Source organism: Nitratireductor sp. B36, from assembly GCF_020833685.1.
Classification (GTDB): domain Bacteria; phylum Pseudomonadota; class Alphaproteobacteria; order Rhizobiales; family Rhizobiaceae; genus Nitratireductor.
Genome location: NZ_JACKZY010000003.1, coordinates 375,570 through 486,446, shown reverse-complemented (window position 1 = coordinate 486,446; position 110,877 = coordinate 375,570). Strand labels below are relative to the sequence as shown.

113 protein-coding genes and 1 tRNA gene (1 of these 114 cut by a window edge) are annotated in these 110,877 nt (G+C 61.0%); 57 read left to right on the top strand and 57 right to left on the bottom strand.

Going from position 1 to position 110,877, the window contains the following annotated elements; all coding sequences use genetic code 11:
* A protein-coding gene (locus H7H48_RS14105; RefSeq protein ID WP_229449686.1) for a tripartite tricarboxylate transporter substrate binding protein crosses the window boundary here: on the bottom strand, positions 1-752 show its 5' portion. Its footprint begins 232 nt before the window's first position; the window shows 752 of its 984 coding nt (coding positions 1-752); the start codon lies at positions 750-752; the stop codon falls past the left edge of the window.
* A 116-nt stretch (positions 753-868) separates the two neighbouring features.
* Between H7H48_RS14105 and H7H48_RS14100 the strand changes: the two genes are divergently transcribed.
* Positions 869-1,573, top strand: a complete 705-nt coding sequence (locus tag H7H48_RS14100) for a GntR family transcriptional regulator (RefSeq protein ID WP_229449685.1) — start codon at positions 869-871, stop codon at positions 1,571-1,573.
* Positions 1,574-1,639: 66 nt separating this feature from the next.
* Here H7H48_RS14100 and H7H48_RS14095 read toward each other — a convergent pair.
* Positions 1,640-1,729, bottom strand: a tRNA-Ser gene (locus H7H48_RS14095).
* Between the two features lie 258 nt (positions 1,730-1,987).
* Between H7H48_RS14095 and H7H48_RS14090 the strand changes: the two genes are divergently transcribed.
* From H7H48_RS14090 to H7H48_RS14030, 13 genes are all read left to right on the top strand, one after another.
* The gene (locus H7H48_RS14090) at positions 1,988-2,659 is read left to right on the top strand and encodes a 50S ribosomal protein L21 (RefSeq protein ID WP_229449684.1); all 672 of its coding nucleotides are present in this window, start codon (positions 1,988-1,990) and stop codon (positions 2,657-2,659) included.
* Positions 2,660-2,742: 83 nt separating this feature from the next.
* Complete coding sequence (gene rpmA / locus H7H48_RS14085; RefSeq protein WP_223021920.1) at positions 2,743-3,012, top strand: 50S ribosomal protein L27; 270 nt, start codon at positions 2,743-2,745, stop codon at positions 3,010-3,012.
* A 123-nt stretch (positions 3,013-3,135) separates the two neighbouring features.
* Positions 3,136-3,729, top strand: a complete 594-nt coding sequence (locus H7H48_RS14080; RefSeq protein ID WP_223021921.1) for a GNAT family N-acetyltransferase — start codon at positions 3,136-3,138, stop codon at positions 3,727-3,729.
* Between the two features lie 104 nt (positions 3,730-3,833).
* On the top strand, positions 3,834-4,871 hold the full coding sequence (gene obgE, locus H7H48_RS14075) for a GTPase ObgE (RefSeq protein WP_229449683.1): 1,038 nt from the start codon (positions 3,834-3,836) through the stop codon (positions 4,869-4,871).
* Positions 4,872-4,882: 11 nt separating this feature from the next.
* The gene (gene proB, locus H7H48_RS14070; RefSeq protein WP_229449682.1) at positions 4,883-6,037 is read left to right on the top strand and encodes a glutamate 5-kinase; all 1,155 of its coding nucleotides are present in this window, start codon (positions 4,883-4,885) and stop codon (positions 6,035-6,037) included.
* Positions 6,038-7,324, top strand: a complete 1,287-nt coding sequence (locus H7H48_RS14065) for a glutamate-5-semialdehyde dehydrogenase (protein ID WP_229449681.1) — start codon at positions 6,038-6,040, stop codon at positions 7,322-7,324.
* Between the two features lie 62 nt (positions 7,325-7,386).
* A complete protein-coding gene (locus H7H48_RS14060) occupies positions 7,387-7,980 on the top strand; it encodes a nicotinate-nucleotide adenylyltransferase (RefSeq protein ID WP_229450086.1) in 594 nt (197 codons plus the stop codon).
* Positions 7,981-8,139: 159 nt separating this feature from the next.
* The gene (gene rsfS / locus H7H48_RS14055; protein WP_223022467.1) at positions 8,140-8,514 is read left to right on the top strand and encodes a ribosome silencing factor; all 375 of its coding nucleotides are present in this window, start codon (positions 8,140-8,142) and stop codon (positions 8,512-8,514) included.
* A gap of 60 nt (positions 8,515-8,574) precedes the next feature.
* Positions 8,575-9,057 (top strand): 23S rRNA (pseudouridine(1915)-N(3))-methyltransferase RlmH, encoded by a 483-nt coding sequence (rlmH, locus tag H7H48_RS14050; protein ID WP_229449680.1) that lies wholly within the window; start codon positions 8,575-8,577, stop codon positions 9,055-9,057.
* A gap of 158 nt (positions 9,058-9,215) precedes the next feature.
* Positions 9,216-10,523: a murein hydrolase activator EnvC gene (locus H7H48_RS14045; RefSeq protein WP_229449679.1), complete on the top strand. Its 1,308-nt coding sequence runs from the start codon at positions 9,216-9,218 to the stop codon at positions 10,521-10,523.
* The gene (locus H7H48_RS14040) at positions 10,513-11,838 is read left to right on the top strand and encodes a S41 family peptidase (protein ID WP_229449678.1); all 1,326 of its coding nucleotides are present in this window, start codon (positions 10,513-10,515) and stop codon (positions 11,836-11,838) included. Before H7H48_RS14045 ends, H7H48_RS14040 begins: the two co-directional genes overlap by 11 nt.
* Before the next feature lie 149 nt (positions 11,839-11,987).
* Positions 11,988-13,178, top strand: a complete 1,191-nt coding sequence (locus H7H48_RS14035) for a divergent polysaccharide deacetylase family protein (protein WP_229449677.1) — start codon at positions 11,988-11,990, stop codon at positions 13,176-13,178.
* Between the two features lie 17 nt (positions 13,179-13,195).
* Complete coding sequence (locus H7H48_RS14030) at positions 13,196-13,717, top strand: RNA pyrophosphohydrolase (RefSeq protein WP_229449676.1); 522 nt, start codon at positions 13,196-13,198, stop codon at positions 13,715-13,717.
* A gap of 103 nt (positions 13,718-13,820) precedes the next feature.
* Here the strand turns inward: H7H48_RS14030 and H7H48_RS14025 are convergent, their stop codons facing one another.
* The 6 genes from H7H48_RS14025 to H7H48_RS14000 all read right to left on the bottom strand — a co-directional run bounded on the left by H7H48_RS14025 (position 13,821) and on the right by H7H48_RS14000 (position 19,486).
* Positions 13,821-14,225 (bottom strand): F0F1 ATP synthase subunit epsilon, encoded by a 405-nt coding sequence (locus H7H48_RS14025; protein ID WP_229449675.1) that lies wholly within the window; start codon positions 14,223-14,225, stop codon positions 13,821-13,823.
* A 99-nt stretch (positions 14,226-14,324) separates the two neighbouring features.
* Positions 14,325-15,863 (bottom strand): F0F1 ATP synthase subunit beta, encoded by a 1,539-nt coding sequence (gene atpD, locus H7H48_RS14020; RefSeq protein WP_229449674.1) that lies wholly within the window; start codon positions 15,861-15,863, stop codon positions 14,325-14,327.
* 23 nt (positions 15,864-15,886) lie between these two features.
* Positions 15,887-16,762 carry a F0F1 ATP synthase subunit gamma gene (locus H7H48_RS14015; RefSeq protein ID WP_229449673.1) on the bottom strand — a complete coding sequence of 292 codons (876 nt, stop codon included), beginning with the start codon at positions 16,760-16,762 and terminating at the stop codon, positions 15,887-15,889.
* 12 nt (positions 16,763-16,774) lie between these two features.
* On the bottom strand, positions 16,775-18,304 hold the full coding sequence (gene atpA / locus H7H48_RS14010) for a F0F1 ATP synthase subunit alpha (protein WP_229449672.1): 1,530 nt from the start codon (positions 18,302-18,304) through the stop codon (positions 16,775-16,777).
* Positions 18,304-18,864 (bottom strand): F0F1 ATP synthase subunit delta, encoded by a 561-nt coding sequence (locus H7H48_RS14005; RefSeq protein ID WP_229449671.1) that lies wholly within the window; start codon positions 18,862-18,864, stop codon positions 18,304-18,306. Before H7H48_RS14005 ends, atpA begins: the two co-directional genes overlap by 1 nt.
* Positions 18,865-19,090: 226 nt before the next feature.
* A complete protein-coding gene (locus H7H48_RS14000) occupies positions 19,091-19,486 on the bottom strand; it encodes a DUF4345 domain-containing protein (RefSeq protein WP_229449670.1) in 396 nt (131 codons plus the stop codon).
* Positions 19,487-19,605: 119 nt separating this feature from the next.
* On the opposite strand from H7H48_RS14000, the gene H7H48_RS13995 reads away from it, so the two are divergent.
* A complete protein-coding gene (locus H7H48_RS13995) occupies positions 19,606-20,019 on the top strand; it encodes a HEPN domain-containing protein (protein WP_229449669.1) in 414 nt (137 codons plus the stop codon).
* Positions 19,998-20,393, top strand: coding sequence for a hypothetical protein (locus tag H7H48_RS13990; RefSeq protein WP_229449668.1), 396 nt, complete (start codon positions 19,998-20,000; stop codon positions 20,391-20,393). The genes H7H48_RS13995 and H7H48_RS13990 overlap by 22 nt, the downstream gene beginning before the upstream one ends.
* Before the next feature lie 22 nt (positions 20,394-20,415).
* On the opposite strand, the gene H7H48_RS13985 is transcribed toward H7H48_RS13990, so the two are convergent.
* On the bottom strand, positions 20,416-22,602 hold the full coding sequence (locus tag H7H48_RS13985) for a primosomal protein N' (protein WP_229449667.1): 2,187 nt from the start codon (positions 22,600-22,602) through the stop codon (positions 20,416-20,418).
* Positions 22,603-22,708: 106 nt separating this feature from the next.
* On the opposite strand from H7H48_RS13985, the gene fsa reads away from it, so the two are divergent.
* On the top strand, positions 22,709-23,362 hold the full coding sequence (gene fsa, locus H7H48_RS13980; RefSeq protein ID WP_229449666.1) for a fructose-6-phosphate aldolase: 654 nt from the start codon (positions 22,709-22,711) through the stop codon (positions 23,360-23,362).
* A gap of 179 nt (positions 23,363-23,541) precedes the next feature.
* Here the strand turns inward: fsa and H7H48_RS13975 are convergent, their stop codons facing one another.
* The 3 genes from H7H48_RS13975 to leuS all read right to left on the bottom strand — a co-directional run bounded on the left by H7H48_RS13975 (position 23,542) and on the right by leuS (position 27,866).
* Complete coding sequence (locus H7H48_RS13975; protein WP_229449665.1) at positions 23,542-24,447, bottom strand: 1-acyl-sn-glycerol-3-phosphate acyltransferase; 906 nt, start codon at positions 24,445-24,447, stop codon at positions 23,542-23,544.
* A 211-nt stretch (positions 24,448-24,658) separates the two neighbouring features.
* Positions 24,659-25,204 carry an LPS assembly lipoprotein LptE gene (gene lptE / locus H7H48_RS13970; RefSeq protein ID WP_229449664.1) on the bottom strand — a complete coding sequence of 182 codons (546 nt, stop codon included), beginning with the start codon at positions 25,202-25,204 and terminating at the stop codon, positions 24,659-24,661.
* A gap of 46 nt (positions 25,205-25,250) precedes the next feature.
* Entirely contained in the window at positions 25,251-27,866 is a 2,616-nt protein-coding gene (gene leuS / locus H7H48_RS13965) for a leucine--tRNA ligase (RefSeq protein ID WP_229449663.1), read from the bottom strand.
* Positions 27,867-27,977: 111 nt separating this feature from the next.
* Here leuS and H7H48_RS13960 point away from each other — a divergent pair, with 111 nt between their 5' ends.
* A complete protein-coding gene (locus H7H48_RS13960) occupies positions 27,978-28,640 on the top strand; it encodes a YggS family pyridoxal phosphate-dependent enzyme (RefSeq protein WP_229449662.1) in 663 nt (220 codons plus the stop codon).
* Between the two features lie 4 nt (positions 28,641-28,644).
* On the opposite strand, the gene H7H48_RS13955 is transcribed toward H7H48_RS13960, so the two are convergent.
* Complete coding sequence (locus H7H48_RS13955; protein ID WP_229449661.1) at positions 28,645-29,028, bottom strand: hypothetical protein; 384 nt, start codon at positions 29,026-29,028, stop codon at positions 28,645-28,647.
* Positions 29,029-29,158: 130 nt separating this feature from the next.
* The gene (locus H7H48_RS13950; protein ID WP_229449660.1) at positions 29,159-30,067 is read right to left on the bottom strand and encodes a LysR family transcriptional regulator; all 909 of its coding nucleotides are present in this window, start codon (positions 30,065-30,067) and stop codon (positions 29,159-29,161) included.
* 122 nt (positions 30,068-30,189) lie between these two features.
* Between H7H48_RS13950 and H7H48_RS13945 the strand changes: the two genes are divergently transcribed.
* Both H7H48_RS13945 and H7H48_RS13940 read left to right on the top strand, forming a co-directional pair.
* Positions 30,190-31,377 (top strand): MFS transporter, encoded by a 1,188-nt coding sequence (locus H7H48_RS13945; RefSeq protein ID WP_229449659.1) that lies wholly within the window; start codon positions 30,190-30,192, stop codon positions 31,375-31,377.
* 33 nt (positions 31,378-31,410) lie between these two features.
* The gene (locus tag H7H48_RS13940) at positions 31,411-32,445 is read left to right on the top strand and encodes an aldo/keto reductase (RefSeq protein WP_229449658.1); all 1,035 of its coding nucleotides are present in this window, start codon (positions 31,411-31,413) and stop codon (positions 32,443-32,445) included.
* Between the two features lie 71 nt (positions 32,446-32,516).
* Here the strand turns inward: H7H48_RS13940 and H7H48_RS13935 are convergent, their stop codons facing one another.
* Positions 32,517-32,789, bottom strand: coding sequence for an usg protein (locus H7H48_RS13935; protein WP_229449657.1), 273 nt, complete (start codon positions 32,787-32,789; stop codon positions 32,517-32,519).
* Positions 32,790-33,084: 295 nt separating this feature from the next.
* Here H7H48_RS13935 and acs point away from each other — a divergent pair, with 295 nt between their 5' ends.
* The gene (acs, locus tag H7H48_RS13930; protein ID WP_229449656.1) at positions 33,085-35,040 is read left to right on the top strand and encodes an acetate--CoA ligase; all 1,956 of its coding nucleotides are present in this window, start codon (positions 33,085-33,087) and stop codon (positions 35,038-35,040) included.
* A 531-nt stretch (positions 35,041-35,571) separates the two neighbouring features.
* Here the strand turns inward: acs and H7H48_RS13925 are convergent.
* Both H7H48_RS13925 and H7H48_RS13920 read right to left on the bottom strand, forming a co-directional pair.
* Positions 35,572-36,027 carry a thermonuclease family protein gene (locus H7H48_RS13925; RefSeq protein WP_229449655.1) on the bottom strand — a complete coding sequence of 152 codons (456 nt, stop codon included), beginning with the start codon at positions 36,025-36,027 and terminating at the stop codon, positions 35,572-35,574.
* Positions 36,028-36,069: 42 nt separating this feature from the next.
* Positions 36,070-36,276 (bottom strand): DUF1674 domain-containing protein, encoded by a 207-nt coding sequence (locus H7H48_RS13920; protein WP_229449654.1) that lies wholly within the window; start codon positions 36,274-36,276, stop codon positions 36,070-36,072.
* 121 nt (positions 36,277-36,397) lie between these two features.
* On the opposite strand from H7H48_RS13920, the gene htpX reads away from it, so the two are divergent.
* The 3 genes from htpX (at position 36,398) to H7H48_RS13905 (ending at position 40,593) form a co-directional block, all read left to right on the top strand.
* Positions 36,398-37,390 carry a zinc metalloprotease HtpX gene (gene htpX, locus H7H48_RS13915; protein WP_229449653.1) on the top strand — a complete coding sequence of 331 codons (993 nt, stop codon included), beginning with the start codon at positions 36,398-36,400 and terminating at the stop codon, positions 37,388-37,390.
* The gene (locus tag H7H48_RS13910; protein WP_229449652.1) at positions 37,387-38,766 is read left to right on the top strand and encodes an RsmB/NOP family class I SAM-dependent RNA methyltransferase; all 1,380 of its coding nucleotides are present in this window, start codon (positions 37,387-37,389) and stop codon (positions 38,764-38,766) included. Before htpX ends, H7H48_RS13910 begins: the two co-directional genes overlap by 4 nt.
* Positions 38,767-38,871: 105 nt before the next feature.
* Positions 38,872-40,593, top strand: coding sequence for a heparinase II/III family protein (locus H7H48_RS13905; RefSeq protein ID WP_229449651.1), 1,722 nt, complete (start codon positions 38,872-38,874; stop codon positions 40,591-40,593).
* Positions 40,594-40,795: 202 nt separating this feature from the next.
* On the opposite strand, the gene H7H48_RS13900 is transcribed toward H7H48_RS13905, so the two are convergent.
* Positions 40,796-41,815, bottom strand: a complete 1,020-nt coding sequence (locus tag H7H48_RS13900; protein WP_229449650.1) for an alpha/beta fold hydrolase — start codon at positions 41,813-41,815, stop codon at positions 40,796-40,798.
* A gap of 405 nt (positions 41,816-42,220) precedes the next feature.
* On the opposite strand from H7H48_RS13900, the gene H7H48_RS13895 reads away from it, so the two are divergent.
* Entirely contained in the window at positions 42,221-43,219 is a 999-nt protein-coding gene (locus H7H48_RS13895; RefSeq protein WP_229449649.1) for a helix-turn-helix domain-containing protein, read from the top strand.
* Here the strand turns inward: H7H48_RS13895 and H7H48_RS13890 are convergent.
* The 3 genes from H7H48_RS13890 to H7H48_RS13880 form a co-directional block, all read right to left on the bottom strand.
* A complete protein-coding gene (locus tag H7H48_RS13890) occupies positions 43,210-43,833 on the bottom strand; it encodes a LysE family transporter (RefSeq protein ID WP_229449648.1) in 624 nt (207 codons plus the stop codon). The genes H7H48_RS13895 and H7H48_RS13890 overlap by 10 nt on opposite strands.
* 4 nt (positions 43,834-43,837) lie before the next feature.
* Entirely contained in the window at positions 43,838-44,290 is a 453-nt protein-coding gene (locus tag H7H48_RS13885; protein ID WP_229449647.1) for an Lrp/AsnC family transcriptional regulator, read from the bottom strand.
* A 215-nt stretch (positions 44,291-44,505) separates the two neighbouring features.
* Complete coding sequence (locus H7H48_RS13880) at positions 44,506-44,931, bottom strand: GNAT family N-acetyltransferase (protein ID WP_229449646.1); 426 nt, start codon at positions 44,929-44,931, stop codon at positions 44,506-44,508.
* Between the two features lie 141 nt (positions 44,932-45,072).
* Here H7H48_RS13880 and purH point away from each other — a divergent pair, with 141 nt between their 5' ends.
* Complete coding sequence (gene purH / locus H7H48_RS13875; RefSeq protein ID WP_229449645.1) at positions 45,073-46,689, top strand: bifunctional phosphoribosylaminoimidazolecarboxamide formyltransferase/IMP cyclohydrolase; 1,617 nt, start codon at positions 45,073-45,075, stop codon at positions 46,687-46,689.
* A gap of 18 nt (positions 46,690-46,707) precedes the next feature.
* Here the strand turns inward: purH and H7H48_RS13870 are convergent, their stop codons facing one another.
* Positions 46,708-48,108, bottom strand: a complete 1,401-nt coding sequence (locus H7H48_RS13870; RefSeq protein WP_229450085.1) for an MFS transporter — start codon at positions 48,106-48,108, stop codon at positions 46,708-46,710.
* 28 nt (positions 48,109-48,136) lie between these two features.
* On the bottom strand, positions 48,137-52,921 hold the full coding sequence (locus tag H7H48_RS13865) for an NAD-glutamate dehydrogenase (protein WP_229449644.1): 4,785 nt from the start codon (positions 52,919-52,921) through the stop codon (positions 48,137-48,139).
* A gap of 123 nt (positions 52,922-53,044) precedes the next feature.
* On the opposite strand from H7H48_RS13865, the gene H7H48_RS13860 reads away from it, so the two are divergent.
* On the top strand, positions 53,045-53,626 hold the full coding sequence (locus tag H7H48_RS13860) for a peroxidase-related enzyme (protein WP_229449643.1): 582 nt from the start codon (positions 53,045-53,047) through the stop codon (positions 53,624-53,626).
* A 25-nt stretch (positions 53,627-53,651) separates the two neighbouring features.
* Here the strand turns inward: H7H48_RS13860 and H7H48_RS13855 are convergent, their stop codons facing one another.
* The gene (locus H7H48_RS13855) at positions 53,652-54,200 is read right to left on the bottom strand and encodes a L,D-transpeptidase (RefSeq protein ID WP_229449642.1); all 549 of its coding nucleotides are present in this window, start codon (positions 54,198-54,200) and stop codon (positions 53,652-53,654) included.
* 156 nt (positions 54,201-54,356) lie between these two features.
* Here H7H48_RS13855 and H7H48_RS13850 point away from each other — a divergent pair, with 156 nt between their 5' ends.
* Both H7H48_RS13850 and H7H48_RS13845 read left to right on the top strand, forming a co-directional pair.
* A complete protein-coding gene (locus tag H7H48_RS13850; protein WP_229449641.1) occupies positions 54,357-55,040 on the top strand; it encodes a response regulator transcription factor in 684 nt (227 codons plus the stop codon).
* A gap of 55 nt (positions 55,041-55,095) precedes the next feature.
* Positions 55,096-55,551, top strand: a complete 456-nt coding sequence (locus H7H48_RS13845; RefSeq protein ID WP_229449640.1) for a cyclic nucleotide-binding domain-containing protein — start codon at positions 55,096-55,098, stop codon at positions 55,549-55,551.
* An 87-nt stretch (positions 55,552-55,638) separates the two neighbouring features.
* Here the strand turns inward: H7H48_RS13845 and H7H48_RS13840 are convergent, their stop codons facing one another.
* From H7H48_RS13840 to tesB, 6 genes are all read right to left on the bottom strand, one after another.
* Positions 55,639-56,448 carry an exodeoxyribonuclease III gene (locus H7H48_RS13840; protein ID WP_229449639.1) on the bottom strand — a complete coding sequence of 270 codons (810 nt, stop codon included), beginning with the start codon at positions 56,446-56,448 and terminating at the stop codon, positions 55,639-55,641.
* A gap of 135 nt (positions 56,449-56,583) precedes the next feature.
* Positions 56,584-57,219, bottom strand: a complete 636-nt coding sequence (locus H7H48_RS13835) for an outer membrane lipoprotein carrier protein LolA (RefSeq protein WP_370633385.1) — start codon at positions 57,217-57,219, stop codon at positions 56,584-56,586.
* 106 nt (positions 57,220-57,325) lie between these two features.
* Positions 57,326-59,875: a DNA translocase FtsK gene (locus tag H7H48_RS13830; RefSeq protein ID WP_229449638.1), complete on the bottom strand. Its 2,550-nt coding sequence runs from the start codon at positions 59,873-59,875 to the stop codon at positions 57,326-57,328.
* Between the two features lie 210 nt (positions 59,876-60,085).
* A complete protein-coding gene (gene amt / locus H7H48_RS13825; protein WP_229449637.1) occupies positions 60,086-61,429 on the bottom strand; it encodes an ammonium transporter in 1,344 nt (447 codons plus the stop codon).
* Positions 61,430-61,457: 28 nt separating this feature from the next.
* Entirely contained in the window at positions 61,458-61,796 is a 339-nt protein-coding gene (locus H7H48_RS13820) for a P-II family nitrogen regulator (RefSeq protein ID WP_065816944.1), read from the bottom strand.
* Between the two features lie 218 nt (positions 61,797-62,014).
* Entirely contained in the window at positions 62,015-62,881 is an 867-nt protein-coding gene (gene tesB, locus H7H48_RS13815; RefSeq protein WP_229449636.1) for an acyl-CoA thioesterase II, read from the bottom strand.
* Between the two features lie 125 nt (positions 62,882-63,006).
* Here tesB and H7H48_RS13810 point away from each other — a divergent pair, with 125 nt between their 5' ends.
* The 3 genes from H7H48_RS13810 (at position 63,007) to H7H48_RS13800 (ending at position 65,985) form a co-directional block, all read left to right on the top strand.
* Positions 63,007-64,251 carry a ubiquinone biosynthesis hydroxylase gene (locus tag H7H48_RS13810; RefSeq protein WP_229449635.1) on the top strand — a complete coding sequence of 415 codons (1,245 nt, stop codon included), beginning with the start codon at positions 63,007-63,009 and terminating at the stop codon, positions 64,249-64,251.
* Between the two features lie 46 nt (positions 64,252-64,297).
* A complete protein-coding gene (locus H7H48_RS13805) occupies positions 64,298-64,735 on the top strand; it encodes an OsmC family protein (RefSeq protein WP_229450083.1) in 438 nt (145 codons plus the stop codon).
* A 128-nt stretch (positions 64,736-64,863) separates the two neighbouring features.
* On the top strand, positions 64,864-65,985 hold the full coding sequence (locus tag H7H48_RS13800) for a Glu/Leu/Phe/Val dehydrogenase (protein WP_229449634.1): 1,122 nt from the start codon (positions 64,864-64,866) through the stop codon (positions 65,983-65,985).
* A gap of 54 nt (positions 65,986-66,039) precedes the next feature.
* On the opposite strand, the gene msrA is transcribed toward H7H48_RS13800, so the two are convergent.
* The 7 genes from msrA to H7H48_RS13765 form a co-directional block, all read right to left on the bottom strand.
* Positions 66,040-66,681 carry a peptide-methionine (S)-S-oxide reductase MsrA gene (gene msrA, locus H7H48_RS13795; RefSeq protein ID WP_229449633.1) on the bottom strand — a complete coding sequence of 214 codons (642 nt, stop codon included), beginning with the start codon at positions 66,679-66,681 and terminating at the stop codon, positions 66,040-66,042.
* A 154-nt stretch (positions 66,682-66,835) separates the two neighbouring features.
* Positions 66,836-67,618 carry a succinate dehydrogenase iron-sulfur subunit gene (locus tag H7H48_RS13790; RefSeq protein ID WP_007008328.1) on the bottom strand — a complete coding sequence of 261 codons (783 nt, stop codon included), beginning with the start codon at positions 67,616-67,618 and terminating at the stop codon, positions 66,836-66,838.
* A gap of 12 nt (positions 67,619-67,630) precedes the next feature.
* Positions 67,631-69,481, bottom strand: coding sequence for a succinate dehydrogenase flavoprotein subunit (gene sdhA, locus H7H48_RS13785; RefSeq protein WP_229449632.1), 1,851 nt, complete (start codon positions 69,479-69,481; stop codon positions 67,631-67,633).
* Between the two features lie 8 nt (positions 69,482-69,489).
* A complete protein-coding gene (gene sdhD, locus H7H48_RS13780) occupies positions 69,490-69,873 on the bottom strand; it encodes a succinate dehydrogenase, hydrophobic membrane anchor protein (RefSeq protein WP_229449631.1) in 384 nt (127 codons plus the stop codon).
* 2 nt (positions 69,874-69,875) lie between these two features.
* Positions 69,876-70,283 (bottom strand): succinate dehydrogenase, cytochrome b556 subunit, encoded by a 408-nt coding sequence (sdhC, locus tag H7H48_RS13775; RefSeq protein ID WP_229449630.1) that lies wholly within the window; start codon positions 70,281-70,283, stop codon positions 69,876-69,878.
* 225 nt (positions 70,284-70,508) lie between these two features.
* Positions 70,509-70,874 (bottom strand): hypothetical protein, encoded by a 366-nt coding sequence (locus tag H7H48_RS13770; protein WP_229449629.1) that lies wholly within the window; start codon positions 70,872-70,874, stop codon positions 70,509-70,511.
* A 10-nt stretch (positions 70,875-70,884) separates the two neighbouring features.
* Complete coding sequence (locus H7H48_RS13765; RefSeq protein ID WP_229449628.1) at positions 70,885-71,376, bottom strand: GNAT family N-acetyltransferase; 492 nt, start codon at positions 71,374-71,376, stop codon at positions 70,885-70,887.
* A 134-nt stretch (positions 71,377-71,510) separates the two neighbouring features.
* Between H7H48_RS13765 and H7H48_RS13760 the strand changes: the two genes are divergently transcribed.
* Together H7H48_RS13760 and H7H48_RS13755 are read left to right on the top strand one after the other, a co-directional pair.
* The gene (locus H7H48_RS13760; protein WP_229449627.1) at positions 71,511-71,876 is read left to right on the top strand and encodes a hypothetical protein; all 366 of its coding nucleotides are present in this window, start codon (positions 71,511-71,513) and stop codon (positions 71,874-71,876) included.
* A gap of 9 nt (positions 71,877-71,885) precedes the next feature.
* Positions 71,886-72,713, top strand: a complete 828-nt coding sequence (locus H7H48_RS13755; RefSeq protein WP_229449626.1) for a hypothetical protein — start codon at positions 71,886-71,888, stop codon at positions 72,711-72,713.
* A 52-nt stretch (positions 72,714-72,765) separates the two neighbouring features.
* Here H7H48_RS13755 and H7H48_RS13750 read toward each other — a convergent pair whose 3' ends face one another.
* Positions 72,766-72,984: a helix-turn-helix transcriptional regulator gene (locus H7H48_RS13750; RefSeq protein WP_229449625.1), complete on the bottom strand. Its 219-nt coding sequence runs from the start codon at positions 72,982-72,984 to the stop codon at positions 72,766-72,768.
* A gap of 5 nt (positions 72,985-72,989) precedes the next feature.
* The gene (locus H7H48_RS13745) at positions 72,990-73,535 is read right to left on the bottom strand and encodes a DUF2975 domain-containing protein (protein WP_229449624.1); all 546 of its coding nucleotides are present in this window, start codon (positions 73,533-73,535) and stop codon (positions 72,990-72,992) included.
* Between the two features lie 82 nt (positions 73,536-73,617).
* On the opposite strand from H7H48_RS13745, the gene H7H48_RS13740 reads away from it, so the two are divergent.
* Positions 73,618-74,211, top strand: coding sequence for a hypothetical protein (locus H7H48_RS13740; protein ID WP_229449623.1), 594 nt, complete (start codon positions 73,618-73,620; stop codon positions 74,209-74,211).
* A gap of 18 nt (positions 74,212-74,229) precedes the next feature.
* On the opposite strand, the gene leuC is transcribed toward H7H48_RS13740, so the two are convergent.
* From leuC to H7H48_RS13695, 9 genes are all read right to left on the bottom strand, one after another.
* Entirely contained in the window at positions 74,230-75,648 is a 1,419-nt protein-coding gene (leuC, locus tag H7H48_RS13735) for a 3-isopropylmalate dehydratase large subunit (RefSeq protein WP_229449622.1), read from the bottom strand.
* 265 nt (positions 75,649-75,913) lie between these two features.
* Complete coding sequence (locus H7H48_RS13730) at positions 75,914-76,435, bottom strand: MgtC/SapB family protein (protein WP_229449621.1); 522 nt, start codon at positions 76,433-76,435, stop codon at positions 75,914-75,916.
* 45 nt (positions 76,436-76,480) lie between these two features.
* On the bottom strand, positions 76,481-77,302 hold the full coding sequence (locus H7H48_RS13725) for an amino acid ABC transporter permease (RefSeq protein ID WP_229449620.1): 822 nt from the start codon (positions 77,300-77,302) through the stop codon (positions 76,481-76,483).
* A 62-nt stretch (positions 77,303-77,364) separates the two neighbouring features.
* Complete coding sequence (locus H7H48_RS13720; protein WP_229449619.1) at positions 77,365-78,171, bottom strand: transporter substrate-binding domain-containing protein; 807 nt, start codon at positions 78,169-78,171, stop codon at positions 77,365-77,367.
* 172 nt (positions 78,172-78,343) lie between these two features.
* On the bottom strand, positions 78,344-78,868 hold the full coding sequence (gene rplS, locus H7H48_RS13715; protein ID WP_065817109.1) for a 50S ribosomal protein L19: 525 nt from the start codon (positions 78,866-78,868) through the stop codon (positions 78,344-78,346).
* 196 nt (positions 78,869-79,064) lie between these two features.
* Complete coding sequence (trmD, locus tag H7H48_RS13710; RefSeq protein ID WP_229449618.1) at positions 79,065-79,763, bottom strand: tRNA (guanosine(37)-N1)-methyltransferase TrmD; 699 nt, start codon at positions 79,761-79,763, stop codon at positions 79,065-79,067.
* Positions 79,760-80,329, bottom strand: a complete 570-nt coding sequence (rimM, locus tag H7H48_RS13705) for a ribosome maturation factor RimM (RefSeq protein WP_229449617.1) — start codon at positions 80,327-80,329, stop codon at positions 79,760-79,762. Before rimM ends, trmD begins: the two co-directional genes overlap by 4 nt.
* Before the next feature lie 50 nt (positions 80,330-80,379).
* Entirely contained in the window at positions 80,380-80,742 is a 363-nt protein-coding gene (locus H7H48_RS13700) for a cell division protein ZapA (protein WP_229449616.1), read from the bottom strand.
* A gap of 8 nt (positions 80,743-80,750) precedes the next feature.
* Positions 80,751-81,023 (bottom strand): DUF4164 domain-containing protein, encoded by a 273-nt coding sequence (locus tag H7H48_RS13695; protein WP_229449615.1) that lies wholly within the window; start codon positions 81,021-81,023, stop codon positions 80,751-80,753.
* Positions 81,024-81,467: 444 nt separating this feature from the next.
* Between H7H48_RS13695 and tkt the strand changes: the two genes are divergently transcribed.
* From tkt to H7H48_RS13670, 5 genes are all read left to right on the top strand, one after another.
* Positions 81,468-83,462, top strand: coding sequence for a transketolase (gene tkt, locus H7H48_RS13690; protein WP_229449614.1), 1,995 nt, complete (start codon positions 81,468-81,470; stop codon positions 83,460-83,462).
* Between the two features lie 136 nt (positions 83,463-83,598).
* On the top strand, positions 83,599-84,606 hold the full coding sequence (gene gap, locus H7H48_RS13685; protein WP_229449613.1) for a type I glyceraldehyde-3-phosphate dehydrogenase: 1,008 nt from the start codon (positions 83,599-83,601) through the stop codon (positions 84,604-84,606).
* A 139-nt stretch (positions 84,607-84,745) separates the two neighbouring features.
* Positions 84,746-86,536 carry a potassium/proton antiporter gene (locus H7H48_RS13680; protein WP_229449612.1) on the top strand — a complete coding sequence of 597 codons (1,791 nt, stop codon included), beginning with the start codon at positions 84,746-84,748 and terminating at the stop codon, positions 86,534-86,536.
* 165 nt (positions 86,537-86,701) lie between these two features.
* Positions 86,702-87,904 carry a phosphoglycerate kinase gene (gene pgk, locus H7H48_RS13675; protein WP_229449611.1) on the top strand — a complete coding sequence of 401 codons (1,203 nt, stop codon included), beginning with the start codon at positions 86,702-86,704 and terminating at the stop codon, positions 87,902-87,904.
* Between the two features lie 109 nt (positions 87,905-88,013).
* Positions 88,014-89,036 carry a class I fructose-bisphosphate aldolase gene (locus H7H48_RS13670; protein WP_229449610.1) on the top strand — a complete coding sequence of 341 codons (1,023 nt, stop codon included), beginning with the start codon at positions 88,014-88,016 and terminating at the stop codon, positions 89,034-89,036.
* Between the two features lie 82 nt (positions 89,037-89,118).
* On the opposite strand, the gene H7H48_RS13665 is transcribed toward H7H48_RS13670, so the two are convergent.
* Complete coding sequence (locus tag H7H48_RS13665) at positions 89,119-89,280, bottom strand: hypothetical protein (RefSeq protein WP_223021996.1); 162 nt, start codon at positions 89,278-89,280, stop codon at positions 89,119-89,121.
* Positions 89,281-89,429: 149 nt separating this feature from the next.
* Here H7H48_RS13665 and H7H48_RS13660 point away from each other — a divergent pair, with 149 nt between their 5' ends.
* The 5 genes from H7H48_RS13660 to H7H48_RS13640 all read left to right on the top strand — a co-directional run bounded on the left by H7H48_RS13660 (position 89,430) and on the right by H7H48_RS13640 (position 93,623).
* Positions 89,430-91,331 (top strand): propionyl-CoA synthetase, encoded by a 1,902-nt coding sequence (locus tag H7H48_RS13660; RefSeq protein WP_229449609.1) that lies wholly within the window; start codon positions 89,430-89,432, stop codon positions 91,329-91,331.
* Between the two features lie 75 nt (positions 91,332-91,406).
* Positions 91,407-92,201: an SDR family NAD(P)-dependent oxidoreductase gene (locus tag H7H48_RS13655; RefSeq protein WP_229449608.1), complete on the top strand. Its 795-nt coding sequence runs from the start codon at positions 91,407-91,409 to the stop codon at positions 92,199-92,201.
* Positions 92,202-92,261: 60 nt separating this feature from the next.
* Positions 92,262-92,423, top strand: coding sequence for a hypothetical protein (locus H7H48_RS13650; protein ID WP_229449607.1), 162 nt, complete (start codon positions 92,262-92,264; stop codon positions 92,421-92,423).
* A 102-nt stretch (positions 92,424-92,525) separates the two neighbouring features.
* A complete protein-coding gene (locus tag H7H48_RS13645; RefSeq protein WP_229449606.1) occupies positions 92,526-92,900 on the top strand; it encodes a VOC family protein in 375 nt (124 codons plus the stop codon).
* A gap of 12 nt (positions 92,901-92,912) precedes the next feature.
* Positions 92,913-93,623: a YafY family protein gene (locus H7H48_RS13640; protein ID WP_229449605.1), complete on the top strand. Its 711-nt coding sequence runs from the start codon at positions 92,913-92,915 to the stop codon at positions 93,621-93,623.
* A gap of 45 nt (positions 93,624-93,668) precedes the next feature.
* On the opposite strand, the gene H7H48_RS13635 is transcribed toward H7H48_RS13640, so the two are convergent.
* The gene (locus H7H48_RS13635) at positions 93,669-94,382 is read right to left on the bottom strand and encodes a DUF1013 domain-containing protein (protein ID WP_229449604.1); all 714 of its coding nucleotides are present in this window, start codon (positions 94,380-94,382) and stop codon (positions 93,669-93,671) included.
* A 228-nt stretch (positions 94,383-94,610) separates the two neighbouring features.
* On the opposite strand from H7H48_RS13635, the gene H7H48_RS13630 reads away from it, so the two are divergent.
* The gene (locus H7H48_RS13630; protein WP_229449603.1) at positions 94,611-96,809 is read left to right on the top strand and encodes an esterase-like activity of phytase family protein; all 2,199 of its coding nucleotides are present in this window, start codon (positions 94,611-94,613) and stop codon (positions 96,807-96,809) included.
* A 60-nt stretch (positions 96,810-96,869) separates the two neighbouring features.
* Here H7H48_RS13630 and H7H48_RS13625 read toward each other — a convergent pair whose 3' ends face one another.
* Complete coding sequence (locus tag H7H48_RS13625; RefSeq protein ID WP_229450082.1) at positions 96,870-97,850, bottom strand: NAD(P)H-quinone oxidoreductase; 981 nt, start codon at positions 97,848-97,850, stop codon at positions 96,870-96,872.
* Positions 97,851-98,036: 186 nt separating this feature from the next.
* Here H7H48_RS13625 and H7H48_RS13620 point away from each other — a divergent pair, with 186 nt between their 5' ends.
* Positions 98,037-98,231: a DUF1192 domain-containing protein gene (locus H7H48_RS13620; RefSeq protein WP_229449602.1), complete on the top strand. Its 195-nt coding sequence runs from the start codon at positions 98,037-98,039 to the stop codon at positions 98,229-98,231.
* 202 nt (positions 98,232-98,433) lie between these two features.
* Positions 98,434-99,696 carry an MFS transporter gene (locus H7H48_RS13615; RefSeq protein WP_229449601.1) on the top strand — a complete coding sequence of 421 codons (1,263 nt, stop codon included), beginning with the start codon at positions 98,434-98,436 and terminating at the stop codon, positions 99,694-99,696.
* Positions 99,697-100,020: 324 nt separating this feature from the next.
* On the opposite strand, the gene H7H48_RS13610 is transcribed toward H7H48_RS13615, so the two are convergent.
* Positions 100,021-100,200 carry a YdcH family protein gene (locus tag H7H48_RS13610; RefSeq protein WP_007008288.1) on the bottom strand — a complete coding sequence of 60 codons (180 nt, stop codon included), beginning with the start codon at positions 100,198-100,200 and terminating at the stop codon, positions 100,021-100,023.
* Positions 100,201-100,486: 286 nt separating this feature from the next.
* Here H7H48_RS13610 and H7H48_RS13605 point away from each other — a divergent pair, with 286 nt between their 5' ends.
* The 3 genes from H7H48_RS13605 (at position 100,487) to H7H48_RS13595 (ending at position 102,327) form a co-directional block, all read left to right on the top strand.
* Positions 100,487-100,666, top strand: a complete 180-nt coding sequence (locus H7H48_RS13605; RefSeq protein WP_229449600.1) for a YdcH family protein — start codon at positions 100,487-100,489, stop codon at positions 100,664-100,666.
* Between the two features lie 90 nt (positions 100,667-100,756).
* Positions 100,757-101,248 carry a 5-(carboxyamino)imidazole ribonucleotide mutase gene (gene purE / locus H7H48_RS13600; RefSeq protein WP_229449599.1) on the top strand — a complete coding sequence of 164 codons (492 nt, stop codon included), beginning with the start codon at positions 100,757-100,759 and terminating at the stop codon, positions 101,246-101,248.
* A 2-nt stretch (positions 101,249-101,250) separates the two neighbouring features.
* A complete protein-coding gene (locus H7H48_RS13595; RefSeq protein WP_229449598.1) occupies positions 101,251-102,327 on the top strand; it encodes a 5-(carboxyamino)imidazole ribonucleotide synthase in 1,077 nt (358 codons plus the stop codon).
* On the opposite strand, the gene H7H48_RS13590 is transcribed toward H7H48_RS13595, so the two are convergent.
* On the bottom strand, positions 102,314-102,727 hold the full coding sequence (locus tag H7H48_RS13590; RefSeq protein WP_229449597.1) for a lysozyme inhibitor LprI family protein: 414 nt from the start codon (positions 102,725-102,727) through the stop codon (positions 102,314-102,316). The genes H7H48_RS13595 and H7H48_RS13590 overlap by 14 nt on opposite strands.
* A gap of 196 nt (positions 102,728-102,923) precedes the next feature.
* Here H7H48_RS13590 and ykgO point away from each other — a divergent pair, with 196 nt between their 5' ends.
* Positions 102,924-103,049 carry a type B 50S ribosomal protein L36 gene (ykgO, locus tag H7H48_RS13585; protein ID WP_007008283.1) on the top strand — a complete coding sequence of 42 codons (126 nt, stop codon included), beginning with the start codon at positions 102,924-102,926 and terminating at the stop codon, positions 103,047-103,049.
* Between the two features lie 70 nt (positions 103,050-103,119).
* Positions 103,120-103,713 (top strand): hypothetical protein, encoded by a 594-nt coding sequence (locus tag H7H48_RS13580; RefSeq protein ID WP_370633384.1) that lies wholly within the window; start codon positions 103,120-103,122, stop codon positions 103,711-103,713.
* A gap of 80 nt (positions 103,714-103,793) precedes the next feature.
* On the opposite strand, the gene pyk is transcribed toward H7H48_RS13580, so the two are convergent.
* Entirely contained in the window at positions 103,794-105,230 is a 1,437-nt protein-coding gene (pyk, locus tag H7H48_RS13575; RefSeq protein ID WP_229449595.1) for a pyruvate kinase, read from the bottom strand.
* Positions 105,227-105,709, bottom strand: coding sequence for a DUF1036 domain-containing protein (locus H7H48_RS13570; RefSeq protein ID WP_229449594.1), 483 nt, complete (start codon positions 105,707-105,709; stop codon positions 105,227-105,229). The genes pyk and H7H48_RS13570 overlap by 4 nt, the downstream gene beginning before the upstream one ends.
* A 193-nt stretch (positions 105,710-105,902) precedes the next feature.
* Between H7H48_RS13570 and H7H48_RS13565 the strand changes: the two genes are divergently transcribed.
* From H7H48_RS13565 to H7H48_RS13555, 3 genes are all read left to right on the top strand, one after another.
* Entirely contained in the window at positions 105,903-106,700 is a 798-nt protein-coding gene (locus tag H7H48_RS13565; protein WP_229449593.1) for an N-formylglutamate amidohydrolase, read from the top strand.
* Positions 106,701-106,708: 8 nt separating this feature from the next.
* The gene (locus H7H48_RS13560) at positions 106,709-107,017 is read left to right on the top strand and encodes a DUF1244 domain-containing protein (protein WP_229449592.1); all 309 of its coding nucleotides are present in this window, start codon (positions 106,709-106,711) and stop codon (positions 107,015-107,017) included.
* A gap of 136 nt (positions 107,018-107,153) precedes the next feature.
* Positions 107,154-107,417 carry a DUF2312 domain-containing protein gene (locus H7H48_RS13555; protein ID WP_229449591.1) on the top strand — a complete coding sequence of 88 codons (264 nt, stop codon included), beginning with the start codon at positions 107,154-107,156 and terminating at the stop codon, positions 107,415-107,417.
* A gap of 68 nt (positions 107,418-107,485) precedes the next feature.
* Here H7H48_RS13555 and H7H48_RS13550 read toward each other — a convergent pair whose 3' ends face one another.
* Positions 107,486-108,415, bottom strand: coding sequence for an AraC family transcriptional regulator (locus tag H7H48_RS13550; protein WP_229449590.1), 930 nt, complete (start codon positions 108,413-108,415; stop codon positions 107,486-107,488).
* Positions 108,416-108,506: 91 nt separating this feature from the next.
* Between H7H48_RS13550 and H7H48_RS13545 the strand changes: the two genes are divergently transcribed.
* The gene (locus H7H48_RS13545; protein WP_229449589.1) at positions 108,507-109,256 is read left to right on the top strand and encodes an SDR family oxidoreductase; all 750 of its coding nucleotides are present in this window, start codon (positions 108,507-108,509) and stop codon (positions 109,254-109,256) included.
* A 91-nt stretch (positions 109,257-109,347) separates the two neighbouring features.
* Here H7H48_RS13545 and H7H48_RS13540 read toward each other — a convergent pair whose 3' ends face one another.
* Positions 109,348-110,862: an aldehyde dehydrogenase family protein gene (locus H7H48_RS13540; RefSeq protein WP_229449588.1), complete on the bottom strand. Its 1,515-nt coding sequence runs from the start codon at positions 110,860-110,862 to the stop codon at positions 109,348-109,350.
* Positions 110,863-110,877: the final 15 nt, after the last annotated feature.

The following is a 110,877-nucleotide window of genomic DNA, read 5'->3' as shown; positions in this document are numbered from 1 at the left end:
TAAGGGAACACATCGACGCCGGCCTCGGCAAAGGTGGGAACGTCAGGCAGAACGTCGAGCCGCTCCTTGGAGAACGCGCCCAGCGCCTTGAGCTCACCGGCCTTGATCTGCTCGATGGTTTCGGACGGTTTGAGCACACCGGCATCGACCTGATTGCCCATCAATTCAGCCACGACACGAGACCCGCCGGGGAACGGAACATGGCGATATTCGACCCCTGCGCCGCGGGCGGTCATGGCTGCGAAAATATGGTTCAGATTGTTGGTGCCCGGGGTCCCGATCGAGACCTCGCCGGCATTCTCTTTCATGTGGGCGAGAAACGCATCGAGACTGTCATGCTCGCTGTTTCCCGGCACCACGAGAATCAGCGGATCGACCGACACGCGAATGATGTTGGTGAAATCGCTGTTCTTTAGCGGCGCCTTCTTCTGGGCGATGATTGCCAGTGTGGAGCTGGTGCCGTTGCCCATCGTGTAGCCGTCCGGCTGCGAGGTCGCGACCTCTCCCATACCGACTGCGCCGGTTCCTCCGGGGAGGTTTTCGATGACAACGGACATGCCCTGCTCTGCAAGGATCGGCTGCAGGAAGCGCGCCATGATGTCGTTGGAGCCCCCGGCATTCCAGGGAATGATCCACCGGACCTCCTTGGAGGGATAGTCCTGAGCAGCAGCAGGCGCCGCCCCGGCGGTGGCGATCGCTGCGGTGGCGATCGCTGCGGCAGCGGCAACAGACCAGACGGTTTTGGTAAACATGCATTTTCCTCCCTTTGTTGTTTGTTATAACAAGCATGATGTAATAAGTTTGTCAAACCGGAATCAACTCGTGTAGGCTCGCATCCGCGAGGAACGAAACCCATGGACCATATGCAGTGAAAACGTTCGAGAAAATTGAGACTGCCCCTCTCTGGAACCGGGTTCGGGGACAGATCAAGGACGCGCTGCTGGCTGGCCGGTTTGAACCGGGGCAGACCCTCACGCTTCGATCTTTGGCGGAAATGTTCGGCACGTCCGTCACGCCGGTACGCGACGCCATCAATCATCTGGTCGCCCAGGGTGTTCTAGAGGCAGGGCCAAGAAATGCTGCGGTGGTGCCGGATGTCGCGAGCGATCTCTTAAAGGAGATCATTTTCGTCCGTGCGGAGCTGGAAGGCCGCGCTGCACGCGAAGCAGCGACCCGCAAATCACCTGAGCTGATTGCCGCGCTCAGCGCAAAGCTGGAGTCGATGCGAAGCCTGATCAGACAGCGTCAATTGGACACTTATCTCGACGTCCACCGCGACTTTCACTTCACGATCTACGAAAGCGCGGGCATCCCGTTGTTATATGAGATGATCGAGAACCTGTGGCTGCGCACCGGTCCTATCCTGACCTATGTCATCCCCGACTACGTGGTATCGCTGAGAGGCAGCGACCACCATCAGAAGATCGTGGCCGCAATCGAGGCCGGCGACGGGCCGACTGCGGAAGCGGAGATTGTCTCTGACATCGAGGAGGCAGCAAACTATCTGTTGAGCTGCGCCGACGAATACGGCCGGATCCGACGCGGCCAGAAGCTCGCGCACCACGCCGGATAATCGCGCCCGACACTACCCGTCTGGCACTGCCGCTTCACAGAAAACCCGGGGGGAGCAAAATAGCTATGGCGGAGAGGGAGGGATTCGAACCCCCGATACCCTTGCGAGTATGCCGCATTTCGAGTGCGGTGCTTTCAACCACTCAGCCACCTCTCCGCGAGATGCTGGTCTGCTGTTGCCAGCGCGGCGCACTAGATAACCGGTGATCGGTTTCGATACAAGGGCCAATCGAAGCCAATCTGCCGCATTTTTCCCGCCTCTGCTTGACCTTCCAGACCTCTTCCGTTATGGACACGCGACCTGCGGCGCGGGAAAACCCCTGCGCCGTTTGTTGTTTAACCATCCAGACTGGCAAAAAGACGGCAGGCCACAGGCTGTGGACCCAAGCCGGACCGGACACTGAAAGGCAAAAAGATGTTCGCAGTCATCAAGACCGGCGGTAAACAGTACCGCGTTTCCGCAAACGACCTGCTTCAGGTCGAGCGCGTCACCGGCGAGCCCGGTGAGATCATTCAGTTTGCAGACGTTCTGGCCGTTGGCGAAGGCGAGGACGTGACCATTGGCGCACCGCTCGTCGACGGGGCCAGCGTGGCCGCCGAAGTGGTCGAGCAGGGCCGCGGCAAGAAGGTCATCGCGTTCAAGAAGCGTCGCCGCCAGAATTCGCGCCGCAAGCGCGGCCATCGCCAGCTTCTGACCACCGTGCGGATCTCCGAGATCCTGACCGGCGGCGCGAAGCCCTCGAAGAAGGCCGCTGCGAAGCCGACTGCCAAGGCCGAGGAAAAGCCTGCCAAGAAGGAAGCTGCTCCGAAGAAGGAAGCCGCTCCCAAAAAGGCAGAGGCAAAGACGGAAGCGCCCGCTGCGGCTGCTCCGCTCTTCACCGCTCCGGCCGGCGAGCCCGACGATCTGACCAAGATCAAGGGCATCGGCCCGGTTGCAGCCGGCCAGCTCGCCGAGCAAGGCATCACCACCTACGCTCAGGTGGCCGCCCTCACCGACGAGGACGTGGTGCGCATCGACGAGGCCATGCCTTTCAGCGCCGACCAGATCAAGGACTGGCGCGAGCAGGCCAAGGAACTGGCGAAATAATCCTTCGCCAAAGGGTTGAAATTCAGCGCCTGACAGCGCATTAGGAATGCAAGCGCTCTCGACGGGCGCAAAGGAGCAAGATTATGGCACACAAAAAAGCTGGTGGTTCGTCGCGCAACGGTCGCGATTCCGAGTCCAAACGCCTTGGTGTGAAGAAGTTCGGCGGCGAGAAGGTTATCGCCGGCAACATCATTATCCGTCAGCGCGGCACGAAATGGCATCCCGGCGTCAATGTCGGCATGGGCAAGGATCATACGATTTTTGCGAAAGAGGCAGGTGCTGTCTCCTTCGCGAAAAAAGCCAATGGTCGAACCTACGTGTCCGTAAACCCGATTACGGAGGCAGCGGAGTAGCCGGTCCGCTTCACCAACACCGGCGACCCATCTCGGGGACCGGTGTCTGGACAGTCCGGAAATAGGTTCGAAAGGGGAGATGGGTCGCCATCTCCCCTTTCTTTTTGTCCGGAGGAAAAAGCGATGGTTGCCGAAAGTGAAGACATCGAGAGTGAAAGTCCCAGAGTTGAAATAGATTGCCCGGTTCTCGTCACCGAGCGCCTCGTTCTGCGCATCCCGCGCGACGATGACGTGACCGAACTGGTGGAACTCGCCAACAATCGGCGCCTGGCCGAAATGCTCGGCCGCATGCCCAATCCCTACCGCGTGAACGATGCGCACAGTTTCCTCAGCCGCATTCGCGCCGGCGAGATCAATGGCTGCACCTATGCGGTCACGCTGTCGGAAACCGGTGCCTTCATCGGCTGCGCCGGTCTGGAGAACCGCTCCAACGGGCTGGAAATCGGCTATTGGATCGGCGAACCCTATTGGGGCCGCGGATATGCCACAGAGGCAGCCCATGCCCTGGTCGATCTCGCCTTCCGCGCCACGGATATCGACCGGCTGAATGTGTCCTGCCGCGTCACCAACACCGCCTCGCGCCGCGTCATTCACAAATGCGGTTTTCAGTATGCCGGGCAGGGCATGATGGATTCGGTGGTTGCAGGCAAGGTGGCTGTCGAACGCTACCAGCTCGATCGCAGCACCTGGGTGAGCCTCAGAAGCTGGGGCGCCTGAATCGAAGGGAGAACAGACGGGCCTGAAACCCTGTCTGCTCTCGCACTTCGACGCATGATGCTGTAGACGGTTCTGCGCAACGTTACGGAAAGACGGTCAAACCCATGAAGTTTCTCGATCAGGCCAAGGTCTATATCCGCTCCGGCGATGGCGGCGCGGGCTCCGTTTCGTTCCGGCGCGAGAAATATATCGAGTTCGGCGGCCCTGACGGCGGCGATGGCGGGCGTGGCGGCGATGTCTGGGTCGAGGCCGTGCAGGGCCTGAACACGCTGATCGACTACCGCTATCAGCAGCACTTCAAGGCCAAGACCGGCGTGCACGGCATGGGCCGAAACCGCACCGGCGCCAAGGGCGAGGATGTTGTTCTCAAAGTACCCGTCGGCACGCAGATATACGAGGAAGACAACGAGACGCTCATTTGCGACCTGACCGAGATTGGCCAGCGCTTCAAGCTGGCCAGCGGCGGCAATGGCGGTTTCGGCAACCAGCATTTCAAATCCTCCACCAACCAGGCGCCGCGCCGTGCCAATCCCGGCTTGCCGGGAGAAGAGGCATGGATATGGCTGCGCCTGAAGCTCATCGCCGATGCCGGGCTCGTCGGTTTGCCCAATGCCGGCAAGTCCACATTCCTCGCCACGGTCACCGCGGCCAAGCCCAAGATCGCCGACTATCCCTTCACCACGCTGCACCCCAATCTGGGCGTGGTCCGCATCGACGCGCGCGAATTCGTCATGGCCGATATCCCCGGCCTCATCGAGGGCGCCCATGCGGGCGTTGGCATTGGCGACCGGTTTCTCGGTCATGTGGAGCGCACGCGCGTTCTGCTCCACCTCGTCTCAGCGCGCGAGGAAGATCCCGCCGCCGTCTACACCACCATTCGCGGTGAGCTTGCCGCCTATGGCCACGGCCTCACCGACAAGGCAGAGATCGTCGCACTCAGCCAGGTGGACCTTCTCGACGACGAAGCGCGGGCCGAAAAGCAGGCGGCCCTTGCAGAAGCCTGCGGAAAGCCCCCTCTCCTCCTCTCCTCCGCCACCGGCGAGGGCGTGCAGGACGTGCTGCGCGCGCTGATGAAGATCATCCAGGACGCGCGCGCCGAAGAAGAAGATGCAGACGCGGCTGACGACCGCTGGCAGAAATAGGCAAATCCCGCATGACCCGCCCCGCGCTCAGCAGTCACCGCCGCATCACCGTCAAGATCGGCTCCGCCCTTCTAGTGGACCGCAAGAAGGGCCTGAAGCGCGAATGGCTTTCCGCCCTGGTCGATGACATTGCCGCACTCAATGCCGATGGTGTCGAGGTGCTGGTGGTCTCTTCCGGAGCCATCGCGCTTGGCCGCACCATCCTCGGTATCGAGCGGCGCACGCTGAAGCTGGAAGAAAGCCAAGCCGCGGCTTCCGTGGGCCAGATCGCGCTCGCCGGCGCGTGGGATGAGGAGCTGCGCAAGCGCGGGCTGAAATCCGGCCAGATCCTCGTCACGCTCGGTGATACGGAAGAGCGCCGCCGCTATCTCAATGTACGCGCCACCGTTTCCACGCTTCTCAAGATGGGCGTCGTCCCCGTCATCAATGAGAATGACACGGTCGCAACCAGCGAAATCCGCTATGGCGACAATGATCGCCTCGCCGCCCGCATCGCCACCATGCTCGGTGCCGATCTTCTGGTCCTCCTCTCCGATGTCGACGGTCTCTATACGGCCCCGCCGGCAAGCGACCCCGATGCGCGTTTCATCCCCGTAGTCGACGCCATCACACCGGAGATCGAGGCCATGGCCGGCGCTGCGGCATCGGAACTGTCGCGCGGCGGCATGCGCACCAAGCTCGATGCAGGCCGCATTGCCACGGCGGCAGGAACCGCGATGGTGATCGCCTCGGGCACGCGCCTCAACCCACTTGCGGCAATCGACAATGGCGCCCGCTCCACCCTCTTCAGGGCGAGCGACACACCTGTGCGCGCCTACAAGACATGGATCGCCGGCCAGCTGGAGCCGGCAGGCACCATCACGGTCGATGCCGGCGCGGTTCTGGCGCTTGCGGCTGGAAACTCGCTCCTGCCCATCGGCGTCACCCAGGTTTCCGGCAGTTTCGCGCGCGGCGACACCGTGGCCATCCACGGGCCCGACGGGCGCGAGGTGGCGCGCGGGCTGGTTGCCTATGACGCTTCCGATGCCGTAAGAATCGCCGGACTGAAAAGCGGCGACATTGCCGAAGTGCTCGGATATGAAGCGCGCGCTGCCATGGTGCACCGCGACGATCTGGTGACGGCGCCCCATGCGCGGCACCAGCTGAAGGAAAAAGCGGAGGGCTGAATGCTGATGGAAAACAGGCAGGGCAGCGCGGACATTGCCGCGCTGATGAACGATCTGGGAGCGCGCGCCCGCGCTGCCGCAGGCCCGTTGTCCATTGCCACGCCACAGAGCAAAAACGCCGCACTGGAAGCCATGGCCGAAGCGCTGACGCGCAATGAAGCGGCGATCCTCGAGGCCAACCGCGAAGACATGGCGCGCGGCGAAGAGGCCGGCCTGTCGCCCGCCCTTCTCGACCGGCTTAAGCTCGATCCCGCGCGCATCGCCGGCATGGCGGAAGGCATCCGCGCCATCGCCGCGCTGAAAGACCCGATCGGCGATGTGATCGCCGCTTGGGAGCGTCCGAACGGTCTTCAGATCGAGCGCGTGCGCACACCGCTAGGCGTCATCGGTGTGATTTACGAAAGCCGCCCCAACGTGACCGCCGATGCAGGCGCACTCTGCCTCAAGGCCAGCAATGCGGTGATCCTGCGCGGTGGGTCCGATTCCGCCCGTTCATCTGCCGCCATCCATGCCTGCCTCGTCGAAGGACTTGAGAAGGCCGGCCTGCCGGCCGACGCCATCCAGCGCGTGCCGGTCACCGACCGCGCCGCCGTTGGCGAAATGCTGAAAGGCCTTGGCGGCAATGTCGACGTGATCGTCCCACGCGGCGGGCGCAGCCTCGTCGAGCGTGTGCAGAGCGATGCACGCGTCCCGGTCTTTTCCCATCTGGAAGGCATCTGCCACCTTTACCTCGACCGCTCGGCCGACACCGACATGGCGGTCTCCATCGCCGTCAATGCCAAGATGCGGCGCACCGGCATCTGTGGCGCCGCCGAAACCCTGCTCGTGGATCGGGAAGCAGCCGACCGGCTTCTGCTTCCGGTTCTCTCCGCCCTGAAAGAAGCCGGTTGCGCCATTCGCGGCGATGAAGAGGTCTGCGCCCGCTTCGCCTCGGCCGCGCCTGCCACAGACGAGGACTGGGGCACGGAATATCTCGATGCCATCATCTCGGTGAAGCTGGTCGACGGCGTGGATGAAGCGATCCGCCATATCGGCACATGGTCCTCGCACCACACCGAGGCCATCGTCGCGGAGGATGCGGCAGCCGTCGAGCGCTTCTTCAACGAGATCGATTCGGCCATTCTTCTGCACAATGCCTCCACCCAGTTCGCCGATGGCGGCGAATTCGGCATGGGCGCGGAGATCGGAATTGCCACCGGCAAGATGCATGCGCGCGGTCCGGTGGGCGTCGAACAGCTCACCTCGTTCAAATACCGCGTTCGCGGCTCCGGCCAGACACGACCGTGAACCCGGACAGTTTCATGCCTTCTCCCGCTTTGCCCCCATCCCTCCCGGCACACTATCTGCGTATGCCCCATGTGGAGCCGGGCATGGCGGTGGGGCTTTTCGGGGGGTCGTTCAACCCTCCCCATGCGGGTCACGCGCTGGTGGCCGAGATCGCCATGCGCAGGCTCAGGCTCGATCAGCTCTGGTGGATCGTCACGCCGGGAAACCCGCTCAAGAGCCATCGTGAACTTGCACCGCTTTCCGAACGGGTCGCACTTTCGGAGAAGTGCACCAGCGATCCACGCGTGAAGGTGACAGCCTTCGAGGCCGGCCACCGGATTCGCTACACTGCAGACACGATAGATCTTGTTCAAACGCGCAATCGCGGTGTCGATTTTGTCTGGATCATGGGCGCTGACAGCCTGCGCGACTTTCACCGCTGGGAACGCTGGCGCGACATCGTGCGCTCCATGCCCATTGCGGTGATCGACCGTCCCGGGGCGACGCTGGCCTTCCTGTCCTCCACCATGGCGAAGACTTTCGACCATGCCCGGATCGATGAAGACGACGCGCCGATCCTGGCGCGCAGGCGGCCACCGGCATGGACATTCATCCATGGGCCACGCTCCTCGCTATCCTCAACAGCCATCAGAAACGCGGCAAAAGAGGCCAGGTGATCGATAAGCTCCGTTCAAACATGTGAACGGCCATGTCTTGAAACTGTTAACAGACTCTGCCTATCTATTGGGTATCGTCGGCATCGTGGTCGACGGTGAGCTTGTTCTTATTGGAAAGGAAAGACACTGAGAACAGCAATGACGAAGAAGGCTGACATGATGCCTTCGCCGGCCGAGGCCAGTCGGAATCTGGTTTCCCAGGCCGTTGAAACAGCCCTCGCGAGTCTGGAAGACTCCAAGGCGGAAAACATCATCTCCATCGACATCCAGGGCAAATCCCCGCTCGCCGATCACATGATCATCGCGTCGGGGCGTTCGCACCGCCATGTGGCGGCCGTGGCGGATCATCTGATCCGCGCGCTCAAGGAGGCCGGTCTTGGCAACGCCAAGGTCGAAGGTCTGAGCGGCGCCGACTGGGTGTTGATCGATACGGGCGACATTGTCGTTCACGTCTTCCGCCCTGAGGTTCGGGAGTTTTACAACATCGAAAAGATGTGGCAGGCCCCCGATCTGGAGGATGAAACGGTTCACTGAGCACCGTCTGCCGCGACGGTGTCTTTGAGCCACCTCCGCCCACCGGGCAGAGAGGCTGGAATGCATATTGCCATTTGCGCCGTGGGCCGGATGAAGGCCGGCCCCGAGAGGGATTTGACGGACCGTTATCTGGAACGGTTCGCCAAAGGCGGTCCTTCTGTGGGCCTCGAGTTTTCCGGTGTCAGTGAGATCGTCGAGAGTCGCGCCAAGTCCGCTGAAGAGCGGTGTCGCGAGGAAAGTCGCAAGATCGCACAGATGCGCCCGGAGGGATCAGCGCTCTTTCTGCTCGACGAGCGCGGGAAGAATCTCACATCAAGGCAACTGAGCGAAGCCATCGCGGATTTGCGCGATCAGGGCCGCCGCAATCTCATGATCGTCATTGGCGGGCCGGACGGGCACGATGATGGACTGCGCCAGGCAGCCGACCGCACGATAGCCTTCGGTGCACAGACATGGCCGCATCAGATCGTTCGCCTGATGCTTGCTGAACAACTTTACCGAACCTCGACCATCCTTTCGGGCCACCCCTATCACCGGGATTGAACCTCGCGCAGCCGCTGTTTTCACAGACGCGCATTGACGCCCGGCAAAATACAACCAAAAATTGCAACCGGTTACCACATGGTTGATGTTTCCTTAAGGAAACTTGGCATATGCTGTCTCCGAACGACTTCCACTTCGCGTAAAACGGCAGACCAGGGATGAAGAATGCGCTCGCGCCGCGCCCATATCTCGCCCGTCTCGGGACGGCCGCTGCTGCTGTGGCGATCTTCTGCGTTCTGCCTGCCCCCGCTCCCGCGCAGGATGGCATTCAGGTTCTTGAGACCCAGCACAACAAGAGCCAGGTCGAATTTGAGGACGTCAACCGCGAGATTGCGCTGACGGAAAAACGGCTGGACGAGATCGCGGCCGAGATAGACGCCATTAAAGACGACAATGCCGCGATTACGGCGGCCCTCATCCAGGCAGCAAAGACGGAACGCAAGCTGAGCGAGGATATCGATACGATTTCGCTGCGGCTGAGCAAGCTTCGCCACGAAGAGAGCTATCTGCGCGAATCGCTCCAGTCGCGCCGCGGCGTTCTGGCCGAAGTGCTCGGTGCTCTTCAACGCATGGGCCTCAACCCGCCGCCGGCCATTCTCGTTCGCCCCGAAGACGCCTTGGCATCAGTGCGCAGTGCCATTCTTCTCGGCGCGGTGGTGCCGGAGCTGCGTGCGGAAACGGAAATTCTCATCGGCGATCTGCGCGATCTTTCCCGTATCGTGACGTCGATCGAAGGTGAGCGCGACAAACTTCAAAAAACCGTGACCGAACAGGCCGAAGAAAAAAAGCGGCTCGCCCTGTTGCTGGACGAGAAGAAGCGTCTCCAGCAGGAAGCCGAAAACCGCATGGCAGCCGAGCAGCAGCAGGCCGAGGCGCTCGCCGCGCGCGCCACCAGCCTGCAGGAGCTGATCGGCTCGCTGGAAAACGAAATAGCCTCACTGCGCAAGGCCGAAGCCGAGCGTGCAAGACGGCTCAACGAGCCGACTTCGCCTGAGAACCGTCTCGGTGCCGGCGCTTCCTTCGCCAAGCGGACAGGCGGGGTTGCCTTGCCCGTTGCCGGTCAGTTCGTAGCCCGGTTCGGTGAAGATGACGACACTGGCGCACCGTTGCAGGGCGACATTCTAAGAACACAATCCGGCGCAATCGTTACGGCACCCGCGGGGGCGACGGTACTGTACGCAGGACCGTTTCGTTCCTATGGTCAGCTATTGATACTCAATGCCGGCGACGGTTATCATATCGTGCTTGCCGGCTTGGCTAAGGTAAGCGTGACGCTGGGGCAATCCGTTTTGGCGGGCGAACCAATCGGCATGATGGGGGAAGCTCGCCTGGCAAGCATCGCAGGCCCGGGAACTGAAGATCTTACGCCCGAGCTGTATGTCGAGTTCAGGAAGAACGGAAAACCGATCGATCCTAAACCCTGGTGGGCTCCGGGACACTCTGGAAGGACAGGAAATGAAACGTAACTTGTCGCTATTGTTTGCCGGCGCCCTGATGGGCGCATCCGCGGTCTCTCTTTTCCACGGAACAAGCGGCTTCTCGGCAAACGCCGCTGGTTCGGAAACATACCGGCAGCTTGCGATTTTCGGCGACATCTTCGAGCGCGTGCGCGCCCAGTATGTGACCCCGCCGGACGACAAGAAGCTGGTGGAGAGTGCCATCAACGGCATGCTGACCTCGCTCGATCCGCACTCTTCCTATCTCGATGCGGAAGCCGCCAAGGACATGCGGGTCCAGACCAAGGGCGAATTCGGCGGCCTGGGCATCGAAGTCACCATGGACAATGAACTCGTGAAGGTCGTCTCTCCGATCGACGACACACCCGCCTCACGCGCCGGTGTTCTGGCCGGCGACCTGATCTCCGCGATCGACGGCGAAGAAGTCCGCGGCATGTCGCTCAACGACGCCGTCGACAAGATGCGTGGCCCGGTCAACACGCCGATCGAGCTGACCATCCTGCGCGAAGGTGCAGACAAGCCGATCGAGCTGACGATCGTGCGCGACATCATCAAGGTGAAAGCCGTCAAATACCGAGTGGAGGAGGATGTCGGCTATCTGAAGATCACGTCCTTCACCGAAAAGACCTTCGACGACCTGATGAGCGCCATTGATACGATCAGCAAAGAGGTGCCCGACGACAAGCTGAAGGGCTATGTGCTCGATCTGCGTCTCAATCCCGGCGGTCTGCTCGATCAGGCGGTCAGCGTTTCCGATGCATTCCTCGACCGTGGCGAGATCGTTTCCACACGAGGGCGTGACGCAAACGACATTGCGCGCTTCGATTCGCGGCCCGGCGATGTGCTCAACGGCAAACCGGTGATCGTGCTGATCAACGGCGGTTCTGCGAGTGCCTCCGAGATTGTCGCCGGCGCGCTACAGGATCATCGCCGCGCGACGGTGCTCGGCACCCAGTCCTTCGGCAAGGGTTCGGTGCAAACCATTATTCCGCTCGGCGAGAACGGCGCCCTGCGCCTCACCACCGCGCTCTACTACACGCCTTCAGGAGAATCGATCCAGGGCAAAGGCATCACGCCCGACATCAAGGTCGATCAGCCGCTTCCCGAAGAGTTACAGGGGCGCGACCTGCGTCGGGGCGAGTCGGACCTTCGCGGGCACATCAAGGGCGAGGAAGAAAACGAGGAGGGCTCCGGCTCGATCGCCTACGTCCCGCCGGATGCCAAGGATGACGTCCAGCTCAAGGCAGCGCTTGAATTGCTCCGCGGCGAAAAAACTGACCCCGCCTTTCCGCCAAATCCTGACAAAGCGGTCATGAATCAGTAAACATCGATCATCCATCGCCGGTTTCAACGAATCGGCGATGGCGCCCGGCGAGACCAGGTGCCGGAATATGAATACTAAGAGCGGCAATCCTTCCACGAAGGAGACGACCGGTCTGGATTTTTGGCCCTCGGCCATCGTAACGGGTGGGTATGATTTCGAGGAACAGAGACATAGACCGGCCGCTGGGCCGCGATGACCGGCCGAAAAAGCCGAAGCGCCGTGGCTTCTTCACCACCGATCGCATAGCGCTCAGCCTTGCCGCGATTGCCGTTTTTGGAGTTTCCACTGCCGTAGCGCTGCGCGACCGCCCCTTTCGGACGCCTGCCGCGATCGCCGTCACGGAGCCGGTGGAGCAGAGCGTTGCCGAAACAACCACACCTGAACCGGCGAAGGGCGTTTCCCAACCGGGCGCTCCCAACGCATCGATCACCCGCCTGGGACCAGAGGAGCTCCCGGAAAATGGAGCCACCGAAAACGGCGTGATCGTCATCCGCGATCCGTCGGCCGTAGGACAGCATCCAAGGCTTGCGCATCTGCCCGACCGCGCCCTGATCGAGGAATCGGAAACGGGTCCGCTCCCGGTGCGTGATGCGGGAGGCCGTCGTCCGTTCGATGTCTATGCTCGGGCCTGGTCCGGCGCACGCGGAGCCAGGATCGCCATCATCATAGGCGGTCTTGGCCTATCGCAGACAACCACCCAGGAGGCAATTGAGACACTCCGCCCCGAGATCACGCTTGCCTTCGCTCCATCTGGCAACAGTCTTGGACGCTGGATGCAGACAGCGCGCAAGGCAGGGCACGAGATCGTTCTTCAGGTACCGATGGAACCCTTCGGTTATCCCTCGCCGAATCCCGGACGGAATACGCTGACCGTCGACGCGTCACCGGCGGAGAACCTTTCCCGGCTTCGCTGGGCGCTCTCCAGGATCACGAACTACACCGGCATCATGAATTACATGGGCGGGCGTTTCACCGCAGAAGCGGAGCCCATGGATGAGATCATGGCAGAGCTCGGACAGCGAGGCCTGATGTATATCGACGACGGAACATCAGCGCGCAGCGTTGCGCAGGAACTGGCGCTTCAGGAAGGCGTACCGTTTGCCGCATCGGATGTCTTGATCGATCCCACCGGCAACAACCGTCGACCAGACCGTGGTGAAATTCTCAAGAAGCTCGATGAATTGGAGCGCATTTCCCGGGCACGTGGCTTCGCCATCGGCACCGGTTCGGCGTTCGATGAAACCATCGAGACTGTCGCCGAATGGGCCGCTGAGGTGTCCGCCCGCGGTATAGAGCTCGTTCCCATCTCAGCGCTCGCCGCTGATCCCCAGCCCCGATAAGATTGGAAAGCCCAGCAATGGCCAGGAATACTATTTCTGCAGGTGACCTGCCCTATCGCCCATGCGTGGGCATTATGGTGCTGAACGACAAGGGCCTTGCCTGGGCGGGCCGGCGCATCGTGCAGCCCGAAGCCCACGAGCTTTCCGGTGCGACCCAGCTTTGGCAGATGCCGCAGGGCGGTGTGGACAAGGGCGAAGACCCGCGCGAAGCGGCCTACCGTGAGCTTTACGAGGAAACAGGCATGAAGTCGGTCTCCTTTCTCGCGGAAACCCCCGAGTGGATCACCTATGATTTGCCCGAACATCTCATCGGCGTGGCATTGAAAGGCAAGTATCGCGGCCAGAAGCAGAAATGGTTCGCTCTCCGTTTCGAAGGACCGGAAAGCGAGATTGCCATCAACCCGCCACCGGGTGGCCATGAGGCTGAGTTCGACATGTGGGAATGGAAACCCATGACGGAATTGCCAGAGCTGATCGTGCCTTTCAAGCGTAAGGTCTATGACAGCGTCGTCGAAGCCTTCCGACATCTGGCCCCTTGAAGGATCTGGTCGGAGCCGAAGACCTCGCCTTGACCGAACCCGAACCGCTTAAACCAAAAAAGCCGGGCGCTGGGCCCGGCTTTTTTGTTGAACAAATGATTATTCAGGCAGGAAGGATTGCACCTTCCAGCGTTGTCAGCTGATGCAAAAACTCTTCGGCGCGCATGCGCGACTCGTGATCCTTGGCATCCTCGATATCTTCACGGGCATCCTGGATGCGGCGCGCAAGATCTTCGCGATTGATGTCATCCACGTGCACAGCCGATTCAGCCAGCACGGTGCAGCTGTCTGGAAGAATATCGGCGAAACCGCCAAACACGACATAGCGTTCCGTCTTGCCATCGGCGGAGACAGTGACCACGCCCGGCTTGATGCTGGTCATGGTCGGCGCATGGGTCGCCATGACGGTCAGTTCGCCCTCGGTGCCGGGAATGACCACCGATTCGACATCCTGGGAAACCAGGAGCCGCTCGGGCGAGACCAGATCGAATTTGAAGGCTTCTGCCATCTTTCTCTAGCGAATAGTGAATAGCGAATAGCGAATGCACTTCGCCCGATCGCTTCCGCTCTCCCTATTCGCTACTCCCTATTCGCTATTCGCTTCGGATCAGGCTGCTTCCGCTGCCAGCTTCTGGGCTTTCTCGACGGCGTCCTCGATGGTGCCGACCATGTAGAATGCCGCCTCCGGCAGGTGATCGTACTCACCGTTGCAGAGGCCCTTGAACGAGCGGATCGTGTCTTCGAGATCAACGAACAGGCCAGGCGCACCGGTGAAGACCTCGGCCACGTGGAACGGCTGCGACAGGAAGCGCTCGATCTTGCGGGCGCGGGCAACCGTGAGCTTGTCCTCTTCGGAAAGCTCGTCCATGCCGAGAATGGCGATGATGTCCTGCAGCGACTTGTAGCGCTGAAGGATCTCCTGCACCTGACGTGCCACCTGGTAATGCTCTTCGCCGACGATCATCGGGTCAAGCATGCGCGAAGTGGAGTCGAGCGGATCCACGGCCGGGTAGATACCCTTTTCCGAAATGGCACGGTTCAACACGGTCGTTGCGTCCAGGTGGGCGAACGAGGTTGCCGGTGCCGGATCGGTCAGGTCGTCGGCGGGCACGTAAATGGCCTGCACCGAGGTGATCGAGCCCTTGGTGGTGGTGGTGATGCGTTCCTGCAGCGCGCCCATGTCGGTCGCCAGCGTCGGCTGGTAGCCCACAGCCGAAGGAATACGGCCGAGAAGCGCCGACACCTCGGAGCCCGCCTGCGTGAAGCGGAAGATGTTGTCCACGAAGAACAGAACGTCCTGGCCCTGGTCGCGGAAGTGCTCGGCAACCGTCAGACCGGTCAGAGCAACGCGGGCGCGAGCACCGGGCGGCTCGTTCATCTGGCCGAACACGAGGGCGCATTTGGAGCCTTCGGTGGAGCCGTTATTCTTGGCCGGGTCCTTGTTCACGCCGGATTCGATCATCTCGTGGTAGAGATCGTTGCCTTCACGGGTACGCTCACCAACGCCGGCGAACACTGAGTAACCACCATGCGCCTTGGCAACGTTGTTGATCAGCTCCTGAATGAGGACCGTCTTGCCAACGCCGGCGCCGCCGAACAGGCCGATCTTGCCGCCCTTGGCGTAAGGAGCGAGCAGGTCCACAACCTTGATGCCCGTGACCAGAATTTCGGCTTCGGTGGACTGGTCCACATAGTCGGGAGCGGGCTGGTGGATGGCGCGGGTGCCGTCGCCCTTCACCGGACCGGCTTCGTCGATGGCCTCACCGACCACGTTCATGATGCGGCCGAGCGTGGCGTCACCAACCGGAACCGCAATCGGGTTGCCCGTATCGCGCACTTCCATGCCGCGAACGAGGCCCTCGGTGGAGTCCATGGCGATGCAGCGGACCGTGTTCTCGCCGAGATGCTGCGCCACCTCGAGCACAAGGCGGTTGCCCTGGTTCTCGGTCTCCAGCGCGTTCAGGATCGCCGGCAGGTGATCCTCGAACTGCACGTCGACAACGGCGCCGATAACCTGACGGATCGTGCCGGCCGCGCCGGTTGCTTTCTTTGCTGCGGTGCTGCGGGTGGAAGCCGTCTTGCGTGCCGGAGCCGCCTTCTTTGCGGCAGTCGCGGACGCCGTCTTCGGGGTCGCTGCTTTGGCCATGTTCGTTTAACCTCTTCGGTCCGTTAGAGCGCTTCCGCGCCCGAAATGATTTCGATCAGTTCCTTGGTGATCTGCGCCTGGCGCTGACGGTTGTAGGTGATCGACAGCTTGTCGATCATCTCGCCTGCGTTGCGCGTCGCGCTGTCCATGGCGGTCATCTTGGCGCCCATCTCACCGGCTGCGTTCTCAAGAAGCGCACGGAAAATCTGCACCGAGATGTTGCGCGGGATCAGATCGGCAAGAATGGAAGGCGCATCCGGCTCGTATTCGTAAACCGCATCCGATCCTTCACCAGCCTCACCTGTCGGAACCGCGGCAGGAATGATCTGCTGCGCGGTCGGCACCTGAGACATCACCGACTGGAATTCGGAGTAGAACAGCGTGCAGATGTCGAACTCGCCCTTCTCGAACAGGCCGATCACCTGACGGGCGATCTCATGGGCGTTCTCGAAGCCGATCTTCTTCACCTCGCGCAGATCCACGCGATCGATGATCAGGTCGCCATGGTCACGACGCAGGATGTCGTACCCCTTCTTGCCGACGCAGAGCACCTTCACCGTCTTGCCGTCCCGCAGAAGGGCGCGGATGTGCTCGCGCGCCTTCTTGGCGATCTGGCTGTTGAAGCCGCCGCAAAGGCCACGCTCGGCCGTGGCGACGACCAGGAGATGCACGTCGTCCTTGCCGGTACCGGCCATCAGCGGCGGCGCGTCGGTGCCCGACACGGCGCCGGCGATGTTGGCGAGCACGGTTCCCATGCGTTCGGCATAGGGCCGCGCAGCCTCGGCCGCCTCCTGGGCGCGCTTCAGTTTCGCCGCGGCGACCATCTGCATCGCCTTGGTGATTTTCTGCGTCGCCTTGACCGAGGCGATCCGGTTGCGAAGTTCCTTGAGGGAAGCCATGCTCGCTCAGCCTCAGGCGAAGTTCTTGGCGAATGCGTCGATCTGTGCCTTGAGCTTCTCACGCAGATCGTCGGAAAGCGCCTTTTCCTTGCGGATCGCTTCCAGCACGTCCTTGCCATCCGCACGCATGTGCGAAAGCAGGCCCTGCTCGAAACGGGTGACATCGCCAAGCGGCAGCTTGTCGAGATAGCCATTCACACCGGCAAAGATCACGGCGACCTGCTCTTCCGTCTTCAGCGGCGAGAACTGCGGCTGCTTCAGGAGTTCGGTCAGGCGTGCACCGCGGTTGAGCAGGCGCTGGGTCGAGGCGTCGAGGTCAGAACCGAACTGCGCGAACGCAGCCATTTCACGGTACTGGGCGAGCTCACCCTTAATGGAGCCGGCAACCTGCTTCATCGCCTTGATCTGGGCTGCGGAGCCAACGCGCGACACCGACAGACCGACGTTCACGGCCGGGCGGATACCCTGGAAGAACAGGTTGGTCTCGAGGAAGATCTGACCGTCGGTGATCGAGATCACGTTGGTCGGAATGTAGGCCGACACGTCGTTTGCCTGCGTCTCGATGACCGGCAGAGCGGTGAGCGAACCGGCGCCCTGCTCGTCGTTCATCTTCGCCGCGCGCTCGAGCAGGCGAGAGTGCAGGTAGAAGACGTCACCGGGGTAGGCTTCGCGGCCCGGCGGGCGACGCAGCAGGAGCGACATCTGACGGTAGGCGACGGCCTGCTTGGACAGATCGTCATAGGCGATCACGGCATGCTTGCCGTTGTCGCGGAAATATTCGCCCATGGCGCAGCCGGCAAACGGGGCCAGGAACTGCATCGGAGCGGCGTCGGAAGCGGTGGCGGCAACGATGATCGAGTATTCGAGTGCGCCGCGCTCTTCCAGAACCTTCACCAGCTGTGCAACCGTGGAGCGCTTCTGGCCAACGGCGACGTAGACGCAGTAGAGCTTCTGGCTCTCGTCGTCACCGTCGTTGAGCGGCTTCTGGTTGAGGAAGGTATCGAGAACGATGGCGGTCTTGCCGGTCTGGCGGTCGCCAATGATCAGCTCGCGCTGGCCGCGACCGATCGGGATCAGGGCGTCAACGGACTTCAGACCGGTCGACATCGGCTCGTGAACCGACTTGCGGGGAATGATGCCCGGCGCCTTCACGTCAACGCGGGCGCGCTTCTTCGCCTTGATCGGGCCCTTGCCGTCGATCGGGTTGCCAAGCGCGTCAACGACGCGGCCAAGCAGCTCGGGGCCGACCGGAACGTCCACGATGGCGCCCGTGCGCTTCACCGTGTCGCCTTCCTTAATGTCGCGGTCGCTACCGAAGATAACGACGCCGACATTGTCGACTTCCAGGTTCAGCGCCATGCCACGGATGCCGCCGGGGAACTCCACCATCTCACCGGCCTGGACATTGTCCAGACCATAGACGCGGGCAATGCCGTCGCCCACGGAGAGCACCTGGCCAACTTCTGAAACTTCGGCTTCCTTGCCGAAGTTCTTAATCTGATCCTTCAGAATTGCGGAAATTTCCGCCGCACGGATGTCCATCAGCCGACCTCTTTCAGTGCAAGCTTGAGCGAATTGAGTTTGGTTTTGAGCGATGTGTCGATCTGGCGCGAGCCCATCTTGACCACCAGCCCGCCGAGAATGGAGGGATCAACGGTTACGTTGATTGAAACGTCCTTGCCGGCCACTGCTTTCAGTGCGGCTTTCAGTTCCTTCTCCTGCGTCGCATTGAGCGCATGCGCTACAGTCACATCCGCCGTCGTCTCGCCGCGATCTTCAGCCGCAATCTGGCGGAACGCGCGAATGATTTGCGGAACGGCGAACAGACGCCTGTTCTTCGCAACAACGCGCAGGAAATTGCCGACCAGCCCGGTGATCTTGGCTTTGTCAAGAACGGCGCCGACAGCCTTCAACTGGTCGTCGGCAGAGAACACCGGACTGTTGACCAGGCGCTGCAGATCATCGCTGCCCTCGAGCAGTGCCTCGAAACGGTCGAGATCGGCCTCGACTGTGGAAATCGCTTTGGCTTCCTTCGCCAGTTCGAAAAGCGAACCAGCGTAGCGCCCTGCCATTCCGGAAATCATGGAGCCAGATTGTGCCACGGGATGGTCATCTCTCACGCCTAGAAGGCCAAAAGATTTTCTGCTGGAGCGCCAAGCTCGGGCTAAATCTCTGACCTGATTGAATTTTTCCCCTCGCAAAAAGACATGAAGCATGTCCTTCTGCTGAAAGCCGATTGCCGTCTAGCACAGGCTTCCGAGAGTCGCAACACGCATAGCCGCCGGCAAACCGGCTGCTTTGTCGCAGTTTCGACGCATTTTTGAACCGTCAGGCGACGAATCCCATCACGAAGGCCAGCGGCAACACCGCCAGAACGAGCGACAGGAGCAAAAACAGCCAGCTATAAAGCGCCTTCGCTCCATCCGAGAGCATCGAGATCACACAGCCGAAAACCGATACCGCCCAAGCTGCCCCCAGCGCCAGATAGATGAAGGGCTGCGCCAGCATCATCGCCGCCAGTCCGAAGCCGATATAAAACCCGCCAATGATGGCGCGCGGCACCACCAGCATTTCTGTGCGCTCGGCAGCCGGCTGCAGCCGGAAAAGTTTCAATGCCAGTCTGGGCATGAACATGACGAACAGCCCGATGAAGATCGTCACCGCCGCCGCCGACCATGCCAGCCATTCGCCCTGGGTTACCGGCCATGGAAAGGAGAAGGTCATTCTTGTGCCCCTGATCGAAGTTCGTCGAGTGCCTGCGATAATATGATTCTGGACTTCAAACAATTTTCAACTTTAGAGTGCGTGACACAAACGGATATCTCGCGCGAGGAGATCAGCCGTTGAATCGAGATGAACTGCGGTTGGCCGCTCAATCGAAGCTGGAAGACGCCAAAATCCTCTTCGCGCACAAACGAACCTCAAGCGCGTACTACCTGTGCGGATATGCCGTGGAACTGGCGCTCAAGGCTTGTATCGTACAGCAGATCATCTCCGAAACGCTTCCCGACAAAGCTCTCGTCAGGAGTGTCTATTCTCATGATTTTCCCACCCTGGTAGGGCTGGCAGGGCTCTCGCTTGAACTCAAAAGCAAGCTTGAGGCCGATCCAGCATTTTCCGCAAGTTGGGCGATTGTCCGCGAATGGCTTCCCGATGCACGCTACAGGGCTTATACTCACGCTGAGGCTCAAACACTGATTGAAGCGGTGGAGCATCCCGAAAGCGGAGTTCTCAAATGGATCACACGTTTCTGGTGACGAAGGGACAGAAACTTGTCGAGCTTCTGGACGCCACGCCGGTAAAGCCGCAGGCTGCGCTATGGGTACATTCTCCGGATAATGATCGCTGGAAGCTCTGGATCGTTCCAGACCGATCGATGCGGAACAAGAGAGCCTTTTATCAGATCGTGGCCGAAACCATCGGCGCGAGCGAATACCTTACGGGACTGGACGCTAGCTCAACCGAATTCGTGCACGAAGAGCATCCCGCAATCCAGAGCATGCGCAAGACGATCAGGGTTTCAGGCACAAGTGAAATTCATTTTTCCGCGAACATGCTCAACGGCTATTATCTGCCCGAAAGCATCGTCCTGAGAATGGACGGTGCGAAGCAAAGCCCCGCAGCAGCTTAAGCCGCACTCCACAGACAACGCGTCACAGAAAACTCTGCGGATCGATGTCCACCTGCACCCGCACCGAGCCGCGCGGCCTTGGCCCTGCCTTGATCATGTCGCGCAGGAAGCCCTGAATGTCCGAGCGGCGCGTGCCGTGAACCAGCAGCCTGAACCGGTGTCGCCCGGCCACCAGCGCCAACGGCGCTTCGGCAGGGCCGAGCACATCCACTTCATCGGCGCGGGGTGCTGCTTGTCGCAGCCCCCGGGCATGGCTTTCGGCCTCCTGCCGCGTGGCCGCGCTCACGATGATCCCGGCAAGCCTGCCAAACGGCGGAAGCCCCGCCCGTTCCCGCTCGGCCATCTCACGCTCGTAAAATGCCTCCGCATCGCCCGTCACGATCGCCCGCATCACCGGATGTTCCGGCTGATAGGTCTGCAACAGGCCGAGGCTCTTTCGCCCCGTGCGGCCGGCGCGGCCCGTCACCTGCGCCAGAAGCTGAAAGGTGCGCTCCGCCGCGCGCGGATCGCCATTGGCCAGCCCCAGATCCGCGTCGATCACACCCACCAGCGTCATGCCGGGAAAATTGTGCCCCTTGGCCACAAGCTGCGTGCCTATGATGATGTCGGCTTCCCCTTTGGCGATGGCCTCCAGTTCCAGCCGCAGCCGCTTCACGCCCCCCATCATGTCGGATGACAGCATGATGGTGCGCGCATCGGGAAAAAGCTGGTCCACCTCTTCGGTGATTCGCTCCACCCCCGGCCCACAGGCCACCAGATGGTCGAGCGTCCCGCATTCCGGACAGGCTTCCGGGCGCGGCTCATTGTAGCCGCAGTGATGGCAGACAAGCTGCCGCCGAAAACGATGCTCCACCAGCCAACTCGAACAGTCGGGACATTGAAACCGATGCCCGCACACCCGGCACAAGGTCAGCGGCGCATAGCCGCGCCGGTTGAGAAACAGAAGCGACTGCTCGCCCCGCGCCAGCGTCTTCTTCATCTCCTCGATCAGAACCGGCGAGAGAAACCCGCCACGCTCTGGCGCCGCCTTGCGCATGTCGATGGTGGCGAGCTCCGGCAGAGCCGCATCAGCAAAGCGCGAGGACAGCACGATCCGCTCATAGCGGCCCTGATTGGCGTTGACCCGGCTTTCCAGCGATGGCGTTGCAGAGGCAAGCACCACCGGAAAGCCACCGATATGCCCCCGCACCACGCCCATGTCGCGCGCATTGTAGAAAACACGGTCTTCCTGCTTGTAAGCCGGATCGTGCTCCTCATCGATCACGATCAGCCCAAGCTCGCGAAAGGGCAGGAACAGCGCCGAGCGGGCCCCCGCCACCACCCGCAATTGCCCCTCCGCCACCTGCCGCCAGACACGCTCGCGTTTCTTCGGCGCAAGGTCGGAGTGCCATTCGGCGGGCTTCGCACCGAACCGGTCGTGAAAGCGTTCCAGAAACGCCTGTGTCAGCGCAATTTCGGGAATCAGGATCAAAACCTGCTTGCCGCGCTCCAGCGCCGCAGCCACTGCCTCGAAATAGACCTCCGTCTTGCCCGAACCCGTCACGCCGTCGATCAGCGTCACGCTGAAGGCATCGGTGCCGGCTTTTTCCCGCAGGCGTTCGGCGGCCTCGGCCTGCCCATCGGTCAGCGTCGCGCGTCCGAATGTCGGATCGGGCAGAGCCACCACCGGGCGCGGCGGGATTGAAACCGTCTCGAACACGCCCTGCGAACGCAGCCCCTCGATCACGCTGGCGGAAACGCCCGCCGCATGGGCGAGCCCCGCCTTGGTCCATGCTTGGCCGTCGGCGGCCATCTCCAGCACGCGTCCACGGGCTGCCGTCAGCCGGTCGGGGCCCATCCCGTCGACAAGCCGCAGCCCCTCGGTCGGCGGTTCAGGATCGAACGCCGCCGGCGCACGCAACAGCATCCGCGCCACCATGCCGGGCGGCGAGAGCGTGTAATTGGCAACCCAGTCGACGAACCGGCGCATCTCTTCGGGGATCGGCGGACAGTCGAAAACCCCGGCAATGGCCCGAAGCTTTTTCGCCGCCACCGCCTCGCCCGGCCCGTCCCAGACAATCCCCGCCACCTCACGCGGCCCCAAAGGCACGCGCACGATGGAGCCCGGCTCCACGCGCATGTCTTCCGGCACCGCATAGGAGTAGGGCCGCTCGGCCGGCATCGGCACCATGACCGGAACAACGGAGCTCATTGGCGAATCTTTTGTCATCGGGCGTGACCTTGCCCTGTTCTTGCATTAGAGCAAAGACCGAACATATGGAGGATGGAAGTGCATCCTCTCAATCCCCGCCTTCGGACTGCCTAAGGAGTTTGCCATGAAGTTCTTCGTCGACACCGCCGACGTCAATGAAATCCGCGAATTGAGCGACACCGGTTTGCTCGATGGCGTCACCACCAATCCGTCGCTGATCATGAAGTCGGGCCGCGACATCATGGAAGTGACGAAGGAAATCTGTGACATCGTCGATGGCCCGGTCTCCGCGGAAGTGACCGCAACCGACTTCGAAGGCATGATGAAGGAGGCCGATGTTCTCTCGAAGATCGCCGACAACATCTGCATCAAGGTGCCGCTCACCATGGACGGTCTGCGTGCTTGCAAGGCGATCACCTCTTCGGGCCGCCTCGTCAATGTCACGCTCTGCTTCTCGGCCAATCAGGCGCTGCTTGCCGCCAAGGCTGGCGCCACCTTCATCTCGCCCTTCATCGGCCGTCTCGACGACATGGGTATCGATGGCATGGACCTGATCGCCGAGATCCGCACGATCTACGACAATTACGATTTCAGCACCGAAATCCTCGCTGCCTCGATCCGCACCGTAAACCACGTGAAGCAGGCCGCCCTGATCGGCTCCGACGTGGCAACCGTGCCGCCGTCCGTTTTGAAGGCGCTGGTCAAGCACCCGCTCACCGACAAGGGCCTGGAAGCCTTCCTCGCCGACTGGGCCAAGACCGGCCAGAAGATCGGCTGAGGCTTCTGACGCTGAAAACATCGGTGCAGGAAAATCACCGGCATCGAAGCCCCTTCTCCCCGCCCGCGGGGAGAAGGTGAGGATGAGGGGCCGGCGCCAGCAACAACAGCATGCGCGCCCTTCTTCTCCGAAAACGAATTTCTACCGACGCACGCCAATCGGCACGCTCGCCGCAAATCCTAGAAGGTCGCGTCCGGGTCTTCGCGCAGCCGGTGCACGGTGTGTTCCTGAAGGCGCGCGGCCACATCCGCCGGTTCTCCCTCACCCAGCGCGTCCGGCATGATCGGTTTGCCGATCACCATGCTGATCGCCCGGCCCTTCTTGTTCAGAAGCTCATGGAACAGCGTCATGTCGCGCAGCTCATTCGAGTAGCGCGAGAGCAGATAGAACAGTCCCGAATTGCGCGCCGTCATGTTCATCGGCACGACTGGCACCTGATAACGCCGCGCCAGTGCGACCACGGAAGGCTGCCAGGGCCGCTCGGTCAGCTTGTCCTTGTTCCAATACGCGATGCGCCCCGAGGGGAAAAGCACGATGGCCTTGCCGGCATTGAACGCCTTGGCGGTCATTTCCAGCGTGTCACGGCTCTTGGCATGGGATTTCTCTCCAGCGCGCCATTCCACCGGAATGATCAAATCGCGGAAGCGCGGATTGACACGCAGGGCATCCCGGTTGGCAAAAAACGCCATATCCGGGCGAGGCGCTTTCAGCATGTCGTAGACGGCTATCCCGTCCGCAATGCCTGTCGGGTGATTCGGTGCGAGGATAAAACCTCCCGAAGCTGGTATGTTCTCCAGCCCGCTCGCGGAGATTTCCAGCGAAAGGAGCCGGCTGATGTATGCGAATGCATCCCAGCCCGATAATTCAGCGACCTCGTCGGCCATGACCACGGCCTGCCGATAGTGCAGGAAGCGGTAGAGAAAAGGTTGGGCCAGCGGCCAGAGCACGTTTTGCGAGAGATGCGTGGTCCGCTCGGCAATGAGCTGATCCACCACATGAGGCGTTTCGGGCGCATAGACGTCACGACCGAGAACGCGACTGCCAAGAACCGCAGCGACCGAGGTCAGCGTCGTATGCAAAGCCATGGACGAAGTGCTCCCTGAAGCATTTCGGTTCTGGTCATGACCGTCATCCCGCTCCTTCGTCTTGCCGGAAGAAGAACTTCCACGAAAATTGGGCAACATTCAGAGATCACGCCTCACAGGCTGTTTCACCGAATACTGTGACGACGCAATGACACGAATGCAATATTGCAATGCCAATTTGCAACGAAACCGCGCATTCAAAAAACCACGGTTACAAACCGTTGCCAGATCGTGCCAGATCCTGCCCCAGCGCAAGACGCAACTGCTCGGCAAGCTCGCGCGCAGCGCGATTCTCCGCATCGCGCTCGGCGCGCAGGGCAGCAAACTCCTGCCGGGGAACATCATACGCAGAGGAAATCTGACGGCGTCCCTTGGCAACCACCTGGCCGGTGCCGCTTTCGGTCAGGGTGTAGCCCGCGGTCATGGTGAGAAGGCTGGAGGTCGGCTCATTGTCTGTACGCACCTGAACACGCGCCGCCGCGGAACTGGATCGCGTCACGGCAAGCTCAAGAGCGTAGCGTGCGTTCGATGGTTGTCCGGCACCACCATTGAGCAGGAAAATCAGATGATTGCGAACTTCCTGCCCATAACGCGTATCAACGGGCGCGATAGCGATGGATGACAGGGCAGGCGAAGATGCAAAGCTGCCTTGCGTTGCATCCGGCGTCGCCATCAGGGGGCGCACCGTGCAACCGGACGCCACGGCCAGTGAAAGTGCCAGACCGGCCAGCATCGAAACGCGAAACGTCGGGTTCAAGCTTTCCCCCTGTTTTCCAAACAGCATCAGTCGACGCCCCACCCCATCATGCAACAATGTTAACAATGCGCTGCGGGACGACGATCACCTTGCGCGGCTGCGCGCCGTTCAGCGCCTTCTGGACGAAGTCCAGCTGGAGCACCGCATCTTCGACGGCAGATTGATCTGCGTCGCGCGCAATTGTCAAATCACCACGTTTCTTGCCGTTGATCTGCACCGGCAGGACAATCTCGTTATCCACGACAAGCGCCGGATCGAATTCCGGCCAGGCACTTGCCGCGACCAGTCCTTCCCCGCCGATTGTTGCCCAGCATTCCTCGGCCAGATGCGGCATGAAAGGAGCGACCAGGTGAATGAGGATATCAACGGCCTCACGCGCGGCACTTTTCGACGCATCACCAGCGTCCGCCAGCGCAGACAGCGGCTCCTGCAGATCGTTGACGAGCTGGTGAATGCGCGCGATGGCACGGTTGAACGCCAGTTTTTCAATGTCCTCGCCCACGGCCTTCAAGGCCTTGTGCGCCGCCTTCGACGTTGCAACGGCAGAGCCCTCATGAGCTGCCTTCGGCGCCACACCGCGGACATGCTCGGCAGCCTCCGAAACAAGCCGCCACACGCGCTGCACGAACCGATGCGCACCGGTCGCGCCATCGTCCGTCCATTCCACGTCGCGCTCCGGCGGGGAATCGGACAGCATGAACCAGCGCGCGGTATCCGCGCCGAAGGACTCGATAATGTCCTCCGGACTCACCGTGTTCTTCTTGGATTTCGACATCTTTTCGAGAGAGCCGATCGATGCAGGCTCACCCGTGGCGATCTCCACCGCCTTGCGGCCCTCGCCCGAGCCTGTGATTTCCACCTCGTTCGGAGCCAGCCAGCGGCCATCCGATGAACGATAGGTCTCGTGCACCACCATGCCCTGCGTGAACAGGCCCTTGAAGGGCTCGGCCACATCCAGATGGCCCGTCGCGCTCATGGCGCGGGCAAAGAAGCGCGAATAGAGCAGATGCAGGATCGCATGCTCGATGCCACCGATATACTGGTCGACCGGCAACCATTCATTGGCGGCCTTCGGATCGGTCGGGTCATTCTCCCAGGGCGCGGTGAAACGCGCGAAATACCAGGACGAATCGACAAACGTATCCATCGTGTCCGTCTCGCGCCGGGCATCGCTGCCGCATTTCGGGCACTTCACATGCTTCCATGTCGGGTGGCGGTCGAGCGGATTTCCGGGACGGTCGAACTCGATGTCGTCGGGCAGCTTGACCGGCATGTCGGCCTTCGGGACCGGCACCACACCGCACGCGTCGCAATGGATCATCGGGATCGGGCAGCCCCAGTAACGCTGGCGCGAAACGCCCCAGTCGCGCAGGCGGAAATTCACCTTGCGCTCGCCCACCGGTCGGCCATTGATCGTCTGAGAGGAGAGGCGCTTTGCCACCTCCTCAAACGCCGCCTTCGGTTTCATGCCATCGAGGAAGCGCGAATTGATCATCACGCCATCATCGGTGAAGGCTTCCTCGGTGATCTGGAAAGTCGCGGCGTCCGCGCCCTCCGGCATCACCACCGGCGTCACCGGCAGGCCGTATTTGTTGGCAAAGTCCAGGTCGCGCTGGTCGCCCGACGGACAGCCGAAAATCGCGCCCGTGCCGTAATCCATCAGCACGAAATTGGCGACATAGACCGGCAGCGTCCATTCCGAATCGAAAGGATGACGCACGCGCACGCCCGTGTCGAAACCTTTCTTCTCCGCCGTCTCCAGCGCCGCAGCCGAGGTGCCGATACGGCGGCACTCTTCGCAGAATGCGGCAAGCTCGGCATTGTCGGCGGCCAGTGTCTTCGCCAAGGGATGGTCGGCGGCAATCGCCATGAAGGACGCACCAAACAGCGTGTCGGGCCGGGTCGTATAGACCTCCAGCTCGTTCACGCCCTCGGGCGCCGTCTCTTCTGCCAGAGCCCAGCGGATCAACATGCCTTCCGAACGGCCGATCCAGTTGCGCTGCATCAGGCGCACCTTCTCCGGCCACTGGTCGAGATCGTCGATGGCATCGACCAGATCCTGCGCGTAGTCGGTGATCTTGAAGAACCACTGCGCCAGCTCGCGCTGCTCGACTTCCGCGCCGGAACGCCAGCCGCGACCGTCGATCACCTGCTCATTGGCAAGCACCGTCTGGTCCACCGGGTCCCAGTTGACCTTGGAGGTTTTGCGCGTCACCAGCCCCTTCTCGAAGAAGTCGACGAAAAGCATCTGCTGGCGATGGTAATAATCCACATCGCAGGTGGCGAACTCACGGCTCCAGTCGAGCGACAGACCGAACGTCTTCAGCTGGTCGCGCATCACCGCGATGTTCTGATAGGTCCACTCCTTGGGGTGCACCTTGTTCTGCATCGCCGCGTTTTCTGCCGGCATGCCGAACGCGTCCCAGCCCATCGGGTGCAGAACATTGTAGCCCCTGGCGCGCTTGTAGCGCGCGACCACGTCACCCATCGTGTAATTGCGTGTGTGGCCGATGTGAATGCGGCCCGACGGATAGGGGAACATCTCGAGCACGTAGTATTTCGGCCGCCCGTCATCATTGCTGGCCTCGAACAGCTTTGCTTCGTCCCAGGCCTTCTGCCAGCGGGGTTCTGCGACACGGGGATTGTAACGTTCGGTTGCCATGGCCGGATTTTCACAAGATAAGAAGCGGAAATGATGTTGGCGGACCTTCACCATGGTTTCGCCGAAGCGTCAACTCCAAGAGGCTTTTTTGGAAGAGGGATCAGCGAACCGATGAGCTACGCCGTCGAGAATCTGCAGGATGTCAAAGCGAAGATCGCAGCAGCGGAGAAAGCCGCCGGGCGCTCAGGCGAGCCCGTCAAGCTGGTCGCCGTTTCCAAGACCTTCGATGCAGATCAGATCCGCCCGGTCATCGAGGCCGGCCAGCGGGTTTTCGGCGAAAACCGTGTCCAGGAAGCCCAGGGGAAATGGCCCGGCCTCAAGGAAGCCTTCCCCGACATTGAGCTGCGCCTGATCGGCCCGCTGCAGTCCAACAAGGCCGCCGATGCCATCGCCCTGTTCGACGTGATCGAGAGCGTCGACCGCGAAAAGATTGCCCGCGCGCTCTCGACCGAGATGCAGAAACAGGACCGGCACCCGCGTCTTTATGTCCAGGTCAACACCGGCCTCGAAGAACAGAAAGCCGGCATCGACCCGCGCCAGGCCGTCACCTTCGTCAAACATTGCCGCGAGGAATACGGCCTCGCCATCGAAGGGCTGATGTGCATTCCGCCCTTCGATGAAAACCCCGGCCCGCATTTCGCACTGCTGAAAAAGCTCGCCGCCGAAGCCGGAGTCGAGAAATGCTCCATGGGCATGTCCGGTGACTATGAAAAGGCCATCGCCTTCGGCGCCACCAGCGTGCGCGTCGGATCAGCTATCTTCGGCGCGCGCTGAGATTTCAGGCGCCTGCTGCCGAACGTCCCGTCCCACGTACAACAATCACAAGAAAAAGCAGCGCAGCGAGCAGGATAAGAACCGATCCCGCTTTCGCTAGCCCCTCGCCTGTTCCCGAAATCGCGAAAACGATGCCCGGCACGATGACGATCACGCCGATCTGGGCGAGCAGCACCTGCAGCTTGGCAAGCCGGCTCGCCGCCGCCTCCGGCACCAGAGTGTAGAACGCGCCGTAAAGCGCTATCGTCACCCAGCCAAGAAGGTTCAAATGCCCATGCGCCGGTGAGAGGGTGTGATCGCCCGACGCCGACATGTAAATTCCGAAAACCATTCCAAGCACCGCATAAAGCGGAGCCGTAATCCAGCAAACCCTCGCAAGCCCGTTCATAGCTGCCCCTTCCGCCAATACACGCGGCCACTGGAACGATCGCGCACCGGTTCCGCGTCTGATCATTGCAAACACGGCAGTTTACACCCGCGACTGAAGGTTAGGAATATAGGCACAATGGCTGCCCGAATTAGGCGATCTTGACCTTCTCGGCCAGAAAATCGAGGAATGCCCGGACGCGGGTCGGCAGGAATTTTCCGTGTCCGACATAGACCGCATAGACACCTTCGCGATCGCCCGGATTGAAATCCTCCAAGAGCGGCACCAGCCGCCCCGCGTCAATGTCCGGCTGGATGTGCCAGCGGGCATGGCGGGCGATGCCCGCGCCCGCCAGCGCCATCAACCGCATGGCCTCACCGTCACTGACAAGCGTGCCGGCAGTGGGCGGGATGCTGCTTTTCAGCCCTTCCGGTCCGATGAAGGGCCACCCTTCATGAATGCGCGAAAAGCAGAAGCCAAGCAACGCGTGGCCGGCAAGGTCGGCCGGGCTCTCCGGTCGTCCATGTACTTCCAGATATGAAGGCGCGGCCACGACGGCCATGCCGCTATCACCAAGCTTGCGCGCGATCAGGCTCGATTCGGCGAGCGCTCCGGCACGGATGGCAACATCCGCCCGCTCCTCGATCAGATCGATCACCCGGTCCGTCAACACCAGATCCACCACCACATCCGGATAGCGGGCCGTGAATTCTGGAAGCAGCGGGATCAGCCGGTTCTGGCCGAAAGGCACGTTCGAGTTGACTCTGAGGCGCCCGCGCGGCGCGGATCCCGCCGCAGCTTCCTGCTCAGCCGCCTGGATATCCGCCAGAATGCGCACACTGCTTTGATAGAAAGAGCTTCCCTCCGGGGTTATCTGAAGCCGGCGCGTGGAGCGACGCAGCAGCCGCGTTCCAAGCCGGGCCTCGAGCCGCGCAACCAGCTTGCTGACGGCGGACGGCGTCATCTTCAGATCGCGCGCCGCGGCGGAAAAACTCTGCAATTCCACCACCCGCACGAACACTTCGATCTCACCGGAACGGTTTATGTCGATACGCGCCATTTATGAAATGAATTCCATGATGATTTTATTTTTCGAAGTCTAATTCATCAATCGGCAGACGTCCATCTAAGCGCAAGTGATCAATCCAAATTCGCCCTTTCGCAACGACAAGAGCCTTTGACATGCCCCTTGCACTCTACGCGCTGACCGCCGGCGCTTTCGGCATCGGCGTTACCGAATTCGTCATCATGGGTCTGCTTCTGGAGGTGAGCGCTGATCTTGATGTCACCATCTCCGCAGCCGGTCTCCTCATCTCCGGATATGCGCTCGGCGTGGTGGCCGGCGCGCCCATCCTGGGCGCTCTGACCGGGCGCTGGTCCCGCAAGACCCTGCTGATCGCCCTGATGGTCATCTTCACGCTCGGCAACCTCGCCTGCGCGCTTGCGCCCAACTACTGGGCCCTCATGGCCGCGCGCGTGCTGACGGCCTTTGCACACGCATCCTTCTTCGGTGTTGGCTCCGTGGTGGCCACTGGCCTTGTCTCCCCCGACAGGCGTGCCTCGGCTATCGCCATCATGTTCACCGGCCTCACCGTGGCAAACATTCTCGGTGTGCCGTTCGGCACCTGGCTCGGTCAGGCTTTCGGTTGGCGCTCCACATTCTGGGCCGTCACGCTGGTGGGCCTTGCAGCCCTAGCCATCATTGCCGCCTTTGTTCCACGCGACGATGCTTCCGCTGGTGAGGACGACAGCGGAAACACGCTCGCCGTGCTGGCCCGCCCGCAAGTGCTTCTCGGCCTTCTGACAACGGTGCTGAGCTGGGTCGGCGTGTTTGCTGCCTTCACCTATATCGCGCCGATCCTCACACGCATCACCGGCTTTTCAGAAAGCGCGGTCTCACCCATCCTGCTCGTCTTCGGCGGCGGCCTCATCGCCGGAAACCTCATCGGCGGGAAATTCGCCGACCGATGGCTCGGACCGGCCGTTCTCGGCTCGCTTGCCCTGCTCTCTGCAGTCCTTTTCGTCATGAGCTTCGCCATCCACGAAAAGGTCGCCGCCGTGATCGCCATCGGGGTGTTCGGTGCTGCCGCCTTCGCCACCGTGCCGCCCCTGCAGATGTGGGTGCTCGAAAAAGCCGAGGGCGCCGGCCAGGGTCTCGCCTCCTCCTTCAACATCGCCGCCTTCAATCTCGGCAATGCCACCGGCGCCTGGCTGGGCGGCATGGTGATCGATCACGGTCCCGGCCTTGGTGCCGTCATCTGGATCGCCGGCCTTGTGCCCATGGCGGCTTTCGCTGTCGCTTTCGCCGCTCAGCGCATGGAGCACCGGCGCACAAGGCGGGAAGCCGTCTGCGATCCCGCCACATCCTGACCTTTGATCCTCTATCCAACCAGGGAGCAAACCATGGAATACAGAAATCTCGGCGCATCGGGCCTCAAGGTTCCGGTCTTGAGCTTCGGCACGGGAACCTTCGGCGGCACTGGCCCCCTTTTCGGGGCTTGGGGCACCACTGACGCGAATGAAGCCCGCCGTCTCATCGATATCTGCCTCGATGCAGGGCTCAATCTCTTCGATACGGCGGATGTCTATTCAGACGGCGCTTCCGAAACGGTTCTGGGCGAAGCTATCAGGGGCCGGCGTGATGCGGTGCTGATCTCAACCAAAACAGCCTTGCCCATGGGCGAAGGCCCCTCCGATGCCGGCACGTCGCGCGCCCGCCTCATTCGCACAGTCGACGCGGCCCTGAAACGCCTCGGAACCGACTATATCGACCTCCTGCAACTGCATGCCTTCGATGCCGCGACGCCGGTCGAGGAGGTTCTGTCGACCCTTGATGATCTCGTGCGCGCCGGCAAACTGCGCTATCTCGGCGTATCCAATTTTTCCGGCTGGCAGGTGATGAAGTCGCTGGCGGCCGCTGAGCGTCATGGCTGGCAGCGCTATGTCGCGCACCAGGTCTACTATTCGCTGGTCGGCCGCGATTACGAATGGGAATTGATGCCGCTCGGCCTCGATCAGGGTGTCGGCGCGCTGGTCTGGAGTCCACTCGGCTGGGGCCGGCTTACCGGCAGGATCCGTCGTGGCGTTCCCCTCCCCGAGGGCAGCCGCCTGCACGATACGGCCAGCTTCGGCCCGCCCGTTGACCAGGAACAGCTTTATCGCGTGGTGGATGCGCTGGAGGACGTGGCCGAGGAAACCGGGAAAACGGTTCCACAGATAGCAATCAACTGGCTTACACGCCGGCCGAGCGTCTCCTCCGTCATTGTCGGTGCCCGCAACGAGGAGCAGCTACGCCAGAATCTCGGCGCTATCGGCTGGTCGCTGTCGGATGAGCAGATCGCGAAGCTGGATGCGGCAAGCCTCACCGATGCCGCCTATCCCTATTTCCCCTACCGGCGGCAGGAGGCGTTCGCCCGCCTCAGCCCGCCCGCCGTCTGACCCCGCGATGCGTCCGGGCCTGGAGCGAGGAGGAGGCTCCATGTCCGGCAGCGACCTGACCCCGAAAGGCATCAATGCAGAACGAGTTCTCCGGCCACGCTGCGCCACTCACTTGGCGAGATCAGCTTGCGATGCGTGTAGGTCACTGAATGAAGCGGGCCGTCCAGCGTCGAGTTCCAGAAATCGATGAACCGGTAAAGCGCCGGAAAATCCGGTGCGGTGTCGTAGTGCTGCCATAGAAAACTCTGCAAGATCGTCGGATGATCAGGCAGATGATAGAGAAATTCCGCCGTCGTCAGCCCATAGCCCCGGAGCATCAGCTCCATTTCGCCCGTCTGCTGCATGTGCTTCCTTTCCGAATCGGTTCCGGACTGAAAAATTGTGCGGTGAAAATACACCGCCGTCCAGTGAGACCTTGTCACCTGAGCGTAAATTTATCGTGTAAATACATATTGTTAGCAGCCATCCCACGCGGATGCTAACGCTGTTGGCCCATGCGATTCCGCTCGTTCAGCTGCTGCCACCAAATGTCTAATGTTGTAGCGGAAGGCAGAATGGTAATAATGCGCGCGAGCCAGCAGGAGCTGTGTTGGAGAACGCAGATCAGAGCCCGGCAAGCGCATATCCGGAGGAGGAAAAATGTCCGAAGTGCATGTTCACCGCGTCAAATCCGCGTGGAAGAAAAACGCGCTCATCGACAATGAGACGTATCTCAAATGGTACAAGGACAGCGTCAAGGATCCGGAGAAGTTCTGGAAGAAGCACGGCAAGCGCATCGACTGGTTCAAGCCCTACACCAAGGTGAAGAACACCTCGTTCAAGGGCAAGGTCTCCATCAAGTGGTTCGAGGATGGCGTCACCAATGTCGCCTACAACTGCATCGATCGCCATCTGAAGAAGCGCGGCAACCAGACCGCCATCATCTGGGAAGGCGACAATCCCTACGACGACAAGAAGATCACCTATAACGAGCTTTACGAGCATGTCTGCCGGCTCGCCAATGTGTTGAAGGCCCGCGGCGTCAAGAAGGGTGACCGCGTCACCATTTACATGCCGATGATCCCGGAGGCGACCTATGCAATGCTCGCCTGCGCGCGCATCGGCGCGGTGCATTCGGTCGTGTTCGGCGGGTTCTCGCCCGATTCGCTCGCCGGCCGCATCGAGGACTGCCAGTCCGATTTCGTCATCACCGCGGATGAAGGCGTGCGCGGTGGCAAGAAGATCCCGCTCAAGGAAAACACCGACAAGGCCGTGGCGCTTGCTGAAAAGGCAGGCGCGAAAGTGCGTCATGTTCTCGTCGTCCAGCGCACCGCCGGAAAGATCGATTGGTCCGAGGGCCGCGACCTCTGGTATCACGAGGAAACCGCCAAGGCGAAGCCGGACTGCAAACCGGAAAAGATGAAGGCGGAAGACCCGCTTTTCATCCTCTACACCTCCGGCTCCACCGGCAAGCCCAAGGGCGTGTTGCACACGACAGGCGGCTATCTCGTCTACGCCTCGATGACGCATGAATATGTGTTCGACTACCATGAAGGCGACGTTTACTGGTGCACCGCCGATGTGGGCTGGGTCACCGGCCACAGCTACATCGTTTACGGGCCACTCGCCAATGGCGCCATCACCCTGATGTTCGAGGGCGTGCCCAACTATCCCGACGCCTCCCGCTTCTGGCAGGTGGTCGACAAGCACAATGTCAACATTTTCTACACTGCCCCCACCGCGATCCGCGCCCTGATGGGCGCCGGCGACGAGTTCGTCACCCGCGCCTCGCGCAAATCCTTACGTATTCTGGGTTCGGTCGGCGAGCCGATCAATCCGGAAGCCTGGGAGTGGTATTACAACGTCGTCGGCGACAAGAAATCTCCCATCGTCGACACCTGGTGGCAGACGGAAACGGGCGGCATCCTCATCACACCGCTTCCCGGTGCCACGGATCTCAAGGCGGGGTCCGCAACGCGCCCGTTCTTCGGCGTTCAGCCGCAGCTCGTGGATGGCGAGGGGCAGGTGCTGGAAGGTGCAACCAGCGGCAATCTGTGCATCACCGATTCCTGGCCGGGCCAGATGCGTTCCGTCTATGGCGACCATGAGCGCTTCGTCCAGACCTACTTCTCCACCTACAAGGGCAAATATTTCACCGGCGATGGCTGCCGCCGCGACGAGGATGGCTATTACTGGATCACCGGGCGCGTTGACGATGTCATCAACGTGTCAGGCCACCGCATGGGCACGGCGGAGGTCGAATCCGCGCTGGTCAGCCATGACAAGGTTTCGGAAGCCGCCGTTGTCGGCTACCCGCACGATGTGAAGGGCCAGGGCATCTACTGCTATGTGACCCTCATGGCCGGCGAAGAAGGTTCCGAAGAGCTCAAGAAGGAGCTTGTCGCCCATGTGCGCAGCGAGATCGGGCCAATCGCTTCACCGGACAAGATCCAGTTCGCGCCCGGCCTGCCGAAGACACGCTCGGGCAAGATCATGCGGCGCATCCTGCGCAAGATCGCCGAAGACGATTACGGCGCGCTTGGTGACACGTCCACACTCGCCGATCCCGCCGTGGTCGATGATCTGGTGGAAAACCGCCAGAACAAGAAGGGCTGACAATCCTGAGCGTCGCGCAGCTCGCGCGGCGTTTCTATGTCCCCCCTTGCAGAACCGGACGAACGCCTCCACATTGGGTGTGTCGTCAACGAACCGAAAGGAGGTGATCCAATGTCGAGTGATTTCCGTTCAAACGTGGTCTCGATGGATTGCCTTCGCGGGGAGCAGTCTTCCCGCTGAAGCGCATGAAGCGCGGATGGACTGCCTTTGCAGCCCAGCCATGACCGCGTGAGAAATCGAAAACACGGGGCCGTTCCTTCGGGGACGGCCTTTTGTTTTGAGGCAGGGTTCCGTGTTTGAAAAGAAGGCGCTGGTCCCTCATCCCCCTGCCGGGACCTTCTCGAGCATCGGACCCAAAAGCGGAAATCCGGCTTTCGGTCATCCCAACGTTGCATCACGTTCTTTGTGCACCCGGGTGACACAGGGCTATCCAATGGGAAGGTGCTGACTTCGAAGCCCCCTTCTCCCCGTGCACGGGGAGAAGGTGAGGATGAGGGGCGAGCGCCGACGCATCAGAAAATCACGCCACCATCAACACACGAACGAAACCCGCCGTCCGCCGCCATAGGCCGCCACAAGCCGGGCGTCCAGCAGACGCGATGCAACGTCTCCGCCCGGTTCCGTCGCCACGTCGGCAAGCACCCGCCCGTAATACTTGCCGCCGCTGATGTCGCTTATCCAGACAGACCCTTCGGCGAGCAAGCGCTCGAGCGCTATGCGTGCCTCGCGCGCCGCAGCCTTCTCGGCAGCGCAGCGGCTTCGCATTTCGGGCGCATCGACGCCGCGAATGCGCACCCCCACCGTAATGCGCTGGCCGGGCCAGACATGGGCTTCGGCCACAAAAGTATCGCCGTCGATCACACGCAGAACACGGGCTTCCACCGGACCTGAAATCATGTCTCTGCGTGCGGCAAAGGCTGCCGGTTGCGCGCTCAGCGCACAGGCAAGCAACAGTGAAAACAGAGGTCTGGAGATGAGGGGGCGCATAAGAGGAATATATTCCTCTAAACTGAAACGCGCAACCTGAAATCAGAAGTCGGTGGCGATGCCCTTCACTTCCCAGTCGCCATAGCGCGCCGGGTCCTGTCCGCCGCGTCCGCCCAGCTCCTTTGGAGCCTTCGCAGCCTCGGCCTCATAGGCCTTGCGCCGTTCCTCGGCTTCCGCCAGTGCGCGCCTTGCCGCAGGCGTCAGTGCCTTCTTCGGCTGCTCTGCCTGTCTGTCCGTCTCGTCTGTCACGGCAAATTCCTCTCGAAAACGGGGAAATATTGAATACACGAACCGGGTTCCCCATCATATAAGCGATTGGTCGCGCCATGGAAAATCGCTGGCGCATTCCATTGCGGAGCTTGAGACGACGATGAACATGATACGCACGGCAATGCTTCTGGCCCTGATGACGGCGCTGTTCATGGGCGTGGGCTATCTGATTGGGGGCACCGGCGGCATGATGATCGCCTTCCTGATCGCAGCGGGCATGAACCTGTTCAGCTATTGGAATGCCGACAAGATGGTGCTCAGGATGCACAACGCCGTCGAGGTGGACGAGCGCAATGCGCCCGAATATTTCGGCATCGTGCGCGATCTGGCCGCACGCGCCGGCCTTCCCATGCCGCGCGTCTATCTCATCCAGAACGCTCAGCCCAACGCGTTCGCCACCGGGCGCAACCCGCAGAACGCAGCCGTGGCCGCCACCACAGGTCTGCTCGAACGCCTGAGCTACGAGGAGGTGGCAGGCGTCATGGCCCATGAGCTTGCTCATGTGCAGAACCGCGACACGCTCACCATGACCATCACCGCGACGCTGGCCGGCGCAATCTCCATGCTCGGCAATTTTGCCCTGTTCTTCGGCGGCAACCGCGACAACAACAACCCGCTCGGCTTCATCGGCATTCTCGTGGCGATGATCGTTGCGCCCTTCGCTGCGATGCTGGTGCAGATGGCCATCAGCCGCACCCGCGAATATTCGGCAGACCGGCGCGGGGCGGAGATCTGCGGCAACCCGCTGTGGCTTGCCTCCGCGCTCGACAAGATCGCAAGGCGTGCAAAGCAGGTGGTCAATCAGAATGCCGAGCGCAATCCCGCCACCGCGCATATGTTCATCATCAATCCGCTCTCGGGCGAGCGCATGGACAATCTGTTCTCCACCCACCCCGACACTGACAATCGCATTGCCGCGCTTCAGGCGATGGCGGGCGAAATGCGCGCGACGCCTGAGCCGCAGGCCCGCGAAGAGCATCAGGGCCCGTGGGGCACCCGGACCGAAGCGCCCGAACCCCGGCCCCAACCCCAGCCCAAATCCGACCCCCGCTGGGGCCGTGACGCCAAAGGGCGCAAAGGCCCCTGGTCGTGAGCCGCCCCACTGCGCGCCGCGCCACCGGCAAAAACCGCCCCACGCCTGAGACCTTCGACAAGCCCGGCCTTGAAACCCGCCGCGTGGCCACGAAACTGCTCGCCGCCGTGGTGGATGCCCACGCCTCGCTCGACGGTCTAACCGACCCCGCCAACGGCCAGCCCAGTTTCCGCGCGCTCGATGCGCGGGACCGCTCGCTCGTCCGCGCCATCCTGATGAGCGCGCTCCGCCACCGCAGCACAATCGAGGCACTGCTTTCCCGCCGTCTGGAGCGTCCGTTGCCCACCAATGCCCGTGCGCTCTCGCACGCATTGCACGTGGCCGCGGCGCAGATCCTGTTTCTCGACGTGCCCGACAGCGCCGCCGTAGATCTCGCCGTCACCCAGGCAAAAAGCGACCCGCGTCTTGCCCGGTTCTCAGGCCTCGTCAACGGCGTTTTGCGCAACCTCATTCGCGTGAAGGCGCGCGCGCTCCCTGCCGCCCTTGCCCAGACGCGTGAAGCACCCGATTGGTTTGCCGCGCGGCTGGAAGCGGCCTATGGCGCGGAAAAGACCGCCGCCATCCTCGCCATGCACCGGCTGGAACCGCCGGTGGACTTCACTGTCAGGCAAGACCCGCAGCGCTGGGCCGAGGCGCTTGGCGGCATCGTCCTTCCCACGGGCACCGTCCGCATCGCAAAGCTCGAGGCCGGCGTCGACACCCTGCCAGGCTTTGAGGAAGGCGCATGGTGGGTGCAGGATGCCGCCGCCAGCCTGCCCGCAAAACTGCTCGGCGACATCGCCGGCGCACGTGTGGCCGATCTTTGCGCCGCGCCCGGCGGGAAGACGGCGCAGCTCATTCATGCGGGCGCAGATGTCACCGCTGTCGATCTGTCCAAAAGCCGGCTCAAGCGGCTAGCTGAAAATCTCAAGCGCCTCCGCCTCGAAGCGCAGATCGTCGAATCCGACATCCGCAAATTCAAGCCCGAAACCCCGTTCGATGCCGTCCTCATCGATGCCCCCTGCTCCTCCACCGGCACGGTGCGGCGGCATCCGGATGTGCCGTGGACAAAGACGCCCGAAGACATCGAGAAGCTCGCCGCCCTCCAGCGCGCGCTGCTCGACCATGCGGTGACGCTGGTCAAGCCTGGCGGGCGGATCGTCTTTTCCAACTGCTCGCTCGACCCCGCCGAAGGCGAGGCGATGCTCGACGCGTTTCTTGCAGACACATCAGAGGTCTCGCTCGATCCGATAAAACCCGACGAAACGCCTGGCATCAGCACCTTCATCACACCGGAAGGTTTTTTGCGAACCACGCCTGCCGATGGTTTCGGCGAAACGCCTCTCGCCCGGGGTCTCGACGGCTTCTTCGCCGCCCGTGTGATACGCCAGCCCTGAGCTGGCCCTGCCATCTGTGTGTGCTGATATATTTCAACTTCGCACAAATCCTTGAATCAACTAGACTCTCAGCTGATTTGGGGTCACGGAAAGAAAAGTCGGTCGGTGGATCAAGCACGGGGACACTCCCCCCACGAGCTGTGGGGCCTTGTTGCGCGGCAAGCATGGGCGCGCCTGCGGCGGCGTCTGCGCGCGGGCCCGTCCTATCGCTGGCGCTATTCCGGCCGCACCCCGGAACGCGTTCTCATCGCGCCGCCGGACCTGCGCATCGCAGATCCCCAGGTCGCACGCGATATCTATCACGGCCAGTTTCTCCTCGCCGGCCAGCTTGTTGAAACACGCGGCCAGTCTCCCTTCCGTGTACCGGTCACTGACCTTGCCTGGCAGGACGCGTTGCACGGTTTCCGCTGGCTGCGCCACATGCGGGCCGCCCAGAGCGATCTGGCCTCGGCCAATGCGCGCGCGCTGGTGGAAGAATGGATGGCCCTTCACGGCAAGCGCATTTCGGGGTTGCCATGGGAGCCCGGCACCACATCCCGGCGCGTCATCGCCTGGCTTCAGCATTCTTCCGTCGTGTTGCAGGGCGCCGAGCTTCCGTTTTACCGCCAGTTCCTGAAAATGCTCGCCGTGCAGATGCGCTATCTGCGCACCAACGCCCGTGAAATGCCTGATGGAGAAGATCGCCTGCGCGCGCGCATAGCGCTGGCATTCTGCGCCCTTTCGCTGCCCGCACCCGCCACGGCGGTGAAGGCCGCCAGCCGCAATCTCGCACAGGAGCTCGAGCGACAGATCCTAGCCGATGGCGGCCATGTCTCCCGCAATCCGCGGGCGATCATGGAACTCCTCACCGACCTTCTGCCGCTCCGGCAGACCTATACGAACCAGGCCGAGCAACCCCCGCAGGCCCTCATTGATGCCGTCGAGCGCATGCTTCCGGCGTTGCGCTTCTTCCGTCACCGCGATGGTTCCATCGCCCGTTTCAACGGCATGGGCATCACCCAGCACGACAGTGTCGCCGCCATCCTGCGCTACGATGATACCGGGGGCGCACCGCTTCTACATGCGCCGCATTCAGGCTATGAGCGTCTGGCGCTGGGTGCCACCACCATCATCGCCGACACGGCGGCACCGCCACCTGCCGATCTTTCCCATTTCGCCCATGCGGGCTGCCTGTCGTTTGAAATGTCGTCCGGCCGCCATCAGTTCGTGGTCAACAGCGGCATCGACAATTACGGCGACGACAGCTACCGCCCCCTGGCGCGCACCACGGCCGCGCACTCCACAATCACAATCAACGACACATCACAGGCACGCTTCAGCCTTTCACCGAAATGGAGCGATCTGATCGGCACTCCGCTGATCGGCGGACCACGCAGGGTCGAGTGCCGGCGCGACGACGGGGCCGGTATCCAGCGCTTCACTGCCAGTCACAATGGCTATGTCTCACGCTTCGGGCTCATCCATGAACGCGCCCTCTCCTTGTCGGAGGAAGGGGCCCTGCTCGAAGGCGTGGATCGCGTGGTCAGGCCCGATGGTTCTGCTTCGACGGCAATCGGCAATGATGCGGTGGCCGTTCGTTTTCATATCCACCCTGATATTGACGTTTTCCGGGATCCGGAAGGACGCCACATTCTCGCCGGTGAGGCCACCGACACCTGGCTCTTCACCGTTGAAGGCATTGTTCCGGTGGTTGAAGAATCGATCTTCTTCGCCGGCCTTGGCGGCCCCCGCAGGAGCCGCCAGATCGTGCTCTACACGACGGCTTCCGAACATCCGGAAATCCGTTGGCGGCTCCGCAGGACGCATGCCATAAACGGCAACGGCTAGATCGGCCCAGATTGGGCGTGGTGCGTGGTTCGACAAGCTCACCATGAGGGTGGTGGGGGCTGGCAAACCCGCCCCACGGATCTTCGACCCAGTCCGCAACACCCTTGAAGCTGCATCCCCGCCCCTCATGGTGAGCTTGTCGAACCACGCACCACGTCAATGCAGCAAAGCCTGCTCAAAAACCCCACATGATCAGGCCAGATCAAAGCCCGGCAAACGCCGCGATCTCCTCGACAATCGCCTTGTGAACAGCCGCCCGATCGGCCCCTTCGGGATCGTCGCATACCGGGTCGTCCTTTTCCGCGGCAAGCATCGCTGCCCCTTCCGGCTTGCACTCCGCAAGGAAGGTGAAGTGATGCGCCGGTGCAATCGTCTTCAGCAGCGCCGAGGGCAATCTTGCAGCGAGGTTGCTTCCGTCCGGCCCCACATCAGCCGCCTTGAACAAATGCGTCCGGCCGAGATTGATGAGCAACACCGGCATCTTCATTCTGCCAACACTCTCAGGCGTCGCCGCATACGTCATGCCGGGGTCGATGGCGATGGCCTGCAGAATCCGCTCATCGCGCATATCGGTGGCGAACCCCTCCGGAAGCGCCGCGAAGTCAACACCTCCCTTGGCGAAGAACACACAGTCCTGACCATCCTCACCCATTGTCGCGCAATAGTCCGCATAAGCTCCCCGGTCGAAGCGCAATCCGGCAAGGTTCAGCGCCGTGGCTCCGCCAAGCGAAAAGCCAAGCGAGGCAATGCGCGAACGATCCACGTGATCGGCAAACACAGGCTCATTGAGCAGCGCGTCGAGTGCAGCGCTGAGATCGGCCGCCCGCTCATCGAGCCGCAGTGAACGGCGCGGAGAAGAATCGCCCGACGTGCTGCCGGGATGATTGACCGCCAGCACCATTGCCCCGCGCATCGCCAGCGCCGAGGAAAGCCAGGAGATGGCATCCATATTGCCGCCAGAGCCATGCGAGAGCACGAAGAGCGGAAACCGCCCCTCCGCCACCGCGGCACCGACATAGGCCGAAGTGCCTTGAAAAACGGCATTGTCGCCCACCAGCCCGCGATAGGTCGGCGTGCCGGCCGGATACCATACCGAGGCCGCCAGAACCGATGGGCGGTGATCCGCCTTCACCGTCAACCGGTCATATCCGGCATAGGGACCAGCCATGGCTGCGCCCGTCAGCCCCATGCCGATGAGAAAAGCAGAAAGCAGTTTTTTCATATCCGTCATCCTTTCATCTGGATGACGCCAAACTGCTCAATCCGTCTTCTGCCCGCGACCTGAAACCGGTTTTCGAACCAGGCCGTCCACATCGAACCGGACGCCGCGATATGCGGAACCCAACAGCTTCCCAACCAAGGCCCGCTGCACGCTACGACAGCTTCACCATAAGGGAGTGGTCTGGCTGATCACCGAAAGGCTTCTACCGGAGCCCACGCTCCTCATGGTGAGCCTGTCGAACCACGCACTGCGCCGACATCTTGGGATACTCTGCTCCCTGCGCCGATGCATAAGGCTTGATCTGGCGTTCACCCCGCTAGACGCACCAGGGCTTCGGCAAACATTGCCACCGGCCCGCTGCAATGTCACAAGGCGAGCCTTTGCAGCAACGCGCAGGCTCCACCCATGCTGGCTCTGCCCATTCCAATGATCGTCGCCCTCGTGCTCGCAGGGCTACTGATCCGGATCGCCTTCTCCAGCGAGCGCCCACCGTTTCTGATGGCGCTGCTTGCCGCCTGCGCGCTGCAAAGCCTCATCGTTTCGCTGCGCCAATATTATGGCATCGGCGCATTTCTGCCCCTTCAGCCCATCACGGCCACATTCGTGCCGCCGCTGTCATGGCTCGCTTTCCAGACGGCCTCGTTCCGCCCATTCTTATTGCCCCGCGATCTCGCGCACCTGGCAGCACCTGCCTTTGCAGCTTTCTGCGTCGTCTTCGCGCCGGGTACGCTCGATACGGTGGTCCCGGCCATCTTCGTTCTCTATGGGCTGGCCATTCTGTTGAAGCTGCACCGTAGCGACGATGATCTGCCTCTGGCACGGCTTGAGGCCGGACGCCTTCCAGCCCGAATCTGGGGTGGCATCGGCCTCGCCCTCATCCTGTCGGCGCTCAGCGACGCACTCATTGCGCTCGCCATCATGACCGGCCAGACCGGGCTGCCGCCAGTCATTGTCAGCGTCTTTTCGTCGGCCGCACTGCTTGCCATCGGATTGCTCAGCATTTCACCCAATGCCATGGGTGAGACAGAGGCGGAGTCTCCCCCACAGAGTCCCCACCCCAGCGAGGAAGATGCCCATCTCGTCCAGCGGCTCGATGCGCTCCTTCAGACCGACAGGCCTTATCTTGATCCGTCCCTAACGCTCGCGCGGCTCGCCCGACGATTGCACGTACCGGTCAAACAACTCTCCTCCGCCATCAATCTGGTCAGTGGCGAAAACGTCTCTCGCTACATCAACCGGCATCGCATTCATCACGCCTGCCGCGCACTGGAAGATGGCGCCAATGTCACCGAAGCCATGCTCTCAAGCGGTTTCAACACCAAATCCAATTTCAACCGCGAGTTCCGACGCATCACCGGAACAACGCCGCGCGAATGGAACGCCAAGATCGCCGCTCACGAATAGCCGTGTAACGCCGAACCGATCGCAAGAGCGGCAAAGGCAAACAGGATCGTTCCCGATATGCGCGATACCCAAAGCGACAGACTTTCAGGCAGCCGCGCGCGCGCCAGCGCCACGCCGCCACTCAGGATAAACCACCACAGAAGCGAGCCGAGAAAAACGCCCGTCACCACGGCCACCGCATCGCTAGAGCGTGGAGAATCCGCCAGCCCGAGACCGGCAAACATCGCCGCAAAGGCGAGAATGGTCATCGGATTGGTGATTGTCAGGAAAAAGGTGGCAACGGCGGTTCCGAAGAGATCGCTTGCCCGGGCCCTGGCAGCGGCCCGCGGCGGTAGTGCTGAAAAACTTTTCCAGCCGAGCCATGCCAGAAACAGGCCTCCGGCAAGCTTGAGCGGCACATCGACCATCGCTAGCGCTGCCGCAAACGCCGCAAATCCGACCGCCGCCAGCGTCGCATAGAGAGCATCTGCAAGGGCCGTGCCCAGACCGCCGGCAATGCCGGCCCACAGGCCATGCTCAAGCGTTCTGTTCACACACAATGCCCCGATGGGCCCAAGCGGCGCCGCGACAGCCAGCCCAAGCAACAGGCTCTTGCCGAACAGCAGCGCATCCACTTTGTCAGCCCTTTTCAACCGGCGCGAAAGATCCCGGCTCCACCGTCGACAGGGCCACGACAGACTCGCTGCGGGCCAGAAAACCATGCTTCTTCATGTCTTCGAGAACGCTTTCCACATCGGAAAGCGACGGCACGCGCGCCTTGATGAGATAGGACCACGGGCCAGTCACATGGTGGCATTCCTCTACCGCCTTGTGGGCAGCCGCAAAAACGCGAAACGCCTCTTCATTGACGTTCTGAACCAGTGATACCCAGATGAAAACAAGCACCGGACAGCCCAGCGCCGCCGGATCGGCATCCACCGTGAAACGCCGGATAACACCGCTGGCCGAAAGCCGGCGAATACGCTCATTGACCGCCGAAGCTGACAGCCCCACCACACCACCAATATCAGCCAGAGAGCGGCGGGCATCCTCCGCCAACAGGGTCACGATTTTATGGTCGATCTGATCCATGGCAATTCTTCCGCAAATCCAATTTCAGGATAATTTGCAGAAGCATGGTGAATAGTCAATAAAATATGCGGAAAAATGCTAGTATTGCCGCAAAATTTTTATATCGCCCGCCGAAAGCCAGACATTGATTGCCATAGGCGTCCGCCATTGTCGAGTAGGCCGCTTCCTGACCTTATTGCGTGCCGCATACACCCTTCGGTCTGACTGGTGCCTCTTCAACGATCGCGGCGAAACCAGAATGCATCATCGATCCGTTCCATGCCGATGCGTTCATAGAAGCCCGCAGCCTCAGGCACAGATGCTAGGATCAGGGCAACCTCCGGCCCAAGCAGTCGCCGCGTCTCATTGATCATACCGAGGCCAATTCCCAGCCCCTGCGCTTTTGAAGACACGGCAAGATCGGAGAGATAGGCACACCACGAAAAGTCTGTGACGCAACGGGCGACGCCCACGAGCGGCTTTTCATTTATGTTTCGCCGCGCAGTCACGATGAGCCCGGCACCCGCGATCATGCGCTGAAGTCGCGCTTCATCGTCAATGGGTCGGATCGCGCCAAGCCCTGACTCCTGCAGCACCTGTCCGAACGCGCGGGCCTCAAGGTCTGGCTCACTGGCATAGAGGATCTCAGGTTTTTCGCTCATGCCGAGCACCAATGCTCTTTTGCACAGCCGATGCAACCCGATAATGAGCCAAAATAGCCAATCGCCTGCCGCCAAGCTTGATTTGAGCTCCGCCTGCCGGTACGTCCCCCACATTCTTCCCCGAAGCCGGAGCCGCCTCGTATGTCCGTTGCCGCCAAGAATATTCCCGCACCCGATCTTGTTCCCGTCCGCCGTGCGCTTCTGTCGGTCTCCGACAAGAGCGGCATCGTCGATTTCGCCCGCGCGCTTTCGGGCCGCAATGTAGAGATCGTCTCCACCGGCGGCACCTCCAAGACGCTCTCCGGCGAGGGTATCCCCGTGCGCGACGTTTCGGAGCTGACCGGCTTCCCCGAGATCATGGACGGGCGCGTGAAGACGCTGCATCCCGGCGTCCATGGCGGCCTGCTCGGCATTCGCGACGATGCCGACCATGCCGGCGCGATGAAAGAGCACGACATCGCGCCCATCGACCTTCTGGTCATCAATCTCTACCCGTTCGAAGAGGTGCGTTTCGGCGGTGGCGATTATGCAACCACGGTCGAGAACATCGACATTGGCGGCCCGGCCATGCTGCGCGCGGCAGCCAAGAACCACGCCTATGTGGCCGTCGTAACCGAACCTGCCGACTACGCCCGCATTCTCGAGGCGCTCGCCGAAAATGATGGCGCCCTGCCCTACCGCCTGCGTCAGGAACTCGCCGCCAAGGCCTTCGCCCGCACCGCAGCCTATGACGCGGCCATCTCCGGCTGGTTCGCTGAAACGCTCGAGGTCGAGGCGCCGGATTTCCGCGCCGTCGGCGGCAGGCTCAAGGAAGTGATGCGTTACGGCGAGAACCCGCACCAGAAGGCAGGCTTCTACGTCACCGGTGATAGCCGCCCCGGCGTCGCCACCGCGACCCAGCTTCAGGGCAAACAGCTTTCCTACAACAACATCAACGACACGGACGCCGCCTTCGAGCTTGTCTCCGAGTTCTCGCCGGAGCGCTCCGCCGCCGTCGCCATCATCAAGCACGCCAATCCGTGTGGCGTGGCCGAAGGCGCAACGCTGCGCGAAGCCTATGAGAAGGCGCTCGCCTGCGACCCCGTCTCCGCCTTCGGCGGCATCGTGGCGCTCAACCGCCCGCTCGACGCGGAAGCGGCCACCGAGATCGTCAAGATATTCACCGAGGTCATCATCGCGCCCGACGCGACCGAAGAGGCCCGCGCCATCGTCGCCGCCAAGAAGAACCTGCGCCTGCTCGTCACCGGCGGGCTTGCCGACCCGCGCGCACCCGGCCTTGCCGTCAAGACCGTTGCCGGCGGCCTGCTGGTCCAGTCACGCGACAATGGCGTTGTCGACGATCTCGACCTCAAGGTCGTGACCAAACGCGCGCCGAGCGAGAAGGAAATGGCCGATCTCGTCTTCGCCTTCCGCGTCGCCAAGCATGTGAAATCAAACGCCATCGTCTATGTCCGCGATGGCGCCACTGTGGGCGTCGGGGCCGGCCAGATGAGCCGTGTCGATTCCGCCCGCATCGCCGCGCGCAAAGCCGAGGACGCGGCACAGGCTGCCGGCAATGCCGAGCCGCTGACCAAGGGTTCGGTCGTCGCCTCCGACGCCTTCTTCCCCTTCGCCGACGGCCTTCTCTCCGCCGTGGAAGCCGGCGCCACCGCCGTCATCCAGCCGGGCGGCTCCATGCGCGATGACGAGGTCATCGCCGCCGCCGACGAGCATGGCATCGCCATGGTCATGACCGGCATGCGCCACTTCCGTCATTGACGCAGGCTATACAAAGGATCAGGAGGCGCCCGCCTCCTGATGCCGGCTCTTCACGAAGGGCAGAAGCACCAACCCGATGAGGAACAGCGCCAGGATCGGCGTCACGCCAAGCCGCTGCGCGTCCTCGACCGAGAAACCAAAGGCTTCCGAAGCGAAATATCCGGTAGCAATGGCGATGGCGAACGGCCCGATAAAGGTCGTCGCCTTGCCGGAAAGTGCGTAGAGCCCGAAGGCCTCCGTTACCCGTTCGCGCGATACCTGATCCACCAGCAGCGTGCGCGAGGCGGCCTGGATCGAACCGCCCGCAGCGCCGATGAAGGCCCCCGCCACGAAGAAGGCGATGTCGGGCAGGCTGCTTGCTCCAGCCCCGCTGATCGGCATGAAAAGAAGCTCCTCACGCGTGGTGGAAATCACCAGAAGCGCGCACATGGTCAGCACCACGATGGACACGCTCACCACCAGCTTCGGCCCGAAGCGCCTGTCCATCCGCCCCCCGAGCCACGCGCCCAGCGCACCGGTGACATTGGCCAGAATCCCGAACAGCCCGATCTGCGTGATCGACCAGGAAAGCACCCCCGCCGCATAGATGCCGCCAAAGGCATAAAGCGCGTTGAGCGCATCGCGGTAGAACATGGACGAGAGCAAAAAACTGAAATAGCTGCGCTCGCCCGGCAGACGTTTCAGCGTAGCGCCCAACCGGCCAAGCCCTTCGCGAATCGCCCCCGTCGCCGCCTTGCGGCGCGGCGCATCGGGCGTGAAGAGGAACATCGGCAACACGAACAGCGCATACCATAAGCCTGTCAGCGGCCCCGCCGCCCGGTCGCCCTCACGCGCCGCCGCATCGAGCCCGAAGATCGGCTCCAGTCCCAGAAGCGTGCGGCCCGTATCGGGCTGTGCCGCCATGAAGCCGAGCACAAGCACCAGCGACAGGAGCCCGCCGACATAACCCAGCCCCCAGGCCGAGCCCGAAAGCCGCCCCAGCTCCGCGCGCGGCACGAGATCGGGCATCATCGCATTGTTGAAAACGGCAGCGAACTCCATGCCGAACACGGCAAGCGCCACGGCAAGCAGAACGAGACCCACATGCCCGCCCCCCGGCGCAGCAAACCAAAGCGAAGCGCAGGCCAGAACCCCGATCACCGAGAACACGAAGATCCACGGCTTTCGTGGCCCCGTCGCATCGGCAATCGCCCCCAGAACCGGCGAGGAAAGCGCAATGGCCAGCCCGCCAATGCCCGTGGCGAGCCCCCAGAGTTCCTGCCCCCGCGCCGCATCGGGCGCGACGGCGGAGGCGAAATAGGGCGCGAAGACAAAGGTGATGATGAGCGTGTGAAAGGGCTGTTGCGCCCAGTCGAAGAACATCCAGCCCCAGATGCCACGGCGGGGCACAGTTCCGTGCTCCGCCGGCGGCATGTTCATCCCGGCGTCTTCCGGCACCCCGGCAAGATCAGACACTCAGATCGCTCATCAGGCCGGAGGCCACGGTGAGGCGCGAAACGCTGATCTCGCCGCCCTCCACGAGAGACTGAAGCCTGTCGCGCACGCGCACCACGTGCTCCCCACCGGCCTCGACCCATTTTTCCGCCGGATCCTCCTCCTTGCCATAGTCGGAAAGCGCGGCGATCGTCATCCCGCGCCGTGCGGCGCTGATCATGTCGGTCGCGCGGAAAAGCGCCAGCCCGTCATAATAATCCGACGGCACGATCGTGTGCGCCGCATCCTCGATACGCCCGATGCGAAACGCATCGGTAATGCCGAAGAACGCCTTGGCGGCCTTCTCCAGCGGCGCACCGGCCTTTTCAGCCACCAGTTCGATATCGGGCACCATCTCCGCGACCGAAAGGAACGCAAGCTTCTTCGCCAGATCCTCCGGCGCGCCAAGCGCCACGAGCTGCCCACGGCGGTTTTCCAGGCGCTCGCGCATGAAAGCCGGCAGCATCGGCATGAGCTTGCCCTCCAGCGCCTTGCGCGCGGCCCGCAGCCGATCGATGCGCGCGCCGACGGTTTCCTTGTCGCTGTCGTTCTTGAGCTGCCAGGACGTCGCCGAATAGATCAGCCGCCAGACGATCTGATAGAGATCAAGCTGCGCCATGCCGTCGATCTTGTTGTCCAGCGCATCGATGGCCCTGTAGATTTTCCGCAGCTCAAACCCTTCGCGCACCACGGCAAAGGCGGCAACGATGTCGGCTGCCGGCCGGCCCGTCAGATCCTGTAGCCGCGTGACAAAGCTCGGCCCGCCGCGGTTGATCACGTCATTGGCCAGTTCCGTGGCAATGATCTCGCGCTTCAATCGATGGGACCGGATCTCGCTCTCGTATTTCTTCGCCATGCGGCTTGGGAAATAGGCAAAAAGATCTTCTTCCAGATGGGGCGCGTCCGGCACCTTGCTGGCGACAATCTCGTCGAAAAGCACGATCTTCGCATAGGCAAGCAGCACGCCCACTTCCGCACGCGTCAGCGGCTCGCCCCGGCTTTCCCGATCCGCCAGCTCCTGCGGCCCCGGCAGAAACTCCACCGACCGGTCGAGCAGACCGCGCTGTTCGAACAGGGTCATCATCCGCGCCTGATGCGGCATTTCCGGCATGCCACGCTTCTGAACCTGCGAGATCGCCAGCGTCTGCTGATAGTTGTTGGCAAGAACCAGCTCGGCGACTTCGTCCGTCATCTCGGCGAGCAGCTTGTCACGTGCCGGCCGTTCCAGCGCGCCAGAGCGCATCGCCGCCGCCAGCGCGATCTTGATGTTCACCTCAACGTCGGAAGAGTTCACGCCGGCCGAGTTGTCGATGGCGTCGGAGTTGCAGCGTCCGCCATGCAGGCCAAACTCGATGCGTGCAAGCTGCGTCATGCCCAGATTGGCGCCTTCGCCAATCACCTTGGCGCCCACTTCGCGCGCGGTCACGCGGATCGCGTCATTGGCCCGGTCGCCCACCTCCTGATTGCTTTCCGTGTGTGAGCGCACATAGGTGCCGATACCACCGAACCAGAGGAGATCCACCGGTGCCTTAAGGATCGCGGTCATGATCTCGGTCGGCGAGGCGGTCGTCTTGTCGAGCCCGATGGCGTCTGCTGCCGCCTTGCTGAGCGTGATCGACTTCTGGGCCCGCGAGACGATGATGCCGCCCTTGGAAAGCTTGCTCGTGTCGTAATCCTGCCAGCTCGAGCGCCCCATGTCGAAGAGACGCTTGCGCTCGGCATAGGAGACCGCCGGATCGGGATCCGGATCGATGAAGATGTCACGGTGGTCGAAAGCGGCCACCACCTTGGTGCAGGTGGACAACAACATACCATTGCCGAAGACGTCACCCGACATGTCTCCCACACCCACAGCCGTAAAAGGCTCCGACTGGATATCGCGGTTCATCTCGCGGAAATGCCGCTTCACCGCTTCCCACGCGCCCCGTGCGGTGATGCCCATCTTCTTGTGGTCATAGCCTGCCGAGCCGCCGGAGGCGAAAGCGTCATCCAGCCAGAAATCATGCGCCTGGCTGATCGCGTTGGCGGTGTCGGAGAAGGTCGCCGTTCCCTTGTCGGCAGCCACCACGAAATACGGGTCATTGCCATCGTGGCGCACCACGCCTTCTGGCGGAATGACCTTGTCGCCATCCAGATTGTCGGTCAGCGACAAAAGACTGGAGATGAAGTTGATGTAGGCCGCGCGTCCTGCCTCGAACACCTCCTGGCGGCTGCCATTCTCCGGCAGGCGGCGCGGGTAGAAACCGCCCTTCGCGCCCACCGGCACGATTACCGCATTCTTGACCTGCTGTGCCTTCACAAGGCCCAGCACCTCGGTGCGGTAGTCCTGCGCCCGGTCAGACCAGCGCAGGCCGCCGCGCGCGACGGGACCGAATCTGAGGTGAACACCTTCCACCTCTGGCCCATAGACGAAAATCTCGCGCCACGGCCGCGGCTGGGGCAGGCCCGTGATGGCGCGAGAATCGAATTTCAGCGCCAGTGACCGGACAGTCTCATCGGCTTTTGGCCGATAATGATTGGTGCGCAGCGTTGCCTCGATCAGGTTGAGGAAGCGCCGGATGATCGTGTCATCATCGAGGTTGGGCACCGCATCGAGATCCGCCTCGATCGCGCTCTTCAGCGCCATTGCCTCGTCGCGTGCTTTGGGTTTTCCCGCCTTCGCGGGATCGAAGCGCAGTACGAACAGTTCAAACAGCTTTCGCGCGATATGCGGATAGCGATTCATCGTCGCGGCGATGAAGTCCTGGCTCTGCGGAATGCTCGCCTGATGCAGGAAGCGGCTGTAGGCGCGCAGAATAGCGATCTCGTCGACGCGCAGGCGGGCTCTCTGAGCCAATGCGTTGAGCCGGTCGTCGTCATGCTCTTTGCGCCAGACAGAAAGAAACAGTTCTTCGAACAGCGCACCGTTGTCAGAAAGATCTATCGGCCCATCGAACGCATTTTCCAGCTCCATGTCATGGATGAAAATCTGGGCGCTCTCTTCGTCATCTGCATCGCCCACTTCGAAGGTACGCTCGGAGATGACACGGAAGCCCATGTTCTCGAGCAGCGGAACACGTTCCGTCAACGGAACCGGGGTACCGTAATGGTAGATCTTCAGCGCTGCCTGCGTTTCATCCTGATCGTCATGCCTGTGAAAATCGATGGCGATCCGATTGGACTCGGAGAGCTTGGCCATGCGCGCGGCATCGATGAGTGCCGTTTCGGCGGAAAAACCGTTGCGGTAGCTCTCGGGAAACGCCGCGGCAACGGCTGCGAGCCTGCGGTCTGCACCGGTTTCTTCCAGCGCTTCCTGCAGGGCATCGTCCCAGGTTCGCACGATCTTGCGAATGCCCGCTTCGAGCGTCTCCGTATCGATGCGTGGTGTCTTGCCGCCGGAACGTCCAATGATGAAATGGACACGCGCCAGTGTCCCTTCAGGGAACGCCGGATAATAGGCTGAGACGCGTCCCTTGAAGACGGTCTTGAGGTAGTTGCCGATCTCGATGCGCACCTGGGAATCGTACCGGTCCCGCGGCACGAAGACGATCACCGAAACGAACCGGTCAAACTGATCGATGCGATACAGGGCCCGCACCCGCGGACGCTCGCCAAGAGCCAGTATCGCTTCCGCATGCTTGCGCAGGATCGGCAGACCGATCTGGAAAAGCTCGTCGCGGGGATAGGATTCCAGAACGTTGATCAGCGCCTTGCCCGAATGGTCGGTCGACGCAAATCCGGACTTGGCGATAACAGCCTCCGCCTTCGACCGCAGATACGGGATCTTCATCACTGATCGCGTGTAGGCCGTGGAGGTGAACAGGCCGACAATGCGCAGCTCGCCGGTCAGTTTTCCTTTGTCGTCAAAGGTCTTGACGCCGATATAGTCGAGATAGGCGCGGCGATGGACAACCGATTTGGCATTGGCCTTGGTCACGATGAACGGATCGGGACCATGGAGAAAGGCGCGAATCTCCGGAGTGGTCGAAACCGCCTCCTTGCCGCGGCGCAGAACGAGAACGTCCGGATCGGCCAGAATGCCGAGGCCCTTCTTGTTGGCACGTTCCAGCGTCCCGTTCTCCTCGCCTCCCGAATACCGAAACTCGCGCATGCCGAGGAATGTGAAATTGTCGTCGCGCAACCATTCCAGAAAGGCGATTGCTTCTGAAACAGCATCCTTGTCGAGCGGCACGGGGGCATAGCGCAATTCGGTGATCTGCTGGTCGAGCCGTGCAAGCATCGGCTTCCAGTCGACCACTGCCGCACGGACCTGCGCCAAAGTTGCGTTGAGACGCGTTTCCAGCTCCTTGCATTGGTCGTCGGACAATCGGGGAAGATGGACGTGAATGAGGCTGATCTTGTCCTCACCGGCAGCGGGTTTTGTGCCGGCTGCGTCGCCGACAATCTCTTCCACGCCTTTCTTGCCGTGACGCACCACGAGAACCGGATGCGCGACGAGTGTCGCTTCAGCACCGAAATCGCTGAGTTCTCCCAGCACCGAATCGAACAGAAACGGCATGTTGTCATTCACGACCGTCAGCACGCTGACCGGGCGGCCAAGCCGTTCGATCCCCGCAACATTGTCTATCCGCACAACGCTGGTTCCCGGCTTGTGAGCCTTGATGGCGGCGACAGCATCCTCGGCCGTGCGCAGCAGCGCTGCCTCGTCATAGGGGCGCAGATCCTCCGCCGGCGTCCGCGCGCTGATGATCTCATGCAGGACCTTGCCCATCGGTCCGCCCTTTTTCGCGGTCTTGGAGGTCTTTGCTTTGGCTACCATGCCGAAAATCCCTGTTGGTTGACCAAACTGGCCCATCGTATTCAGACAAAAGCGGTTTGACGACCCGTCATTCCACCGTGCAGGCTGAATACAACCTATTCCTATCGAAAGGGTGTCTGCATCATGACGAAACCGGTCACTGCACTGCATTTTCCTCCGCTCGAAGCACTGAGCGAGGAAACCCAAGCCTATTTCGAAAAATGCGAGGAGAAACTTGGCCTGGTGCCCAATGTGCTGCGCGCCTACGCGTTCGATGAGAACAAGCTCAGAGCCTTCACGCAGATGTACAATGATCTGATGCTGGGTGATTCGGGCCTGACGAAGCTTGAGCGCGAAATGATTGCCGTTGCGGTTTCCAGCATCAACCATTGCTTCTACTGCCTCACCGCGCATGGTGCGGCCGTCCGCCAGCTTTCCGGTGATCCGGTACTGGGCGAGCTGATGGTCATGAATTATCGGGCCGCAAAACTTGATCCGCGACAAAAGGCAATGCTCGATTTCGCCGTCAAACTCACAGAAAGCCCTGCAAAGATTGAGGAAACGGATCGGGAGACGCTCCGCGCTGCCGGCTTCTCCGAGCGCGACATCTGGGATATTGCCGCCGTGGCCAGCTTCTTCAACATGACCAACCGCATGGCTGCTGCCGTCGATATGCATCCCAATGAGGAGTATCATGCGATGGCTCGGCAACCATCATCTGACTGACCGCAAAGGGTCATCGCTATTAAGGCTACCGATACACCCTGATTCGCGTAGTCGGGCCGATGAGCGGCAGAATGCGTGCCATGGCGCGAGGCGATACAGCTATGCAGCCCTCGGTGGGCGGGAAACCGGGCTTGGCAATATGAAAGAAAATCGCACTGCCGCGATTGCGGATTGCCGGCCGCATGTTCCAGTCCGACACCATGCAGATATCGTAGAGACGATCCTCGCGCGTCATGCGTTCATGGCTGGCCCGATAGGGCAGTCGGACCGGGCGATTGTAATTGCGATCGCCTGACGCGTCGCACCAGCCATCTCCGACTTTGATCTGACGAAGCGGAAAACGGCTCCTGGGCGGGCCGGAAGGGGCTCTGTCACCACGAAAATAGCCGGACAGGAGCCGCAAATCTCCGATTGGAGTTGCGCCGTCCCCTTCGCGCTTGAGCATCGTCGTACCTGTACGCCCCAGCGCGCATGGAAAGACGAGTGGCCCCACAACCATCAATCCCTCGGTCGGTCTGCCCGGCCTGCGGCGCACCTCGATCAGATCAATCGATTTGCCGGCTTCACACGTCATCTTGAGGATAACCCACGTCTCAGCTTACGTTAAATTGATTGGAACAAATGTTCGCCATGGTGTTCTCGCACTGTTAGGTTCCGCATAAAGCGGGAACGGTCAACACTGCAATTCCATTTGAATCGGCAGCCTTTTTCCTGGATAGTGGATACAACCATGACGTCACGCACCATCCTAATCGTCGATGATGACGAAGACCTGAGGACGACACTCGTCGAGCAACTGTCGCTCTATGAGGAATTCGACATTCTTCAGGAGGACACGGCGACGAAAGGCATTCAGTCTGCGCGCAACGCGATTGTCGACCTGCTCATCATGGATGTCGGCCTGCCGGATATGGATGGCCGTGAAGCGGTCAAGCTTTTGCGCAAGGGCGGTTATCGCGCGCCGATCATCATGCTGACGGCGCAGGACACCGATTCGGACACGATCCTTGGCCTTGAGGCCGGCGCCAACGACTATGTGACCAAGCCATTCCGATTCGCCGTGCTTCTCGCCCGCATCCGCGCGCAGCTTCGCCAGCACGAGCAGAGCGAGGATGCCACCTTCGCCGTTGGCCCCTACACGTTCAAACCCTCGCAGAAACTCCTCATCGATGAACGTGGCGGCAAGATTCGCCTGACGGAAAAAGAAGCCGCGATCATCAAATACCTCTATCGCGCCGAACAGAAAGTGGTGACACGCGACGTCCTTCTGGAAGAAGTCTGGGGATACAATTCCGGCGTTACCACCCACACGCTCGAGACCCATGTCTACCGTCTTCGGCAAAAGATCGAGCGCGATCCTTCCAAAGCTGAAATTCTTGTGACAGAAAGCGGTGGTTATAAGCTCGTTCCGTGAGACTGCGCCATGAGGGCGTTCGGGGATCGCCGGGAACGGGTCGGGGACAACGTCAATGGCGCTGGACGATGATATTCGCATTCTGTCCGGCGTGGGTCTGTTTGAAGGATTCACGCGCGAACAGTTGCGCCTCATGGCCTTCGGCGCCGAAAGCATGACGCTTTCCGCCGGACGGGAAATCTATGCCGAAGGAGCAACTGCCGACTGCGCCTTTATCGTCGCCTCCGGGAATGTTGTGCTGTTTACCGAACGGGATGGCGAACGCCAGATTATCGAGCGGCTCGGCCCTGGTGACATGATGGGCGAGTTCGCACTGATCGCCGAAGGCCGCCGTATGACAAACGCGATGGCGGAAACCGAAACGCGGCTTGTGAGGATCAGTCGTTCAAGCTTTCATCGGATCCTTGAAGAGTTTCCCGAAACGGCAATCCGTCTGCATGAGAGAATTGCCGATAACCTGCAACTCATGATCGCCCGAATGGAGCAAATCGCGGCCCGGTTCGCCGACTGATTTTTCCGTAGAAACACACGCGTTTCGGCCCTTTTTCCTCCAAAACGGGCGTTTTCGCCGAAAATCAGTGAAATTCCTGAAAACCGGTCAGCCGAAGTCAAAGCCTGCAATGACAGGCACATGGTCCGATGGACGGTCCCACCCACGCGCCTCGCGCAACACTTCAATCCGGTTCAACGCCGGAGAAAGATTGGGTGACGACCAGATATGGTCGAGCCTGCGTCCACGATCAGAAAGCGCCCAGTCCTTGGCGCGGTAGCTCCACCATGTGAAGATTTTTTCTTCCGGTGGAATAATCTGCCGCATCAGATCCACCCAACCGCCTTCCTTCCGCAGCCTTTCCAGCCCTTCGGTCTCGACCGGTGTGTGGCTGACGACTTTGAGAAGCTGCTTGTGTGACCAGACATCGGTTTCGAGCGGCGCGATATTGAGGTCGCCGACGAGAATGGTCCCCGAATTGCCGCTTTCTTCAGCGCGCAGCGCATGCATTTCTGCAAGAAAGTCAAGCTTGTGGCGAAACTTCGGATTGATCTCCGGATCCGGCTCGTCGCCACCGGCAGGCACGTAGAAATTATGCAGAAGGACGGAGCGCCCCGCGCCCGTATCAAGGGATACGGAAATGTGCCGGCTATCGCCCATCCCGCAAAATGCGCGCTTTTCAACGAGTTTGAGAGGGCGGCGCGCGATGGTGGCGACACCGTGATAACCCTTCTGACCATGGATCGCCATGTGCTCATATCCAGCCTTCCGGAAAGCGGCGGCGGGGAACTGGTCATCGGCACATTTGGTTTCCTGAAGGCAAAGGACGTCCGGGCTGTACCGTTCCAGAAACTGCTCGACGAGCGGCATGCGCAGCCGCACGGAATTGATGTTCCAGGTGGCGATGGTGAAGGGCATGAAGGCAGTCCGGGCTAGAAAGCTTGCAGGAAGCGCAAACCTGCCCGGAACAGGAAAGAATGACAAGCAAATCGGCCTGCCGGAAAAGAAAAGGCCGGACTGTCCACAGGCCGGCCAGATCTCAATGCGTCGGTATCAACGCTTGTTGCGGCTCATCGCGTCGACCCGACGGTAGTCGATCTTGAACACACTCGGGTCGAAGGTGACGCCCTGCTGAACGTTGAAAATCATCACCGTCGTGTCCTTGCCCTGTGCATCGGTGATGGTCCACTGGCGCAGGTCGTATGAATTCGTATCGAACATCATCGTGATGGTCGAATCTCCGAAAACGGACTTGTCGGACATCTTGATCGTTGTCAGATCATTGTCCTCACGTACGGTCTGAACCTTGTCGCCCGAAAGATCGATGCGTTCGTCAAGAAGCAGCTTCAACGGTGTTTTCGAGAGCGGGTAAAGATCCGCCGTATTGAGCTTCTTGTTCATGATGACGACCGAACTTCCGTCGGACGTTACACGGAAGCCTGACGGCTCTTCATAGTCAAAGCGGATCTTGCCCGGACGTTCGATATAGAACTTGCCGCCGGTCTGCTCACCCCGCGGGCCGAATTGCACAAATTCGCCCATCATGGTGCGAACGCTGGAAAAATGCGCCGCAATCTGGTCGGCACTCTGTGCAGCCCGCGCTGCCAGAGGCACAACGCAGAACGCCGTCAACGCCATCGCCGCGATCGCGAGTCGCCGGGCCAGAAAGTCGGTTACCCCAAAATTCATCGTGTTCGATCTCCACATTTGCCCTCCCGGATAACCAACCAGTAGGGCCGAAATTTGGCTGCAGGTTAACGGCCGATACGGAAGCCGGTTCCGGCGCCCGGCCTCATCAGACCTCATCCTGCTCCGTGGGCACGAGAATCTCGCGCTTGCCGGCGTGATTGGCAGGGCCGACAATGCCCTCTTCCTCCATGCGTTCAATGATTGACGCGGCGCGGTTGTAGCCGATGCCGAGACGGCGCTGGATATAACTGGTGGATGCCTTTCCGTCGCGCAGAACCACAGCAACCGCCTGATCGTAGGGATCGGCAGAATCGCCCAGATTGCCGCCTCCGGATCCTCCGCCGCCGCCAGCTGAGCCGCCGTCATCTTCCTCGTCATCCTCGGTGACAGCGTCGAGATAGTCCGGCACGCCCTGCATCTTCAGATGATTGACGATGCTTTCTACCTCGCCATCGGAAACAAACGGACCGTGAACGCGTTGTATGCGCCCGCCGCCAGCCATGTAAAGCATGTCGCCCATGCCCAGAAGCTGCTCGGCGCCCTGCTCGCCCAGAATGGTGCGGCTGTCGATCTTCGACGTCACCTGGAAGGAGATGCGCGTCGGGAAGTTGGCCTTGATCGTGCCCGTGATGACGTCCACCGAAGGACGTTGCGTGGCCATGATCACATGGATGCCGGCAGCACGCGCCATCTGCGCCAGACGCTGCACCGCTCCTTCGATATCCTTGCCGGCGACCATCATCAGGTCGGCCATCTCGTCGATGATGACGACGATGAAGGGCATCGGCTCGAGATCCAGATCCTCGCTCTCGTAGATCGCCTCGCCCGTCTCGCGGTCGAAGCCGGTCTGGACGGTGCGCTTTATCGTCTCGCCCTTCTTCTTGGCGGCAACGACACGCTGGTTGAAGCCCTCGATGTTGCGCACACCAACCTTGGACATCTTGCGGTAGCGGTCTTCCATCTCCCGCACGGTCCATTTGAGCGCGACGACCGCTTTCTTGGGGTCGGTCACAACCGGGGTCAGGAGATGCGGGATGCCGTCATAGATGGACAGTTCCAGCATCTTCGGATCGATCATGATCAGGCGGCACTGCTCGGGCGTCATGCGGTAGAGCAGCGACAGGATCATGGTGTTGATGGCGACCGACTTGCCCGAACCCGTGGTACCGGCCACCAGAAGGTGAGGCATCTTGGCAAGGTCGGCGATTACGGCTTCGCCATTGATGGTCTTGCCCAGCGAAAGCGCCAGTTTGGCCTTGCTCGCCTCGAAGTCGCGGCTTGCCAGAAGCTCGCGCAGATAAACGGTTTCGCGCGTGGAATTCGGCAGTTCGATGCCGATGGCGTTGCGGCCGGGCACCACGGCCACGCGGGCCGCTATGGCGCTCATGGACCGGGCAATATCGTCTGCAAGGCCGATGACGCGCGACGATTTGATACCGGGCGCAGGCTCCAGCTCATAGAGCGTGACCACCGGGCCGGGACGTACATGGATGATCTCGCCCTTGACGCCGAAATCCTCCAGAACGCCTTCGAGAAGGCGGGCATTCTGCTCCAGCGCATCCCGGGAAAGCGAAGGGTCCTTTGTCGAGGTTTTTGGTTCCGCAAGCAGATGGAGTTCTGGAAGTTCAAAGGTTCCACTGTCGAGGAAGGAGGGCTGTGCCTCGCGGCGAACACGCGCACCTTCCGCCGGCCTTGGTGCAGGATTCTCAACCCGTTGCGTCGCAGGTGCGGACACTGCCTGCCGCGATGGTGCGGCAACAGGCTGCGGCACCGGGGCGTCAAACTCGGGTTCTACGCGCGCGCGGGGGGCTGCAGGCGCCTCGTTGAAGTCCGGCTCAACCCGGGCATCCATATCAAAATCGTCGAAGCCCGTCTCTTCATCCTCGTCCAGATCGATCGCTCGCGTCCGATGGCTATCGCGTGGACCGGCACGGACAAGGTTGCGTCGGAAAAATGCGCAGAAGGACAACCACCAATGGGCCATATAGCCAAGGATGACCGAACCTCCGCTTTCATCATCTTCATCCAAAGCATCGAAGGCAGCGTCGTCGTCTTGCTCCTCGGCAAAGTCGTCGGCTGAGGGACGTGAAAGCAAGCCGGCGCCGAAGGCAAGGAGCCAGCCCGCCGGCAGGCCAAGAATTGCAGCAATCACGAAACCCGCAAAGCCGCGCGGATACGCGCCGAGAAATTTCGCAGGAACGGAGAGGATCATGTCACCCAGAACACCGCCAAGACCCGTGGGCAAAGGCCAGGTGGGTGGCGGCGCGAACGCGCCGACTATGCCTGCAGCCAAAACCGCGCCCAGGAACCATGCACCAGCCCGCTTCACAGCGCGATCAATCGGACGGCCCAGCAGAAGGAGCACGCCCCAGCATACCGCCGGCACGAGCCCGATCAGCGCCGCCAGGCCGTAAAACTGCATGGCAAGATCGGAGAAAACCGCCCCGGGATATCCCATCGCATTGGTGACGGGATTGGCGGTGGCATGGCTGAAGCTTGGATCGGCCACGTTCCATGTGGCGAGCGCCGCCACGCCGAACGCCACGAAGGCCAGCAGCGCAAGGCCGCCTGCACGCGCTGCCTGACGGCGCAGGAAAGCCTGCAGACCGTAGCTGTTTTCATCCATCGCCAAGAATGCCGAAGACCCGGAACTCATGCGCTCAATTCTCCGCTCGCGCGTTGCTTTCGACGCGAAACGCGCCGTGATGACTCGTTTGAGACCCTAGCGAGCGGATGGTTAAGACGGCATTAACCATGGAGGGGTGCGTTGCAATTTCTCAGATCATTAAAAAAGGGCCCGGCGAACCGGGCCCTTTCAGGAAGGCAACCGGCCCGAGGGCCGATTGTCAGGCAAGTGTTTGCGCGTTCAGCGCCCATGCATGGGCATGAATTCGGGATAGGCTTCGACACCCACCTCGGCCACGTCGAGACCACTCATCTCGTCTTCTGGGCTCACGCGCAGTCCCATGGTGGCCTTGAGGATCATCCAGACCACGAAGGACACGACAAAGGTGAAGACACCATAGGCAACGATGCCGACAATCTGGACACCGAAGCTGGCACCGCTGTTGGTGAGCGGAACGGCGAGCGTTCCCCAGATACCTGCAATCAGGTGAACCGGGATAGCACCGACAACATCGTCGATCTTCAGCTTGTCGAGCAGCGGCACGGTGAGCACCACGATGACACCGCCAATGGCACCAATGACGATGGCCATGAACGGGCTGGGCGTGAGCGGTTCAGCGGTAATCGACACCAGACCGGCTAGCGCGCCATTGAGCACGAAAGTGATATCGACCTTCTTGTAGAGGATCTGCGTGAGGATCAGCGCGGCGACGACACCTGCAGCAGCGGCCAGATTGGTGTTGGCGAAGATGCGGCTGATATCGGATGCATCGGCATTGGTACCCATGGTGAGCTGCGAAGCACCATTGAAGCCGAACCAGCCGAGCCAGAGAATGAAAGTGCCAAGCGTTGCAAGGGCCATGTTAGAGCCGGGAATGGGCGTGACCTTGCCGTCAGATGCGAACTTCCCGTTGCGTGCGCCCAGAAGGAGCGCGCCGGCAAGGGCCGCCCAACCACCCACCGAGTGAACCAGCGTGGAGCCGGCGAAATCCTGGAAGCCCATGGCGTCGAGCCAGCCGGCACCCCATTTCCACGAACCCGCGATCGGATAGATGAAGCCGGTCAGAACCACGACGAAGATGAGAAACGGCCACAGCTTGATTCGCTCGGCCAGCGTGCCCGAAACGATGGACGCGGCGGTGGCCACAAAGACCATCTGGAAGAACCAGTCCGAGGCGACGGAATAATCGCCCTCATTGGCCGTGCCGGCAGCAGGCCAGCTATAGGGCGCAAACGTGCCGATATAGCTCGACACATCCACATACATCAGGCTGTAACCCACCACCCAGTACATGATGCCGGCGATGGAATAGAGCGCGACGTTTTTCAAAAGCTGCATGGAGACGTTTTTGGTGCGCACCATGCCCGCTTCAAGCATGGCAAAACCCGCTGCCATCCACATGACGAGAAAACCGCCCATGAGAAAGAGCAGCGTGTTGAAAATAAACGCCGTCTCGGAAGCCGAGGCAAATTCCGGGGCCGCCTCAGCGGAATCCTGTGCCAGAGCCGGAAAGGACATGGCCGCCAGCGCGAGCCCGCCCAGCGCCAGCGGACCCGCAGCGCTCTTCAGTGTTCGATACATCATCTGATTCTCCATCGGAATATGCTGCCGCTTAAAGGGCTTCGACGCCGGACTCGCCGGTGCGAATGCGCACCGCCTTGTCGAGCGCGTGAACAAAGACCTTGCCGTCACCGATCTGTCCGGTGCGGGCGGCCTCGACGATGGCTTCAACCACCTGGTCGACCATGTCGGAATCGACCGCCACCTCGATCTTCACCTTGGGCAGGAAGGTCACGGCGTATTCGGCGCCGCGATAGATTTCCGTGTGTCCTTTCTGTCGTCCATAGCCCTTAACCTCCGTGACGGTGAGGCCTTGGATGCCGAGGCCGGTGAGCGCTTCGCGCACCGCCTCCAGCTTGAAGGGCTTGACGATTGCCATCACTATTTTCATGGCAGTTCACCTTTGCTGTTGCGGGATCCCGCGGGTTGCCTGCATCGCGCGAACCGCCATGCGGACCGCGACAACAAAGGAGAATCAAATGCCGTGCCAGTTCGAATGAACCAGCCTCAAATTATTGAAAAATATAATAAAACGATCCACCTACTTGGGTGGAAGAAAAACTCACGCCTCTATAAATGCTTAATATATAGGCAAAACTTGCATTTTGCCTATTTTGTACGCAGGCGCACCAGCCCCTCTTGCGCAACCGACGCGACCAACGTGCCATCAAGCGCATAGAGACTGCCACGGGAGAAGCCACGCGCGCCCTGCGCCGATGGGCTGTCCTGCGTGTAGAGCAGCCAGTCATCGAGTTTGTTTTGCCGATGAAACCACATGGCGTGGTCGAGGCTTGCCATCTGGATATCCGGATCGAACCCGTTGCGACCATGAGCGAAGGTGGAGGTGTCGAGCAGCGTCATGTCGGAAAGGTAGGCGAGCACAGCTGCCTGCAGAGCCCGATCGTCGGGCACCGGACCCGTGGTGCGGATCCACACATCCTGGCGCGGCGGCAGCTTGTCGCGGCTTGTATAGTGCTCGATGATGACGGGGCGCACCTCGATAGGGCGCTCTCGCGCCCAGTAGCGACGGATGTTTTCCGGCACACGCTCGCCGAACTCGGCCAGAAACTCGCGCTGGGTGCGCAGATTTTCCGGAGGCGTGACACCCTCAGGCATGGGAAGCTGATGATCGAGGCCGGGCTCCTCTTTCTGGAAAGAGGCGGAGAGCGAAAAGATGGCGTGGCCATGCTGAATGGCAACCACGCGGCGGGTGGTGAAGCTGCCGCCATCGCGGATGCGATCCACTTCGTAGATGATCGGCACTGCCGGATCACCAGGCCGCATGAAATAGCAATGGAGCGAGTGGACATGACGGGCGGCATCGACGGTGCGCTGGGCGGCGACGAGCGCCTGACCGATGACCTGCCCGCCGAAAACGCGTTGCCAGGCCGATTGCGGACTGCGACCACGAAACAGATTGTGTTCGAGCGCCTCAAGATCGAGTATGGCAAGCAGGTCTTGCATGGCCGACGACATGAATGGCTTCCCTCCGGCAGCGAATGTTATGGCTGATGATGTCCAAGACGAAGGCGGGAACCAAGTCAAGGCCCCCGGGTTGGGTCAGAGACGGCAGGATCACTGAAGGCGAATGAGGTGGCGCTATGGCCAGGAATACGAAACAGACATCCGGGCGCGAACTGGACATCCTGATCGCCGGCGCCGGCTATGTGGGCCTGGCGACTGCTGTTTCCATCGCCCGCGCACAGCCTGGCCTTAAAGTGGCGCTGGTGGATGCAGCACCAGAGGGCGTGTGGCAGCGCGATGGCCGCGCATCGGCAATCGCGGCTGCGGCCTGTCGGATGCTCAAGCGGCTCGATTGCTGGACGGAGATAGAACCGGAGGCACAGCCCATCACCGAGATGGAGATCACCGATTCGCGCACCGCCGATGTGGTGCGGCCGGTTTTCCTCACCTTCGGCGGTGAGGCTGGAGAGGGCGAACCCTTTGCCCATATGGTGCCGAACCGGGTGATGAACGGCGCGTTGCGCGCCCGCGCTGGTGAATGCGGTGTCGAGATTATCGAGGGTGTCGCGGTCGACGGCTTCGCCAATATGGGCGGGCATGTGACGGTGAGCCTTGCAGACGGCTCCACATGCCTCACGCGTCTTCTCGTCGCTGCCGATGGCGTGCGCTCGCGCCTGCGCGACATGGCCAGCATCAAGACGGTGAAGTGGGATTACGGCCAATCGGGCATTGTCTGCACCGTGGCGCATGAGCGTCCGCACAATGGCCGCGCCGAAGAGCATTTCCTGCCCGCCGGCCCGTTCGCCACGCTACCTCTGACCGGCAACCGCTCATCCATTGTATGGACCGAGCGCACGGAAGATGCAGACCGGCTGGTCAAGGAAGATGACCTCGTCTTCGAGCAGGAACTGGAGCTGCGCTTCGGCTTGAAGCTCGGCGAAATCCGCGTGGAAGGCCCACGCCGCGCCTGGCCGCTGGGGCTGACGCTGGCGCGCGAATTCGTGAAGCCGCGCTTCGCACTGGCGGGCGATGCGGCGCATGGCATCCACCCCATTGCGGGGCAGGGTTTGAATCTCGGCTTCAAGGACGCGGCAGCGCTGGCCGAGGTGATCGTGGAGGCCGAACGGCTGGGCGAGGATATCGGTGCGCTCGACGTGTTGCAGCGCTATGAGCGCTGGCGGCGGTTCGACACGGTTCAGATGGGCGTGACGACCGACGTTCTAAACCGGCTCTTCTCCAACGATATCGGCCCGGTGCGGGCGCTGCGTGATTTTGGTCTTGGCCTGGTTGAACGAATGCCGGCCATGAAGCGTTACTTCATCCAGCAGGCCTCGGGACTGGCCCCCGGCACACCGAGACTGCTGCGCGGAGAGGCAATCTAGCCTTTCGGCTTCAACGCACTATGTCCACAAGGAGAAGATCATGGCTATGAAACGGCATGCGGACGTCACCTGGAAGGGATCGCTGGTCGAGGGTTCAGGCAGCCTCGACACGCAGAGCGGTGCGCTTTCGGGCTTGCCCCTCGGTTTCAAGGCCCGTTTCGAGGACGAGAGCGGCAAGACGGGCACCAATCCCGAAGAGTTGATCGCGGGCGCCCATGCCGGCTGTTTCGCCATGCAACTCTCCCACATGCTGGCCGAGAGCGGCACACCGGCGGAGAAGCTGGAGGTGCGAGCCGACGTCTCCCTACAGCCAGCCAAAGGCGGCGGCTTCGAGATAGTCAGGAGCGCGCTCACGCTTGTGGGCAAGGTGCCGGATCTCGACGAGGCAAAATTCGTGGAGATCGCCGAAAAGGCAAAGGCCTCCTGCCCCGTCTCGAAGGCGCTCGGTGCAATCGAGATCACGCTGGACGCCAAATACGGCTGACGACACTTTCGCGATGAAAACCGTCGGCCGGCGCAATGGAAGGTCGTTCGATGGCAACACTTCGCAACCAAAAATCAGGCGATGCAGCTAAAATTCCCTTACGGAACAAGTCGTTCGGGAGGAATGACATGCTGCAGACCCAGACACCGCGGACATTGAAGACCGCGGCACAGAAATCCTCACTCACCATAACCGACATCACGGCCGAGGCCGCGAAGCTGGACGCGTTCGACAATCACGAACGCGTCTGGCACGGCCGCGACGAGGAGCGTGGCCTAAACGCCATCGTGGCGATCCACAACACCGCGCTTGGCCCCGGCCTCGGCGGCACGCGCGTGTGGCCGCACGAAACCTTCGAGGCTGCGCTCACCGACGTATTACGTCTGTCGCGGGGGATGACCTTCAAGTCAGCCGTGGCGGGTATGGATTTCGGCGGCGGCAAAGCGCTCATCATCGCCAATTCCAAAACCGATAAGACGCCCGCGCTGCTTGAAGCCTATGCGGAAATGCTGGCAGCGCTGAATGGCCAATATTTTACGGGAGAGGACGTCGGCTTCACGGTTGCCGATGCGGATTTCCTGCGCGAACGCACCCCCAATGTGACCGGCACCACCGTTGGCGGCAGCGGCAACCCTTCGCCCGTGACCGCCCATGGCGTGTTTCTGGGGATCAAGGCCGCGCTGAAGCATCGTGGTGTTGCCACGCTCGACGGTGTGTATGTGGCCGTACAGGGGCTTGGCTCCGTGGGCTGGACACTGTGTGAAAAGCTTAATGCGGAAGGTGCGAGGCTTTCGGTGACCGACATCGACGCAACCCGGATGGAACAGGCGAAAGACGCATTCGGCGCAACAGCGGTTGCGCTGGACGACATTCTGAAAGTGAACGCTGATGTGTTCGCGCCCTGTGCGCTGGGCGGCGTGCTTTCTGCCGAAACGATTCCCCTGCTCTCTGCGAAGATCGTTGCGGGTGCTGCCAACAACCCGCTCGTGCGGCACGAGGATGCCCGACTCCTGATGGAGCGTAGTGTGCTCTATGCGCCGGACTATGTGATCAATGCCGGCGGGCTTCTGAATGTCGCAGCCGAGCTCGCGCCCGGCGGATATGACCGCGAAGCCACGATGGCGAAAGTTGCGAAGATACCCGAGACACTCGCCGACATTTTCGCTCGCGCCGAGGCACAGAAGCGCCCGACCAACGATGTGGCGGCAGAGATCGCATTCGAGCGGATTAACGCGGCGCGGCAGCGCTGAACAACTGGCGGGTTGCACGCTCGACGGGCGCAACCCGCTCCGTTCCAACGCGGATCACTTGATCCCCGTAAAGGCCGCCTCGCCCCAAACCTGGCGAACACGCGCATCGCGGCCACAGCCCTTGCGGTAGCCCTTGTAGGCGTCTTTCTTCTTCACCAGTCCGAAGCGGGAGAGAATGCGCTCGTCGCTCTGATAATAGTTCTGGTGGTAATCCTCCGCCGGCCAGAATCTGGCAGACCCGAGAACCGGTGTGACGACCTTGCCGCCGAGTGCGGCATTCGCTTCCTGTTTGGCTTTTTCCGCTGCAGCCTTCTGCGCATCGTCAAGCGCATAGACCGCCGTTGAATAGCTCTCGCCCCGGTCGCAGAACTGACCGCCGGCATCGGTCGGATCGACCGAACGGAAGAAGATTTCCAGGAGCCGGTCATAGCTGACCTTCGCATCGTCGAAATCGATCTTCACCACCTCGCGGTGGCCGCCTGAGGAATAGGTGCGGTAGGTCGGGTTTTCCGTGCTCCCGCCCGCATAGCCGGACACCGTGTCGAGCACGCCGGGAACCTTGTCGAAATCCGCCTCGACACACCAGAAGCAGCCACCGGCGAAAATCGCCGTCTGCTTTTCAGCCGTCGCCGGCTGAGAAACCGCCACCATGGCGGTGAGGGAAAAGGCCGCGGCCAAAAGGGAACGTCGCAACATCAATGTCTCTCCTGTGTTCCCGCACAGAGCTACCGCGCCGGGCGGCAAATTCAAATCAAGCCGCTACACGCTTGCGTGAGGTGATTGAAACTGGAGAGAGGGGGCAGCAATCCTCCCTGCTCGGCGTATCGACGAGCAGGGAGGAAAGAGATTTTTAGACGCGGCGTTCGACCATCATCTTCTTGATGTTGGCGATGGCCTTGGCCGGGTTTAGCCCCTTGGGGCAGGCCTGCGTGCAGTTCATGATCGTGTGGCAGCGATAGAGCCGGAAGGGATCTTCCAGATTGTCGAGACGCTCGCCCGTCTTCTCGTCACGCGAATCGATCAGCCAGCGATAGGCCTGAAGCAGCACGGCGGGGCCGAGATAACGCTCGCCGTTCCACCAGTAGCTCGGGCACGAGGTCTGGCAGCAGAAGCACAGGATGCACTCGTAAAGCCCGTCAAGCTTGGTGCGGTCCTCATGGCTCTGCTTCCACTCGGTCGCGGGCTCCGGCGTGATCGTCTGCAGCCACGGCTCGATGGAGGAAAGCTGGGCGTAGGGCACGGAAAGATCCGGCACCAGATCCTTGACCACCGGCATGTGCGGCAGCGGATAGATCTTCACCGCATCCTGCGCCACCTCATCCATGCCCTTGGTGCAGGCCAGCGTGTTGGTGCCGTCGATGTTCATCGCGCAGGACCCGCAGATACCCTCGCGGCAGGAACGGCGGAAGGTCAGCGTCGGGTCGATCTTGTTCTTGATGTAGATCAGCCCATCGAGGACCATCGGTCCGCAATCATCCATGTCGATATAATAGGTATCGACACGCGGGTTTTCTTCATCATCCGGCGACCAGCGATAGATCTTGTATTCGCGCAGGTTGGTCGCGCCCTCGGGCTTCGGCCAGACCTTGCCCTCCTTGACACGGGAATTCTTGGGAAGGGTGATTTCAACCATGATTTCCTCGCCTCAGTAGACCCGCGCCTTGGGCGCGATTTTCTTGGGATCGATGCCGCCGTCTTCCGGCCTCAGCATCGGGTCGGTGTGGACGGGACGATAGTCGAGCGTCACCTTGCCGGCCTCATCGACCCAGGACAGCGTGTGCTTGCGCCAGTCCTCGTCGTTGCGGCCGCCCATCGGACCATCCTTGTAGTCCTCGCGGGCATGGGCGCCACGGCTCTCCTTGCGCGCTTCGGCGCTGTAAACCGTGGTGATGGCGTTGGCCATCAGGTTTTCCAGCTCCAGCGTCTCCATGAGATCCGAATTCCAGATCATCGAGCGGTCGGAGACCTTGACGTCGGGAAGCTCTTTCCAGACGGCGCTGATGCGCTCGCAGCCCTGCTCCAGCGATTCCTGCGTGCGGAAAACGGCAGCGTCTTCCTGCATGGCGCGCTGCATCTTCTCGCGCAGCTCCGCCGTGGGCGTGGAGCCGGATGCATGGCGCAGACGGTCGAAACGCTCCATGATCTTTTCGCAGGCTGCCTCGTTGAGCGCCGGAACCGGAGCCTCTCGGTCGACCACCTCGCCGGCGCGAATGGCAGCGGCGCGGCCAAAGACCACAAGATCGATCAGCGAGTTGGAACCAAGACGGTTGGCGCCATGCACGGAGGCACAGGCCGCCTCGCCAACGGCCATCAGGCCGGGTGCTACCGCATCGGGATTGTCCTTCGTCGGGTTCAGCACCTCACCCCAATAGTTGGTCGGGATGCCGCCCATATTGTAGTGAACGGTCGGCAGGACCGGGATTGGTTCACGCGTCACATCGACACCGGCGAAGATGCGGGCCGATTCGGCGATGCCGGGCAGGCGCTCGTGGATGACCGCCGGGTCCAGATGATCGAGATGCAGGAAGATGTGATCCTTGTTCTTGCCGACGCCACGGCCTTCACGGATCTCCATGGTCATGCAGCGCGACACCACGTCACGCGAGGCAAGGTCCTTGGCCGATGGCGCATAACGCTCCATGAAGCGCTCGCCTTCGGAATTGACCAGATAGCCACCTTCGCCGCGCACACCCTCGGTGATGAGGCAGCCGGCACCATAAATGCCGGTCGGGTGAAACTGCACGAACTCCATGTCCTGCAGCGGCAGGCCGGCGCGGGCGATCATGCCATTGCCGTCGCCCGTGCAGGTGTGGGCGGAGGTGCAGGAGAAATAGGCGCGGCCATAACCGCCCGTCGCCAGCACCACCATCTTGGCGGAGAAGCGGTGGATCGTACCGTCTTCAAGGTTCCAGGCCACGACACCGGTGCACACACCATCGTCGGACATGATGAGATCGAGCGCGAAATACTCGATGAAGAACTCGGCGTGATTCTTGACGGACTGGCCGTAGAGCGTGTGCAGGATGGCGTGACCGGTGCGGTCTGCCGCCGCACAGGTGCGCTGCACGGGCGGGCCATCGCCGAAATTCTGCATGTGGCCGCCGAAGGGACGCTGGTAGATCTTGCCTTCCTCGGTGCGCGAGAAGGGCACGCCGTAATGCTCGAGCTCGTAGACGGCGGCGGGCGCCTCGCGGGCGAGATATTCCATGGCGTCGACATCACCGAGCCAGTCGGAACCCTTTACCGTGTCGTAAAGGTGCCATTGCCAGTGGTCGGGGCCCATGTTCTTGAGCGAAGCGGCGATGCCGCCCTGCGCCGCCACCGTGTGGGAGCGGGTCGGGAAAACCTTGGTGATACAGGCCGTCTTGAGCCCCTGCTCGGCCATGCCGAGCGTGGCGCGCAGACCGGCACCGCCAGCGCCGACGACGACGACGTCGAACTTGTGGTCGACATAGGTGTAGGCGCTTCCCGCCTTCTTTTCTGTTGCCTTTGCCATAACCGGGTTCAGCCTCCGAGGGCGATCTTGACGAGGGCGAAGAGAGAAACGACGCCCAGAATGAGTGTGAAGAAGATGTTGCCGATCAGGAGCGCGACCTTGCCGCCCTCACCGTGGATATAATCCTCGATGATGACCTGCATGCCGAGCTTCATGTGATAGAGCACCGACAGGACGGCGAAGGCCAGAAGCACGGTGACGACCGGATTGGCGATGGCCGCGCGGACCTCTTCATAGGATGCGCCATTGTTGGCGATGACGAAGCCGATGAAGAAGATGACAAGCGGAATGTTGGCAATGGCCGTGAGGCGCTGACGCCAGAAATGGTCCGTGCCTTCCTTGGCCGAACCGAGACCGCGAACGCGGTTAAGCGGTGTGCGCATGTCGCTCATGATCAAAACCCTCCACGAACGGCATAGCCGATGATCCAGACCAGAATGGTCAGCACGATGGAAACGGCGATGGTGGCCTTGGCCATTTTCGTCGCTGTCGCCTTTTCAAGGCCGCGCCCCGTGTCCCACACGAGATGGCGAAGACCGCCGACCAGGTGGTGGATCATGGCCCAGGTGAAACCGAACAGGACGAGACGGCCGAACCAGGAGCCGTAGATGCCATTGACGGTGTCGAAGGCTTCCTTCGAGCCGCTAGCGGCGGCAAGCCAGATGACGAACAGGACCATGCCGAAATAAAGCGCGCCCCCGGTGATACGGTGGACGATCGACATAAGCATTGTCGGAATGAGTCGATAGACTTGCAGGTGAGGCGAAAGCGGCCTGGCCTTCACAGTTGCGGTTTTGCTCATGGCTTCCCCAATTCGATACCGGCGCGGCGGGGTGGCTGTTGCGAGAGCGACATCGGGTCCCGAACTCGCGCCCTGCGGCTGAGGCTTTCTAATGCGGTTTTTGCAGTGCGTCAAAGCCGCAAAAGCAATCCTTTGGCCGAATATATTCCGAAGAGTGCTGCGGACGAGCCGGACTGCGGGACTTTAAACGATTGAACGAATTTTTTCCCGTTTTGCGCCCTCAAGCTATCGGCGGCAGGTGATGGGTATCTTGCCACTGACCATCCACAACGCCTCGCTCCCCTCGATCACGACAGCATAGAGAGACTCGCCATAACGGACGCTTTGTCCCGGTGGCGATGCCGGCAAATCCAGCTCCAGCCCCCGAGGACTGACCACGGAGATACCGCCCCGCCTTGGAGAGATCGTCATCTCCATACCGTCATCGCAGGCCAGCTTGACCGGTCCTGAAAAAGGAAGGCCGGCGGCCTTGTTCGCCTCCTGAGAGGATGGCGCGACACAACTGGCCACCCCCAACCCAGATGCGATGAGCAAGAAGCCGAGCATGCCGAACTGGCACGTTCGCCATGAAGGCGGTCCTGAAAACGTCATTGGGAAGCCTCTATTTCGGCTCTGAAGCCGGCATACGTTCGGTGGACTGCTCGAAACGGATGACATGTGTGGTCCAGTCGGCAGGGGCAGCCATCGCCTCGTAAAGCTTGCGCCCCTCTTCCGGCTGACGCGGCGCATTGAGTGCGAGCCGCGCCCAGCCGCGCTCTTCGGCCTGGTCGGCAATAACATCAACCAGTGCCTTGCCAATGCCCTTGCGGCGGTGATCGTGGTGCACAAAGAGATGGTCGACCAGCCCGTGGCGCATGCCGGAAACCGGGTCCGGCAGATCGTAGAACAGCGCAAAGCCAACGAGCTCGCCATCGAGGCTGGCACCAACCACCTCCACGGCGCGATCCTGCAACAGCGTTTCGGCGTAGTATTCGTCGGGGCGACGCGGCGCACCGCGCTTCAGCGACTGCGTGTAGGCTGCCAGAAGGGGCGCCAGAACATGCGCATCCTTGAGACGCAGCGGATTGATGTCGATCTGATGATTCTCGCCCATGGAGCACCCTTCCCCGAAATTAACCACGTCTGTCAATCGGCATGTTTGAGAACCATGCTCCACGTGACAAAGGTTAAGAAAGGATTAATGTGTGGAGAATGAGGAGGCCACGAGGATTCAAGGAGCGATGGCGCATGCCTTTACGACCTCTATTCGTGGCAGCGGCCCTTGCGGCCGCAGCGATCACTGTGCCGGCTATAGCCGGAGGTTTTTATGACGCAGGCGGTGGCCGGGTCTATGCGGATGCCTATGGCAATCTGGTGATCCACAGCCGCGCTGGCTTCAAACGTATTCTGGTCGGCAAGGGACACCTGGCTGACGACTATCGCGCGCTCGAGATCGAATCGCCGCGCCAGACAGCCTATCTGGAACGCAGCGGCGGCAAGCTCTATCTGCGCCGCGCGGCACCCTGCAGCGCCGGTGTCCTGATCAAGGGGCGCGGCTATATGTACGGCCTTTCGGAGGGCGAGCTTCCCGTGCTCGTTTCCCCCTGCGATTGATTGCGATTCATGACCAATCATCTTGCAGCATCCGTCGATCGGACGTTCCCCAAAAGACGGGCACTTGCGCCCCTTGACGGGTCTGTGCTGCGTGCCGCCGTGGTGGGCGCAGCGCTTGGCGCCGCGGTCGTGCTCGGGATGGAATTGCGCGAGCTGACCGATCGGCAGGGTGGCCTGCAGGCAAGCTTGCGCATGGCATTGGATTATGCAGCGCAGCGCGTGCAGCTTGTTGTTGGCGCCGAAAACAGACATCCTCTGTGGCAAAGCCCCGCTGAGGATGTCGCCCCGCCCCGGACGCCGGTTTCTTCTTCAGCGTCCAGCCTCACTTTCACGATCGGTAGAAACGGCGTGCTCTCGCTCCAGGGCGTGATCCAGCCGGGGAGTGCCAGCCGCCTGCGTGATGTGCTGAACGCACCGGCAGCCCCAATCACCACCATCACGCTCGATTCTCCCGGAGGTGCGCTTAACGACGCCATGGCCATGGCGCGGTTGATTCGCCAGCACGGCTTGTCGACAAGCGTCAGGGCAAATGCGACCTGCGCCTCCTCATGCCCGCTGATACTGGCCGGCGGCACACAGCGCCATGTGAGCCGCGATGCCACCATCGCCGTTCATCAGTTCCACAGCCCTGGCAGCCTTGCCGATCCTCGGCAGGCCCTTTCAGACGCCCAGCTTGTGACTGCAAGGATTTCCCGCCATCTGGATGAAATGGGTGTCGACCCCGCCCTTTGGCTGCATGCGCTCGACACCCCGCCACGCTCGCTTTACGTGCTCTCTCCGGAGCAGATGAGAGCGTATCGGCTTGTCACAGATACCCGGTCGCTGGCGTTGAACTAGGCAGGCATGTGCCGTGACAGATTGGCCGGTAGCCGACGCAGCAAGGGCCCTGTCAGCCCTCCTCCACGTCCGGCTGGTACTCAAGAATGTCGCCGGGCTGACAATCCAGCACACGGCATATCCTTTCGAGCGTCTCGAAGCGGACACCGCGCACCTTGCCGGATTTGAGCAATGAAACATTCTGTTCGGTGATGCCGATCTGCTCGGCCAGTTCCTTGGAACGCATCTTACGGCGTGCAAGCATCACATCGAGATTGACGATTATAGGCATGGCGATCACACAAAGTCGCGCTGTTCAGCACGCACCTCTGCCGCCACCGCCATCAGCCGCCCCGCCATGTACATGACGCAGGCGATGAGAAGAGCTAGAAGCTCGGAACTTCCAAACCCGATCGACAAGGCCTTCTGACCAGGTGGATTGCCAAGGGTCAGAACCAGGATCATCAATGTCTGCAACACGATGCTTCCTCCCGCCACGGCTACGAATGCAAGGCTGGCGCGGCGCAGCCAATGGGCAGATTCAACCGACAGCGGCTCCTCTGCTGCAAAAGCACCAAACATCCGCCAGACACAATAAAGCGCAGCCGCGAGCAACCCGAATTGGACGGCCATCAACACGACCGTGGCACCCACGGCCGCGGGCGTAAAGGTCAGCGGACCGGAAAGGGAAAGCCCGTTTCGAACGAGACCTTCGAAACGAACCTGCTCTCCGATCGAGGTCAGCACCAGCCAGCAAACCGCAAGAGCGATCAGAAGGCCAACACCAAGGACAATGTGCTGCATCAGGCGCCCAAGACGGCGCAATTCGGCCACGTCATGCATCAAATCACCTCTTGCTTGCATTAATTAATGTATTACGATAATTAATTATCCTGTTTCAACCTTTTTCAAAAGGACTATCTCCATGTTTCCCCCAAAATCCATCGGCCGCACCGCCCTCCCCCTCTGTGCGCTGGCAGCTTTTACCTTGAGCCTGGCGGCAGGCCCCGCCAGAGCAGAGAATTTTGATCCGTTGAGCGCCGATCCGGCCACGCTCGGGATCGCTGTCAAGATCAATGGGAATTTGCGTCTGCAGAAAGGCGATGCCGTGCTGGTGATGCAGCTTCCCAGCGAACGCAGGGAATGGGCGATCGATGAAACCTTCATTCTCGACATCGCCAAGGTCCAACAGGACGTGAAAAGTTCGAACGCGTCCGAGACCACGGGTCATTACGAACTGGCGATGATTGCGCCAACCGACCGCAGCCGATTCAAGGACGCGCTGAGAAAGGCGCGGGAAGCGAGAGAAGCGGCCGCCACCGGCGGGAAAGGGTCGATCAGCGTGTCTGTAACGGGAGGCTGCAAGACAGGCCCACTGGATCCTGCCGTCGCGACCCTGCAGGGCTTTCTGCGCGCCGACGCAGACGCCCCGCTGGTCCCTTTGACCGGCACGATGAAACTGTCGGATGTTTTCCGGCAGGCCGGCGTGCCTTTTACAGCCATCCCTGACTGTAAGTGAGCGTGGAAGCGGCGGGGCTTAGCCCTGCCGCGGCCACTCGCGAATATCCACGAAATGCCCGGCGATGGCAGCAGCGGCAGCCATTGCCGGTGAAACCAGGTGGGTGCGGCCCTTGAAGCCCTGACGCCCCTCGAAATTGCGGTTCGAGGTGGAGGCGCAGCGCTCGCCTGGCTTCAGGCGGTCGTCGTTCATCGCAAGGCACATGGAACAACCCGGCTCACGCCAGTCGAAACCGGCAGCCTTGAAGATCTTGTCCAGCCCTTCAGCCTCGGCCTGCGCCTTCACGAGACCGGAGCCCGGCACGATCATGGCGTTCAGACCGTCCTTGACCTTCTGGCCCTCGGCAATCTTCGCAGCTTCGCGCAGATCCTCGATGCGGCCATTGGTGCAGGAGCCGATGAAGACACGATCAACGGCAATGTCGGTGATCTTCGTGCCCGGCGTGAGACCCATATATTCGAGCGCGCGCTTCTTGGAGAGGCGCTTGGTCTCCTCCGTAATCTCATCCGGGTTCGGCACGACACCGGTGACAGAAACCACATCCTCGGGCGAAGAGCCCCAGGTGACGATGGGTGGCAGATTGGCGGCGTCGAGCTTGACAACACGGTCGAACTCGGCCCCTTCGTCGGTGCGCAGGGAATCCCAGTAGGCCAGTGCCATGTCCCAAGCCTTGCCTTTCGGCGCGCGCGGGCGATCCTTGATATAGGCGTAGGTGGTCTCGTCCGGCGCGATGAGGCCGGCGCGGGCGCCACCTTCGATCGACATGTTGCAGACAGTCATGCGGCCTTCCATGGAAAGCGCACGGATCGCTTCACCCGCATACTCCATGACGTGGCCGGTGCCACCGGCCGTGCCGATCTCGCCGATGATGGCGAGAATGATGTCTTTCGCGGTCACACCTTCCGGCAGCTTGCCATCCACCTCGATCAGCATGTTCTTCGCGCGGCGCTGGATCAGCGTCTGGGTGGCGAGCACGTGCTCGACCTCGGACGTGCCGATGCCGTGCGCCAGCGCGCCGAAGGCACCATGGGTGGAGGTGTGGCTGTCGCCGCAGACGATGGTCATGCCCGGCAGGGTGAAGCCCTGTTCGGGACCGACAATGTGCACGATGCCCTGACGCTCGTCATTGGCGTCATAATACTCGATGCCAAAATCGGCTGCATTCTTCGCGAGAGCTTCGACCTGAATGCGGCTTTCCGGATTCTTGATGCCGAACTTGCGGTCGGGCGAGGTCGGCACATTGTGATCGACCACGGCGAGCGTCTTTTCCGGATGGCGCACATTGCGGCTGGCCATGCGCAGGCCTTCAAAGGCCTGTGGGCTCGTCACTTCATGCACCAGGTGGCGGTCGATATAGAGCAGGCAGGTGCCGTCATCCTGCTGATCGACCAGATGGTCGTCGAAAATCTTGTCGTAGAGCGTGCGTGCTTTGGTCATTTTATTCATCCCTAGCGGAGCGAAATGGAAGGCTGGCCGGCTAATCTTGTGTCTCGTTGCATTCCCGATCGATTGACTGGATGGGAATGGCGAGCCGGTTGGCGTGTCCGCCTAAGGCAGTCGGCTCAGAAGCGAGCCGGAAACCCGCGCAAAAAAGCGGCTCGGCAGGCGCTTGACGTCCTGCAGAACAAAGCCCTTATAGGCCGGGTTTCCAAAAAGTGCTTCCATGAGAGGGCTAATACCAGCCTTTCATGGGATCGGCAATCTATCCGTCCTGCGGGCTGGTCCCGCCTTCGCCATTTGCCTTCGGCTCTTTAAGGTCGAGGCGCGTTTCGAGCCGACGCATAAGCGCCAGAACCAGCGCTCCGAGAAGACATGCAAGTCCCGCGATGAGCCAGAGTCCCAGCCCGGCTGCCAAACCAGTGGCGGCGGCAAGCCACATCCCGGCACCCGTGGTCAGCCCACGAATCTCGCCACGTTTGAAGATGATGAAACCCGCCGCGAGAAAGGCAACTCCCGCCGTGATGGCCTCGACGAGGCGGATCGGATCGGCCTTTACCTGGTCGTCACTGAAAACGGGCATCGCCACGATTTCGAGTGCAATGATTGCGAACACGGCCGAGGCGAGACAGACAAGCATGTGTGTCCGAAGGCCGGCAGGCCGGTCGGCCATTTCGCGCTCGAAACCCAGAACGCCGCCCAGCACGACCGCAATTGCGAGCCGTGCGACGATGACCTGCCAGGGCAACGTGGTTTGAGGCGTGAATTCCGCGACCAGAGCATCCATGCAAAAGGAATGCGCCTGAAGCGCCAAGGTTCCCAGCAGGCGGTTTCAAGGCTGCGCCTGGCTCCGACGCATGCGCTGTTCCAGCGCACGGAGTGCCAGCGAGAGGCCAACAGTCAGAATGAGATAGATATAGGCAACGATGGAATAGGTCTCGAAAAACCGGAACGAGCCAGAGGCGTAGATCTTGCCCATCTGGGTGATGTCGGCAACGCCGAGCACCGAGACAAGCGAAGAGTCCTTGACCATGGCCACGAAGTCATTGCCAAGAGGCGGCAGGATGGTGCGGATCGCCTGAGGAAGGATGACAAGCCGGAAGCGCTGAAAGCGCGAAAGCCCGAGCGCCTTGGCTGCTTCCACTTGACCTTCGTCGACCGACTGGATGCCGGCGCGGAAGACTTCGGCGATGAAGGCGGAATAGCCGATGGTAAGCGCGATGATCGCCCGCCACAGGAGCGAGATGTCCCGCACCTTGAGTTCCCCCAGAAGGCCGGCTTCCTGCAGTGAGGCGGTCACCGCATTCCATCCGGTGACCACGAGAGGCACACCGGCAAACGCGATCCAGAAAAGAAGGACAAGAACCGGCACGCCGCGAATGATCTCGACATAGAATCGCGCAATCTGCCGAAGCAGGAGAGACCCGGAAAGGCTCATCAGCGCGATGCCAAGCCCAAGCGCTGTGGCAAGCGCGAAACCCACCACCGTAACGAAGACGGTGATGCCGATGCCCCTTGAGACGATCGTGAAGACCTGCGTGTAGAGATCGCTTGTGGCGATAAGGAGGGCAACGCCGGCAGCGATGGCCCCGGCGGCAACGAGCCACCAGGGAAAATCCCGCTTGGCGACGGGTCTGGAGCCGGACACCGCCATCGGCTTCAGTCACGCAGGGATGAGCAACCGGAACACCCGGCAAAGAGCGGATCAGCCACGCCCTATTCACCCATCTTGTATTCGAGGAACCATTTCTTGTTGAGCGCGTCCAGCGTGCCATCCGCCTTCATAGAAGCGATGGCCGCATTGAAAGGCGCGACAAGATCGGACCCCTTGGCGAAGATAAAGCCGAAATCTTCCGAGCCGAGCGGCTCGCCGAGAAGTTTCAGCGCACCATTCGACGCGTCCACATAGCCCTGGCCACCCGTGCTGTCGGTCAAAACCACGTCCACATCGCCCGCACGCAGCGCCTGCACGGAAGCACCGAAAGTCTCGAACAGCTTGATGCGCGGATTGGCCTCATCCCCGTCGAGGACCTCATAGACCGCAGTGTAGAAAGGCGAAGTACCGGGCTGTGCGCCCATCAAACCATCCTCATAGGCAGCGAAGCTATTCGCATCGGTGAAGTTTGTCTCGTCGCTGCGCACGAGCATGTACATTTCGGAGCGCATGTAGGGATCGGAGAAATCCACCTTCTCCTTCCGGTCGTCCCGGATGGTGATGCCGGTCATGCCCATGTCGTACTGGCCGTCGGAGACCGACTGTATCATCGCGTCCCAGCTCGTGTTCTGGTACGTGACGTTGATGTTGAGCCGCCTGGCGATCTCGTTCACGGCGTCATACTCCCAGCCGACCTGCTCGCCGGAGTTGGGATCAATGAACTGCAGTGGGGGATATGCATTTTCGGTAACCACGACGACTTCGCGGCCCTGAAGGTCCGGCAGATCCTCGGCAAGAGCGGAAAAACCAGAAACCGTGAAAACTGAAGCCGCGAAGGACGCAGCCAGAAGGGACGTGCGCAACGTCATGATCAATCTCCCTGTGGCGGGCCGATGCTCGGCCGGGTGATTGCTTTTCCTTAAAGCAGAGCGTTTTCGAGTAAAAGAGCCAAGACAGCTTCAAAACTGCGGCAGCGGAGCCATCAAATGCAAAAAGGCGCACCGAAGCGCGCCTTTCGAAGAATTTTAATGCCAAATGAGACTATTCGGCGTTGTTCTCGGCGGCGGCAGCTTCCTGCGCCTTGGCAGCCTCTTCAGCAGCCTTTTCGGCCGCGAGCGCCTCAGCAGCGGCAACCTTCTCCGCCTCGATGCGGGCCTTCTCTTCGGCCGCGGCCTGACGCACGGCGTCGTTCAGGCGGCGTGCGCGCACGCTGGTGTTCTCGGTGATACGGGCCGACTTACCGCGACGATCACGCAGGTAGTAGAGCTTCGCGCGGCGAACCTTACCACGGCGGACCACCTCGACGCCCTCGACGAGCGGAGAGTAGACCGGGAACACGCGCTCGACGCCTTCGCCGTAGGAAATCTTGCGAACGGTGAAGTTTTCCTGGAAGCCGGAACCGGAACGGGCGATGCAGACGCCTTCATAGGCCTGCACACGGGTGCGCGTGCCTTCGGTGATGCGCACCAGAACGCGAACCGTGTCGCCGGGCTGGAATTCGGGAAGCTGACGCTGTGCAGCAATCTTCTCGGCCTGCTCGGCCTCGAGCTGACGGATAATGTCCATCTCTGTGTCCTCTTGTTCTTCGCGAACCGTCAGAGCGCTCATCCCAATGGCAGTTCAAGACCGCCTGAAGAGTGCCCTCCACGAGGAGGAACAGGAGCGAATTCACGTGTTCTTTGGTTAGATCCAAACCGGCCTTGGCCGTTTACGTGCGGCGCACATACACGACATTCCTGTCAGAATCAACATGAGAGACGCCTCAATTGCGGTTTTCGTAACGTTCCCAGAGATCCGGGCGGCGCTCACGCGTCAACCTCTCCGCCTCGCCACGGCGCCACTCGGCGATCTTCGCGTGATTGCCGGACAGCAGGACTTCCGGGATGGGTCTTTCCTCGAAAAGCTGCGGACGTGTGAATTGCGGATGTTCCAGAAGACCGCCTTCGAAGCTTTCCTCCTCGCCCGACGCGTCATTGCCCATAACGCCGGGCAGAAGCCGGATCGCCGCATCGAGCAGGACAAGGGCCGCCGGTTCACCGCCGGAAAGCACATAATCACCTACAGAAACCTCTTCCAGAGCGCGCGCCTCGATCACACGCTGATCGACACCTTCGAAACGCCCGCAAAGGATGACCGCGCCTGGCCCGGCTGCCAGCTCACGCACACGCTGCTGATCGAGCGGCCGCCCGCGCGGGCTCATCAAGAGGCGCGGACGCGGGTCATCAACAGGGGCAGCATGGTCGATCGCGCGGGCGAGCACGTCGGCCCGCATGACCATACCCGCGCCCCCACCGGCAGGCGTATCATCCACATTGCGGTGTTTCGTTGTGGCGAAGTCACGGATCTGGACCGTCTCCAGGGACCACTTCCCCGCCTCACGCGCCTTTCCCGCCAGCGAAACATCAAGCGGGCCTGGAAACATTTCCGGATAAAGCGTGAGGATCGTCGCGCGGAAACTCACAGGCTCTCTCCCTCGCCCTCGCGCATAATCTCGGGATCTTCATCCTCTACCAGGCCAGCCGCGACACGGTCGATCTCGACCTCGCCCTTGGAAAGGCGGACATGAGGCACAGCCGCGCGGGTGAATGGAACCATCGCCGAGCCACCTTCAGCCAGCAGAACCTCGAGAATGTCACCGCCCCCGAAATTGTGCATCGCTCGCACCTTGCCGACCTGCTCTCCGGCGTCATCGACAACCGCGAGCCCGATCAGGTCGGCGTGATAAAATTCCTCTTCCTCAAGATCATCCGGCAACGCTTCGCGCTCGACATACAGCGCCGTTCCGTTCAGCGCCTCGGCGGAGGTGCGGTCGCCAATCTCTGCAAAGCGCGCCACGACCACGTTCTTTGCCGGCCTCACATTTAGAACGGTCAGTGTGCGACCATCCGCCGTGCTCAACGGACCATAATCTCCGATAGCCAGAGGGTCGGCGGTAAACGCCTTGACGCGCACCTCTCCACGCAAGCCCTGCGGGGCGCCGACTACACCGAGCTGAATGCGGCTATCGCTTGTCTTCTGTTTGCTCATTTGCCTGATTTGCCATGACGCCGTTTGGGAAAACAGGCTTATGCGCCGTTTTACGGCTTTCCGGCAAGCTTTCCAGCGAGACTTTCCATGCGGGTGGCGAGATCGTTGAGCGCGCCGGTCACGGCCGCATCGTTCTTGCCGGACTGGTTGAGCGCTTCGTCACGGGTCTTGCGAAGCGTCGCGACCTCTCCCTCCATGGTGCGCATCCGCTTCTGCAACTCCGAAAGCTCGTCCATCACCATGATCCCGGCCATGACTGCCAATCGGTGGTCTCCGATCTCACCGAAGGAATCTTTCAGGTGCGTGATGTATCGATCGAAGCGCTGCGCCAGATTGACAAGGTGCTCTTCCTGCCCCTCATCGCATGCCATGCGATAGGACTTGCCGTCGATCGTGACTGTAACCTGTGCCATCGCCCGCCCTACCGATCCAGCACGGCACGGATGGTCTCCATGGCCGTGACCAAACGCCGCGAGACTTCGCGGTTTACCTCTTCGAGACGCTTGGCGCGTGCCTCGGATTTGTCGATCTCCTGAGCGAGACGCGCGCGGTCCGCATTCATACGCTGCAGTTCGGCATCGGAATCGGCGACGGCGCGATCCCGCTCCATGCGCGCATCGACTGCATCCTCCAGCGAAGACAGCGCCTTGCTCAGGCGCTCGATCGCCTCCTTGAGCGTGCTTTCACCACTCATGGCCGCCACCCCCCGTCGAACATTCCCGGGACAAGCCAGCCACCCATGCGGCCAAGGCATGCGGTCTCCGCAAATGTTTTGACACAGGCAATCTTGCTTACTCTCATCCGCCCAGTGACGCACCCGGACCTGTGCCGGCAGACAAATGCACGACAGCTTTTACGAAGCCTCGGCTGCGAATCGCTGGCCTTACTAACCAGTTACGCCGAAAAGATTAGGCGCCGTGTGAAGGTTCCGTCAACAAAACACGACGGCTAATCCCCCAAAATGCTGTAACAAGGTTGATACAAAATTCCCCTTCCCCAGGGGCAGCAAAACGCCCGCAAACCGTCCCTTTGTTGACTTCAAGGCCGCAACTGCTATGTGTCGCCTGCTTTTTCAAAAGGGCCGGGACTGCCTGTGCAGTCTGCCCGACAACTGCCGAAAGCGGACCAGCGAGCAATCATGATCTCACGCGACAAACACGACCGGATGGCCAATGCGATCCGCTTCCTTTCGATGGACGCGGTGGAGAAGGCCAATTCGGGCCACCCCGGCCTGCCGATGGGGGCAGCAGACATTGCCACGGTGCTTTTCACCCGCTTCATGAAGCACGATCCCAAAAACCCGGATTGGGCCGACCGCGACCGGTTTGTCCTGTCCGCCGGCCATGGCTCGATGCTGCTTTATTCGCTGCTGTACCTGTTGGGCTATGAAGATATCACGATCGACGAGATCAAGAACTTCCGCCAACTCGGCTCGCGCACGGCCGGCCATCCGGAATTTGGCCATGCTGCTGGCATCGAGACAACGACCGGACCGCTGGGCCAGGGCCTCGCAAACTCCGTCGGCATGGCGATTGCCGAGCGCATTCTGAATGCGCGCTTCGGCGACGATCTGGTCGACCACTACACCTATGTTCTGGCCGGCGACGGCTGCCTGATGGAAGGCATCAGCCAGGAAGCGCTGACGCTTGCCGGGCATCTGAAGCTCAACAAGCTGATCGTCCTTTTTGACGACAACCAGATCTCCATCGACGGCTCCACCTCACTGACAGACTCCACCGATCAGTGCGAGCGCTTCGAGGCTTCGGGCTGGAACACGATGCGCATCGACGGCCATGACCCGGATGCGATCGCCGGCGCCATCGAAGCCGCAAAAAAGGCGGACAAACCAACCCTGATTGCCTGCCGCACCACCATCGGCTTTGGCGCACCGACCAAATCCGGCACTGCAAAGGTGCACGGTTCCCCGCTCGGCGCGGAAGAAATCGCCGGCGCGCGCAAGGCGCTTGGCTGGAACGCCGAACCTTTCGTCGTTCCTTCGGACATTCTTGACGACTGGCGCCTTGCCGGTCTGCACTCGGCCAAGGAGCGCAAGGCCTGGGAAGATCGTCTTGCAGCTGCCGACGCGGAAACGCGGGGCGAATTCGAGCGCCGCATGCGCGGCGACCTGCCGGAGACCTTCTCCGCGGCCATGCTCGAATACAAGGAAAAGCTCGCAGCCGAACCGCCAAAGGTAGCGAGCCGCAAGGCTTCGGAAATGGCGCTTGAGGCCATCAACGCCGTTCTTCCCGAAACCATCGGCGGCTCTGCGGATCTGACGGGTTCCAACAACACCAAGACCAGCCAGACCGGCCCCATCAGTGCCGAGGACTTCTCCGGCCGCTATGTCCACTATGGCATCCGCGAACACGGCATGGCCGCAGCCATGAACGGCATGACGCTGCATGGCGGCATCATCCCCTATGGCGGCACGTTCCTGACCTTCTCGGACTATGCCCGCCCGGCAATGCGTCTTGCCTCACTGATGCAGATCCGTTCCATCTTCGTGATGACGCATGACTCCATCGGTCTTGGCGAAGACGGCCCGACCCACCAACCGGTGGAACATCTGGCAGCGCTGCGCGCAATCCCGAACCACCTCGTGTTCCGCCCGGCGGATGCAATCGAGACAGCAGAATGCTGGCAGGTGGCGATAGAGAGCCGTAAGGCACCCTCCACGCTCGCCCTCTCGCGTCAGAATCTTGCGCCGGTGCGCACCAGCCACGAAACCGACAATCTCTGCGCGCGCGGCGCCTATGAACTTGCCGGTTCCGAAGACGAAGCCAAGGTGACGCTCTTCGCCACCGGCTCGGAAGTGGAAGTGGCGATGAATGCCAAGGCCCTTCTCGATGCCGCCGGCCACCCGGCCCGCGTCGTTTCCGTGCCGTGCTTTGAATTGTTCGAACAGCAAAGCGATGATTACCGAAAAGCGGTGATCGGCAACGCCCCCGTAAAGGTGGCAATTGAAGCCGGTATCCGACAGGGCTGGGATGCAATTATCGGGTCCGATGGTATCTTCATCGGTATGACAGGGTTCGGCGCCAGTGCGCCCGCTCCGGAACTCTACAAGCATTTCGGCATCACGGCCGAAGCTGCTGCAAATGCCGCCCAGAAGCGGCTGACAGAGCTTGGTTGAAGCCGCTAGCGGGCTTGTTTTGGTTTGGGGCGGACGAATGGCCGCCCCGCCATCTGGATTCTTGACGCTGACGCCGCTATGAAACGGCGTCTCTTTCCGTGCTTGCGCACGGCCACCCACTCTCCGGAGGAAGTTCATGACCGTCAAAGTTGCCATCAACGGATTTGGCCGCATCGGCCGCAATGTCGTACGCGCGATCTATGAATCGGGCCGCAAGGATATCGACATCGTCGCGATCAACGATCTCGGCCCCGTCGAGACCAACGCCCACCTCCTGCGCTATGACAGCGTGCATGGCCGCTTCCCCTCCGAGGTGAAGGTCGACGGCGACACGATCAACATCGGCTCCGATTCCTTCAAGGTGTTCGCAGAGCGCGACCCGTCCAAGCTGCCCTGGGGTGAGCTGGGTGTCGACATCGTGATGGAATGTACGGGCATCTTCACCGCCAAGGAAAAGGCATCGCTGCATCTCGATGCCGGGGCAAAGCGCGTGCTGGTTTCGGCTCCGGCTTCCGGCGCCGACCTGACGGTTGTCTATGGCGTCAACCACGACAAGCTCTCCAGCGAGCACCGCGTGGTCTCCAATGCCTCCTGCACCACCAACTGCCTGGCGCCGGTGGCCAAGGTTCTGAACGACGCCTTCGGCATCGAAAAGGGCTTCATGACCACGGTTCACGCCTATACGGGCGACCAGCCCACGCTCGACACGATGCACAAGGATCTCTATCGCGCCCGCGCCGCTGCGATGTCCATGATCCCGACCTCGACGGGCGCCGCCAAGGCTGTCGGCCTTGTTCTGCCGGAGCTTAACGGCAAGCTGGACGGCGTTTCCATCCGCGTTCCAACCCCCAATGTTTCGGTCATCGACTTCAAGTTCGTTCCGAAGAAGAAGGTCACTGTAGAAGAGGTCAACCAGGCGCTCGTCGCTGCCGCCGATGGCGGCCTGAAGGGCATCCTCGCCTACACCAATGAACCGCTCGTCTCCATCGACCTGAACCACAACCCTGCCTCCTCCACCTTCGCGCTCGACCAGACCAAGGTGATCGAAGGCGATCTGGTTCGCGTCATGTCCTGGTATGACAATGAATGGGGCTTCTCGAACCGCATGGCCGACACGGCCGTGGCCTTCGGCAAGACCATCTGATACGGTTTTCAAGCCATTCAGAACGCCCGGCCACCGCGCCGGGCGTTTTTCTTTTGGCCCGGCTCTTGCATCTCACTTCCGCCGCACCTTTTATGAAAAAAGAACAGCAACTTGCGGCAGGCGGGATGAAGAGAAGCGAATGGATCAGGGCATTTACGTTATAACGCTGGTGGGCACGACCCTCGTGCTGTTCGCTGCGTTTTCCAGCCTGATCGCCTTCCGTTTCGGCGCCCCGCTGCTTCTCATCTTCCTCGGTATCGGACTGGCTGCAGGAACGGACGGTCTGGGACTCGATTTCGACAATGCAGCCATAGCGTATTTCATCGGCTCGCTGGCGCTGGCAGTGATCCTGTTCGATTCAGGCTTCGGCACGCCCATAGCTGCGTTTCGCCAAGCTGCGGCGCCGGCAATCATTCTCGCAACAATCGGTGTTCTGCTAACGGCAGGCCTGGTGGGTGTTGCAGCCTACTACGTGACCGGCTTCGGCTGGCTTGAATCCCTGCTGCTCGGCGCCACCGTGGCCTCCACAGACGCAGCGGCTGTATTTTTCCTGCTTCGAGTGGGGAACATCTCCGTGCGCGAGCGCGTGCGCTCCACTCTGGAAGTCGAATCCGGATCGAACGATCCGATTGCAATTTTTCTCACGCTTTCCCTCGTCGGCCTCATCGCCGGTGGCGAGGCCATCAAGGCGGGAGAACTTGCGGCCGACGTGGCGCTCGGTTTTTTGCAGCAAATGGGCATCGGCCTCATCGCCGGCCTTCTCGGTGGCTGGAGCATCGTGCGACTGGTCGTCCGGCTCCGGCTCGAGCAGGGGCTGCTGCCGATCTTCGTTCTGGCTCTGTCCCTGCTCGTCTTCGCGCTGGCTGGTGCCGTCGGCGGCTCGGGCTTTCTTGCCGTGTATGTGGCCGGGCTGATTGCGGGTAATGCCAAGCTCCGCTCGACTGCCATGCTCAAACGCTTTCAGGACGGCGTGACCTGGCTCGCACAGATCATCATGTTTCTCGTGCTCGGTCTCTTCGCAACACCTTCGCAATTTGCCGAGATCGTGCTGCCTGCGCTCTTCATCGGCCTTTTCCTGATTTTCATCGCGCGACCAATCGCGGTGACCCTCTGCCTGATGCCGTTCCGGTTTTCCCCGGCGGAAAGCGCCTTCATATCATGGGTGGGCCTGCGCGGAGCGGTCTCGATCCTGCTCGCGATCACTCCGCTGATCGACGAGTTGCCCAATGGCAGGCCCCTGTTCAACATCGTCTTTATCATCGTGCTGGTTTCGCTCATCGTGCAAGGCTGGACGGTGGGACCGCTGGCGCGCCGGCTGGGGCTGACACTGCCACCGCGGATGGGCCCACTGAACAAGGTAGAGCTGGAACTGCCAGGCTCGGCCCGCCACGAGCTTCTTGCCTATCGTGTGGTGGCGGGAAGCCCCGTGGAACGTGGCCAACGGATTCCACGCTGGGCGAAACCTTCCCTCGTGGTGCGCGACGGGCGCTCCATGACCTATCAATATGCCGGGCGTCTTGCCGCCGGCGATCACGTTTATATCTTCGTGCCTGATCGCTATCCCCGTCTCCTCGACCGGCTGTTTGCCAGCCCCGTGGAGATGGATCCCGAGGACGCCGAGTTTTTTGGCGCTTTTGCCGTCGACCCGGAGCGGCCGGCATCCGATATTGAGGCGGCTTATGCGACCGGTCTGAGCGAAGAAGACCAGAAGAAAACCATTGCCGAGCTGATACGCGAACGGCTGGGCGGTCGCGCCGAATATGGCGACCGGACGACGCTGGGCGAGATCGAACTGATCGTGCGCGATGTGGACGAAAACGGGCGGATCAGCTCGGTGGGACTTTCCGTCGAACCTCAGACGCCGGAAACCCGATTGCCGCTCCTGCTCAGCCCCCGCGACCTCGTGCGGCGCATTTTCCAGAAACCATAGCCAGAAACCATAGTCGATGTCGGCTTAGAATCCCCATCCTCCATCTTGCACCAACCGCAAGGCGTTGTATGGTCCCCGACGAATTCACATCATCCTTCAACCTGCGGTTCCGGGCGTACGGTTTCTCCACCCCGAGCAACCCCTTACAGGAGACTTCAACGCGCCATGCCCGATTTCAAGACCCTCGACGATCTCAACGATATCGCAGGCAAGCGTGTACTCGTGCGGGTTGACCTGAACGTGCCCGTAAAAGAGGGCAAGGTGAGCGACACAACCCGCATTGAGCGCATTGCGCCGACCCTTCAGGAGCTGTCCGGCAAGGGCGCGAAGGTGATCCTGATGGCGCATTTCGGCCGGCCAAAGGGCAAGCCTGATCCGGCAGCCTCACTGGAGCCCATCGCCTATGCGGTGGAAAGCGTGCTCGACCATCGGGTCCATTTCGCCAGGGACTGCATCGGCAATGCTGCTGAAGACGCCATCAACGAGATGGCAGGAGGAGACATTCTGCTTCTCGAAAACACGCGCTTCCATGAAGGCGAAGAGAAGAACGATCCGGATTTTGCAAAGGCGCTGGCCGAAAACGGCGACATCTATGTGAACGATGCATTTTCCGCTGCACACCGTGCCCACGCCTCCACTGAGGGCATCGCACATCTCCTTCCTGCCTACGCAGGCCGCACGATGCAGGCAGAACTGGAAGCCCTGGAAAAGGGGTTGGGCGATCCCGCAAGGCCAGTGCTGGCGATTGTCGGCGGAGCGAAGGTTTCCACCAAGATCGATCTCCTCATGAACCTTGTGAAGAAGGTCGACGCACTGGTGATCGGCGGCGGCATGGCCAACACGTTCCTCGCCGCGCGCGGCACGGAAGTGGGCAAATCTTTGTGCGAACACGACCTGGCGCAAACGGCAAAGCAGATCATGATCGAAGCGGCAGAATCGGGATGCGCGCTTGTCCTCCCCGTGGATGGCGTGGTCGCGCGCGAGTTCAAGGCGGGTGCGGACAACGAAACGGTCGCGATCGAAAGTGTCCCGTCAGACGCCATGATTCTCGATGTGGGCCCCAAGAGCATCGAGAAGGTGAACGAATGGCTCGACCGCGCCGACACGGTGGTGTGGAACGGCCCGCTGGGCGCCTTCGAGATCGAACCATTCGACGCGGCGACCGTTGCTGCGGCAAAACACGCGGCACACCGCACCTCGGAAGGGTTGCTCGTTTCGGTGGCCGGAGGCGGCGACACGGTGGCCGCGCTGAACCATGCCGGCGTGGCCGAAGAATTCTCCTACGTGTCCACTGCAGGCGGCGCGTTTCTGGAATGGATGGAAGGCAAGAAATTGCCCGGTGTGGAGGCACTTTCGAAGTCCCGTTAAGCAAAATGTGAATAGTCTGTCATTTCAATCGATTAGGGGTCTTGAGGGCGCATTCCGTTTGTCATCGGCATCTGCTATCGCCCGGTCATGAACAGACAGGAGACCTGAAATGAGCGAACGGCTTGAGGATATTGCATCCGCCATGGTGACCCCCGGTCAGGGGATTCTGGCGGCGGATGAAAGCTCCGGCACCATCAAGAAGCGCTTTGACACGATCGGCCTGGAATCGACGGAAGAGAACCGCCGCGACTACCGCGAGATGATGTTCCGCGCCGAGGCGGCGATGAAGGACTGCATCTCCGGCGTTATCCTCTACGACGAAACGATCCGCCAGAAGGCCGCCGACGGCACGCCGCTGGTGGACGTCATCAAGGCCTCCGGCGCTGTTCCGGGAATCAAGGTCGATGGCGGCGCGAAGCCGCTGGCCGGTTTTGACGGCGAGACCATCACTGAAGGTCTCGACGGCCTGCGCGACCGTCTTGCGGAATATCACGGCCTTGGCGCGCGGTTTGCCAAATGGCGCGGTGTGATCTCGATTTCGAACGACCTGCCGAGCTGGGGCGCCGTGAAGCAGAACGCGCAAGCCCTCGCCCGCTATGCGGCGCTTTGTCAGGAAGCCGGCATTGTGCCGATCGTGGAGCCGGAAGTGCTGATGGACGGCAAGCCGGGCGATCATTCCATCGACCGCTGCTACGAGGTGACCGAGTGGGTTCTGAAGACCGTCTTTGCCGAGCTCTACGATGCGCGAGTTTCGCTTGAGGGCATGGTCTTGAAGCCGAACATGGTGATCGACGGCAAGAACGCCCGCAAGGCGAGCCGTGAGGAAGTGGCGGAGAAGACCGTGCGCTGCCTGAAGTCGACCGTTCCGGCCGCGGTGCCCGGCATCGCCTTCCTTTCCGGCGGCCAGTCGGACGAGGAAGCGACGGCGCATCTCTCGCTCATGAATGCCGGCTTCGACATGCCGTGGGCGCTGACCTTCTCTTACGGTCGCGCGCTGCAGGCTGCCGCGCTCAAGACCTGGGCCGGCAAGAAGGAAAACGTGGCAGCAGCGCAGAAAGCCTTCGCACATCGCGCGAAGATGAACAGTCTCGCCGCCACCGGCCAGTGGAAGCAGGACCTCGAGGCTGCCTGATCAGTCAGGCACATAGAGAACGCATATCGCGGCCCGTCAACGAAACTTGGCGGGCCATTTTCTTTGCAGCGAGCGAGAAGCTCTACTCTCCTCCACGCAGAAGGATGGTGAGCGAGACGGCAGCCAGCGCGATCAGGGCCAGCTTCCAGAAATCGGCGCGACGCCTCAGGCCTGGAAGGCCAAGCGGCTTGATGATGTGCACCACCATCATCGCCAGAATGAGAAGAAGCAGGATCTTGGTCATGAAGGCCCGATTCGCGAAGTCAGACCCTGTTGTGCCTATCCAGCGGGCGCCTGTCAAAAGCACGCCTTCGCCGCAAGTCTGATTTACGCGCAGCCTCCCGATCCGCTAACCTCTTTGGAAAGAGGCTCAAACCGCAGGGAGGAGGCGGGATGACGTCGCGCTATCACGAGGTCTATTCGGGCTGGCAGCAGGATCCCGAAGGATTCTGGGCGAAAGCCGCTGCCGAGATTGACTGGTTCAGTCCCTGGGAAAAGGTGTTCGACGCAAAGGCGGGTGTCTATGGACGCTGGTTTCCCGGCGCGACCTGCAACACGTGTTTCAATGCGGTGGACCGGCATGTCGAGGGCGGGCGAAAGGATCAGCCCGCCCTCATCCACGACAGCCCCATCAGCGGCCGGAAGAAAAGCTTCACCTATGGCGAGCTGAAAGACGAGGTTTCGGCGCTGGCGTCCGTGCTTAAGGATTTCGGTGTCGGCAAGGGCGACCGTGTGGTCATCTACATGCCCATGGTGCCGGAGGCGGTGTTCGCCATGCTGGCCTGCGCGCGCATCGGCGCGGTGCATTCGGTGGTGTTCGGCGGATTCGCCGCCCGCGAACTGGCCGCACGCATCGACGACGCGGCGCCAAAGGCAATCATATCGGCCTCCTGTGGGCTGGAGCCCGGCCGCGTGGTGGCCTACAAGCCGCTGCTTGACGAGGCGATCCGCCTCTGTGCCGCGAAGCCGGAGGCTTGCCTGATCCTGCAGCGGGAGGAACAGCGCTGCGACCTGGCGGAAGGCCGCGACCATGATTACGCGGCGCTTGTGGGCGCAGCGCGCTCGGCAGGCCGCGCGGTGGACTGCGAACCGGTGCTCGCGACCGACCCGCTCTATATCCTCTACACGTCGGGCACGACGGGACGACCAAAGGGCGTGGTGCGCGACAATGGCGGCCACATGGTGCGGCTGAAATGGTCGATGTTCAACGAGTTCGGCATAGAACCCGGCGAGACATTCTGGGCGGCCTCGGATGTGGGCTGGGTGGTGGGCCATTCCTACATCGTCTATGCGCCGTTGCTTCACGGCTGCACCACGGTGCTTTTCGAAGGAAAGCCGGTCGGTACGCCCGACGCCGGGGTGTTCTGGCGGGTGATCGCGGAGCACAATGTGGCCGCTCTCTTCACCGCGCCGACCGCGTTTCGCGCGATCCGCACGGCCGACCCTGACGCGGAATTGCTGGCCCCACACGACCTCACCGGCTTTCGCTCACTGTTCCTGGCGGGCGAACGGGCCGATCCCGACACGGTGAAATGGGCGGAGAAGACGCTGGGCGTTCCGGTGATCGACCATTGGTGGCAGACGGAAACCGGAGCACCGATCAGCCAGGACCCCGTCGGACTTGGGATGCTCCCGGTTAAATATGGCTCGCCCGGCGTACCAATGCCGGGATACGATGTTCAGGTTCTGGACGATGCAGGCGATCCAGTGCCGGCGGGTACGCTGGGCAATGTGGTGGTGAAACTGCCCCTACCGCCAGGCGGGCTACCGACATTATGGAACGACGACAAGCGTTTTCGCGACGCCTATCTCTCCGAGTTCCCCGGCTACTACAAGACGGCAGATGCCGGCATGCTGGACGAGGATGGCTATCTCTTCATCATGGCGCGCACGGACGACATCATCAATGTGGCGGGCCATCGGCTTTCCACCGGCGGCATGGAGGAGGTGGTGGCCGAACATCCGGCTGTCGCCGAGTGTGCGGTGATCGGCATTGCCGATCCGCTCAAGGGACAGGTGCCCTGCGGCTTCGTGGTGCTGCACGGAAAGGCACAGACCGATATGGGCTCCGTGGAGCAGGAACTGATCGCCATGGTGCGCGAGCGGATCGGACCTGTGGCAGCCTTCAAGAAAGTGGTGTCAGTGAAGCGGCTGCCCAAGACGCGGTCGGGCAAGATCCTGCGCGCCACCATGCAGAAGATCGCCGATCACCGGGAATGGACAATGCCTGCCACCATTGATGACCCTTCCATACTGGACGAAATCAGCGAAGCGCTGGGCAAGTCGGATTCCTGATTGAGCGTTGTCGGGCACTTGACCTTCGGCCCCCCTCGTCGCAGGGTCCAGCCGTGTTCGGCACGGGGATTCACTATGGCACTGGACGGCAAGACGGCAATCGTAACAGGCGGCGCGGGCGGCATAGGCTATGCTATCGCAGAGCGTTTTCTCCGCCATGGCGTCAAGGTCATGATCGCCGATCTGGACAGTGAGAAGGGCAAACAGGCTCTTTCCGATCTCGAAAAGCTGGGCGATGCGCGTTTCGTGAAAGCAGATGTGAGCAAGAGGCTCGATGTCCACAACCTGTTGGCTGAAACGATCGATGCCTTTGGCGACGTGGACATTCTCGTCAACAATGCCGGCATCGTACACGCGGCGGATTTCCTGGATTTGAAGGAAGAGGATTTCAACCGGGTTCTCGACACCAATCTCAAAGGCACCTTCCTCACCGGGCAAGCGGTCGCTCGCTATATGGTGGAAAAGGTCGAAGGGGGCGGTGCAGCGGGCACAATCATCAACATGTCGTCAGTCAACGCCATTCTCGCCATACCGGAGCAGATCGCCTACACGGTATCCAAAGGCGGCGTCAGTCAGCTTACCCGCGTCATGGCACTAGCACTGGCGCCCTATGGCATCCGCGTCAACGCCATAGGACCGGGCTCGATCGGAACTGACATGCTGGCCAGCGTGAACAGCGATCAGGCCGCACGCAACCGTATGCTGTCCCGCACCCCGCTCGGGCGTGTTGGCGAACCGGGCGAAATCGCATCGATAGCAACCTTTCTGGCCGACGATGACTCCAGCTATGTGACCGGCCAGACCATCTATGCCGACGGCGGCCGGCTGCCGTTGAACTATACGGTCGAGGTCAAGCCGGAAATCTCCTGACAAAACGCTGTCACCACCGCAGAGCGATAATACTCCTGCCAGAATCAGGAGATTTTCGCCATGCCAGACTTCCCCGGAAGCTTCATCCGTGCTGTCCGCCGCTGGGCCGATCAAACCCGTGATCGCCGGCGGCGTCGGTTGACCAGACGGATGCTGAACGACCTGCCCATAACAGTGCAACGCGACATCGACTGGGATCCGACCAGTCGATACCGGCGATAAGCCCTCCAATGATCTCAGGCAGCAGCTTTGCAGCCCTCCTGACGGAATGTTGTCAGGAGGGCTGTGTCATTGTGGCCTTGAGACAATGGAGGGTTGTGAAACATGTCCGATACGTTGCCCCTGAACGCAGTGGTCTGGGCGGAGATACCTGTTACCGATCTCGATCGGGCGCGGTCTTTTTATGCCGCCGTTGTCCAGAACGAGCTGGTTCTGCGCGAGGATGGTCCCAATCCTTTTGCGATTTTTGACACAAGCGACCCGCAGGATTCCGTCGCCGGACACATTTACCCTGGCAAGCCAGCCCCGGAAGGAACCGGTCCTACAATCCATCTGGCCGTCCCTGCACCACTGGAAGACGCGATGGAGCGTGTCACAACAAATGGTGGCAGACTGGTATCACCCATAATCACTATCCCTGCCGGCCGTTTCGTGTATTGTCTCGACCCCGACGGAAACAGCTTCGGAATTTTTGCGTGAGGAGAATGACGCATGCGCCGTGCTGACCGACTTTTCCAAATCGTCCAGCATTTGCGGGGCGGGCGCCTGGTTACGGCGCGTCTTTTGAGCGAACGCCTCGAGGTTTCCGAGCGGACGATCTATCGCGATATTGCCGATCTTCAATCCACCGGCGTGCCAATCGACGGCGAGGCTGGCGTCGGCTATCTGATGCGGGAGGGGTTCGAACTTCCACCGCTCATGTTCACGCGTGACGAGATCGTGGCACTGGTGGCTGGCGCGCGCATGGTCCGCGCCTTTGGCGGCGCCGCCATGGCCCGTGCGGCGGAAGAGGCACTGGTGAAGATAGGAACCGTCCTACCAGAGCCGGAGCGCGACCGCATTGCACGCACCGAAATCCACACACCCCGCTGGGTCGTCAGCGATATCGAGCGCGAGGCCATCGACACGCTGGAACGCTCCGTTGAAACGCGGGACGTGCTTTCCATCGATTACCGCGACGAAGCCGGGCGCACCTCCAGGCGCGACGTTCGTCCGCTCGGCCTTTGGTTCTGGGGGAAGGTGTGGACACTGGTAGCGTGGTGTGAATTACGCGGAGATTTCCGCACATTCCGCATCGACCGGATCGCCACCATGACCCTCGCCGGACGAACATTCCGCCCTGAGCGCGGCAAGCAGCTTGCGGATTTCTACAGGCGGATGGAGATGCACGAAGCCATGATGGGCAGGGCTTGTGCGAGCTGAGACGCCGCTCCCCTGACCGGGCAGGGGAGCGTCTCTATCGTCGGTTCAGGACCGCTCGTCCTCGTCTTCTTCGTCTGTATCGTTCGACTTCAGCGACGACAATTTGGCGAAGACGGCATCTGCGTCCAGTTCCTGCTCATCGGAAGACGTATCGGAGACGGCCTGCTCACCGAGCGGCAGATCTTCGGTCTCCGAAGCCGGGAGCAGGGTTTCACCAGTGCTCTCCTGCGGCGGGAGGTATTTTGCCGCGCGCTGCACTTCCAGATCCAGATCGATCTGCGAGCAAAGCCCAAGCGTTACCGGATCCATGGGAACAAGGTTCGCAGAGTTCCAGTGAGTACGCTCGCGGATAGCCTCAATGGTGGATTTCGTGGTGCCCACGAGACGCGAAATTTGCGCATCCTTGAGTTCAGGATGATTGCGCACCAGCCACAGAATGGCGTTCGGGCGATCCTGACGCTTGGAGAGCGGCGTGTAACGCGGCCCCTTCCGCTTGGCCTCCGGCACCCGAACCTTCGGCTCCGAAAGGCGCAGTTTGTGGTTCGGATTTTCCTCCCCGAGAGCGATCTCCTCGCGGGTGAGCTGTCCGGTCATCACCGGGTCCATACCCTTAATGCCCTGCGCAGCGTCACCATCCGCGATGGCACCCACTTCGAGAGGATGCAGTTTGCAGAATTCGGCGATCTGATCAAAGGTCAGCGCCGTATTGTCGACCAGCCAAACGGCGGTGGCCTTGGGCATGAGAAGCGTGTTGGCCATGTTTCAAGAATCCTCTTCCTTCGCCCGCGTCCCTGGCGCGGGCGGTGGTCATAACCACCGATGTTGGGAAATATCGTCCGCGTTATAAACTGAAACACCCGGCAGACGCAACAAAATGCGCGATCCCTCAATTGGGGAGTGTCACCGAACCGTCATCGTTGTGTCATCGGGCTGAAATCAACCCTCTCGATTGTGCCGCTCCTATGGGTCTTGAGGGAGTTTTCAGACATGGGACGCCAAGCAATTGTTCTGGGCCTGCTGGCAAGCACAGCAGCCGTTTTTCCTGCGTATGCGGACATGGCATTCAACCGTATCGCAACGTTTCCGGTGGCAGAGAACCTGCCGGCAGAGACAGACGTGACCACCGAGACCTCATCGGAGATCATCGCGCGCAGCGCTGACGGAAAGATGTTGATCTACTCTGACAGTCCGCTGGGTGGCGTGGGTTTCGTGGATATCAGCGACGCCAAGGCCCCGAAGGCAGGCGGCGTGCTCAAGCTGGAGGGTGAGCCGACCTCAGTGGGTGTGGCAGGCCAAAAAGCCATCGCGGCTGTGAACACCTCTGAGAGCTTCACCAGCCCATCGGGCAATCTCGTCGTGATCGACCTGACAACGAAAACCGCTCAGAAATCTTGCGACCTGGGTGGCCAGCCGGATTCCGTGGCCATCAGCAATGACGGCCGCTTCCTTGCCGTCGCTATCGAGAACGAGCGGGATGAAGACCTGAACGACGGTGCGATCCCGCAAATGCCCGCCGGGGACCTGAAGGTCTTCAATCTCAGCGACGGCACGCCGGAATGTGGCAGCATGAAATCCGTGGCCCTGACCGGCCTCGCCGAGATCGCACCGCAGGACCCTGAGCCCGAGTTCGTGGATTTCAACGACGCAGGCGACATCGTTGTGACACTCCAGGAGAACAACCACATCATCGTGGTTTCGGCTGAAAGCGGCGACGTGACGAGCCACTTCTCCGCTGGCCAGATCAGCCTGGAGAACATCGACACGCTGGACAATGGCTCAATCGATTTCAATCAGGCAGCGGAGGCGGTGAAACGCGAACCGGACGCTGTGAAATGGCTGGACGATGACCGCTTCGTCACTGCCAATGAAGGCGATTATCAAGGCGGATCGCGCAGCTTCACCATTTTCAGCAAATCAGGCGAGGTCTTGTTCGACAGCGGAAACGATCTCGAATTGCGCGCCGCCGCTGTCGGCCACTATCCCGACAAGCGCTCCGACGCCAAGGGCACGGAGCCGGAAGGACTGGAGGTCGCGACATTTGGCGATCAGCGATATATTTTCGTGGCGCTGGAGCGTGCTTCACTTGTGGCAGTGTACCGCGACACCGGCTCCGAACCCGAATTCGTCCAGGTCCTGCCCTCCGGCATCGGCCCTGAAGGCCTCGTCGCCATACCCGAACGTAACCTGCTCGTTACGGCAAATGAGGCCGATCTTGTTGAGGACGGCGGCGCCCGCTCTCACGTGATGGTCTACGAACTGACCGAAGGAAAGCCTGTCTATCCGAACATCGAATCGGCGCGTGACGACAATGGCATCCCGTTTGGCTGGGGCGCTCTGTCCGGTCTCGTGGCAGATGGTGAAAAGCCGGGTAGGCTCTACGCCGTGTCCGATTCCTTCTACAGCACCCAGCCGGCCATCTTCACAATCGATGCGTCTGAGATGCCGGCCCGCATCACCGCCAAGACCATCGTCACGCGTGGCGGCATGGCCGCCCAGAAGCTCGACCTGGAGGGCATTGCCAACGACGGTAAGGGCGGCTTCTGGCTCGCTTCGGAAGGCCGCACCGACCGTCTGACGCCGCATGCGCTTTTCCGTGTCGATGCAGCCGGCGAGATCCAGGAGGAGATTGCACTTCCTGCCGAGCTTCTGGCAGTCGAAAAGCGCTTCGGGATGGAAGGGGTGACGGTGGTCGGTGAAGGCGACGACCAGATGCTGGTCATCGCCATGCAACGCGAATGGGGCGACGATCCTGCGGGACAGGTGAAGCTGGTAAGCTACAAGCCTGCTTCCGGCGAATGGGCTGCCGTGCGGTATCCGCTTGACGCAGCCGAGAAGGGATGGGTCGGCCTCTCCGAGATCACCGCTCACGATGGAAAACTCTACATCGTCGAGCGTGACAACCAGATCGGCACTTCTGCGAAGATCAAGAAGCTCTACAGCGTCTCCCTTGATGGATTTCAGCCGGCAGCGCTCGACGGAGACTTGCCCCTGGTCAAAAAAACGCTGGTGCGTGACCTCGTGCCCGACATGAAAGCCGCCACCAATGGCTATGTCGTGGATAAAATCGAGGGTTTCGCTATCGACGTTGAAGGCACAGCCTATTTCGTGACCGACAATGATGGTGTGGACGATTCCTCCGGCGAGACGATCTTCGTCAATCTCGGCAAACTCGACGCCACCAACTGACACCGCCTCCTCCCAAGGCGGGGAAGCTCCGGCGCCAGCGCCGGAGCTTCCTTTTTCATATCAGGCGACATCAAGCACGATCTTGCCTATGTGCGCCCCATCCTCCATGCGCTCATGTGCACGCCACGCTTCTTCCAGCGGAAAACTCATATCCATGACGGGAGAAATGCGACCCGCCGCCAACAGCGGCCAGACATGCGCTTCAAGCTCGGTGGCAATACGCGCCTTGAAAGCCACCGACCTCGGCCTGAGGGTGGATCCCGTATGGACAAGCCGCTTGCGCATGATCAACGAGAAATCGACCGCAGCGCGGGATCCTTTCAAAAAGGCGATCTGCACGATGCGACCGTCCATGGCGGCCGCCTCATAATCGCGTTCGATATAATCGCCGCCGATCATGTCAAGAATGACATCTGCGCCATGGCCTTCGGTCTCTTCCTTTACCGTCTCAACGAAATCCTCATCGCGATAATTGATCGAGCGCACCGCGCCCAGCGACGTGCATGCAGCGCATTTCTCAGCGGAGCCCGCCGTCGCGATCACCCTGGATCCCAAAGCAGTGGCCATCTGGATTGCCGTCGTGCCGATACCGGAGGAACCGCCGTGAACCAGCAGCGTCTCACCCTCCTTCAGGCCCCCACGTTGAAACACGTTGTGCCACACCGTGAAGAAGGTTTCGGGAATCGCCCCCGCTTCCGAGAAAGTGAGGTCGCGCGGGATCGGCAGGGCATTCGTCTCGTGGGTCAGACAATATTCGGCATAGCCACCGCCAGGCGTCAACGCGGTAACCCGGTCGCCGACCTGCCAGCGCTTGACCCCTTCGCCCACCGCAGCCACCTCGCCGGCAACCTCCAGACCAGGCAGGTCCGAAGCGCCGGGCGGCGCTGGATACAGTCCCTTCCTTTGAAACACATCGGGCCGATTGATGCCGGCAGAGCGCACTTTGATGAGAATTTCTCCTTCGGCCGGCTTTGGCACATCCCGCCGCTCTGGCTTCAAGACGCTTGGTTCACCCGGTTCGCTGATGGCGATCGCTGTCATCTGCGCTGGAAGTGCTGTGGTGTTCATCATGCCCCTGTTGATTTGAAAAACATCTGACAACACAATCGATGAGCGATGCATTTGGATCAAGGCCAATCCTGGACGCTGCCGACCTATCATGCCTCACAAGCTGCCAGGCTTCACCGGCATTCGAGGACTGCAATCCAGATGACGGAGGAACAAACAATGGGCATTTTCGACGAGGACGAGAGGAAACCGGTTGCCACTCACCAGATTGGGCAGGACCTCGCCTTGCTATCAGTGGATGAGCTCAAGCACCGGGTCACGTTATTACAGGAGGAAATTTTGCGGCTGGAACGAGAGATCGAAAGCAAGGGCGCAACCAAAAATGCGGCAGAGGCGTTGTTTCACCGCAGCTGACACGTTTCAAACTGCGCAATCGCGGCTTTGAGCGACGGTTTTGCGATGCAATCCGCGAACTTATTCGCACATACTGTCATTTGCGTGTCTCGAAGACGCCATCAATCAATCTGCGGCCTTGCTCGCGCCATGTTTCAATGGCGAGGGCATCCGTCGACAGACGCCGGCCTGTTCGAACCCACAGTCTCCTCGGAAGCAATCCATGCTGTCACCTCTCGGCTCCATCATCGCTCTTCTTCTAGGCACGGCCTTCCTGTTAACCGGCTCGGGTCTACATGGACTTCTCCTGCCTTTGCGCGGACAGATGGAAGGGTTTCCCACGGCCTCTCTGGGCGCGCTGGGCGCCGCCTGGGCAGCAGGATTTGTAGCCGGCTGTTTTGTTGCGCCTCGCATCGTCCGCCGAGCCGGCCACGTGCGTGCTTTTGGTGCTTTTGCGGCTTCGGGCGCGATTATCGCATTGCTCACCGGCATGTGGGTGGATCCAACCGGCTGGGTGGTCCTGCGTATATTCACCGGCTTCACCATGGCCGGCGCGTTCATGGTGATCGAGAGCTGGTTGAATGAAAAGTCCACCAATGAAAATCGCGGGACCGTTTTCGGCATCTACATGATGCTGACTTATGCATCGTTGACCGCGGGTCAGATGACGGTTGCGTTCGGTGACGTTTCCAACACGATCCTTTTCATGACGACGGGCATCTTGTTCTGTATGGCACTCATCCCGACAGCGGTCTCCAAGGCTGTGAGCCCTGAGCCGCTGGCGCAGGTTTCGCTTGATCTGAAGGGACTTTACCAGAACTCGCCGGTCTCCTTCCTTGGCTGTGTACTCGTCGGCATTGCCAATGGCGCCTGGGGCACTTTGGGAGCGGTTTATGGCGGCCTGATAGGCATTTCGACGCTGCAGATCGCCACCATGATGAGCATTGCCGTTCTCGCCGGCGCTGCACTGCAGCTTCCCGCCGGACGGCTTTCCGATCGGATCGATCGTCGCCTGGTCATAGCGGGCGCATCCTTCGGCTCGGGTCTGTTAGGCTTGCTCATTCTTCTGAGCGCACCGCGTGATGGCACCTATGTGATCATCATGACCGCGATCTACGGCGCTTTTGCCTACACGCTCTATTCTATCATCGTGGCGCACGCCAACGATCACGCGACCCCGGAAGATTTTGTCAAAGTCGCGAGCGGACTTCTCTTCCTTTATGGCTTCGGCACCATGATTGGGCCGTTGATAGGTGGTGTCCTCATGGAAATCATGCGGCCGGAAAGCCTGTTTCTCATTACCGCCCTCGCGCATTTCGCCTTGGGTGCCTACGCCCTGCTGCGCATCTCACAACGCGCTCCGGTGCCCGTGGACGAGCGCGAAGCCTTCAAGACGCTGCCATCCGAACGTGCTGTCACGCCGCAGGCAGCCGTTTTGGATCCGCGCAGTGACACCGACGAAAGTTTGGCGGAGACTGTCGAATAAGTTTCACAAAGAAAGTTTATGAGTTTCGTGCGATCGTTGGCTTCAACAGAACCAACGAAAAGGCCCCCGCACCCGGAATCTTTTGAGGCGGAGGCCGAAGGCCCTGAGAAGGACCGCATGACAAAAAGGCAATGACCAGCCGCGATCACATCCGTGACGCTAGGCCGAAGATCATGCCATCAGACGAAATCTCTCTCATCGATTTCGCTTCGCAAAGTACCCCCTGAAACATCGGGCCGGAATGGAGCTCCGGCTTTCACATAAACCGACATTCCATGCATGCGTCAGGTCGCTTCACGCAGATCCAAATGGATGTGCAATGACCTAGTGACGGGTAACCGCCGACTTGAGCTTTTCCATCTCGTCCTTGATGGCCAGCTTGCGTCGCTTGAGTTGAGCCACATCGAGTTCGTCTACGGATGGATGGAGCTTTGCATCGTCGATTTCACGCTCCAGTTCGCCGTGTTTACGCTTCAACTCTGCAAGATGGGATTCAAGAGACATGATTGGGATCTCCTTTGCTTCCTCGAGAACTCACCGGCCCCAATGCCCGCCCGCAGGAACCGGCGATCAGGGCAGTGTGCCACCACAAATGTGGCTTGTCGAACATCGTCTGGTAGCATTTCCCGAAACACTGAAATGTGGTATAAGCGCCGCCGCTGCCGGGACGATCCCGACGGCGTTGCTGGGCTGCAGACCTGACAGTGAATGCCTCACTTGTGTGTGCAGCCGAAGTTTTGCGCATGTGGGTCGACTGACTGTGGTGACATCTGAACAGGAACAGGCGGAGATGCGGCTTGAATTCGCCCGCCTAAAGCAGGATCACGCGGATTTCGATGCCGCAATCAACGCGATGATCGCCACTGGTTGCGATCCACTCCGCATCCAGCGCATGAAGAAAAAGAAGCTGGCTCTGAAAGACAGGCTTCAAGAACTGGAAGACAATATTATCCCGGACATCATCGCCTGATCTGCCTTGAATGGACGACTTGCCGCCAGACAAGCTTGCGATGACGGTTGGTTTTGACTACAGCCTCATTTTTGATTGCGAGGGGATCTGATGGCTGAGCGGTCCGCCCGAGTGGCGATTATCATGGGGAGCCAATCCGACTGGGCAACGATGCGGCATGCCGCAGACACGCTCGACCAACTCGGTGTCGAATATGAGGCGCGCATCGTCTCTGCGCACCGTACGCCGGAGCGCCTCTACGACTTCGCAAGAAACGCCCGCGACGAGGGCTTTCAGACGATCATCGCTGGCGCCGGTGGCGCGGCTCACCTGCCAGGCATGACCGCTGCGTTGACCCCGCTTCCCGTTTTTGGCGTACCGGTTGAATCCAAAGCGCTGTCCGGGCAGGATTCACTTCTCTCCATCGTCCAGATGCCGGCCGGCATTCCTGTAGGAACACTTGCCATCGGCCGTGCCGGCGCGATCAACGCAGCGCTTCTTTCCGCGGCCGTGCTGGCACTCCACGACGAGGACCTGGCAGACCGGCTTGATGCCTGGCGCACAGAACAAACGGCAAGCGTTGCCGACTATCCGGTCGATTGAGCATGAATGACCCTCTCCCTCAAGGCGCGACGATCGGCATCCTCGGCGGCGGTCAGCTTGGTCGCATGCTGGCAATGGCCGCGGCAAAACTGGGCTATCGCACCGTGGTGCTGGATCCTGCCGGCGACAGCCCGGCAGCACAGGTTGCCAACACTTTCATTCACGCTGCTTATGACGACACCCCCGCGCTGAAGAGCCTCCTCCGGCACAGCGATGTCATCACCTACGAATTTGAGAATGTTCCAGTAGCAACGGCCTTGTCTCTGTCTGAGGAAGTTTCCGTGTTTCCCCCACCGGAGGCACTTGAAGCGGCCCAGGACAGGTTGGCGGAAAAGATTTTCCTGAACGCTACAGGCATATCCACAGCACCCTTTCTCTCTGTGGACAACGATGACGACCTTGCGCGGGGGCTCGAACGTTTTTCGGGCGGCGTGCTCAAGACGCGCCGCATGGGATATGATGGCAAGGGCCAGCGTGTTTTTCGTAAAGTCGATCCTGGAGCGCACAAGGGTGTCTTTTCCGAAATGGGGGGCGTACCCCTCATCCTGGAAGCTCTGGTTCCGTTCCGGCGGGAAATTTCCGTGATCGCCGCACGATCAATCGACGGAAGCATCGCCATTTATGACCCGGCAGAGAACGTGCATAGGGATGGCATCCTGCACCGCTCCATCGTGCCGGCACGTGTCGAGCCCGGAACGCTCAGCGCGGCAAAACAGGCTGCGACGGAAATTCTGGATTCGCTTCATTATGTGGGCGTGCTCGGCGTGGAGTTTTTTGTGCTCGACAATGGCAAGGTGCTCGTCAACGAAATCGCTCCACGCGTTCACAATTCCGGACACTGGACCGAAGCGGCATGCGCGATTTCCCAGTTCGAACAACATATTCGGGCTGTGGCCGGTCTGCCGCTGGGCGACATACGCCGCCACTCAGACTGCGTGATGGAAAACCTGATCGGCGATGAGGTTCTGCGCGCATCTGAATTGCTCAGAGAGCCGGATCTTATGCTCCATCTTTACGGCAAGAGCGAAATCAGGCCTGGCCGCAAAATGGGCCACTTCACCCGCCTCACACGCAGCTGAGATCGCCTTCCGCGCATTCAGCAAGGACAGCCAGCTCCTTGGTACGCGCTTCCGTGAGCCTTTGAAGGCATTGAGCGCGTATCATGGGTTCTATCGAACCACCGCGCACGGCCAGCGTTTCAAGATCGCATTGTGCGTCACGAAAGCCGATCCATGCCCGCTGCGCATCCCGCAAGAGCTTGCGCGCATCTTCATTGTCAGAATAGCGCTTCCTCACAGCGGCATACTGAGCATTCAACGCCTTGTCGGCGGCCTCATATTCCCTGGCTGCGCACTGCGTCATGTCGAGCTGTGTCTGCGCGTTGTCGCAATTCGGCTCCTGGGCCTGCGCAGCGACAACCAAGGGGGAAAGCATCAGAGTCAGAATGACCGCTGAACAACGACGAGGGGGAAAAAACATATCAAGCTCCTCTGATCTGCATCATCGCTGCAGGTTCGACATTTTCAGCCGCCTGAATCCAATGATTCGTCCCATCGCGACCCGCCGAAAGGTTGACACGGACAAGCATCCTCGTCTATGAGCCCATCGACTTGTGGCGCGCCATGGATGCGCGCCTTCTCATTTCGGGCCGCAAGGCCAACCACGGACAAGAACGATGAAGATCAAAAACTCGCTCAAGGCGCTGAAGACCCGTCACCGGGAAAACCGCATGGTCCGTCGCAAGGGCCGCATCTACATCATCAACAAGTCCAACCCGCGCTTCAAGGCACGGCAGGGCTGATCCGCCGATTCTGGCGGTCTTCACGCGAATTTCAGTTTCTCTTTAACCATGCCGCGCCTATGATTGCGGCATGGTTCGATTCATGATCGCATTCTTTGCTGCTGCTCTCATGGGCCTGCCATTGGCGCAGGCAGCGGAAGAGAGCAAGCCCGTTTCCGGCATCGAATCCCTGGTGTCCGACCGGCAGGCGCGCCTTGATGCGCTTTTCCTTGACCTCAAGAAAGAAACCAACGAACGCGCTGCGCGCCGCATTGCGCTGCGCATTGGGGAAACCTGGGCCAATTCGGGCAGCGATACCGCGAATCTGCTCATCGGCTGGGCCAACGATGCGATCAAGGCTGAAAAGTTTTCCGTAGCGCTCGATTTTCTCGATCAGGTGGTCATGCTGTTCCCCGACTATGCCGAGGGATGGAATCGTCGGGCCACGGTTCATTTCATGATGAACGACTATGCCCGCTCGATGGCAGACATATCACACACGCTCGAACTCGAGCCACGCCATTTCGGCGCGCTTGCCGGGATGGCCCGCATTCTACAGGCCACAGGTCGGCAGGAGCAGGCGTTGACCGCCTATGAGCAGGTATTGAACATCTATCCGATGCTCCGCAGCGCACAGAGCGCTGTCGCTGAGATATCCGACAAACTGGCCGGTCAGGGCATCTGATCAAACGTCCGGGGAAACTGTCTCGTCTCTGAACGCCGGCGGAGTCGCCCGCCGGTCGTAGCAACCTTCTCGAGGCCGTATCAGATACCGCCGAGGCCGTCGGAGCCAATATAGGCAATCCGTAGCATATTGGTCGCACCGGGCGTGCCGAGTGGCACACCGGCTGTAACAATCACGCGGTTGCCCGGCTTGGCAAAGCCCTCTTCATAGGCGATGCGGCAGGCGCGATTGACCATATCATCCAGATCGGCCGCGTCCTCCGTAACAACACAATGTGTGCCCCAGACAAGCGACAGGCGCCGCGCAGTCTCGACCACCGGCGATAGCGCAATGATCGGCACCTGCGGTCGCTCCCGGGCTGCACGCAGCCCCGTGGTGCCCGACGAAGTATAGGAAATGATCGCCGAGAGATTCAGTGTTTCTGCGATTTGCCGTGCTGCCATGGAAATCGCATCAGCGCCGGTGGGCTCCGGCTCGGTCCGCTGGCCATAGATGATGGTCGGATAAGTGGGATCCTGTTCCACTTTGGTCGCGATCGAGTTCATTGTCGCAACCGCCTCGACCGGGTAGTCCCCGGCTGCGGATTCCGCCGACAGCATAACCGCGTCAGCCCCCTCGAAAACGGCGGTCGCTACGTCAGACACTTCCGCACGGGTCGGCACAGGCGCGGAAATCATGGATTCCAGCATCTGCGTGGCGACTACAACCGGCTTACCCGCACGCCGGCAGGCACGGGTGATCTGCTTCTGGATGCCCGGGACGGCCTCGAGCGGCATTTCCACGCCAAGATCGCCGCGCGCCACCATCAGCGCGTCGGACAGCTCGATAATCTCGGCCAAGCGCTTCACTGCCTGCGGCTTCTCGATCTTGGCAAGAAGCGCGGCTCGACCGCGCGCCACCTTCCGCACTTCCGCCAGGTCTTCGGGTCGCTGAATGAAGGAAAGCGCAATCCAGTCCACATCCGAAGACAGCACCGCATCGAGATCCTTGCGGTCCTTGTCGGTCAGGGCCCCCATGGGAAGATCCGTGTCCGGCAGGCTCACGCCCTTGCGGTCGGAAATCTTGTTGCCGGCCACCACCTCACAGGTAATCGCCTTGCCATCATTCTTGACCGCCTTGAGCTGCAACCGCCCATCATCAATGAGCAGGCGATGTCCCGGCTCCACCGATTTCAGGATTTCGGGATGCGGCAAATGAACCCGCTTGTCATTGCCCGGCTCGGGATTGTCATCGAGCGTGAAGGTCTGACCGAGGGAAAGCTCGACGCTTTTTTCGGCAAAGGTGCCCACACGGAGCTTGGGGCCCTGCAGATCGGCCAGAATGCCAATGGGATGGCCAACCTTCTTCTCCACTGCCCGGATGCGCCCGACAAGCGTGCGCATCAGATCGTGGCTGGCATGGCTCATATTGATGCGGAACACATCGGCACCGGCCTCAAAGAGGCGCTGGATGCTCTCTTCTTCTGAAGAAGCTGGCCCGAGCGTGGCGAGAATCTTGACCTTGCGATTGCGCCTCATTGGGAGGCATCCGAATTCGTCAGCGTGCTGTTGTCGGTCGGCCCGTCGGTCAAATCCACCATCCAGTTTTCCTGCTCGCGCGTGTCATATTCCTGGAAGCCGGCACGCTGGAAGCCCCGCGCAAAACAATCGTTGGTACCGGCAATCTTGAACTCGGTCAGCGCAACACACATCTGCACTTTACCCTCCCATCGGCCACCGCTGGCAGCGTCCTCCGCGTAGAGATAGTAATAGCGTGATTCCAGCGGCCCTTCGATCAGGGTCTTGCAGCTTGATTTCTCGATCCGCCACCAACCCTCGCTCACCCAGCCTGACGCCGTGCGGTAGCCAATGGCAACACCAACAAGATTCTGTGTGGAGTTACAGACACGAAAATCTGCGAAAGCCGGTGTGGGCGCAAAGACAACGCCCCCCAATCCGGTCGCTGCAGCGAGCAGAAATGCCCATCGGCTTTTTGCGTGCGGCGCCCGTCGAAGCATTTTTGAGAACCTTGAATTCGACCTGAGCATATTTTCCTTTTCGGCAATGTCCGGGCGCCTGTCAACGCGCCATTGCCTGCCAATGCGTGTTTTCCATCATAGCCTTGCAGAACAACGCGCATCATGAAAGGACGAGATTACGCTGTGATAGGCGCACATTTATGACCGCACCAATTTTCCCGGAACCTGTTTGATGAATGCCCTGACCTTCACATCACCGTTCGAATTGATTCCCGGTGATCCTGCCAGGGGCATCGTCCTGGTGGCCGACCACGCGAAGCGAGCGCTGCCAGAAACATACGGAGCGCTGGGCCTGCCGACGTCAGAGTTTGAGCGTCACATCGCCTACGACATTGGCGTGGAGATGGTCACCCGCACCCTCTCAGCAAGGCTGGGGGTGCCGGCGGTCCTGGGCGGTTTCTCAAGATTGCTCATCGATCCAAATCGCGGCATCAATGACCCGACCCTGATCAGGCAACTCTACGACGGAACGATCATTCCCGGAAACTACCCTCTGCCCCCAGAAGAACGGCAAAAGCGGATAGACCACTTTTATCGCCCCTTCCACCATGCAGTGGATGAGGCGGTGCGGGGAGTGGGAGAAGCCATCGGAGGCGCGCCATTGATAATCGCCATCCACTCCTTCACGCCGTCTCTTCTGGGCCGCAAACGACCCTGGGAGGTGGGTGTGCTGTGGGACATCGACAGCCGGGCTGCCGGCCCTCTGATCGAAATGCTGCGTGCCGATGGCAATCTCACGGTGGGGGACAATGAACCCTATGATGGCGCCTATCCCGGCGACACCATGCATCAACACGCCACGATGAAGGGTTTTCCCTATGCGCTGATTGAGCTTCGCCAGGATTTAATTGCCGGCCAGGACGGCGCCATCGCCTGGTCGGAAACGCTGGCCCCCATGGTTGAAGCCATCAATACACGGCCCGATATCCATAAAGTGATGCACTTTGGGTCCCGAACAGATCATATGTGAGGAATGCCATGACAACGCTGAGTGAAGAAAAGAGACGCGACCTCGAAGCTGCTGCGTTTCGCCGCCTGGTCGATCACCTGCGCATCCGGACCGATGTCCAGAACATCGACATGATGAATTTGGCTGGCTTTTGCCGCAATTGCTTGTCCAACTGGTACAAGGACGCCGCCGAGGCTGAAGGGATCGCGCTTTCCAAGGAGGAGTCGCGTGAGATCATCTACGGCATGCCCTATGAGGAATGGCGCGCGAGATACCAGACCGAGGCAAACGAGGCCCAGAAAGCGGCTTTCGTGGCCAACCGGCCGAAAGAGCACTGACCAGTCATTGTTCTGGCAGCAGGGGTTTCGCTGAAAGCAGCAAATCCCTTGACCGACGGGGCTCTCTGGGGCATCGAACCTGCCACGCCTCAACGCCCGACTCGCGGGCTTTCAAAACAATCGACCGGAGTTTTGCATGGCCGACGACATTACGACCGAGACTGCCGACACCGTGGCCGCTGGCCAGCTTCGCGCCTTTATAGAGCGCGTGGAAAGACTTGAGGAAGACAAGAAGACCATTTCGGAGGACATCAAGGAAGTCTACGCCGAAATGAAAGCCAACGGCTTCGACACCAAGGCTGTGCGTACCATCGTGCGGCTGCGCAAGAAGGACCAGGCTGAGCGTCAGGAAGAGGAAGCCATGATCGACCTCTACAAGGCCGCGCTCGGCATGGAGTAATGCAGGGCTGATCGGGCGCTGACCTGATGGCGCCCGGCACTCCGCTCCAATCGCTCCGGGGCAGAGTTTTACGTTTGCAGAAAGGCTTGGTTTTCCTTGCCGCCTTTCTCGCGGATATACCTGGCCGGTGAAACGCCAGCATATCGGGAGAAAGCCGTACTGAATGCGCTGGTCGAACCGTAGCCGACCTTTATCGCAGTCTCCGCAATGCTGTTCGCTTTCGAATTCAGCATGCTCCTGGCAAGCGTCATTCTCCACCTTTGCAGGTACTCCATCGGCGGCATTCCCACCACCCGGTTGAACCGCGTGAAAAAGCTGGAACGAGACAGGCCCGCCCTCCGAGCGAGTTCTGCCACGGACCATGCGCGGGCAGGCTCTGCGTGTATCGCGCGCAAGGGTCCAGCCAACCGCTCGTCGCCGAGCCCCCTCAACAGCCCTGGCATATCTCCCGCATCCGTTGCCGAACGCAGCGCTTCAATGAGCAGCACCTGGAGCAGATGCTCGAGAACAACATCTTTGGCCGGACGCTCCGCACGTGCCTCATCCCTCACCAGCCGCGCCAGCTCGCCCAGACGTGCTTCACCGCGCACCACTGCGATGTCGGGCAGCAGCGATACCAGCAACTCGGCATCAGGGGCATCAAAACTGCAGTAACCGACAAGCGCCTGAACATCGACAGGGGCCTCCTCCGGACCGATTCTCGCCATTCCGTCCGGTCCAATCCGCGGGCTGCTTTCCCGCCCGACCGGGAGTATGGGCTGAATGCTGGACATGAAAAACCCGGGCGCTGCCGGCACCAGGACGAAATCGCCGCGGCGAAGTTCCACCGGCGGTTTTCCGTCCACTTCAAGGCGCGCCTGCCCGTCCAGCATGAGGCAATAATAAGCCTTGTCCAATTCCTCACGCCGGACCCGCCAGGCACCGGAGGCTTGCACCAGCTTGGAAAACGGCGCACGGGGCCGAAGAAGGGAAATCGCTTGTGAGAGCGGATCGGACATTTGGACTTCCGATAAAGAAATAAGGATTATTGATTATAGAAAATACGATCCGCACGGTCGATATCAGAAGGCCCCAACAGGAGAAGCCAAGATGAAGACTGTGATGATCACCGGATGTTCTTCCGGATTCGGACGGGAGACCGCGCACCATTTCATCGCGCAGGGATGGTCTGTTGTCGCCACAATGCGGAAACCGGAGCATGGTGCGCTCCCCGCCTCTGAACGGCTCCGCATCCTGCCGCTGGACGTGACAGATCCTGTCTCGATCCGTCGCGCCGTTGAAGACGCAGGCCCAATCGATGCGCTCGTCAACAATGCGGGGATCGGATGGATGGGCCCTCTGGAAGGCACCCCTGAAGAAATGATCCGGGAGATATTCGACACCAACACGTTTGGAACAATGGAGATGACCCGCGCAGTGCTGCCGCAGCTGCGCCAGCGCAAAGCGGGGGTGATCGTGAATGTTTCCTCCAGCACGACCCTCAAGGCACTGCCGCTTCTTCCGGTTTACACGGCAAGCAAGGCGGCCGTGAACGCCTTTACCGAATGTCTTGCACTGGAAGTCGCACCACTCGGCATTCGTGCCCGGCTGGTTCTGCCCGGCCGCGCACCGACAACGCGTTTCGGAGCGAATGCGAGGACCCGGATGAGCGCCTCAGGAAGCACTCCTGATGCCTATCAGCCCATCGCAAAGCAGGTCTTCGACGCGATGAATGCAGCAGCGGAAGAGCCGGTCACAGAACCAGCGGATGTCGTGGCTGCGATCTGGCGGGCTGTCACCGAACCCGACTGCCCGATAGTGCAGCCAGCCGGCGCGGATGCGTTGGCTCTTGTTGCCTGAGAGCGGGTCTGGAAGCGTATGCGGCATGACATGCTCCAAACACGAAAAAGGGCGGCCCGAAGCCGCCCTTTTGCGATTGCAGCCTGCATATCTACTCGATATCGAAGGAGACGCCCTGTGCGAGCGGCAGCTCCTTCGAGTAATTCACCGTGTTCGTCGCACGGCGCATATAAGCCTTCCATGCGTCGGACCCCGATTCGCGGCCACCGCCCGTTTCCTTTTCACCACCGAACGCACCGCCGATCTCGGCACCGGAGGTGCCAATGTTCACATTGGCAATGCCGCAATCGGACCCACGGGCGCTGAGGAATTCCTCCGCCTCACGCATATCGGTGGTGAACACACAGGAAGAAAGTCCTGCACCCACAGCGTTGTGAAGTTCAAGCGCCTCGTCAAAATCGCTGTATTTCATCACATAGAGGATCGGTGCAAAGGTCTCTTCGAGAACAACACCCGCCTGCTCCGGCATTTCGACCAGAGCCGGGTGCGCGTAATAGGCATCTGCATCCCCGCTGTCGAAGCGCGTGCCACCCACCACTTTGCCGCCAAGCTTCTTCGCCTCTTCAAGCGCCTTCTGCATGTTGTCGAATGCACTCTTGTCGATCAGGGGACCCACCAAGGCATCCGTCGTGAGCGGGCTGCCGACGGACACCGATTCATACGCCTTGCGCAGACGCGGCAGCAATGCGTCATAGACCGATTCGTGCACAAAGAGCCGGCGCAGCGTCGTGCAGCGTTGACCTGCCGTGCCCATGGCGCCAAAGGCGATGGCGCGCAGCGCCATATCGAGATCGGCTGAAGGGCAGACAATGCCGGCATTGTTGCCGCCAAGTTCCAGCACCGCCCGGGCAAACCGCTTTGCCAGGCGCGGCCCCACTTCGCGGCCCATCCGCGTGGACCCGGTGGCCGAGACCAGCGGCACCTTCGGATGATCAACCATGGCTTCGCCCACGGCGCGATCACCAATGAGGACGGTGAGAAGATCCGCAGGCGCGTCATCGCCAAAGCGCTTGAGCGCACGCTTGAAGATCGCCTCGCAGGCGAGCGCTGTCAGCGGCGTCTTTTCGGAGGGCTTCCACACGACGCTATCGCCACAGACGAAGGCGAGAGCCGCGTTCCACGACCACACAGCCACCGGGAAATTGAAAGCGGAGATGACCCCGACCACACCCAAGGGATGCCAGGTTTCCATCATCCGGTGTCCCGGGCGCTCGGTAGCAATGGTCAATCCATAGAGCTGCCGCGACAAGCCAACGGCAAAGTCGCAAATGTCGATCATTTCCTGGACCTCGCCGAGGCCCTCCGAGCGGATTTTGCCGACCTCGATGGAAACCAGGCGCCCAAGATCATCCTTTGACGCGCGCAGTTCCTCGCCCAGAAGCCGCACCAACTCGCCGCGGCGCGGTGCCGGCACATTGCGCCATGCCTTGAAGGCCTCATGCGCACGCTCGATGGCAGCTCCGGTCTGGTCTGAGGAGATGGAGGAGACCGCAGCGATTTCCTCGCCGGTGACCGGCGTGCGCACCGACAGGTCGCCACCGGTAAAAGCCTTCTCGTCAACGCCGAGGCGCTTCAAAAGCTCGCGTGTTTCATTCTTGACGTTCATGGGTGCTTCGCTCCC

Bases quoted from the DNA above. Each gene is read 5' to 3' on its own strand.
- H7H48_RS13950 (WP_229449660.1), bottom strand. From the start codon at position 30,067: ATGGCGCGTATCGACATAAACCGTTCCGGTGAGATCGAAGTGTTCGTG.
- ykgO (WP_007008283.1), top strand. From the start codon at position 102,924: ATGAAGATCAAAAACTCGCTCAAGGCGCTGAAGACCCGTCACCGGGAA.
- H7H48_RS13840 (WP_229449639.1), bottom strand. From the start codon at position 56,448: ATGCCCTTCACCATCGCCACCTGGAACATCAATTCCGTGCGGCTGCGC.
- H7H48_RS14035 (WP_229449677.1), top strand. From the start codon at position 11,988: ATGATTTCGAGGAACAGAGACATAGACCGGCCGCTGGGCCGCGATGAC.
- H7H48_RS14040 (WP_229449678.1), top strand. From the start codon at position 10,513: ATGAAACGTAACTTGTCGCTATTGTTTGCCGGCGCCCTGATGGGCGCA.
- H7H48_RS13580 (WP_370633384.1), top strand. From the start codon at position 103,120: ATGGTTCGATTCATGATCGCATTCTTTGCTGCTGCTCTCATGGGCCTG.
- H7H48_RS13855 (WP_229449642.1), bottom strand. From the start codon at position 54,200: ATGACGTGTGAAGCCGGCAAATCGATTGATCTGATCGAGGTGCGCCGC.
- H7H48_RS13880 (WP_229449646.1), bottom strand. From the start codon at position 44,931: ATGAGCGAAAAACCTGAGATCCTCTATGCCAGTGAGCCAGACCTTGAG.
- H7H48_RS13895 (WP_229449649.1), top strand. From the start codon at position 42,221: ATGCTGGCTCTGCCCATTCCAATGATCGTCGCCCTCGTGCTCGCAGGG.
- H7H48_RS13700 (WP_229449616.1), bottom strand. From the start codon at position 80,742: ATGGCACAGGTTACAGTCACGATCGACGGCAAGTCCTATCGCATGGCA.
- H7H48_RS13760 (WP_229449627.1), top strand. From the start codon at position 71,511: ATGCCTTTACGACCTCTATTCGTGGCAGCGGCCCTTGCGGCCGCAGCG.
- pgk (WP_229449611.1), top strand. From the start codon at position 86,702: ATGCCCGATTTCAAGACCCTCGACGATCTCAACGATATCGCAGGCAAG.
- H7H48_RS13650 (WP_229449607.1), top strand. From the start codon at position 92,262: ATGCCAGACTTCCCCGGAAGCTTCATCCGTGCTGTCCGCCGCTGGGCC.
- tkt (WP_229449614.1), top strand. From the start codon at position 81,468: ATGATCTCACGCGACAAACACGACCGGATGGCCAATGCGATCCGCTTC.
- H7H48_RS13655 (WP_229449608.1), top strand. From the start codon at position 91,407: ATGGCACTGGACGGCAAGACGGCAATCGTAACAGGCGGCGCGGGCGGC.
- H7H48_RS13730 (WP_229449621.1), bottom strand. From the start codon at position 76,435: ATGGATGCTCTGGTCGCGGAATTCACGCCTCAAACCACGTTGCCCTGG.
- gap (WP_229449613.1), top strand. From the start codon at position 83,599: ATGACCGTCAAAGTTGCCATCAACGGATTTGGCCGCATCGGCCGCAAT.
- leuC (WP_229449622.1), bottom strand. From the start codon at position 75,648: ATGACCAAAGCACGCACGCTCTACGACAAGATTTTCGACGACCATCTG.
- H7H48_RS14045 (WP_229449679.1), top strand. From the start codon at position 9,216: ATGAAGAATGCGCTCGCGCCGCGCCCATATCTCGCCCGTCTCGGGACG.
- H7H48_RS13975 (WP_229449665.1), bottom strand. From the start codon at position 24,447: ATGGCTTTGCATACGACGCTGACCTCGGTCGCTGCGGTTCTTGGCAGT.
- H7H48_RS13860 (WP_229449643.1), top strand. From the start codon at position 53,045: ATGACGAAACCGGTCACTGCACTGCATTTTCCTCCGCTCGAAGCACTG.
- rimM (WP_229449617.1), bottom strand. From the start codon at position 80,329: ATGAGCAAACAGAAGACAAGCGATAGCCGCATTCAGCTCGGTGTAGTC.
- atpD (WP_229449674.1), bottom strand. From the start codon at position 15,863: ATGGCCAAAGCAGCGACCCCGAAGACGGCGTCCGCGACTGCCGCAAAG.
- H7H48_RS13620 (WP_229449602.1), top strand. From the start codon at position 98,037: ATGGGCATTTTCGACGAGGACGAGAGGAAACCGGTTGCCACTCACCAG.
- H7H48_RS14000 (WP_229449670.1), bottom strand. From the start codon at position 19,486: ATGACCTTCTCCTTTCCATGGCCGGTAACCCAGGGCGAATGGCTGGCA.
- H7H48_RS13845 (WP_229449640.1), top strand. From the start codon at position 55,096: ATGGCGCTGGACGATGATATTCGCATTCTGTCCGGCGTGGGTCTGTTT.
- H7H48_RS13770 (WP_229449629.1), bottom strand. From the start codon at position 70,874: ATGACGTTTTCAGGACCGCCTTCATGGCGAACGTGCCAGTTCGGCATG.
- H7H48_RS13665 (WP_223021996.1), bottom strand. From the start codon at position 89,280: ATGACCAAGATCCTGCTTCTTCTCATTCTGGCGATGATGGTGGTGCAC.
- H7H48_RS13935 (WP_229449657.1), bottom strand. From the start codon at position 32,789: ATGCAGCAGACGGGCGAAATGGAGCTGATGCTCCGGGGCTATGGGCTG.
- H7H48_RS13745 (WP_229449624.1), bottom strand. From the start codon at position 73,535: ATGCATGACGTGGCCGAATTGCGCCGTCTTGGGCGCCTGATGCAGCAC.
- H7H48_RS13990 (WP_229449668.1), top strand. From the start codon at position 19,998: ATGGATCACACGTTTCTGGTGACGAAGGGACAGAAACTTGTCGAGCTT.
- sdhA (WP_229449632.1), bottom strand. From the start codon at position 69,481: ATGGCAAAGGCAACAGAAAAGAAGGCGGGAAGCGCCTACACCTATGTC.
- H7H48_RS13765 (WP_229449628.1), bottom strand. From the start codon at position 71,376: ATGGGCGAGAATCATCAGATCGACATCAATCCGCTGCGTCTCAAGGAT.
- H7H48_RS13940 (WP_229449658.1), top strand. From the start codon at position 31,411: ATGGAATACAGAAATCTCGGCGCATCGGGCCTCAAGGTTCCGGTCTTG.
- proB (WP_229449682.1), top strand. From the start codon at position 4,883: ATGACCCGCCCCGCGCTCAGCAGTCACCGCCGCATCACCGTCAAGATC.
- H7H48_RS13555 (WP_229449591.1), top strand. From the start codon at position 107,154: ATGGCCGACGACATTACGACCGAGACTGCCGACACCGTGGCCGCTGGC.
- H7H48_RS13725 (WP_229449620.1), bottom strand. From the start codon at position 77,302: ATGGCGGTGTCCGGCTCCAGACCCGTCGCCAAGCGGGATTTTCCCTGG.
- amt (WP_229449637.1), bottom strand. From the start codon at position 61,429: ATGATGTATCGAACACTGAAGAGCGCTGCGGGTCCGCTGGCGCTGGGC.
- H7H48_RS13925 (WP_229449655.1), bottom strand. From the start codon at position 36,027: ATGCGCCCCCTCATCTCCAGACCTCTGTTTTCACTGTTGCTTGCCTGT.
- H7H48_RS13800 (WP_229449634.1), top strand. From the start codon at position 64,864: ATGCTGCAGACCCAGACACCGCGGACATTGAAGACCGCGGCACAGAAA.
- H7H48_RS13680 (WP_229449612.1), top strand. From the start codon at position 84,746: ATGGATCAGGGCATTTACGTTATAACGCTGGTGGGCACGACCCTCGTG.
- H7H48_RS13565 (WP_229449593.1), top strand. From the start codon at position 105,903: ATGAATGCCCTGACCTTCACATCACCGTTCGAATTGATTCCCGGTGAT.
- H7H48_RS14080 (WP_223021921.1), top strand. From the start codon at position 3,136: ATGGTTGCCGAAAGTGAAGACATCGAGAGTGAAAGTCCCAGAGTTGAA.
- pyk (WP_229449595.1), bottom strand. From the start codon at position 105,230: ATGAGGCGCAATCGCAAGGTCAAGATTCTCGCCACGCTCGGGCCAGCT.
- rpmA (WP_223021920.1), top strand. From the start codon at position 2,743: ATGGCACACAAAAAAGCTGGTGGTTCGTCGCGCAACGGTCGCGATTCC.
- H7H48_RS13790 (WP_007008328.1), bottom strand. From the start codon at position 67,618: ATGGTTGAAATCACCCTTCCCAAGAATTCCCGTGTCAAGGAGGGCAAG.
- fsa (WP_229449666.1), top strand. From the start codon at position 22,709: ATGAAGTTCTTCGTCGACACCGCCGACGTCAATGAAATCCGCGAATTG.
- H7H48_RS13945 (WP_229449659.1), top strand. From the start codon at position 30,190: ATGCCCCTTGCACTCTACGCGCTGACCGCCGGCGCTTTCGGCATCGGC.
- H7H48_RS13540 (WP_229449588.1), bottom strand. From the start codon at position 110,862: ATGAACGTCAAGAATGAAACACGCGAGCTTTTGAAGCGCCTCGGCGTT.
- H7H48_RS13870 (WP_229450085.1), bottom strand. From the start codon at position 48,108: ATGAACATGCCGCCGGCGGAGCACGGAACTGTGCCCCGCCGTGGCATC.
- H7H48_RS13720 (WP_229449619.1), bottom strand. From the start codon at position 78,171: ATGACGTTGCGCACGTCCCTTCTGGCTGCGTCCTTCGCGGCTTCAGTT.
- H7H48_RS13605 (WP_229449600.1), top strand. From the start codon at position 100,487: ATGCGGCTTGAATTCGCCCGCCTAAAGCAGGATCACGCGGATTTCGAT.
- H7H48_RS13755 (WP_229449626.1), top strand. From the start codon at position 71,886: ATGACCAATCATCTTGCAGCATCCGTCGATCGGACGTTCCCCAAAAGA.
- leuS (WP_229449663.1), bottom strand. From the start codon at position 27,866: ATGGCAACCGAACGTTACAATCCCCGTGTCGCAGAACCCCGCTGGCAG.
- H7H48_RS13610 (WP_007008288.1), bottom strand. From the start codon at position 100,200: ATGTCTCTTGAATCCCATCTTGCAGAGTTGAAGCGTAAACACGGCGAA.
- H7H48_RS14025 (WP_229449675.1), bottom strand. From the start codon at position 14,225: ATGGCAGAAGCCTTCAAATTCGATCTGGTCTCGCCCGAGCGGCTCCTG.
- H7H48_RS13635 (WP_229449604.1), bottom strand. From the start codon at position 94,382: ATGGCCAACACGCTTCTCATGCCCAAGGCCACCGCCGTTTGGCTGGTC.
- H7H48_RS13590 (WP_229449597.1), bottom strand. From the start codon at position 102,727: ATGTTTTTTCCCCCTCGTCGTTGTTCAGCGGTCATTCTGACTCTGATG.
- purH (WP_229449645.1), top strand. From the start codon at position 45,073: ATGTCCGTTGCCGCCAAGAATATTCCCGCACCCGATCTTGTTCCCGTC.
- H7H48_RS13835 (WP_370633385.1), bottom strand. From the start codon at position 57,219: ATGAATTTTGGGGTAACCGACTTTCTGGCCCGGCGACTCGCGATCGCG.
- sdhD (WP_229449631.1), bottom strand. From the start codon at position 69,873: ATGAGCGACATGCGCACACCGCTTAACCGCGTTCGCGGTCTCGGTTCG.
- acs (WP_229449656.1), top strand. From the start codon at position 33,085: ATGTCCGAAGTGCATGTTCACCGCGTCAAATCCGCGTGGAAGAAAAAC.
- H7H48_RS13740 (WP_229449623.1), top strand. From the start codon at position 73,618: ATGTTTCCCCCAAAATCCATCGGCCGCACCGCCCTCCCCCTCTGTGCG.
- H7H48_RS13850 (WP_229449641.1), top strand. From the start codon at position 54,357: ATGACGTCACGCACCATCCTAATCGTCGATGATGACGAAGACCTGAGG.
- rplS (WP_065817109.1), bottom strand. From the start codon at position 78,868: ATGGACATTATCCGTCAGCTCGAGGCCGAGCAGGCCGAGAAGATTGCT.
- H7H48_RS13955 (WP_229449661.1), bottom strand. From the start codon at position 29,028: ATGAACGGGCTTGCGAGGGTTTGCTGGATTACGGCTCCGCTTTATGCG.
- atpA (WP_229449672.1), bottom strand. From the start codon at position 18,304: ATGGACATCCGTGCGGCGGAAATTTCCGCAATTCTGAAGGATCAGATT.
- H7H48_RS13830 (WP_229449638.1), bottom strand. From the start codon at position 59,875: ATGAGTTCCGGGTCTTCGGCATTCTTGGCGATGGATGAAAACAGCTAC.
- purE (WP_229449599.1), top strand. From the start codon at position 100,757: ATGGCTGAGCGGTCCGCCCGAGTGGCGATTATCATGGGGAGCCAATCC.
- htpX (WP_229449653.1), top strand. From the start codon at position 36,398: ATGAACATGATACGCACGGCAATGCTTCTGGCCCTGATGACGGCGCTG.
- rsfS (WP_223022467.1), top strand. From the start codon at position 8,140: ATGCCTTCGCCGGCCGAGGCCAGTCGGAATCTGGTTTCCCAGGCCGTT.
- H7H48_RS13570 (WP_229449594.1), bottom strand. From the start codon at position 105,709: ATGCTTCGACGGGCGCCGCACGCAAAAAGCCGATGGGCATTTCTGCTC.
- H7H48_RS13695 (WP_229449615.1), bottom strand. From the start codon at position 81,023: ATGAGTGGTGAAAGCACGCTCAAGGAGGCGATCGAGCGCCTGAGCAAG.
- rlmH (WP_229449680.1), top strand. From the start codon at position 8,575: ATGCATATTGCCATTTGCGCCGTGGGCCGGATGAAGGCCGGCCCCGAG.
- H7H48_RS13750 (WP_229449625.1), bottom strand. From the start codon at position 72,984: ATGCCTATAATCGTCAATCTCGATGTGATGCTTGCACGCCGTAAGATG.
- H7H48_RS13640 (WP_229449605.1), top strand. From the start codon at position 92,913: ATGCGCCGTGCTGACCGACTTTTCCAAATCGTCCAGCATTTGCGGGGC.
- H7H48_RS13545 (WP_229449589.1), top strand. From the start codon at position 108,507: ATGAAGACTGTGATGATCACCGGATGTTCTTCCGGATTCGGACGGGAG.
- sdhC (WP_229449630.1), bottom strand. From the start codon at position 70,283: ATGAGCAAAACCGCAACTGTGAAGGCCAGGCCGCTTTCGCCTCACCTG.
- H7H48_RS13805 (WP_229450083.1), top strand. From the start codon at position 64,298: ATGAAACGGCATGCGGACGTCACCTGGAAGGGATCGCTGGTCGAGGGT.
- H7H48_RS13670 (WP_229449610.1), top strand. From the start codon at position 88,014: ATGAGCGAACGGCTTGAGGATATTGCATCCGCCATGGTGACCCCCGGT.
- H7H48_RS13885 (WP_229449647.1), bottom strand. From the start codon at position 44,290: ATGGATCAGATCGACCATAAAATCGTGACCCTGTTGGCGGAGGATGCC.
- H7H48_RS13900 (WP_229449650.1), bottom strand. From the start codon at position 41,815: ATGAAAAAACTGCTTTCTGCTTTTCTCATCGGCATGGGGCTGACGGGC.
- H7H48_RS14030 (WP_229449676.1), top strand. From the start codon at position 13,196: ATGGCCAGGAATACTATTTCTGCAGGTGACCTGCCCTATCGCCCATGC.
- H7H48_RS13660 (WP_229449609.1), top strand. From the start codon at position 89,430: ATGACGTCGCGCTATCACGAGGTCTATTCGGGCTGGCAGCAGGATCCC.
- H7H48_RS13550 (WP_229449590.1), bottom strand. From the start codon at position 108,415: ATGTCCGATCCGCTCTCACAAGCGATTTCCCTTCTTCGGCCCCGTGCG.
- H7H48_RS13960 (WP_229449662.1), top strand. From the start codon at position 27,978: ATGAGCTACGCCGTCGAGAATCTGCAGGATGTCAAAGCGAAGATCGCA.
- H7H48_RS14065 (WP_229449681.1), top strand. From the start codon at position 6,038: ATGCTGATGGAAAACAGGCAGGGCAGCGCGGACATTGCCGCGCTGATG.
- H7H48_RS13595 (WP_229449598.1), top strand. From the start codon at position 101,251: ATGAATGACCCTCTCCCTCAAGGCGCGACGATCGGCATCCTCGGCGGC.
- obgE (WP_229449683.1), top strand. From the start codon at position 3,834: ATGAAGTTTCTCGATCAGGCCAAGGTCTATATCCGCTCCGGCGATGGC.
- H7H48_RS13985 (WP_229449667.1), bottom strand. From the start codon at position 22,602: ATGACAAAAGATTCGCCAATGAGCTCCGTTGTTCCGGTCATGGTGCCG.
- H7H48_RS13560 (WP_229449592.1), top strand. From the start codon at position 106,709: ATGACAACGCTGAGTGAAGAAAAGAGACGCGACCTCGAAGCTGCTGCG.
- H7H48_RS14060 (WP_229450086.1), top strand. From the start codon at position 7,387: ATGCCCCATGTGGAGCCGGGCATGGCGGTGGGGCTTTTCGGGGGGTCG.
- H7H48_RS13625 (WP_229450082.1), bottom strand. From the start codon at position 97,850: ATGACAGCGATCGCCATCAGCGAACCGGGTGAACCAAGCGTCTTGAAG.
- H7H48_RS13820 (WP_065816944.1), bottom strand. From the start codon at position 61,796: ATGAAAATAGTGATGGCAATCGTCAAGCCCTTCAAGCTGGAGGCGGTG.
- tesB (WP_229449636.1), bottom strand. From the start codon at position 62,881: ATGTCGTCGGCCATGCAAGACCTGCTTGCCATACTCGATCTTGAGGCG.
- H7H48_RS14090 (WP_229449684.1), top strand. From the start codon at position 1,988: ATGTTCGCAGTCATCAAGACCGGCGGTAAACAGTACCGCGTTTCCGCA.
- H7H48_RS13615 (WP_229449601.1), top strand. From the start codon at position 98,434: ATGCTGTCACCTCTCGGCTCCATCATCGCTCTTCTTCTAGGCACGGCC.
- msrA (WP_229449633.1), bottom strand. From the start codon at position 66,681: ATGTTGCGACGTTCCCTTTTGGCCGCGGCCTTTTCCCTCACCGCCATG.
- H7H48_RS13645 (WP_229449606.1), top strand. From the start codon at position 92,526: ATGTCCGATACGTTGCCCCTGAACGCAGTGGTCTGGGCGGAGATACCT.
- H7H48_RS14015 (WP_229449673.1), bottom strand. From the start codon at position 16,762: ATGGCTTCCCTCAAGGAACTTCGCAACCGGATCGCCTCGGTCAAGGCG.
- H7H48_RS13865 (WP_229449644.1), bottom strand. From the start codon at position 52,921: ATGGTAGCCAAAGCAAAGACCTCCAAGACCGCGAAAAAGGGCGGACCG.
- H7H48_RS13810 (WP_229449635.1), top strand. From the start codon at position 63,007: ATGGCCAGGAATACGAAACAGACATCCGGGCGCGAACTGGACATCCTG.
- H7H48_RS13630 (WP_229449603.1), top strand. From the start codon at position 94,611: ATGGGACGCCAAGCAATTGTTCTGGGCCTGCTGGCAAGCACAGCAGCC.